The sequence below is a fragment of the Rathayibacter sp. KR2-224 genome (genome assembly GCF_049446075.1).
Lineage (GTDB): Bacteria > Actinomycetota > Actinomycetes > Actinomycetales > Microbacteriaceae > Humibacter.
In genome coordinates, this window is sequence record NZ_JBMSEB010000003.1 from 1 (window position 1) to 112,354 (window position 112,354).

The following is a 112,354-nucleotide window of genomic DNA, read 5'->3' on the forward strand; positions in this document are numbered from 1 at the left end:
CCACACGCAGAAGATGCCTTCGCGCGTCATATCCAGTATTAGACGCCGTTTCCAGCGCTTATCCCAGAGTCCGGGGCAGATTGCTCACGTGTTACTCACCCGTTCGCCACTAATCCCCCAGGTGCAAGCACCCAGGATCATCGTTCGACTTGCATGTGTTAAGCACGCCGCCAGCGTTCGTCCTGAGCCAGGATCAAACTCTCCGTAAATGTTTTAAACCCACAAACCCTAAAGCCCGTGGAAACACAAACACACAAAACCAACCCAAAGGTCGACCCTGCGCGAGTTTGTCTTGACTAGTTTCGAATGTCTACTGACAATCTGTTCTAATCCAAAGGAATCCCTACACCAACCAAAAAAGTTGATGCCGAGGTTATTTGGCATTTGACATTGTGCACGCTGTTGAGTTCTCAAGGATCGGACACTCCCGGTTTCAGCCTCTCGACCTGCCCCCGGGGCAACTTCTCTACCTTACCACTCGCGCCGACTTTGTCAAGTCGCACACTGCCTGGCCGGTTCGCATGTCAGACATGCTGAGGCTGAGCGGGTGGGAATCGGTCTAAGACCGTTTCTCGGAGTGGGTTTTCCATCCTACAAGCCAGTGGTTCTCTCCTGCAACAGGAGTAGCTCTTCGGCTGTGGATCAGTCCCGCTTGAGGCCGGAAGCTCTACGAGCTTTCCGCACCTTTGGGGTGACGAAGAGTTACTCTACGTGGCGGTCGGCAGGGGGTGCAAATCGCCGGCGTAGACCGGGCGTGTCGGGGCATCCTTTGCCGCGCGCGGTCACTCGACGAAGACGCCGGCCAGGGTCTTCTTGCCTCTGCGCAGCACTGCCACACCGGAGGGAAGAACGTTGCCGGCGATCGTCGCGGCGCCGTCGTCGACTTTGGCGTTGTTGACGTACACGCCACCCTGGACGATGGCCCTGCGCGCCTCGGAGAGACTGGAGGTGAGGCCGGTGTCGACCAGCAACTGGGCTATCGGCGCGTTCGGCGCCGTCGTCGTGTTGGGGAGCTCTCGGAGCGCGGCCTCGAGAGTGGCGGCATCCGTAGTCTCGAGATCGCCGTTGCCGAACAACGCCTCCGCCGCGGCGATCACCGCCTGGGTTGCAGCCTGGCCGTGCACAAGCGTCGTCACCTCGCGGGCGAGCGTGCGTTGCGCCTCCCGCTTGTACGGCTCGTCGGCCACGGCCCGTTCAAGGCGTTCGATCTCGGCGCGAGGGAGGAATGTGAAGACCTTGATCCGGTCGATGACGTCGGCATCTAGCGCGTTGAGCCAGAACTGGTAGAAGGCGTATGGGCTCGTCATGGTCGGATCGAGCCAAACGGCGTTGCCTTCGCTCTTGCCGAACTTGGTTCCGTCGCTATTCGTCACCAGCGGCGTACCGATCGCGTGCACGCTCTCGCCCTCCACGCGGTGGATGAGGTCGGTCCCGCTCGTGAGGTTGCCCCACTGGTCGCTTCCACCCGTCTGCAGCACGCAGCCGTACTGCCGGTAGAGCTCGAGGTAGTCGTAGCCCTGAAGGATCTGGTAGCTGAACTCGGTGTAGCTGATGCCCGCGTCGGAATTCAGTCGTGCGGCGACGGCATCCTTCTTGAGCATGGTCCCCACGCGGTAGTGCTTGCCGACATCGCGCAGGAAGTCGATGGCGGACAGCTGCGCGGTCCAGTCCAGGTTGTTGACGAGACGAACGGCGTTCTCGCCCTCGTCGCTGAGGAACCGGGAGACCTGTTGCTGCAGGCGAGCGACCCAATCGGCGACGGTCTCCTTGGTGTTCAGCGTGCGCTCGGCCGTCGGGCGCGGGTCGCCGATGAGACCCGTCGAGCCCCCCACGAGGCCGAGTGGCTTGTGACCGGCGAGTTGAAGCCGGCGCATGACGATGAGCTGAACGAGGTTGCCCAGGTGCAGGCTCGCCGCGGTCGGGTCGAACCCGCAGTAGTAGGTGATCGGACCGGCGTTCAGCGCTCCTCGGATCGCCTCGGGATCGGTCGAAACGTGCACGTGGCCGCGCCAGACGAGCTCGTCCCAGATGTCGTCGAAACTCGGGTCATTGCTCTGGGTGGAAAGGGCGTCGGCTGGCACGCGACAACAGTAGCAATGCCTCTCGGCTTATATCAGGCGGTCTGAATGCTTGAGGCTTAAGTCGGGTTGAGTTAGGCTTGGGGCCTTATCCAACTGCGGCGGGAGTCGGCATGTTCGTCATCACAGCAGACCAGGTCGACAGCCGTAACCGGCCCGATGTCGTGGAAATCACGAGGCGCGATCTGCAGAAGCGGTTCGCCGACGGCCTTGCCGTCCCCGTCGATCGGAACGCAGGCGACGAGGTCCAAGCCCTCACGGCCAACGCGGACACCGCAATGGGCATCGCGCTCGTGCTCCAGCGAACCGAAGAGTGGAGCATCGGCGTAGGGTGCGGCAGCGTACGTCAACCGCTTCCCGACAGTGCGCGCGCCGCGACAGGGCCCGCGTTCTTCGCGGCACGAGACGCGGTGGCGGCGGCGAAGAAGCGCGGAACCCGGTTCGCTCTACGCAGCGGGGTCGACGCTGAAACGGCGCGGGCATCCGATCTCGAGGCTCTCATCGACCTTCTCCTCGTCATCCGGTCACGGCGCAGTGCGGCGGGGTGGGAACTGTACGACCTGATGCAGCAGGGCCTCACCCAGCGTGACTCGGCCGCCCGGCTGGGAATCAGCGAGCCGGCGGTGAGCTCGCGAGCGAGAGCAGCGGGCATCCATCAGGAGGCCGCCGCCGTCCCCGCGATCGGTAGGCTGTTGCAGGACTTGGACCGCCGCTGCGCCGAAGCCGAAGGAGAGCAATAGATGGCCCTTCCCCTGCTGTATCCGGCCTTCACCTTCATCTACTGGAGCCTCGTCCTCATCGTCATCGGGTTGGGGATCGCCGCCTCCGCGGTCACACTCCGCATCCCTCGGCGCTGGTTGGTCATCGGAGCCGGTGCAACCGTCGTGGTGGGGCTCGTCGCGACCGTCCCGCAGCACGCACACCCCTCGGCGTTGGTCAGTGTCGTGCTCGGCCTCTCCGTGCTCGCGCTCAGCGTGCTCGGCGGAGGCCCCGCCGTGCTCTTCGTGCTCGCCGTGGCGTCGAAGGGCAGCGTGCGCGAAGGGCATCACGGGGGAATCGTGGTCGAGCGAGCGGTGCGGGAGCCCGACGGCGAGATCGTGCAAGGCGAGGTGCTGCGGGGCGGGACCGTCATCGGCGTCTTCGAACGCGTCGCGGCGACGGCGACGATCATGGCCGGCTTCCCCGAAGCCATCGCAGTCATCGTCGCCATCAAGAGCGTCGGACGATTCACCGAACTCGATGTCGCCGAGGTGCGCGAACGGTTCATCATCGGAACGCTCGTGAGCCTGGTGTGGGCCGCCGCCTGCGGTGCATTGTTCCGGTTCGCAATCGGGATGTGAGCCGGCGCGCTCCGGCCTCAGCGCGGTCAGGGACGGCGGCTTCTGCTCGAGGACCTGGGAGGCACCGCCTGATCAACGGATGTCACGGCCCTCGGATGCCGCTTGTACGGCGAGACCGTCGCGTCGCCTGGGATCCAGAACCGCCACGGATAGAGAGACTCGTCACCTCCCGGTCCGCTGATGCCCGTGCGGGGACCGGTCGCGAACGGCGTCACAGGTTCGTCGGAGACCTCGATCGCGAACGGCGGTTGGAAGACATCCGAACCGTTCTCATCGAGACGGATGCCGGCAGCCACCGCTAGCCTCGCCGGCCCCCGTGCCAGGTCGCGGTGAGGAACCGCGCTCCCCCGTCGTCCGCTCGCTCGCCTGTTCAACGCGAGTTCCTCGCCGCTCACGACCTCGGCTCCCCGCAGCAGTACCCCGGAAGCATCACCCTCCGGTGAGCAGACCAGGTTCGCGCACGTGTGCATGCCGTACGTGAAGTAGGCGTAGAGGTGCCCAGGCGGTCCGAACATCACCGCGTTCCGCGCGGTCTTGCCGCGGAAGGCATGCGAACCCGGGTCGGTGCCGTCGCCGAGGTAGGCCTCGACCTCGGTGATGCGGAGCGTGACAGAGCCCTCCGGTGTCTCGTGTGTCAGGTGGGCGCCGAGCAACTCTGGCGCCACCTCCAGGGAGCTGCGCTCGAAGAACGATCTGCGCGGAACGTGCACGTCACACTCCGCCTCTGAATGCGGTGGGCATGCGTCAGAACAGTCGCCCGCCGATGACGAGCGTCGCGACGATCGCGAAGATGACGACGGCTGCCGCAATCACCGCGATCACGGTTGTCGCGCGCCGCCTTCCTCGCATGGTCACACCGCACCCCCTGGGAAGAGCGCACTGGAGAGTACCCGCACGCGCTCCGTCAGGTGCGCCCGCTGTTCGGCCACGCGGTCGGAGGCCGTTCCCCCGATCCCGTTGCGAGATGCGACCGACCCGTCGAGCGACAGGACCGCGCGAACGGCCGGAGTGAGGTGCGGAGAGATCGCTGCGAGCGCATCGTCGTCGACTTCATCGAGTTCCAAGCCGTTCGACTCGGCGTAGGAGACGAGTTGTCCTGTGATCTCGTGGGCGTCGCGGAATGGAACGTGCTGCTTCACGAGCCATTCGGCGACATCGGTGGCAAGCGAATAGCCCTGCGGCGCGAGCGCGCGCATGCGGTCGGTGTGGAAGCGAAGTGTCGCCACCATCCCGGTGAAGGCGGGAAGGAGGATCTCGAGCGTGTCGACCGAGTCGAACACCGGCTCCTTGTCTTCCTGCAGGTCCCGGTTGTATGCCAAGGGCAGCCCCTTGAGCGTAGCCAGTAGCCCGCTGAGGTTGCCGATGAGCCTGCCGGCCTTGCCACGAGCGAGCTCCGCGATGTCCGGGTTCTTCTTCTGCGGCATGATCGACGACCCGGTCGAATACGAGTCGCTCAGCGTGACGAAACCGAACTCCCTCGTGTTCCAGAGGATGATCTCCTCAGCGAACCGGGAGAGATCGACGCCGAGCTGGGCGGTGATGTACGCGAACTCGGCGACGAGGTCCCGAGACGCGGTGCCGTCGATCGAGTTCTCCACCACTGCTGAGAAACCGAGTTCCGAGGCGACGAGTCCGGCGTCCAGGCCGAGCGTGTTCCCGGCGAGCGCGCCCGAACCGTACGGTGAGGCATCCGAGCGGCGGAGCCAGTCCACGATGCGCTCGAGGTCGCGCACGAGCGGCCAGCAGTGGGCGAGCAGGTGGTGGGCGAGCAGCACGGGCTGTGCGTGCTGCAGGTGCGTTCTGCCTGGCATGATGGCGTCGGCGTTCGCTTCTGCCTGCGACGCCAGGGCGTCGATGAGGTCGAGCACGAGGCGCGCCAGTCGCTCCGAATGGTCGCGCAGATAGAGGCGCACGAGCGTGGCGATCTGGTCGTTGCGGCTGCGGCCCGCCCGCAGCTTTCCCCCCAGCTCTGTGCCCGCGCGCTCAACCAGTCCGCGTTCGAGCGCCGAGTGCACGTCTTCGTCGGATGCCTGCGGCAGGAACCCGCCAGAGCGCACGTCGGCGAGCAGCGACTCGAGCGCGTCCGCCATGGCGGCGAGCTCGTCCGGGGTGAGGTACCCGGCCGTGGCAAGTGCCTTCGCGTGCGCGAGGGACCCTGCGATGTCGTAGTCGGCCAGCCGCCAGTCGAACTGGGTGGAGCGGCTCAGCTCCGTCAGCTCGGGCGACGGACCGCCCGCGAACCTGCCGCCCCAGAGAGCGCCGGCCTCTGCCGCGCGGTTGCCGTTCTGCTCGTCAGGCATGCACCACCTCGGTCGCTCTAGACGTGGGCATCATGCCGCGTTCCTCTCCAGCAGCCACGTGAGCAGCGCCTTCTGCGCGTGCAGACGGTTCTCGGCCTCGTCCCAGATGGCGCTCTGCGGACCGTCGATCACCTCCGGGTCGACCTCGTATCCGCGGTCGGCCGGAAGGCAGTGCAGGAAGATGGCGTTCGACTGCGCGAGCCCCATCAGCTCAGGGGTCACCTTGTAGTTCGCCATTGCGGCGATGCGGTGCGCCTTCTCCTCCTCCTTGCCCATCGAGACCCACGTGTCGGTGACGACCACGTCGGCACCCGCCGCGGCCTCGAAAGGATCGGTGTAGAGCGAGACGGATCCGCCCGTGGTGGCGGCGATGGCATCCGCGTCGGAGACGACGACGTCGTGCGGGGCGAACTCGTCGGGCGACGCGACCCGCACGTTCATCCCAGCGACCGCTCCAGCGAGGAGATAGGACTGCGCCATGTTGCTCGCGCCATCACCCAGAAACGTGACCGTGAGGCCGGAGAGCCTGCCGAAGACATCCCTGATGGTCAGGAGGTCGGCGAGGAGCTGGCAGGGGTGGAAGTCGTCGGACAGTGCGTTGACGACCGGCACCGTCGTTCCCTCGGCCATCTCCTCGAGACCGGACTGCGCGTAGGTGCGCCAGACGATCGCCGAAACCATGCGCTCGAGCACGCGAGCTGTGTCGGACGGCGTCTCCTTTCCGCCCAGTTGACTGTTCGCGGTGCTGATGATGAGCGGGCTACCGCCGAGGTCCGCAATGCCCACTGCGAAGGAGACGCGGGTGCGCGTCGACGACTTGTCGAAGATCACGGCGACCGTCTGGGGGCCCGCGAGCGGCTTGCTCCCCCACCTGTCCTCGCGCATCTTGACGGCGAGATCGAGGATCTCCGCCTGTTCTTCGGCGGTGAGGTCATCGTCGCGCAGGAAATGGCGAGTCACTGGTCAGGCTCCCTGTTGCTGATGGTCGTGCGGCTTGTGGTCGAGTTCGGCGAGCGCAGCACGGAAGCGGCGGTCGAATTCTGCGACCTCGTCGTCGCCGATGGTCAGCGGAGGAGCGAGCCGGATGCTCGAGTCGTTGGGGGCATTGATGATGAGGCCGTGCCGGAGTGCGGCTGCCGACAGCTCGTCGGCCACGGGCTCGGACAGACCTACGCCGATCAACAAGCCGGCACCGCGAAGTTCGGCGATCACGGGCGACCCGATGGCGTGGAGCGCCTGGCGGAGTTGAGCGCCACGCACGCGTGCGTTGTCGAGGAGCCCGGCATCCTCGATCTCGGTCAGGACCGCACCGGCGACTGCGGTTGCCAGGGGGTTGCCGCCGAACGTGCTCCCGTGCTGGCCGCGGGTGAACAGGTCGGATGCCCGACCGAACGTGACGAGCGCCCCGATCGGCACTCCGCCCGCCATGCCCTTCGCGACGGTGATGGCATCGGGCAGGATGCCTGCGTTCTGGAACCCGAACCACTCGCCAGTGCGGCCCACACCGGTCTGGATCTCGTCGATGATGAGCAGTGCACCGTGCCGTTGCGTGAGTTCGCGCGCCGCAGCGAGGTATCCATCGGGAAGATCGATCACGCCCGCCTCGCCCTTGATGGGCTCGAGGAACAGCGCAGCCACCGTGTCGTCGATCGACTGCTCGAGGGCCGCGATCGTCGTGTCGATGTGCTCGACGCCGGGGATCATCGGTTCGAACGGCTCCCGCATGTGGGGCTTGCCGGTGAGGGCGAGCGACCCCATCGTCCTGCCGTGGAAGCCGTTGTGCAGCGCCAGGATGCGCGTGCGGGCCTTGCCCGAGTTGGGGTGCGCCGTGTTGAGCCGCGCCAGCTTGAATGCCGCCTCGTTCGCCTCCGTACCCGAGTTGCAGAAGTACACCCGTCCGCTGTCGCCAGCACCGGTAATGCGCAGCAGGCGCTCTGCCAGTGCCACCTGCGGCGGGGTGGCGAAGTAGTTGGAGACGTGTACGAGCTTGGCGGCCTGCTCGGAGATGGCATCCACCAGCACGGGATGGGCGTGCCCGAGCGAGTTCACGGCGATACCGGCGAGGAAGTCCAGGTACTCCTTGCCGTCGACATCCCACACGTAAGCGCCGCGGCCATGGTCGAGCATGACGGCGGGGACGGCAAGCGATCCCATCATCACGTCTCCGAACCGCTCGTGCCAGTTCTGCCGTGCAGGGGCGATGCTCGATGTGTCCGTCACGCGGTCACCTCCGTTCCGCTGCCGCTCGTTGTGAAGAGTTCGAAGAGCAGAGAGTGCTCGTCTCGTCCGTCGATCACAGCCGCCTTCGGCACGCCGGCTTCGACGGCATGCAGGCATGCGGTCATCTTGGGAATCATCCCGGCGTCGAGCGACGGCAGCAGCTCGCGTAGCTCGGCCGCGGAGATGGTGGAGATGAGCGAGTCCCGGTCGGGCCAGTCGCTGTACAGGCCGGGCACATTGGTGAGGATCACCAGTTTGGCGGCGCCCAGCGCGACGGCGAGCGCGGACGCGGCGGCATCCGCGTTGATGTTCAGCGTGCGCCCCGGGACGTCTGCGTCGAGTGCGATGGACGAGACGACCGGGATGCGTCCTGCGTGAAGTTCCGCGAGCACGCCTTCGGGGTTCACGCCGACGATGTCGCCGACGAGTCCGAGATCGACGGGTTGGTTGTCGACCAGGGCCTTGCGGACCCTGCCTTCGAACAGCCGTGCGTCCTCACCCGAGATTCCGGATGCCAGGGCGCCGTGCCGGTTGATGTGGCCGACGATGTCCCGGCTGATCTGGCCGGTCAACACCATGCGGACGACTTCCATGGTCTCCGGCGTTGTGACGCGGTAGCCGCCGCGGAATTCACTGTCGATGCCGAGCCTGTCGAGCATGGCGGAGATCTGCGGGCCCCCGCCGTGCACCACCACCGGGTGGATGCCTGCGTACCGGAGGAACGCGATGTCGTCGGCGAAGGCGCGAACGAGCGTCTCGTCGATCATCGCGTTGCCGCCGAACTTGATGACGATGGTCTTGCCGTTGAACGTCTTCAGCCAGGGCAGCGCCTCGATGAGCACGCCGGCCTTCGCGCCGTGCTCCCGGTTGATCGGCAGTGGCTGAGGCTCCGTGTTGGCTGGGTCGGTCATGATGTCGGCCGCCTAACTCGAGTAGGCGCTGTTCTCGTGCACGTAGTCGTGCGTGAGATCGTTCGTCAGGATCGTGGCCGAGACGTCGCCGGAGTGCAGGTCGATGAGCACGGAGGTGGCCCTCGGGCTCAGATCGACCAGTTCGCGCGGCTGGTCGGGTTCACCAGCCGTGCAGACCTGGACGCCGTTGATGGCGACGTCGATGCCGTACGGGTCGAATCGGGCGTCCGTCGTGCCCACGGCGGCCAGCACGCGACCCCAGTTGGGGTCCTTGCCGAAGATGGCGGCCTTGAACAGGTTGCTGCGGGCTACCGCCCTGCCGACCTTCACTGCATCGTCGTCGTCGGCGGCATGAACAACGTGGATGGCGATGTCGTGGGACGCTCCCTCCGCATCGCCCTGAAGCTGCAGCGCGAGATCCTGGCAGAGGTCGGTGAGCGCCAAGGTGAACTCGTCCCCCGTCGGTGTCACGCCCGAAGCACCTGAGGCCAGCAGCACGACCGTGTCGTTCGTGGACATGCAGCCGTCCGAATCGAGCCGGTCGAACGTGACGCGGGTGGCGGCACGCAGCGACGCGTCGAGCGTCGAGGAGTCGAGCGCGGCATCCGTCGTTATGACCACGAGCATGGTGGCCAGACCGGGGGCGAGCATGCCGGCGCCTTTCGCCATGCCGCCGATGGACCAGCCGTCGCCCGCGACGTGGGCCTGCTTGGGATGCGTATCGGTGGTCATGATCGCCTGCGCGGCTGCCAGCCCACCCGCCTCGTTGCCGTCGAGGACTGCCGCCGCTCTGGCGACGCCCTCGGTCAATGCCTGCCTGTTCAGCTGGTCGCCGATGAGCCCGGTCGAGCAGATGACCACGTCGGCCGCCGACACCCCGAGATGCTCAGCCGCCGCCTCGGCCGTCGCGTGCGCCGTCTGGAATCCCTCGGCGCCCGTGTAGCAGTTGGCTCCGCCCGAGTTGAGCACGATGGCCGAGACGATTCCGTCGGCGGCGGCACGCTCGCTCCACAGCACAGGGTTGGCCTTGCAGCGATTGGAGGTGAACACGGCCGCGGCATTCTGCAGCGGGCCCAGATTGTGCACGACCGCGAGGTCGAGTCCGCCGCTCGACTTGAGCCCCGCCGAGACACCCGTCGCGGCGAATCCTGCTGGTGCCGTGATGCTCACGGTGCCACTCCGTTCACGCTGAGGCCGGTTGTCTCCGGCAGACCGAGCGCGATATTCGCGCACTGGATGGCGGCTCCCGCCGTGCCCTTCACGAGGTTGTCGACGGCGACGATGGCCACCACACGGTTGGCCGCAGCGTCGACTGCCACACCGATGAGCGCGGTGTTCGCGCCGAGCACATCGGAGGTGCGCGGGAACTTGCCGGCGGGAAGGACCTGCACGAACGGCTCGCCGGCGTAGGCGTCGTTCCATGCGGCACGCACCTGCTCGACGGAGATGCCCGGCTTCAGGGGCGCTGAGACCGTGGCCAGAATGCCCCTGGCCATCGGCACGAGCACCGGCGTGAACGAAATGGCCGGGTTCTGCGCACCCGCGAGGCGCAGGTTCTGCAGGATCTCCGGGATGTGCCGATGCGTTCCGCCCACGCCGTATGCAACCGCATTGCCCAGGAGCTCGGACGCGAGATAGGTGGTCTTGAGGTTCTTGCCAGCACCGCTCGGGCCTACGGCCAGCACCGCGACGATGTCGGACTCCTCGACGATGCCCGCCGAGATCGCCGGCGCGATCGCCAGCGAGACCGAACTGGCGTTGCAGCCGGGCGCGGCGATGCGGTTCACTCCGGCGAGGGCATCCCGCTGCTTACCGTCCGGCGTCGGCAGCTCGGGCACGCCGTATGCCCAGGCGCCGGCGTAGTCGCCGCCGTAGAACGCGTTCCAGTCGGACTCGGAGGTGAGTCTGTGGTCAGCGCCGCAGTCGACGACGAGCACGTCGTCGCCCAACTGGGCACTGATGGCACCGGATGCCCCGTGCGGCAGAGCGAGGAACACGACGTCGTGACCTGCGAGGGTCGTGGCATCCGTCTCCTGCAGCGTGAGGTGTGCGAGGGAGCGAAGGTGCGGGTGGTGGTCGATGAGTGGCGACCCAGCGTTGGAGCCTGCTGTCACAGTGCGGATCTCGAACGACGGATGATCGGCCAGAAGTCGCAGGAGCTCGCCTCCCGCATAGCCCGAGGCGCCGGCGACGGCAACCGAATAGGACATGTCTCTACCTTAGGTATTCGATGGGCGATGGTCGGCACGGCGACACCCACGGCTGGTCCGCGCGAAAGCGCGGGCACGTGCGCGTCGCCTAGCTTCGGCGCGCGCCCAGGCGTCGGCGCACGGCACGGGTCGAGAAGACCTGTGCGAGAGCGATGCGCCGAACGTGAGACATGGCGGTCAGCTTAGCCTCCGTTTGCACGGCGACGCCAATCGGGGCGTCGCGCACCGACATCCCTGCCATCGCACGGTCTACTCCCTCACGGCGGCGCCGAACCTGTCGCCGGCAAGCCGCGCTCCGGCGAGTTTGGCGTCGCTCGCCTCCGCCGCCGTCAGCGTTCTGTCCTGCGCCCTGAACCGCAGAGTGAACGTGATGCTCTTGGTGCCATCGGGGATGCCTGGACCGCGATAGTCGTCGACCACCCGAGCATCCTCCAGTAGCTCGCCAGCGCCCTCGACGACGACCGCGAGCACGTCGCCCGCCGGGATCGCGCTGTCCACGACGAGTGAGAGGTCTTGCGTCGCCACTGGGAACGAGGAGATGGGCACCACCTCGATGGTGCGCCCAGAAGCGGCGAGCAGCCTGTCGAGGTCGAGCTCGAGAACGCCGACGACGCGCGGAAGATCGGCATCTTCTGCGACGCTCGGGAGCAACTCGCCCGCGTAGCCGACCGGCTCCCCGTCGAGCAGCACTTCTGCGGTTCGACCGGGGTGCAGTGCCTTGTGGGCGCCTTGGCGAACGGTCAATGACACACCGAGCGCGGTCTCGAGCGTGCGCACGGCCACGAGCGCGTCCGCGATGCTTGCCTGCACTGCGGCAAGGCCGGGCTGTCTCGGGGTGGACTCGCCCGTGAAGACGGCCCCGACCATGCGCGGCTGACGAGGTATGCCCGCCTCGAGCTCGTCGAGGGTCGCCGGCTCGGGCCGAGCGGCACCCGGCGGCAGCTGCGCGGTACCCGTGACCGCGCCGTGCGGGCGGAAGACGAGGCCGATCTCGAACACGGCCAGGTCCGTGAGTCCGCGGGACCTGTTGCGCTTCGCGGTGTCGATCAGGCCCGGCAGGAGCGACGTGCGCAGGAACGGCACTGAGGCATCCAGTGCGTTCGCAAGACGCACCGACGGGACGGCCTCGTCGCGGGGCGAGCCGAACAGGTCGTTCTGTGCCTGCGTGACGAACGGGTACACGAGCACCTCGCTGAGACCGGAGGCGGCAAGCGCCGTAGCGGCCTGCCTGCGCAGGTGCTGTGCTCGCGTCAAACCGCGTCCTGGCGGAGCGACAGGCAGCACCGAGGGGATGCGGTCGTACCCGACGATGCGGGCCACCTCTTCGGCCAGGTCGGCCTCGTCGAGGAGGTCGGGGCGCCAGCTCGGGGGCGTGACGATGAGTCCGGCCTCCGTCTGCTCGATCGTGCCGCCGATCTCGGCGAGCGTCGACCGCACCTCGTCGTCGCTGTACTCGACGCCCACGAGGGTGCCGACGTACCCGTGCGGGAGCAGGATGGGCGTGCGCGACGCGTCGGCACGATGCGCCGAGCCCAGTTCGTCCGCGTGCCCGCCGCCGAGCTGCTCGAGCAGCTGTACGACGCGCGCCGCCGCCGCCGGCGCGACCTCGGGATCGACCCCCCGTTCGAAGCGACGCGACGCCTCGCTGGGAAGCTTGTGCCTGCGTGCGGTGCGTGCAATGGACACCGGGTCGAAGTTCGCGGCCTCGATCAGAACGTCCGTGGTCGTGTCGCCCACCTCGGTGTTCGCACCGCCCATCACACCCGCGAGGCCGATCGGACCCGAGTCGTCGGTGATGAGCAGATCTTCCGGATCGAGCACGCGCGCCTGTCCATCGAGCGTCTCCAGCTTCTCCCCCTGCTTGGCACGGCGCACCGTGATGCCGCCGGTGAGCTTCGTGAGATCGTATGCGTGGATCGGCTGCCCGAGCTCGAGCATCACGTAATTGGTGACGTCGACGATGAGCGAGACCGAACGGATGCCGGCGAGCACGAGCCGCGCGATCATCCAGGCCGGCGTCGGCGCGGCCGGATCGATGCCTCGTACGGTTCGGGTGATGAAGACGCTCGCACCGGCGCGACCCCTGATGGGCGCCTGGTCGTCGATTTGCACCCGGAATCCGGTGCCGTCGACCGGCTCCACCGCTGCGGCCGGGTCGCGGAACGCGGCACCTGTGGAGTGCGCATACTCGCGGGCGATGCCGCGGATGGACAGCGCATATCCCCTGTCGGGCGTGACGTTGACCTCCACAGCCGCGTCGTTCAGACCGAGCAGCGCGATGGCATCCGTACCCACAGGCGCGTCGATGCCGAGCTCCGCAAGGCGCAGGATGCCGTTGTGCTCGTCGCCGAGTCCGAGCTCGCGTGCCGAGGCGATCATGCCGTCGGAGACGTGACCGTAGGTCTTGCGAGCCGCGATGGGGAAGGGTCCGGGCAGGACGGACCCAGGCAGTGTCACCACTACCTTGTCGCCGACGAAGAAGTTGCGGGCGCCGCACACGATGCCGCGCACTGCATCTCCCCCGCTTTCGCCAGGCTGCGTCGAAACGCCCGCAGTCTGTTCGCCGTCCGGTGCGACGCGCACCTGACACCAGCGGATGGTCTTGCCGTTGGTCTGCGGCTCCTCGACGAAGTCCAGCACCTCGCCAACGACGACGGGCCCCGAGATGTCGAAGCGGTGGATTTCTTCCTCTTCGAGTCCGATCTTGACGAGCGCGGCGTGCACGTCCTCCGGGGTCGAGCCGGGGATCACGTCGACGTACTCGGCGAGCCAGCTGAGTGGGATCCTCACCTCACACCACCATTCCGAACTGCTGCGAGAAGCGCACGTCGCCCTCGATCATGTCGCGCATATCGTTGAGCCCGTTCCGGAACTGCAGCGTGCGCTCGATGCCCATGCCGAAGGCGAAGCCGGTGTAGACATCCGGGTCGATGCCTGCCGAGCGAAGCACGTTGCGGTTCACCATGCCGCAACCGCCCCACTCGATCCACCGGGCGCCACCCTTCGCTCCTGGATGCCATACATCCATCTCGGCGCTGGGCTCCGTGAACGGGAAGTAGTTGGGGCGCAGGCGAATCCTGGCCTCCTCGCCGAACATGGCGCGCGCGAAGTGCTCGAGAGTTCCACGCAGGTGGGCCATCGTGAGCCCCTTGTCGACCGCGATGCCCTCCACCTGGCTGAACACGGGGGTGTGCGTCGAGTCGAGTTCGTCCGTGCGATAGACGCGGCCGGGTGCCACGACGTAGACCGGCAACTCACGACCCAGTAGTGCGCGTACCTGCACGGGCGACGTGTGGGTGCGAAGCACGAGGTGCGCCTCCGGCGGCTCGACGAAGAACGTGTCTTGCAGCGCTCGTGCGGGGTGGTCCGGTGCGAAGTTCAACGCGTCGAAGTTGAACCACTCGCTCTCGAGTTCCGGCCCTTCGGCGACCTCCCACCCCATGCCTACGAAGATGTCGGCGATGCGCTCCTGCAGCAGCGACAGCGGATGCCTCGCCCCCGCCCGCCCAGGCAGGGGCACCTCGGTCACGTCGACGGCCTCCTCGGCCAGCCGTTCGGCGTTCTCGGCTTCAGCGAGAACGACCTCCTTCGCGGCGAACGCCTGGTTCACGCGGCCGCGGGCTTGCCCGACGAGCTTGCCCAGCGATGCCTTCTGGTCGGCGGGAACGTCGCGCAGGCCTGCGTTGAGCCTGGCGAGCGTCGAGTGCTCGCCGGCGTGGGCGGTGCGGGCCGCCTTCAACTCCGCGAGACCGGCGGCGGCATCCACGGCGGCCAGGGCCGCGTCGACCGCCGATTGCACCGCGGATTCGGTGATCTGGATGGGTTCTGGCACGATGAGCAAGTCTACGGGAGCGGCGGCCGCCGACCGGCCGGGCGCCGCGTCAGCTGCGCTGCGCGAACGCGGACTCGTAAAGGCAGACGGACGCCGCCGTCGCCAGGTTCATCGACTCGGCATGCCCGTAGATCGGCACAGTGATCACTCGGTCCACGAGTGCCACGGCGTCCTCGGAGAGCCCATGCGCCTCATTCCCGAACACCCACGCCGTCGGCAGGGCCAGTTCCCCGCTCGTTCGCGCCACCAACAGGTCGTCTCCCGACATGTCGGCGGCGATCACGTGCAGGCCGCTTGACCGCGCGCGGGCCAGCACCTCGTCGATCGTTGCGCCGACGGCGATGGGCAGGTGGAACAACGACCCGGTCGTGGAGCGCACCACCTTCGGGTTGTACAGGTCCACAGTGTGGCCCGAGAAGACGACGGCATCGGCGCCCGCAGAGTCGGCGGCACGGATGATCGTGCCCGCGTTCCCCGGATCCCGCACCTCCTCCAGCACCGCGACCAGCTTCGGCTTCGCCTCGAACAGCGTGTCGAGCGAGACCGGGAACTGCCGGCAGACCGCGACGAACCCCTGTGGGGTGACCGTGTCGGCCATCGATTCGAGAACCTGCTCGGTGACCAGCTCGGTGCGAGCACCGGTTCGCGAGGCGAGGGAGGCCACGTCGTCGTGCTTGCGGAAGGCACGCTCGGTGGCGAACAGCTCGACCACGAGTTCCGGGCGCCAGGTGAGCGCTTCGCGCGCTGCCTGAGGTCCCTCGAGCAGGAAGGTTCCCGTGTCGGCGCGAGCGGACTTCTTCGCCAGTTTGGCCACAGCACGAACCCGAGGGGATCGGGGGTTGTCGAGCACGGCTTCAGTCTAGGGGCGCCATGTGCGTCGCCCCGTCGAAGAAGAAGCGGATGCCGCTCTTTCGATGCCCGTAAATACGGAAACGGCCCGCACCCAGAGGATGCGGGCCGTTCCTTGCTTATGACTAGGCCGCGTCGGCGTGCGGAGCCGAGGTGTCGGCCGGCAGCGCCTTCTTCGCGGTCTCGACGAGCGAGGCGAACGTGGCCGGCTCGTTCACTGCGAGCTCGGCCAGGATGCGACGATCCACCTCGACGCCGGCCAGGCTGAGGCCCTGGATGAAGCGGTTGTAGGTGAGGCCGTTCTGGCGGCTCGCGGCGTTGATGCGCTGGATCCACAGGCGACGGAAGTCGCCCTTGCGGGCACGGCGGTCACGGTAGCTGTAGACCAGCGAGTGGGTGACCTGCTCCTTGGCCTTTCGGTAGAGGCGCGACCGCTGACCGCGGTAACCCTCGGCGCGCTCGAGGATGACCCGACGCTTCTTGTGGGCGTTGACGGCCCTCTTCACTCTTGCCATTGCTCTTGTTTCCTTCTCGCGTCGTGTCGGCTTACTTGCCGAGGAGCTTCTTGGCGACCTTGGCGTCGACAGCCGGGAGCACCTGGTCCTGGTTCAGACGACGTGTGCGGCGGCTGGTCTTCAACTCCAGGTGGTGGCGCATTCCTGCCTGCTGCTTCATCACCTTGCCGCTGCCGGTGAGCTTGAAACGCTTCTTGGCCCCTGAGTGGGTCTTCTGCTTGGGCATTATTTCTCCTCATCGGTGGCGGAGGGGATTTCCGCCTCGGTGGCCGGCTCGTCCGGTCGCTGCTGGGAGCGGGCGCGGTTCGCGGCACGTTGTGCATTTGCCTCGGCCTTGGCCTCGGACTTGTTCTTCAGAGGGCCGATCACCATGACCATGTTGCGGCCGTCGATGGTCGGGGTCGATTCGACTGAACCGAACTCCGCCACGTCTTCGGCGAACCGCTGCAGCAAGCGCACACCCTGCTCGGGTCGGGACTGCTCGCGTCCGCGGAACAGGATCATGGCTTTGACCTTGTCGCCGGACTTGAGGAAGCCCTCAGCGCGCTTGCGCTTCGTCTCGTAGTCGTGTTTGTCGATCTTGAGGCGGAACCGCACCTCTTTCAGCACGGTGTTCGCCTGGTTGCGCCTGGCCTCTTTGGCCTTCTGCGCAGCCTCGTACTTGAACTTGCCGTAATCCATGATCTTGGCCACGGGAGGCTTCGAGTTCGGAGCCACCTCGACGAGGTCCATGTCGGCTTCCTGAGCGAGGCGAATGGCGACGTCGATTTTGACGACGCCGATCTGCTCTCCGCTCGGGCCGACGAGGCGAACCTCCGGCACGCGGATACGGTCATTGGTACGGGGATCGCTGATGCGTGTCTCCTCTGATCGAACGTTGCTGTGTAGGCATCCGCGGCGGTACCGCAGATGATCAGCAGAGGTCTCACACACGTTCGATCCGTGCTCGCGCACGGCCGCGCATCCCGCACCCTTTTCGTCAACCTTGGCGATTTTCATCGCTTCGGCGGAGTGCGTAACGACCCGGTAACCTGGTGAAACGGTCAATCGCGGGTGGGAGAATCTCCACTTTTGCTTTCAGGGCATGGTGCTCCGAAAGCCCGACACAGTCTAGCAGACGCCTGGCCGCGCGCCGAATCGGCCGTCCCCACCCTCCTTCACCCCTGCCGCGGAGGCACCATGTCCGATCAGCACACCCACCGGTTCTCAGACGACGTTTCGGATGCAGCCCTGCCCGACGCGGAGCTGGACGCCGAAGCCGCGGCGATCGCCGACGCCACCCGAGACATCGCGGACGTGCCCGCCGTCGAGGTGATCACGACCACGGCCGTGCACCTGATGAGCGCCGCCGCCGTGAAGTGCGGACTTGCGGATGACCCGGCATCCCAGACCGACCTCGACGAAGCACGCAAACTGATCGACGCGCTGGCCGGCCTTGTCACGGCGAGCGCTCAGCACATCGGCGATCAGCATGCGAGGAGCCTTCGCGACGGCCTGCGCAGCCTGCAGCTGGCGTTCCGCGAGACATCCGCCATCCCGGATGCGCCAGGCGCCGGCCCGGGAGAGAAGTACACCGGACCGGTGAGCTGACGGGCCCGGTACTGCCCCCCTCAGTGCTGACGGGCTCGGTGCTGACGGTCTCAGTGCTGACGGGCTCAGTGCTGGCCGACTCAGTGATGACCGGCCCAGTGCGAATCGGCTTCAGGTGCTGACGAGGCGCAAGGTCATGGAGTCGACCCGCTCCGCGATCGTCTCCGACGCGGCCCACGCGGAGGTGAGCCGCCGGACGACGCCCGCGAGCGCATCCTGATCCAGTCCCGTCTTGAGCGCGAGCCTCACCTCGACCTCCGGCCCCTGCAGACGACAGGTGGGATCGCCGTTCGCGAGCGCAACGGCCGCCACCGATTCCTCTGCTTCGCATGCCGACGAGAATTCCGCCAGCAGCGCTTCATCCGTCCATGGCGGCGTCCATGGTTCGCCCGTCGCCAGAGCCTTCAGCACAGGGCGACGCAGCACGAACTCGGTCGGTGAGGTGGGATCGACGACGACGAGTTCTGTCTGCTCGCCGGCAGCGGCAAGCGCGATCCGCGGTCCGACGGCGGGAACCGGTCTCGCGTGCGGGTTCCAGGCGGACATGGTCTGCACGCTCGAGAATGCAGGAAGCACGGCTCGCCCGTCAGGTGCTCGGACCGTGGCGATCGACAGCTCCTGCGTCTTGTCGACAGTGCGCCCATCCGGGGTCTCGCCGAGCTCACCGGCGTGAGCGAGCAGCGGCACGAGCAGTCGTGCGCCCCTCACCGCCTCGACCACAGGGACCTGATCGTCCGAACCGGTCGAGAACTCCGTCAGCGCCGCCAGCAGCGCGGGATCGGCCGAGCCGTCGTCGCTCGTGTCCGCATCATGTTCGAACCTTCTTCCCTCCCAGGGGAACCCGGCGGAATCCGCGCGGTCGCTCGATCCGAAGCGATGCGCGCCGCGCGAGTCGCCTGGCTCAGCGCCTGGCAATGTCCAACGCCTCAGCGAGGGTGAAGGCACCGGAGTACAAAGCCTTGCCGACGATCGCGCCCTCAACGCCGAGCGGCACCAACTCCCGCAACGCTGCGATGTCGTCGAGGCTCGAGATGCCGCCGGATGCCACGACGGGGCGATCCGTTCGACGCGCCACCTCGCGCAGCAATTCGAGGTTCGGGCCGCGCAGAGTGCCGTCCTTCGTGACGTCCGTGACGACGTAGCGCGCGCATCCGGCATCCTCCAGCCGCGCCAGGACCTCCCACAGGTCGCCGCCCTCTCGCGTCCAGCCGCGCGCGGCGAGCGTCGTACCGCGTACGTCGAGGCCTACGGCGACGGCTTCCCCGTGGCGGGAGATGACGTCGGCCGCCCACTGCGGGTTCTCGAGCGCCGCTGTTCCGAGGTTGACGCGCTTGGCGCCGAGGTTCAGCGCGCGCTCGAGCGACTCGTCGTCACGGATGCCACCGGACAGCTCGATCTTCACGTCACGTCGCGAGCGCATGACTGCTTTGAGCACGTCCCGGTTGTCTCCGCGGCCGAACGCGGCGTCGAGGTCGACCAGGTGGATCCATTCAGCGCCCTGGTCAGCCCATTCCGCCGCGGCGTCGACAGGGTCGCCATAGCTCGTCTCGCTGCCGGCCTCCCCCTGGGTCAGGCGCACAGCCTTGCCGTCTGCGACGTCGACTGCCGGGAGCAGAACGAGTTCTGGCGTGTCGGTGATAGGGCTCATCTGTGGCGGCTCTTTCGGTGAGTGCTTCGGTGGTTCGTTATAAGAGTCAACTTCGTGGTTCGGGCGCGTCGTCGCACTGCAGCACCACGCCAGGATGGGTGCGCGCGGCTACGCTGAGCGCGCCCGAAGGCTGTTCACCCAGTTGCGCAGCAAGCGCATGCCCGCTTCGCCCGACTTCTCGGGGTGGAACTGGGTCGCCGCAAGCGGACCGTTCTCCACTGCGGCGAGAAAGCGCCCGCCGTAGTCCGCCCAGGTGAGCTTCGCTTGCGGGAACGGGCCACCGGACTGCAGCTCCCAGCGCTGGGCGGCGTACGAGTGCACGAAGTAGAACCGCTCGTCTCGCACGCCGTCGAACAGCACGGAGTCTGGCGGGGCATCCACCGTGTTCCAGCCCATGTGCGGCAGCACATCGGCCTGTAGCCGTTCGACCGTTCCCGGCCACTCGCCGAGTCCTGCTGCGTCGTGCCCGTGCTCCACGCCGTGCTCGAAGAGAACCTGCATGCCTACGCAGATGCCCAGCACGGGGCGGCCCCCGGCGAGCCGGCGATCGATGAGCTCAGCACCGCGAACGGCATTCAACTGGTCGACGACAGCCTTGAACGCGCCGACTCCCGGAACCACCAGTCCGTCGGCGTCGAGCGCGGTCTGCCGGTCGGCCGTGAGCGTCACGCGGGCACCGACGGCCTCCAGCGCCTTGGCGGCCGAATGCACGTTGCCCGAGCCATAGTCGAGCACCACCACGGAGGGCACACCCCCGGGAGCCTCGCTCATAGCGCACCCTTGGTGGAAGGGATGCCTTCCACGAGCGGATCGAGCGTCTTCGCCTGACGGAATGCCCTCGCGAACGCCTTGAACTCGGCCTCGGCGATGTGGTGAGGATCCCTGCCACTCAGCACGCGAACGTGAACCGTGAGCGCCGCGTTGAAGGCGATCGCCTCGAAGACATGCCGAACCATCGATCCGGTGAAGTGCCCGCCGATGAGGTGGTGCTCGAATCCCTCGGGTTCCCCGGTGTGGACGAGGTACGGGCGACCGGAGACGTCCACGACGGCCTGCACGAGCGCCTCGTCGAGGGGAACCGTGGCATCGCCGTAGCGCGAGATGCCTGACTTGTCGCCGAGGGCATCCTTGATCGCCTGCCCGAGCACGATTCCCACGTCTTCCACCGTGTGGTGCACGTCGATCTCGATGTCGCCGTTCGCCCGAACCGTGAGGTCGGTCAGCGAGTGCTTCGCGAACGCCGTGAGCAAGTGGTCGTAGAACGGCACCGACGTTTCGATGCTGCTGCGGCCCGTACCGTCGAGATCGAGCGACAACTCGATGCTCGACTCGCTGGTCTCGCGGCGGATGCTCGCGGTGCGGCTGCTCATGCCATCGATCTTAACGGGCGCGTTCGACGGGTCGCGCCGCGTGCGGCGAGCGCGAGGCGGTCAGTTCGGCCATCGCGTCGAGGAACACGGTGGTCTCCGCCTCGGTGCCTGCACTCACGCGGAGGTGGTGCGGGATCCCGACATCGCGGACGAGGATTCCCCTCTCCCGCAGCGCAAGGAAGGTGGCGTGCGGGTCTTCCACGCCGCCGAACAGCACGAAGTTGCTGCCCGAGTCGTGCACGGCGTAGCCGAGCTCGGTCAGTCGCGATGCGATCCGATCGCGCTGCAGCACGATGTCGTGAACGGTCGCCAGCATCTCTTCGGAGTGGCGCAACGCCGCCACCGCCGCGGCCTGCGTGAGCGCGGAGAGATGATACGGCAGGCGCACCAGGCGAAGCGCATCGGTCACTGCGGGGTCGGCGGCCAGGTACCCGAGCCGAACGCCGGCGAAGGCGAAAGCCTTGCTCATCGTGCGGGAGACGATCAATCGCTCACGGCCGGGGAGCAGCGTCAGGGCGCTCGGCGACCCTTCGGGCATGAACTCCGCGTACGCCTCATCGACGACCACCATCCCCAGCGTTGCGTCGTACACGGCCTCGACGACATCGAGACCGAGCGGCGTGCCCGTCGGGTTGTTCGGCGCGCACAGAATGACGACGTCCGGCCGGTGTTCGCGCACGGCTGCCGCTGCAAAGTCGGGCGCGACGACGAAGTCCGCTCCGCGATCCGCTGCGATCCATCCGGTGCCAGTGCCCGAGGCCAGCAGCGGATACATGGAGTACGTGGGCGAGAAGCCGAGCGCCGTGCGCCCAGGGCCTCCGAACGCCTGCAGGATCTGCTGGAGCACCTCATTGGAGCCGTTCGCCGCCCACACGCTCGAGGCATCAAGGCCGTGCCCGAGGTAGCCGGCAAGAGCAGCGCGCAACTCGGAGAACTCTCGGTCCGGGTAGCGGTTGGCGCTCTTCAACGCAGCTGCGACGGCCTGGAGTACGTCGGCCACCACGTCGTCGGGAATCGGATGCGTGTTCTCGTTCACGTTGAGCGCGACGGGCACGGGCGCCTGGGGCGCTCCATACGGCGACTTGCCGCGGAGATCGTCACGAACGGGGAGGTCGGAGAACGAGGTCACGAATCAATGCTAGGGCGGCCACGAAACGTCATCGGCCCCCAGGGATCGCCCGAAAGCGAGTCGATCACTTGCCGCTGCGGTCGAACTCGTGCGGAACGGCGAGCTGCTGTCCCGCCTGTACGAGGCTGGACGACAGACCGTTGAGATCGATGAACGCAGCCACGACGTCGCGCGGGTCGCTCCGCGGAGCCACCTCTTCAGCGATGCTCCATAGTGAGTCCCCCGGCTGAACGGTGAGGTGCCGGAACGACGAGGACGACGCCTCGCTCCCCGCCATCGCCGCACCGCTCGCGGCGAACGCTGCACCGCCTACGAGCAGCGGGAGCACGATGAGTGCAGCGAGCACCACACGGCCACGGCGCGTCAATCGCGTACGTGTCGCCGTGCGCGATGCCTGTGCTGTTTCGGCTCGGCGGGAAGCAGCAGGCCTTGCGGCGGTGTGCCCGAGTGCGATGGTCGTCATGGCCGGTTCCCTTCCTTCTCGAACCCTTGTTCCGAACCTATCTTCGAATGACCAGAAATTCAACTCGTATGTTCGGATGTTGTTCGATTCTTTTGTCAACACGCTCGAACAAAACCGCCGATACGTACTGAAAGGCAGATAGAGTTTCGATCGTTGGGAAAAGTTGAACATGAGCCACCGACATTCCCTCCCGAAGGCATCCGATGCGACACTCGGAGGCTTGAAACGAACCGCCGCCCGCAGTCCAGCGTGTGGCTCAAGAAGACGGCGCGCGTCGCCGACGAGGAGAGGACCTGCACGTTGACCGACGTAGACGACGTTCCGGCCGCGGCTTCCACTGCCGACCCCGGCGCAAGCGCCAGCCAGAGGCGTGCGGCGACTGACAAGCCGCGTACCAGGCGACGCAAGAACCTCAGCGACAAGCAGCGGTCCATCCTCGAGGTCATCCAGCGGTCCGTGAGCCAGCGCGGATATCCGCCGAGCATGCGCGAGATCGGCGACGCCGTGGGCCTCGCCTCGCTCTCGAGCGTCGCCCACCAGTTGAGCCAGCTCGAGCTGAGCGGATACCTGCGGCGCGACCCCAACCGTCCTCGCGCCCTCGAGGTGCTGATCGACCTTCCGGAGAGCACGGGCCGCACCGAGTCGGTGACCGACTTCGAGACATCCATCCCGGTCGGCGACGCGACCATGGTTCCCATGGTGGGACGCATCGCGGCGGGAGTACCCATCACCGCGGAGCAACAGGTGGAAGAGGTGTTCCCACTGCCCCGTCAGTTGGTCGGGAATGGTGAACTCTTCATGCTGAAGGTGCAGGGCGAGTCGATGCTCGACGCCGCCATCCTCGACGGCGACTGGGTCGTAGTGCGTCAGCAGAAGACCGCCGAGAACGGCGACATCGTCGCGGCCATGCTCGACGGCGAGGCCACGGTCAAGGTGTTCCGTCAGCGTGACGGGCACACTTGGCTGCTCCCCCGCAACTCCGCCTATGAGCCGATTCTCGGCGACTTCGCCGAGGTGGTCGGCAAGGTGGTGGCGGTGCTTCGAGCCGTCTGATGACCGAAGAACCCGTTACGTCCGTAGAGCTCGAGCATCATTTCGACGCTCCCCGCGAACGCGTCTGGAACGCCTGGACCCACCACGAATCCGTGAGTGCGTGGTGGGGCTCGCAACCCGGCGGCGTCGTCACCTCGGCGGCGCTCGACGTGAGGCCGGGCGGCCGCTTCGAGATCTCGTTCACCGATCCCGACGGTGACAGGCACACCTGCAGCGGGAGCTATCTCACCGTGCAGGCGCCAGCGCTGCTCGATTTCACGTGGTCGTGGAAGAGTGAGCCGGGCATCACATCGCGCGTGACGGTCGCCTTCGCCGACGAAGGCACGGGCACCGCGATGCGATTCGTGCACGGCGACCTGCGCGGTGTGTCCCAGCACGGTTACGCCGAGGGGTGGCGCCGCACGTTCGCGAAACTGGACGGCTTTCTCGCGACACGCGGATAGGCATCCGTCTTCGGTTCAGGTCACGGCTGTGGCAGGCGATCACCTGCCACAGCCGTGCCTTCGCTACGCCGGCTGCTTCTCGCGTACCGCCCGAGTCGCCTCGATGATGTTGCGAAGCGATGCGACCGTCTCGTCGTAGCCCCTGGTCTTGAGGCCGCAGTCCGGGTTCACCCATACCTGCCGCTGCGGGATGCCTGCAAGCGCCTTCTCGAGCAGCTCTGTCACCTCGGCAACAGACGGAACCCGCGGCGAGTGGATGTCGTACACCCCGGGTCCGATGCCGTGATCGAACCCACTGGCCTTGATGTCGTCGACGACCTCCATGCGGCTGCGCGCCGCCTCGATGCTCGTCACGTCGGCATCCAGATTGCGGATCGCGTCGATGACCACGCCGAATTCCGAGTAGCACAGGTGGGTGTGGATCTGCGTGGCGTCGCCCACGCCGCTCGTGGCGAGACGGAACGAACCGACGGACCAATCGAGGTAGTCCGGCTGATCCTTCTTCTTGAGCGGGAGCAGTTCGCGCAGAGCGGGCTCGTCGACCTGCACGATGCTGATGCCCGCCGCCTCCAGGTCGGCGATCTCGTCGCGCAGCGCCAGAGCCACCTGCCTTGCGGTTTCGCCGAGCGGCTGGTCGTCGCGCACGAACGACCACGCCAGGATCGTCACGGGACCGGTGAGCATGCCCTTCACCGGCTTGTCGGTGAGCGACTGGGTGTAGGTCGACCAGTCGACGGTGATGGGCTTGGGCCGGGAGACGTCTCCCCACAGGATCGACGGACGCGTGCACCTGCTGCCGTACGACTGCACCCAGCCGTTCTGCGTGACCGCGAAGCCGTCGAGGTTCTCGGCGAAGTACTGCACCATGTCGTTGCGCTCTGGCTCGCCGTGCACGATGACGTCGATGCCGATCTCCTCCTGCAGGTCGACGACGCGCTTGATCTCCGCCTGCATGAGCCCGAGGTACTCCGCCTCGGTGATGATGCCCTTGGCGAACTGTGCCCTGGCACGGCGGATGTCGCTCGTCTGCGGGAACGAGCCGATGGTGGTCGTGGGCAGCAGGGGAAGGCCGAGGGCGGCGTCCTGTGCCGCGAGACGGCGCTCGTAGTCGCCGCGCTGGAAGTCGGTCTCCGCCAGGGCGGCCGCCCGCACGCGCACGGCGCCGTCACGCACGCCGGGTGCACTCGCCCGGTCGGCGAGGGCAGCGGATGCCTGTGCCAGTTCCTCCTGGATCTCCTCGTGCCCGTCCTCCAGGCCACGAGCCAGCGTGGCAACCTGGCCGACCTTCTGGTCGGCGAACGCGAGCCACGACTTGAGGCGCGCGTCGAGCGCCGGTTCGTCATCCACATCGTGCGGCACGTGCAGCAACGACGTGGACGTCGATGCCGCCAGGTTCGGTGAAAGCGCCAGGAGCGATTCGAGCTTGCCGAACGCGGCCTCGAGGTCACCCCGCCACACGTTGTGGCCGTCGATGACACCACCAACGAGGGTCTTTGTGCGCAGCGCGGCCTTCGTGTCGGCATCCTGCACCGAAGGGATGTTTCCGCGCACGAGGTCGAGAGAGATCACCTCCACCGGCGTTGCTGCGAGCACGGGCAGTGCGTCGTCGAGGCTGCCGTACGGGGCGGCGACGAACAGGCTAGGGCGATCCGATCCGGCGCCCAGCACGTCGTACGCCTGCCTGGCCGCGGCAAGCACGTCAGCGCGTGCGTCGTCGAGGCTCTCGCTCACGAGGGCCGGTTCGTCCAGCTGCACCCATTCCGCGCCCGCGGCCTTCAGCCTGGCCAGGAGTTGCACGTACACGGGAAGCAGTTCGGCCAGTCGCGACAGCGGACGGAACGCGTCATGAGCACCGTCGGCGGCCTTGCTCAACGCGAGGAACGTGACCGGGCCGACGATGACCGGGCGGGTCAGGTAACCGTCTGCCTTGGCCTCCTCGAACTCGCGAACGATGCGGTCCGACGCGAGCCGGAACTCGGTCTCTGGTCCGATCTCCGGCACCAGGTAGTGGTAGTTCGAGTCGAACCATTTCGTCATCTCGAGCGGTGCGTCCTCGCCTGCGCCGCGGGCGATCGTGAAGTAGCCGGCGAGGTCGACCGCGCCGGAGGCATCCTGCAGCGCAGCGAACCGAGCGGGCACCGCGCCTACCGTGACGGCGGCGTCGAGCACCTGGTCGTAGTAGCTGAAGGTCTCAGGGATGGCTGAGGCCGCCTTGTCGAGCCCCAGGTCGGCGAGTCGGGCACGCGTGGCCCGACGCAGCTCTGCGGCTGTCGCCTCGAGCTCGTCGGCGGTCGTGGTTCCCGCCCAGAACGCCTCGACGGCCTTCTTGAGCTCTCGCCGGCGACCGATGCGCGGGTAGCCGATGATCGTGCCGGTCGGAAAAGTGGAGGAGGTCATGCGTGTTCCTTCTGCTTGCTGGCCTGCTGGTTGAGTGTGGAAGTCGTCGCCGCTCGTTCGGCGGATGTCTGCATGGCAGCGTCGTCGTCGAGCGCGGAGGAGTCGATCAGGCCGCACCGCTCGAGCACGGCGAGCGATGTCTGCGGCTGGTTGAACGTGCAGAGATGGATGCCTGGGGCTCCGCCCGCGACGAGCCGCTGGGTGAGGTGCGCGGAGTGCTCGATGCCGATCTCCCGTCTACCCTCGTCGGTGGGTTCCACCTCGAGGCGGATGCTGAGGTCACTCGGCAGGTCCTCGCCGTTCAGTTCGAGAATGCGACGGAGCCGCGCAGGCGAGGTGACGGGCATGATCGCGGGCAGGATCGGCAGGGTGACGCCCGCCCGGCGTGCTCGGTCCACGAACGAGAAGTAGTCCTCGGCGTGGAAGAACAACTGGGTGATCGCCAGGTTCGCGCCTTGCGCCTGTTTGGCAAGCAGGGTGTCGATGTCCTGCTCGATCGAACGCGAACGCGGATGCCCGTTCAGGTATGCGGCGACGGCGATCGTGACCCTCTCACGCCTGCCGACAGCGCTCACCCCCGTCATCCCGGGCACGGGGATCTCCCGATACGGGGCGTGCTCCGCCTGAATGCGGTGGATCAACTGCACGAGCTCCGAGGCGCTGTGGAGATCCCCGAGCGGTTCGTCCGCAGCTGCACCGGCCGGCGGATCGCCGCGCACTGCGAGGAACCGGGTGACGCCGGCAGCCAGGAACTCGCGGATCATTCGGCCGGCCTGCTCGTGGGATGACCCGACGCAGGTGAGGTGCGCCATGGCAGGCACGGATGTCGTCTGGGTGATGTGCTTCACAACGTCGAGAGACGACGCGTGAGACGAGCCACCGGCGCCGTAAGTAACCGAGATGAAGCGCGGCCCGACGGCGGCGAGGCGCTCGATCGTGCGCGGCAGGGCACGGGCCGCCGCCTCATTCCGAGGCGGGTACAGCTCGAACGAGAACGGAGTGCCTGCAGGACACGGTCCGACGGCGTCGCCCGACGATGTCACGCCTACTGAGGGCGCGGTGCCGCCGCCGGCATGCTGTGCGCTCATGGCAGGCTCCCTCGTCGGGCGGCGCGGCGATGGCATGTCGTGGCCGATGGCATCCGCACCGCAGTGTGTACGACCGCGCGATCGCGGCCATCGTATCTACGGTTCGGGGCGGGTGCCGGGCTCGGCTGTCGCTCCAGTCGAACCTGCCGTGCGGCACGGCTCGACGAACAATGCCCCAACAGTACCAAGGCCGCTCGACAACGGATGCGACGTATTACGCCGCACTACAACACGGTCGCTCAGGGAGCGGTAAGCAGGGCATGCTCGGCGCGGAACGCCTCGAACACCGGCACGAACTCGGGCGCGACTTTCGCCGTGACGCGCGTTCCCTCCGGCTCGTATGCCGTGTTCACGACGCGTCCGCGTTCGTGCAACGCCGAGACCAGATCTCCCCTGTCGTAGGGGATCAGCACGTCGATCTCGACGGAACGATCTGGCATCATCCGTGCGATCGCGGCGAGCACCTCGTCGATTCCCTCACCCGTGCGCGCTGAGGCGAAGATCGCCGCAGGTTCGATGCCGCGCAGCTCGAGCTTGCGGCCCTCGTCGATCAGGTCGGACTTGTTGAAGACGACCAGCTCGGGCAGATGCCGCCCACCGACGTCGCCGATCACGTCCCGCACGGTCGCAAGTTGCGCTGCAGGATCTGGGTGCGAGGCATCCACGACGTGCACGATCACGTCCGCGTCCGCCACCTCTTCCAACGTGGAACGGAAGGCCTCGACGAGCTGGTGCGGCAGGTTCCGGACGAATCCCACCGTATCGACGAGGGTGTACAGGCGCCCATCCGCCGTGATGGAACGACGAACAGTGGCATCGAGCGTGGCGAAGAGCGCGTTCTCGACGAGAACGCCTGCCTTCGTGATGCGGTTGAGCAGGCTTGACTTGCCGGCGTTGGTATAGCCCGCGATGGCCACCGATGGCACGCTGTTGCGGCGACGGTTGGCCCGCTTGGCCTCACGTGCCGGCTTGAAGTCCTTGATCTGCCTGCGCAGCTTGGCCATGCGCGAATGGATGCGCCTGCGGTCGAGCTCGATCTTCGTCTCACCCGGGCCACGGCTGCCCATACCCGAACCGGCTCCGCCGACCTGGCCACCCGCCTGGCGGCTCATCGACTCACCCCAACCACGAAGCCTCGGCAACAGATACTCGAGCTGCGCAAGCTCCACCTGCGCCTTGCCCTCGCGACTCTTCGCGTGCTGGCTGAAGATGTCGAGAATGACGGCGGTGCGGTCGATCACCTTCACCTTCACCACGTCTTCAAGCGCACGCCGCTGGCTGGGCGCCAACTCGGTGTCGGCGATCACGGTGTCGGCGCCGAGCGCGGCCACGACGTCGTGAAGTTCCTGAGCCTTGCCGCTCCCCAGATACGTGCTGGGGTCCGGGTGCGGGCGACGCTGCAGTAGTCCATCGAGCACGACGGCACCTGCGGTCTCGGCGAGTGCAGCCAGTTCCCGGAGCGAGTTCTCGGCATCCGCCAGCGTTCCCGCGGAGTACACGCCGATCAGCACGACGTTCTCCAGTCGCAGCTGCCGGTACTCCACCTCCGTGACGTCTTCGAGCTCCGTGGAGAGTCCGGAGACGCGGCGCAGAGCGGCGCGCTCCTCGCGGTCGAACTGCTCCCCGTCGGAGTCATGCCCGTCGGCAGCGGCGTTCTGCAGGGCTTGGGCGCCCTGCCCGAAGATCGTTGTTCGTGCTGACGCCTGCTCGGCGCGTGCGAGCACCCTGGCCACGACGTCGTCGCCCGCTGCGTCGACAGCGGCGCCCGTCTCGTCGTCAGCTTCTTGCGGCTCGACGGCCCGGTTCTCTTCTTCGAACGCGTCGCCGCGTCGGCCGTGCAGTTCGCTGTCGGTATGCGTCATCGTGTGGTCCACCATAGTTCTCTCCACCGACGACGTCTGCGTCTCGGCCGTTCTCGGTTCGTGCTGCTGTTCCTGTTTCAGCGTTCTGTCGTTCCGTTCTCTGTTGGTCTTCGTGTCTGGTTCCGTCTTCGCGTGTGTTCGAGTCGGTGCCGGCCTCCGGTACCGTCCTTGGTATGGCCAGCGGCGAGCACTACTTCACGTCACGACCCGGCGGCGACGCCAAGATTCATCCCCTCCGAGTACGCCTTGCCGGCCGCGAGCTGGAACTCGTCACAGCTGCTGGCATCTTCAGTCCAGATCGCATCGACGCCGGTACTCAGGTGCTCCTCGCAGATGCACCCGCTGCACCCGCGACCGGGGATCTCCTCGACCTCGGCTGCGGCTGGGGACCGGTCGCGCTGACGCTCGCTCTCGAGTCTCCCGAGGCAACCGTGTGGGCGGTCGACGTCAACGAGCGGGCACTGGATGTCGTGCGTCGCAACGCCGAGTCGCTCGGCCTCTCCAATGTCAACGCCGTGGTTCCCGAGGATGTTCCCGATGCCGTCTCGTTCGCGGCGATCTGGTCGAATCCTCCCATTCGCATCGGCAAATCCGAGCTCCACGATCTGCTGCTGCAATGGCTGCCGCGCCTGGCCGTCGATGCGGATGCCTGGCTCGTCGTTCAACGCAACCTCGGCTCCGATTCGCTGCAGCGCTGGCTGGAGACGGCGTTGAGCGACGAGCTGCGTGTTCGGCGGGCATCCTCGAGCAAGGGATATCGCGTGCTGCACGTGCACCGCGCCGGCGCCTGACCAGCACGCGCACGACCCGGCGCCATTCGCTAGCCGACCGTGAGCTCCCCGTCGTAGACGAGCTCGGCCGGGCCGGAGAGCGCGACGTGTTCGCCGTCTTCGGCAGGGAACATCCGCACGCCAAGGGTGCCGCCCGGTGTGCGCACCTTCCAGTTGTCCGGCGCCCCATCGCCTGCCCAGTACCGGGTGGCGAGGGCGGCCGCCGCGGTGCCGGTGCCGCAGGCGAGCGTCTCGCCGCTGCCGCGTTCGTGCACCCGCATGCGGATTCGCCCGACCCCGTCGTCGACGAGCGGCTCGAACGGCACGACGAATTCCACGTTCGCGCCGTTCACGGGCGGCGGGTCGAGGATCGGCATGGGTCCGAGGTCGATGCGATCGAGCTCGTCGTCGTCCGCCAGGGCCACTACGACATGAGGATTGCCGACGTCGATGCCGAGGCCAGGACGGGCGATACCGAGGTCTTTGGCTCGCACGAGAGGGTCGTCGCCGGTCAGCTGCCAGCGCCCGAGGTCGACCTGGAATCCTGTGCCGCTCTGCTGCACATCACGCACGCCTGCCCGTGTGGCGATCGGGAGGGACTGACCAGGCCGCAACTCTGCCAGACCGCCGTCGATGAGGTAGCGGGTGAACACCCGGATGCCGTTGCCGCACATCTCTGCCGGTGTGCCGTCTGCGTTGTGGTAGTCCATGAACCACTCGGCCGTCGGATCTTCGGACAGCGCGAGCCCACCCTCCGGAATCGCGGATGACCGCACGGCGCGGATGATCCCATCTGCTCCGACACCGAAGTGGCGGTCGCAGATCAACGCGATCTGAGCAGCTGTGAGCTCGACAGCACCGTCGGGATCGGAGAAGAGCACGAAGTCGTTCCCTGCCCCGTGCCCCTTGCTGAAGGAGAGTGTGGTCACCGCGCAAGCCTATCCAGTGCCGCAGCGGTCAACCCTTCCCGTGTGCTCGAGCGGGTTGCCTCAGCGGCTGCAGACCCGTCGAGTTCAGCAGCAGCCAGCGTTGATGCCTCGAGCCCGGATACGTCGAGCCCGGATGCGTCCAGCCCGGATGCGTCCAGCCCGGATGCGTCCAGCCACTCGAGTTCCGGGTATCGCTTGAACCACGACACCTGACGCCTGGCATACCGACGAGTGAGCCGCTTCGTCTGCTCGATCGCGTCGTTCTGCGATAGTTCTCCCCGCAACTGCGCGACCGCCTGCGCGTATCCGATGGCCCGCGAGGCGGTCACCCCCCGCTCCAGACCCTGTGCGATGAGACCACGCACCTCGTCGAGAAGCCCGCTCGCCCACATCCGCTCGACGCGGGCATCCAACCGCTCGACAAGTCGCTCCCTTGGCACGCTCAGCCCGATCACGACCACCGGTGACCAGGGAACGGGCTCTTGGGGCAATGCCGCACCGTGACCCTGCTCGCGCAGTTCGGCGATCTCGAGGGCGCGGATGACCCGGCGCGCGTTGGCGGGATCGACACGTTCCGCGGTGGCCGGGTCGAGCATCCGCAGCCGCTCCAGCAGCGGTCGCACACCGGATGCTTCAGCCTCCTGCTCAAGGCGGGCTCGCACTGTTGCGTCCCTGCCGGGAAACTCGAAGTCGTAGAGCACCGCCGAGACGTATAGTCCGGATCCACCGACCAGGATCGGTACCGCCCCTCGCGACCTGATCTCTTCGATCGTCGCGCGCGCCAACGGCTGGTACCAGGCGACCGTTGCTTCTTCGGTCACCTCGAGCACGTCGATCAGGTGGTGGGGGACGCCTCGCCGCTCGGCCATCGGCAACTTCGCGGTTCCGATGTCCATGCCGCGGTAGAACTGCATGGCATCGGCGCCCACGATCTCCGCGCGGACGCCTCGTGCCGCCAGCGCGAGCGCAACGTCCACTGCGAGGTCGCTCTTACCCGTTCCGGTTGCGCCGACGATCGCGAGATAGGGCTGCGTGGCCGGTCCGCTTGGTTGCTCCCGAGTGCCGGTCACGTCCGTTCCGGACGGGTCACCGCTCGCCGTCGCCCGGGTCGTAGATAGGTGTCGTAGGTCCGGCCGCAGTGCCCGGCTCCAGACGCGAGCGAAGAATGGGAAGCCCGAGTGACACCCGCCCCTCGCCTCCCCCTGCCGTGCTGTGCGTGGGGACCGCGCACGACTCGGCCTCTGCTCGGTCCCACGCGTCGCCGGCTCGCGTGCGGCGCACTCGTAGGGGTTCGCCTTCGGCCGCATCCGCCAGGAGGTGGAACGGCGCCGCGTGAGTGACTCGGACGGTCACGACATCACCCGGGCGCGGCGTCTCGGACCCCACCGGGATCTCGAAGTGCACGAGCCTGCTGTCTTCGGCGCGGCCGCTCATGCGATGCGTTTCGGCGTCTTTCTTGCCCTCGCCGGTAGAGACGAGCACCTGAACCTCACGCCCGACGAGTTTCTCGCTCTCTTCGAGCCCGATCTGCTCCTGAAGCGCGATGAGACGCTCGTACCGTTCCTGCACGACCTCTTTCGGCACCTGGCCGGACATCGTGGCCGCGGGTGTTCCCGGTCGCGCGGAGTACTGGAAGGTGAAAGCAGACGCGAATCGCGCCTCTTCGACGACACGCAGAGTCTCCTGGAAGTCCTCTTCGGTCTCGCCCGGGAAGCCGACGATGATGTCTGTGCTGATCGCCGCATCAGGGACGCGAGCGCGCACTCGGTCGAGGATGCCGAGGAACTTCGCGGACCGGTAGCTGCGTCGCATGGCGCGAAGGATGCGGTCGGAGCCGGACTGAAGCGGCATGTGCAGTTGGGGCATCACGGCGGGAGTCTCGGCCATCGCGTCGATGACGTCGTCGGTGAACGCGGCGGGGTGCGGGGAGGTGAAGCGGATGCGCTCCAGCCCGTCGATCTCGCCCGCAGCCCGCAGCAGTTTGCCGAACGCGAGGCGGTCGCCGAAATCGACGCCGTAGGAGTTCACGTTCTGGCCGAGCAGCGTGACCTCGATCGCTCCGTCGTCGACGAGGGACTGGATCTCGGCGAGAACCTCGCCCGGTCGCCGGTCGTTCTCCTTGCCCCTGAGCGAGGGCACGATGCAGAAGGTGCACGTGTTGTTGCAGCCGACCGAGATCGACACCCAGCCGCTGTAAGTGGAGTCTCGCTTCGTCGGGAGCGTGGACGGGAACGTCTCGAGCGCATCGAGGATCTCCACCTGCGCTTCGTGATTGTGCCTTGCGCGTTCGAGGAGATTCGGCAGCGAGCCCATGTTGTGGGTGCCGAACACGACGTCGACCCAGGGCGCCTTCTCGAGAATGACGTTCTTGTCCTTCTGCGCTAGGCAGCCGCCGACGGCGATCTGCATGCCGGCGTGCCGGCGTTTGACGGAGGCGAGGTGGCCGAGGTTGCCGTACAGCTTGTTGTCGGCGTTCTCGCGAACGGCGCACGTGTTGATGACCACGACGTCGGCTTCGGCGCCGGATGCTGGCACGTACCCGGCTGCCTCCAGCGATCCGCTCAGTCGCTCGGAATCGTGCACGTTCATCTGACAGCCGAAAGTGCGCACCTCGTAGGTGCGAACGCGGCCGTCGGTGTCGATGGCGGCATCCGAGACCGAGATCGACGCCGGCGCCGAACTGGGACGGATTCGGTCGGCGATGCTCATAGTGCGCACTAGTCTACGTTCGCGTGGATCATGCTCAGCGTGCTCGCTCAGTCGAAGCCGACTCAGCGGAACCTGACTCCGTGACCGCTGGCGGAGCCGTTCCGCGGATGCCCTTCAAGGGCGGTACCGACGGCGGCACGGATCACGCTGCCGTCGTATCCCTTGCGCGCTAGGAATGCGCTGAGCCGACGTACGGCCACGTCGTAGTCCAACGAACTCATTTGACGTGCCCTGGAGACCGCCAGTTCCGTTGCTCGCTCGAGCTCGTCATCGCCGTCGAGTTCGGCCATCGCGTCGGCGATGATTCCTTCGTCGAGGTGCCGTCTGCGCAACTCGAGTTCGATGACGGCGCGCCCGGCCCCCTTGCGGGTGTGCAAGGCGTACACCATGGACACCGCGAGTGCCGCGTCGTCGACCAGGCCGACACTCTCCAGCCGGTCGAGCTCGGCGGCCGCCGTGCGCTCGTCGACCTCGCGCTTGGCCAGCACCTGTTCGAGTTCCCAGCGCGACATGCCGCGGCGCGCGAGCTGGTGGATCGCGACGTTGTTGGCACGCGTCGCCTTGCGATCGCTCTGCCTAGGCTCGCTCGGCTCGTCAGCATCGACTCGCTGGCGCGGGACGGCGCGGACGCGTGCCAGCGCCTCTTCCGCAGCAGGAGACGGCTGAGCGCCAGGCAGATACGTCACCGGGGCGACGTGGGACTCCGCATCCGCACCGGCGCCGGCACCGGCACCGGCCGAAGGATGTTGAGACCGGAGTCGACGGCGCGTGTCACCTCGTTCGTCGGACCGACCCGCAGATCGATCGCGTGTATCTCCGCCGGACCCGGCAGGAGGGAACTGCACCACCATCGTGCCCTCGTCTCGGTCAGGCGCCCTTGCGCTGAGCGATCTTCGGCGCGATGGGCTCGACGTTCGAAGTCTCCGCTTCCGCGTTCGGGTCGGCGACGACACCGAGCTTGACCAGGATCTTGCGCTCGATCTCCGCTGCGATGTCAGGGTTGTCGATCAGGAAGTTGCGAGAGTTCTCCTTGCCCTGACCCAACTGGTCGCCCTCGTACGTGTACCAAGCGCCGGACTTCTTGACGATCCCGTGCTCAACGCCGAAGTCGAGCAGACTGCCCTCGCGGGAGATGCCGACGCCGTACAGGATGTCGAACTCGGCCTGCTTGAAGGGCGGCGCCATCTTGTTCTTGACGACCTTGACACGGGTTCGGTTTCCCACGGCCTCCGTGCCGTCTTTCAGCGTCTCGATACGGCGGATGTCGAGCCGCACCGACGCGTAGAACTTCAGCGCCTTGCCACCTGAGGTGGTCTCCGGGCTACCGAAGAAGACGCCCACCTTCTCACGCAGCTGGTTGATGAAGATCATGGTGGTGTTGGTCTGGTTCAGAGCTCCGGTCAGCTTGCGCAGCGCCTGGGACATGAGGCGTGCCTGCAGGCCGACGTGCGAGTCGCCCATCTCACCCTCGATCTCCGCTCGCGGCACGAGCGCCGCGACCGAGTCGATGACGATGAGATCGATCGAGCCGCTGCGCACGAGCATGTCGGCGATCTCCAGCGCCTGCTCCCCCGTGTCGGGCTGTGAGACCAGGAGCGAGTCGATGTCGACGCCCAGCTTCTTCGCGTACTCGGGGTCGAGGGCGTGCTCGGCATCGATGAACGCGGCGATGCCACCCCCCTTCTGCGCGTTGGCGATCGCGTGCAGGGTCAGGGTCGTCTTACCCGACGACTCTGGTCCGTAGATCTCCACGATGCGACCTCGCGGCAGTCCTCCGATGCCCAGTGCGACATCGAGAGCGATCGACCCGGTCGGAACTACCTCTACCGGTGCGCGCTCGTCGCTGCCCAGTCGCATGACCGAGCCCTTGCCGAACTGGCGGTCGATCTGCGCGAGGGCGGTCTCGAGTGCCTTTTCGCGGTCTGCTGGGGTGGGCATGTGTGGCTTCCTTTCGCCGGAACAGTCGAGCGTTAATCGCTGTTCGTACGGTACGGCGCACCTGCGACATCGGTTGTGTTCGGTGGGCGCGAAGTGGATAACTCGCTTCGAGAAGGTCTGTGACCTCAGAGTACCAACAACCGAACATGTCTTCGTATGTTCTGGGGTGTGTCGCGCGCTCACGAGAACGGATCAGCGACGGCGCGGCTCCGGAAGACCGACTCCGTGCCGGCGCTCGACTGGCACTTCCATCGCCTCGCACAACGCGAGCCACACCTCGCGTTCTGGCACGCCGGCGGCCAACGCCTGGTCACCCGTACGGTGGCCGAGCTTGTCGATGACAAGGTCTCGCAGCAGCGCCCGGCCGTACTGTTCTCCGAACTCAGTGGCCATGGCCCGTCGGAATTCGCTCGCACGCACCGCGACAGCATAAAGCGGCTGGCGCGCATCCGTTCCGTTGCCCGGTCTCTGCTCGCCTGCTCATCCGCCGTTGCTGCGGCACGCACAAATGCGTGATGCCCCGCCGAGGCGGGGCATCACGATGTGTCGAAGTGCTAGCGCGTCACCGAGTGACGAGATCGGCATCCAGCGCCGCGACGAACTCGTCGGGCACGGTGTCTGGGATGACCTGGTCGATGCCCTCGAGCACGGCCAGCCGATCGCCGACCTCGCGCATGATCACGGAGATCGGTGTGTCGAGAGCCTCGGCCACGGAAGCGAGGATCTCGCTCGACGCTTCTTTCTGGCCTCGCTCGACCTCGCTCAGATAACCGAGAGCAACACTCGCCCGGCTCGCGACCTGACGAAGAGTGCGCCCCTTCTGCAGGCGGAAGTCCCGTAGCACGTCGCCGATTTCTTGACGTACAAGAATCATTGGAGCCTCCTTTTCTCTCCTGCCACAACCTTCGATCGGACGCTCAGGATGCCTAACGCTATGTGCATCCAGTCCCTGAACTCTAACCATCGATGACTGGGGTTTGGTTGGGAATACGTCTTGTGTAACCAACTCGAAACCCCCGCTATTCCGACGGGGTCGCCGCCGCGCGAGGCGGGTCGGTCCGCAGGAAGCGCTCGACGAGAGCCTGCACGGCCGCCTCGACCGACCTCGATCTGATCTGCGCCCTCGTGCCCTGCAGCGAGAGTTCGATCGCCTCATCGGTGTCGCCGTACGACAGGCCGACGAAGACTGTGCCCGGTGAGCGCCCGCTCTGCGGGTCCGGCCCGGCGACGCCGGTCGTCGCAACACCGATGCTCGCCGCTCGACCGTCGACCGCGAGGGCGGTCCGCACGCCGCGGGCCAGCTGCCTCGCCACCTCGGGATGCACGGGCCCATGCTCGGCCAGGAGCCCGGCATCCACGCCGACGAGCGAGCGCTTGAGCTCGGTGGCGTACACCACCACACCCCCGAGCACCACAGCGGAGGCGCCTGCCGGCCTGGTCAGCTCCGCTGTCAGCGCGCCACCCGTGAGCGACTCGGCAACGGCGATCGTCAGATGCTCGGCCGTGAGGCGCCCGATCAGGTCAGCGGTCGGATCGGCGGAAGCCCCCGCCATGGTCATTCCCGTCTCCCGGAGAGACTGCGCCGCAACCGGTACGCCTGCCACATGTAGTCGACTCCCGACCACACGGTGAGCACGAGCGCTATCCCCATGAGCGCCCAGTTGAGCCAGAAGATCCAGTCGCCGAGGACCGTCCAGACCGGCGCGAGCGCGAACGATATGGCCACAGCCTGCGCCACCGTCTTGAGCTTGCCGCCGCGTCCGGCCGGCACCACGTTGCCGCGCGAGAGCTCGACCATGCGCCAGACGGTGATGCCCACCTCGCGCACAACGATGACGATCGTCACCCACCACCACAGCTCTCCAAGGATCGACAGGCAGACGAGAGCCCCGGAGGTGAGCAGCTTGTCGGCGATCGGATCGAGGATCTTGCCCAGGTCGGTGACGAGGCCACGCCGTCGCGCGATGGCGCCGTCCACACCGTCGGTCGCGATGGCGATGATGAAGATGGCCGCCGCGACCCAACGCAGGACACCGTCAGCACCGGCATCCCAGAGCAGCAGCCAGAAGAAGACCGGAGCGAGCACGATGCGCGCAACGGTGATGAGGTTCGGCAGATTGAAGTTGCCTGGTGCGGTCGGCGTTGAAGCGCGGCCGGGATCGGTCATGCACCAAGCCTACGGTGGCGGCGCCCACCGTTTCCCCGGGTTGCGGCGGCCGGGACCACCCCGCGTGACGGGGTGGCGTCAATCGCGGCCGGTCAGGCCCCAGGCATCCTCGTCGGAATCGCCGTCGGTCTCCTCGAGGTCGGCGAACTGCCGCCCGACGGGATCGTTGTCGTAACGCTGATCCGTCCCGTCAGGGGCTTGCGGGGCCTGTCCGCCCTGGCCGCCGCCTCCCCCTGCCGGTGCCGGCGGAGCAGCGGATGCCTGTCCCCCGTCGTCGCCGCGCAGCCTTGCCATCACCTGAGGCAGCTGCTCGGGCGTGACCAGCACATCGCGGGCCTTGGACCCCTCCGACGGCCCGACGATATCGCGCGACTCCAGCAGGTCCATCAGACGACCCGCCTTGGCGAAGCCGACCCTCAGCTTGCGCTGCAGCATCGACGTCGAGCCGAACTGGCTCGACACCACGAGCTCGGCCGCCGCGAGAAGCAGCTCGAGGTCGTCGCCGATATCGGAGTCGATCTGCTTCTTCTCCGGGCCGGCCGCGACATCCTGCCGATACTCAGGCCGAGCCTGACTGGTGACGTGCTCGACGACACGCTGGATCTCGCTCTCGGCGACGTATGCACCCTGCACGCGAATGGCCTTTGACGCGCCCATGGGCAGGAACAGCCCGTCACCCTGTCCGATCAGCTTGTCCGCGCCGGGCTGGTCGAGGATGACTCGCGAGTCGGTGACGCTCGCCACGGCGAATGCGAGGCGCGAAGGCACATTCGCCTTGATGAGCCCCGTTACGACATCCACCGACGGTCGCTGCGTTGCGAGCACGAGATGGATTCCGGATGCCCGCGCGAGCTGCGTGATGCGGACGATGGAGTCCTCGACGTCGCGTGGCGCCACCATCATGAGATCGGCGAGCTCGTCGACGACGACGAGCAAATACGGGTAGGGCTTGAGCTTGCGCTCGCTCCCCTGCGGCAGAACGATCTCGTCGTTGCGCACGGCCTTGTTGAAGTCGTCGATGTGCCTGAAGCCGAAGCTCGCCAGGTCGTCGTACCGCATGTCCATCTCTTTGACGACCCATTGCAGCGCTTCCGCCGCTTTCTTGGGGCTCGTGATGATGGGCGTGATGAGGTGCGGAACACCTGCGTAGACGGAGAGCTCGACGCGCTTCGGGTCGATGAGCACCATGCGCACGTCGCTGGGCTTCGCACGCATCAGCAGGCTCGTGATGAGAGTGTTCACGAAGATGGACTTACCTGACCCGGTGGAGCCTGCCACCAGGAGGTGCGGCATCTTGGCGAGGTTCGCCACGACGAATCCGCCGCCGACATCCTTGCCGACCCCGATGGTCATGGGGTGGTGGCTGTTCATGGCCGCGGCAGAGCGCAACACGTCGCCGAGCGACACGATCTCACGGTCGGAATTCGGAATCTCGACACCGATCGCGCTCTTGCCCGGGATCGGCGAGAGGATGCGCACCTCGTTGGAGGCCACGGCATACGAGAGGTTCTTGCTGAGCGCCGTGACGCGCTCCACCTTGACGCCAGGGCCGAGTTCGATCTCGTACTGCGTGACTGTCGGTCCGCGCGAGAATCCCGTCACTCGGGCATCCACCTGGAACTGGTCGAGCACGGAGGTGATGGCCGCTACCACCTCGTCGTTCGCTGCCGAGCGCGTCTTCGCCGGCGTCCCTGCGGACAGTGTGGATGCCGCGGGCAGCACGTACGGCGCGTCCGGCACCGATTCCAGCGGTCGCGCGGCCTCCGCGGCCGCCTCGTCGAAGTCGTCTTCCGACAGCCCGCCGAACCCCGGGAGCACTGCCGTCGCCGTGTCGTCGCGCAGTCCCGTCGGATGCTTGCCCGCCCTCGCGAGATCACCCGTGAACCTGCTCACCGCGTTCTCGGCATCCTTGAGATCGGCCAGCACCTCGGTCTTGTAGTCCTGCGGCACCTGCTCGAGGGCCGTGTCGAAGCCGCCAGCAGCGTCGCCGCCGAGCACCTCGGTGAACGATGTGACCGCCGGCTCGAACTCAGGGTCTTCCTCGCGGCCGCTCTTGTTGCGCCGCCACCACGGCATGTTCTCGTCTGCCTCGGCCGGTTCGTCGTCGGCCGAGTCCTTGCCTCGTTTCGACTTGCGGCCGGCCCGCTCGTCCGGCTCGGCCTCGTCGCCCTCGGCGCCCTCTGTCGTCTGCGCACCGAACAGGTACGAGTACAGTTCGCCCAACCGTCGACCGATACGGTTCGGCGGCGTCTTCGTGATGATCAGCACACTGAGAGCCAGCACGACGATGACGATGGCGGCCGCGCCGAAGGGCGTCGCGACGGCCACCAACGGCGCACCGACCATCCAGCCGATCACTCCGCCCGCCTTCGCGAGTTCGGCGATGCCGTCGCTGGGCTGCGGGCGGGCGGAGAAGATCTCGCACAACGCCGACACCGTCACGAGCAGCAGGGCCAGTCCGATTCCGATGCGGGTGTTGTCGTGCACGGACGCCGGATGCCGGAACAGCCAGACCGCGAGCAGCAGCATCACGACGGGAAGCCCGAACGCGACGCGGCCGAAAAGCCCGCCGAACGTCCACGCGTCGAGCTGCTGGGCGACCGCGTTATCGATCAGGAACCACTCGACCACGGCTCCCGCGACGGCCAACAGGATGATGAAGAACGGCAGACCGTCGCGTCGTTCCTCTTTCGCGAGCTTCTCCGGTCCGAACGCACGCGCCGCTCCACCCACGACGTGCGCGAGTCCCAGCCATGCCTTGGCGAGGATTCCGCGCTCGGGCTCCGCCGCCGGCAGGACCTTCGTCTTCTGGGTCGCCGTCTGACGCGAGGGCGTGCGCGTGGCCGACGTGCCCCGCGCGCGGGCGCGCGACGTCGACTTGGTGCTCGTGGCCATGCGTCAACGGTAGCGGCGGCATCCGTCTTCACCCGGGAGCAGCGAGGGGTGTCTCCCAGATGGTGCGCCATACGACGCCACGGTGCTCAGGGCAGGACACGCACCATGACGTCGGCGCGGTCTCCTGACGACACCACCGTGTAGCCCTCGCTCACGTAGAGCCGCTTGGCGTGGTTGGCGCGATCCACGCTGAGGCTCACCCGGTTGTGCCCGGCCCTTGCGGCCTCCGCGTGCAAGGTCTGCAAGAGCAAGCGTCCGACACCCTGCGCCCGCCAAGGCGGCTTCACTCCGAGCGTGAGTTCAGGAACGCCGACGGCGACGAAACCGGAACCCGGGTGGTCGGCTGGAAAGAGCCGCACCCAGCAGGCACCGATCGGAGAGCCGTTCTCGTCTGTGGCGACAAGGCCCATGTCGCCCGGCCTCTGCCAGCCTGCGATGTAGCGCGAGACCCTCGGGTCGTCGAGAACTGCGACGCGCGAGCGCTCGGGAAGCGCTGTCCAGTTCGCCGCCTCCACGAGCATCTCGCTCAGGAAGCGCGCGTCGCCAGGCGTCGCCTGGCGCACCGTCACGCCGTCCATGCCAAGCGACGCTACGCCCGTCCTGTTACAGCCGCATGTCGCTGTACGAGGCTTACAGCCGATCGAGGCTTACGCCTCGATGCTCCGCCTGCACCTGATCGAGGCTCACGCCTCAATGCTCTGCCTGCACCTGATCGAGGCTCACGCCTCAATGCTCTGCCCGTGGCTGATCGAGGCTTACGCCTCGATGCTCTGCCCGTAGCTGATCGAGGCTTACGCCTCGATCACGAGCGGGACGATCATCGGGCGACGACGGTAGCTCGTGTTGACCCAGCGGCCGACCGTGCGACGCACGACCTGGCTCAGCGCATGCGCGTCGCGCACGCCGTTGTGGGAGGCATCCGTCAGCGCGGCAGCGATCTTCGGCTTCACGTCGTCGAACACGGCGTCGTCTTCAGCGAACCCCTTCGCGTGGATCTCGGGACCCGTGATCACACGGCCCGTGCCCGCCTCCACAACGACGATGATCGAGATGAAGCCTTCTTCGCCGAGGATCCTGCGGTCCTTGAGGTCGGCATCCGTGATCTCGCCGACCGACGAGCCGTCGACGTAGACGAAGCCGAGGTCGAGCTGCCCGACGATGCGTGCGACGCCATCGCGCAGATCGATGACGCTGCCGTCCTCGGCCAGGAGCGTGTTCTGCTCGGGGATGCCGGTGTCCTGCGCGAGCTTCGCATTGGCAACCAGGTGCCGGTATTCGCCATGCACCGGCATCACGTTGCGCGGCTTCAAGATGTTGTAGCAGTACAGGAGCTCGCCCGCCGCTGCGTGGCCGGAAACGTGCACCTTCGCGTTGCCCTTGTGCACGACCGTGGCTCCGAGCTTGGTGAGCCCGTCGATGACCCTGTAGACCGCGTTCTCATTACCTGGAATGAGACTCGAGGCGAGGATGACCGTGTCACCGTTGCCCACCTCGATCTGGTGATCGAGATTCGCCATGCGCGCGAGCACCGCCATGGGTTCGCCCTGCGAGCCCGTCGACATGTAGACGATCTTGTCGTCGGGCAGGTCGGCCGCCTTCTTGTAGTCGATGAGCACGCCCTCGGGAACGTGAAGGTAGCCGAGATCGGCGGCGATCGTCATGTTGCGCACCATGGATCGGCCGAGCAATGCGACTCGCCTGCCGTTCGCGGCCGCGGCATGCAGCACCTGCTGCACACGGTGAACGTGGCTGGAGAAGCTGGCGACGATCACGCGCCGAGGTGCTCGCGCGATCACGGTGTCGAGCACAGGACCGATCGACCGCTCGAGGGCGGTGAAGCCCGGCACATCGGCATTCGTGGAGTCCACGAGGAACAGGTCGACGCCCTCCTCCCCCAGTCGCGCGAACGCGCGCAGGTCGGTGAGGCGGTCGTCGAGCGGGAGCTGGTCCATCTTGAAATCGCCCGTGTGCAGCACGAGGCCCGCACTGGTGCGGATGGCGACGGCCAGAGCGTCGGGAATCGAGTGGTTCACCGCGACGAACTCGAGCGAGAAGGGACCGAGCTGCTCGCGGCCGCCCTCCTTCACCGTCAGCGTGTACGGCTGGATGCGGTGTTCCTTGAGCTTCGCCTCCACGAGCGCGAGCGTGAGGCTCGATCCGAGCAGCGGGATGTCGGGTTTGAGTCTGAGCAGGTAGGGGACGGCTCCGATGTGGTCCTCATGACCGTGCGTGAGCACGACGCCCAGGATGTCGTCAAGCCGGTCTCGCACGGGCGAGAAGTCGGGCAGGATCAGGTCGACGCCTGGCTGGTCCTGTTCGGGGAAGAGCACACCGCAGTCGACGATCAGGAGCTTGCCGTCCATCTCGAAGACGGTCATGTTGCGGCCGACCTCGCCCAGGCCTCCCGTCGGGATGATGCGCAGTGTTCCTGGTTCAAGCGCGGGCGGGTCGTATACCGAATCGGGCATATGCCATGCCTCCATTGTTCGTGGGCCGGTCGCGACTGTGCCGGCCGGCGTTGCTGTCCGATCGGCGGCGCCGTTCGGGTCGGTGCCGTCAGCGAGTGGTGCCGGCCACCTTGGGAAGTGCTCCGCCTGCGGCCGCGTTGCGGTCCGGTCTGAAGTTGGTGAGGTCGAGGCCCTCGATCTCGTGCACGAGGTCGAGGTCGGACTCGATCTGCGCCGCCTCGAAGTCCTCTGGGCCCACGAGCGGGAGCCGAACGCGAGGGCTCTCGATGCGGCCAAGGCCGTGCAGCACGTACTTTGCGGCCACGGTGCCCGGCACGTGAGTCATGACGGCGCGTACGAGCGGCTCGAGCTTCTTGTGCTGTGCCGTTGCGGCCGCGAGATCACCGCGGTTCACGGCATCCACAATCTGCCGGTACGGGCGGGATGCGATGTTCGCGGTGACGCCGATGAGCCCCGTGGCACCGATGGCCAGATGCGGAAGTACGTTCTCGTCAGAGCCCGAGAAGTACATCAGGTCGGTGTTGTTGAGAACGCGGGAGACCTCTGCGAAGTCACCCTTGGCATCCTTGATGGCCACGATGTTGGGATGCTTGGCGGCGCGCAGGATGGTGTCGTACTTGATCGGCACGCCCGTGCGGCCGGGAATGTCGTACAAGATCACGGGTAGGTCCGTCGCATCGGCGATCAGCCGGAAGTGCGTGAGGATGCCGGCTTGGGTCGGCTTGTTGTAGTACGGAGTCACGATCATGACGCCATCGGCGCCGGCCTTCTCGCTCGCCCTGTAGAGCTGGATTGCGTGTGCCGTCTCGTTCGATCCGCCGCCTTGGATGATCTTGGCGCGGCCCGCCGCGACGTCGAGTCCGACCTCGACCAGTCGCAGCTTCTCGCTGTCGGTCAGAGTGGAGGTCTCCCCCGTCGTGCCCGAGATGACGATCCCATCTGCTCCGTCGGCGATGACGTCATCGAGGTGCTTCTCCACGCCGGCCCAGTCGACTTCACCGTCAGCGGTGAACGGCGTCACGAGCGCGACGAGGACCTGGCCGAAGGGATTCTCTATGGACACCGGATCAGGCTATCGCGGGTTCGCTGCCAAACGCCTCGGTGCGGGCGTCCCTCCTGTTCCCATGGCGGGCGTCATGATGCGTCATACACCTCGCACCGACGACGCGGCCACGTAACGTTGCGTCGACATGAACCCCATCGTCGCCCTCGTCGTCATTGCCGGGCTCGTCGTCGTTGCGACGCTGCTCGGCGCTCTGTGGCGGGTGCGAACGGGGCGCATCCGCCAGGCATCCGGCCCTCGGGTGACGCCGGAGGCGCTCGGCCCTGGCATCACGCTGGGCAGCGATGCGACCATCGTGCAGTTCTCGACCGAGTACTGCGGCCCCTGCCGCGTCGCCGAGCGGCTGCTTACCACGGTCGCCGACTCACGTCCGGGGGTCGATTACATCGACGTCGACCTCGGGCGACGACCGCACCTGGCGAGTGAGTTCGGCGTGGTCCAGACGCCGACCGTTCTGCTGTTGGATGCCGCGGGCGGCATCCGTTCTCGCATCGGCGGCGTGCCGCGCGCGGCCGAGGTGGCCCAGCGGCTCGACCAGATCGTGAAGGAGAACAATGTCGTCAGGTGATCAGACCGGCAAACAGGACGCGCAGAGACAAGGCGTCGACCCGCGCGGCCCGCGCTTCGGCGCCGGCATCACGGCGGTGCTACTGCTCGTGACGCTGTTCCTCGGGCTGGTCGGGGCCACGCCCGCCGCGACCGTGCTGCTCGCACTGATCGCGCTCCTCTTTCTCTGGGGAGCGGTCGGCGGGATCTCGCGCCACCCGTGGGGCCTCGTGTATCGCGCTCTCGTGCGGCCACGCCTGGCGCCGCCGACCGAGCTGGAAGATCCGACCCCGCCGACATTCGCCCAGGGCGTCGGTCTTGTGATCACGACGCTCGGTGTGCTGCTGCAGTTGCTAGGCGTGCCATACGCCGTCGTCATCGCCGCTGCACTCGCCTTCGTGGCCGCATTCCTCAACTCGGCGTTCGGGTACTGCCTCGGATGCCAGCTCTACCTGCTGCTCGTGCGCGCCGGTATCGCCCGCCGAGGCCAGCCTCAGGCCTGACCGAACCAGCTGGGCCGTCCTGGCGGCGCGACGTGCCGTCGGCCGCCCCGGAGGGCCCTTTCCGTCGCCTCGCGCCCCACCTACGCTGGTGAGAAATCCAAACGTCACGCACAGAAGGGGCGATCATGGCGATCACCAGCGAAGCAACGACGGTCTGGCGGGGGGAGCTCGCGAGCGGATCGGGCGAGGTGAACCTCGACTCGTCGAACGCGGCTCATTTCGACGTGAACTGGCGAGCCCGTTCGGAGGGCGAACGCGGCGTGACGAATCCCGAGGAGCTCATCGGTGCAGCGCACTCGGCGTGCTTCGCAATGGCGTTCTCCAACATCCTGGGCGGCAACGGCACGCCGCCGCAGAGCATCCAGGTGACCGCAGCCGTGACGTTCGATCCCGCCAACGGCATCACGGGCAGTCACCTGCTCGTGAATGCATCGGTGCAGGGACTCGATGAGCAGGACTTCCAGCGGCTGGCCGACGAGGCCAAGCGCACCTGCCCTGTCTCGCGAGCGCTGGCAGGCATCCCGATCACGATGGAAGCCGAACTGAGCTGAAGGCCGTGCCGGTCTCACGTCTCGTGATGGCCTGATCCCGTTGCGCCTGGGCCTCTCGCGCGGTCGCAGTCCCGGTCAGGATCGATGCAGCCGTATCGCCTCACGCATCGCCTGCCTGGCCCGCCTGCGGTCGCCCGAGGCGTCGTACGCAAGCCCGAGCCGGAACCACGCGCGCCAGCTCTGCGGCTGCGCCTCGACCTCCGCCTTGTACGCCGGGAACTCCTCGTCCGCGGCGTCGCGGAGCGGGCGACCGCTCGCTCTGTGCGGCAGATCGTCGACCGGTAGACCACCCTCGGTGTCGAGGATGCGCACGAGCCGTTGCGTCTGCACACCGAACCACAGCTCGCGCAGCAGGGTCCATGCAGCGATCGCCGACAGCACGAACAGTGCGACCGCCATCGCGACGCCCACGCCCGAACCGCTGCCGATCAGGATCACGCCGTAACGTACGACGAGCACGAGGTAGAGCACGAGGAGCGCGGCCATGACGATGGCCGCGACGCGACCCCTCACAGGCCGAGCAGCCGGTCGAGGCCCACCGTGAGCCCCCGTGCTGCAGGAGCGGATCGCAGCGCGTGCAGGATGCCTGCCGCATATGCCGTGTGGTCGGTCGTATCGTGCGTGATCGTGAGCGTCTCCCCCGGGCCGCCTAGCACGACGCTCTGCTTGGCCACCACGCCCTCCATGCGCAGACTGTGCACGGGGACGCTCGCCACCTGCTGTCCTCGCGCCCGCTGGTCGGTGTGAGGTGCGACGACGGGGCCTCGCTCGTCCCGCGCCTCCGCGATCAGCTCGGCGGTGCGCACGGCCGTGCCGGACGGCGAATCGATCTTCGACGACGAGTGCGCCTCGATGATCTCGATCGAGTCGAAGTATCTGGCGGCCGAAGCGGCGAATGCCGTGCCGAGTGCCGACCCGAGCGAGAAGTTCGGAATGACGATGACGCCCAGGTCGGGCAAATCGCGCAGGCGCGCCGCGAGTGGTGCGAGCCGTGCCGCCGACCAGCCGGAGGTGCCCACGACGACGTTGCGACCGGCATCCAACGCGTAGTCGACGATCGACGGGCTCACGGCGGGAAGCGTGACATCGAGCACGACATCAGACGGCTGCGACTCGGTACCCAGCATCTCGGCGAGCTCGCTCTTGGAACCGAGGGCCGCGACAAGGTCGAGATCCGGAGCCTTCTCGATGAGGTCGACGGCGACGCTGCCGAGCTTTCCGGTCGCGCCGACGACGGCCACACGAATGGTCATGCGGTTCACGATATCAATGGCGCACCGTGCCGCCGATTCGACGGATCTCGCACGCGCGACCACGCCTATGCTGTCGTCGATGCTCACCTTCACCAGCACGCGAACGGACGATCCCACTGCGGCAGACCTGCTCGCGAAGTACTTCGCCGACCGGTCGGAATCGTTTCCGGACGCACATCGCGGTTACACGGTGAAGATGCCACGGCCGGAGGACTTCGTGCCGCCTGCCGGCGACTTCGTGGTCGTGACTCTCGACGGCGAACCATGCGGGTGCGGAGGGGTGCGCAGAATCGACGACGCCATCGAATCGGGAGAGCCGCTTGCCCGATTCGAGGTCAAACACATCTGGCTTGCGCCCTGGACTCGTGGACAGGGAGCGGGACGACGGCTGCTTGACGAGCTCGAGCGGCGCGCCATCGAACTCGGCGCGAGGCGACTCGTGCTGGACACGCACGAGAGCCTCGAGGCCGCCGGGCACCTGTACCGCACCTCCGGGTACACCTCGGTCGCGCCGTACAACGACAACCCGAATGCGACGCACTGGTACGCAAAGGACGTGGGAAGCGGTCCCGACCCGGCGGCGTGAACCGACTCTGCGAGCCGCCCATGCTCTCGCTTAGCGGGCTGCCTGCGCGCCGTCAGACCGGCTGCAGTTCGGGCATTCCGGTGCGGAGCTCGACCGGGAGGTGCCCAAGATCGTTGTGCACGACGAGCACAGGAGGCTTGGCGGAGCGCACCCGGATGATGGTGAGCCCGCAGTTCGCCTGGTTGAGACCCAGCCACCGCCAGTCGGGAGCGTCGAACACGTGCCGCACGAACCATCCGATCACGAAATTATGCGTGATGAGGAGGTCGTGCCGATCACCGCGAGCCGGCGTGAGGAACTCGCTGACGGCATCGGCCATCTGGGCACTGCCGGCCTCGATCTCCGCCTCGGTGATGCCGCCGTAGAAAGACTCGAAAGCCTTGGGCATGTCGGGCGTCGGCCCGGAAGGGATGCAATCGAACAGCAGGCTCGACGGCTCGGGCTGCAGCGCGGGCATGCGCTCGGCCATGATCTTCGCCGTCTCCTCGGCCCGACGCAGCGGCGAGTGGTAAGCGGAGGTGAAGGGCACGCCGCCCAAACGCTCGGCAATGAGCGTGGCCTGGCGCTTGCCCCGGGCGGAGAGCGGGCCGTCGGGCATGCCGTGTTCGGCATCCTGCTGCTCGCCGTGGCGCACGAGGTAGAGGTAGTGAGGCAAAACCGGAGTTCCTTCGAATAGGGGTGAATCAGATCAGGCCGGAGAAGACGTCGTCGTCGACGCCTCCGACGGCCGCGATGGTCAGTGGGTTGGAGGCCAGTGCTGCGGCGAGTTCGCGCACGTCGTCGGCAGTCACCAGGGCGAGCCGCCGCAGCGTCTCGTCCAGATCCACGAACTCGCCCGTGCTCAGCTCAGAGCGTCCAAGGCGCGTCATGCGAGTGTCCGAGTCCTCGAGGGCAAGCGCGGAGCCGCCGGAGAGCTGGCCGACCGCGCGTCGCAGTTCCTCGGAGGTGATGCCGTCCGACGCGAGACCGCGGAGCTCCTCGAGCATGATGCCGGCGACCGAGTTCGCGTTGCGCGGAGCGCACGCTGCATACATTCCGAACACTCCCGTGTCGGAGTAACCGGCCGCAAAGGAGTACACCGAGTAGGCGAGCCCGCGCTTCTCGCGCACCTCCTGAAAGAGCCGACTCGACATGCCGCCGCCAAGCACGGAGTTGAGCACGCCCATGGTGATGCGCGCATCGTCTGTGGCACGCAGCCCCTGCGACCCGATCACCAGGTGCGTCTGCTCGATCGGCCGCCTGAGTGTGACGATGGGTGCGGCTCGGTGAAGCTCGGCCAGACGCGTGTTACGCCGTTCGACCGGAGAAGCGCTCTCTGCCATGGGCCATCCGCCCTCCGCCAGGGCTCGCTCGACGTCCGCTACGAGCGCAGCGTGCTCGACCGCACCTGCGGCGGCGATCACGAGGTCCTGCGGACGGTAATTGGCGCGGTAGTGCTGCCACACGGCATCCCGAGCGGCCGCCTTGATGGCATCCGGACTGCCTCCGATGGGCCTTGCGATCGGATGCTCGCCGAGAACCGCGCAGAAGAAGCGCTCGTTGACGGCATCGGCCGGGTCGTCCTCCGCCATCGCCAGTTCTTCCAGGATCACGCCGCGCTCGTTCTCGAAGTCCGTCGGGTCGAGCACCGACGACGTGACCATATCGGCCAGCACCTGAACGGCCATGGTCAGGTCTCTGTCCTGCACCTTCGCGTAGTAGCAGGTCTGCTCCTTCGCGGTGAGCGCGTTGTGCTCGCCGCCCACGGCATCGAACGAGATGGCGATGTCGAAGGCGGTACGGCTCGTCGTGCCCTTGAAGAGCAGGTGTTCGAGGAAGTGCGTCGACCCGAAGGTGGCCACGTGTCCGTCGCCCGGGGCCGAACCGGTCTCGTCGCGGGAACCGACGCCGAACCAGAACCCGATTGTCGCGCTGCGAACGCCCGGCACCCGCTCGGTGAGCACACGCACGCCGGAGGGCAGCACAGTGCGTGAGACGAGTGCGTCGCCTGAGGCTGCGAACGAGAGATCGGCACGGTCGAGGGGAAGGTCAACGGCGCCGTTCATCCCCTCCAGACTAGCCGCGATTGGCTGGTCGGCGGACGCATTCGAGTCCGCATTAGTGAGGACAAACAGCCTTGTCTACCCACGTATACTTGCAAGCGATCTCCGACGTGGAATTCGTCGTGAAGCAGCTGATACCCCCCGAGCTGAGGACCAACGGATGCCCGACAAGACCGCCACGACTCCACGCCCGCCGGCGCCTTCCAAGGTGAAAATCCTCGCAACGGCCGACCGGCTCTTCTACGACGAGGGCGTGCACACGGTCGGCGTCGACCGCATCATCGCCCAGTCTCACGTCACCAAGGCCACGTTCTACAAGCACTACCGCTCCAAAGACGTGCTCATCGCCGCGTACGTGGCGACACGGGCCGATCGGGCACGAAACGACGTTGATTCGGACCGCGAGACACTCAAGGATGCCTCGGCGGTGCTTCGAAGCATGATCGAACGTTTCGCAGTCGAATCGCGTCGCAACGGCTACCGAGGTTGTCCGTTCATCAACGCCGCTACGTCGCAGCTGGATGCCGCGGGTCCCGTCACTCCCGCCGTCGTCGCCTGGCGCAGCTGGTTGCGCTCGACCCTGGTGGAGTTGCTGACCGAGGCCGGATCTCCGGCTCCCGAAGCCGCTGCCGACGATCTGCTCCTCGCCAGAGACGGCGCCTTCGGCGGCACTCCGATCTCGGATTCGCAGGCGACCGAGTCGTCTCTGCACCGAGCCCTCGACCGGCTGATTCCGTAAGACCGATCGGTCTGCGAGATCGAGCAACGGCTTCCGCCGCCGTTTCGGCCTTTCGCTATTCGGAGACGCGATCCAGGTCGAGCATGTCGGTGCGACTGAGGCTCACACTGCACGCGACCATGAGGTCGTCGACCTCGGCGGCCGACGCCACGTTCACCACGGGCGCCACCACGCCCCGTTTCGCGAGAAGCCATGCGATCGCGATCGTCGCCATGCTGAGGCCGCGCTCGGTTGCCACTCGCTCGAGCACCTGCAGCACGCGGTTCCCGCGGCGACCGAAGTATGCGCCGACGCCTGCAACGCGCGCGGCGGCATCCATGCGGGAGCGCGAACGGTAGGCGCCGGCCAGATAGCCGTGACCGAGTGCTTGGACGGGGAGCACGCCAAGCGACTGTGCGGCCGAGACGATGCGCAGGTCGCCCTCGAACGCGCCACGGTTCATCAGGTTGTACGGCACCTCGATCGCTGCAACCTTAGGGAGTCCGAGAGAGGAGAGCACCCTGGCCTCCATCAGGCTCTCTGCCGGGAATCCGGAGAACGCGACGAAACGCACCTTTCCGGTGTCGATCAGCCACTCGACGGTGGCGAGGGTGTCGGAGAGCTGAGTGCCGCCATCCGGCCCCTCGAGCGTCAAGATGTCCACGCGATCGGTCGCCAGCCGGCGAAGAGCCGACTCCACCGAACGGATGAGATTGACCTGCCCGAGCCCCGGGCTCTCCTCGCCCGACCCAACGCGCAGGTCGAGAACGAGGTTCTCTCGCACGTCGCGGCGATGCATCCATCCGCCGACGATTGCATTCGCGAGGCCACGGGAGTGGGCGTCGGAGGTGACGATGAGGTTGCCGCCGAGCTTCATGTATCGATCGAGCACGGCCTGGGCTGCTTCGACGTCGTCCGCACGCGCGAGCGCGGCCGTGCCGAGGGCAAGCGGATACACGGCGAGTTCCGTCTCGCCCAGTCGTCGAGGAGCGATGATGGACAGCGGCGCGGTCGCCACGCCCTCGTACTCGACCGGAGCAACCGACGCGTCGACCTCGGGCACATCACCCGTGGCCGCGCGGTTCGCGTGCTCGCTTGCGCGCACGGGATACCGCTGCGTCATGACCCCTCCAGCTCTCCGAGCCCCCCACGAGCCCGTGCGACGTGACATGCACGTACCACACATCTACTGTCAGCGAGCGTAATTGACCGCCGGGCCGCGACTCGCTCGAAACGATTGAACCGTTACCAAATCTTTGGGAAAAACTTCGTCTCAGGCCGCCTGGACGCCCGCCCGGCCCTACTTCGGGGCACGAATGAGTCGACTTGCGAGGGACCGACCGCGCAACCGACACGGCCGCTGCTCGCGCTCGCCGTTGGCTGCACTCGCTGGGCCCAGACGCGAAGCGCCCGCCACCGCTTCGAGCAGTGACGGGCGCTTCGTGGTTAAAGGATCAGGCGTCGACGGCCTCGGTCGAGCCTTCGGCCGGCTCGGTCGGACCCTCCGAGTGGGCGTCGCGCCCATCGGTGTCTGCCGCGTCGGCGATCACCGGCTGCAGCGAGAGCTTGCCGCGGTCGTCGACCTTGGTGATCTCCACCAGGATCTTCTGCCCGACGGAGAGCACGTCTTCGACGTTCTCCACGCGCTTGCCACCCGCGAGCTTGCGCACCTCTGAGATGTGCAGCAGACCATCGCGACCGGGCAGGAGCGACACGAACGCACCGAACGTCGCGATCTTCACGACCGTGCCGAGGAACTGGTCGCCGACCTCCGGGTTGGTGGGATTGGCGATGGCGTTCACCTGGGCGCGAGCAGCCTCGGCGCTCGGGCCGTCGACCGCACCGATGTAGACCGTGCCGTCCTCCTCGATGGAGATGTCGGCGCCGGTCTCGTCCTGAATGGCGTTGATCGTCTTGCCCTTCGGGCCGATCAGCTCGCCGATCTTGTCGACCGGGATCTGCACGCTGATCACGCGCGGGGCGGTCGGCGCCATCTCGTCCGGACGGTCGATCGCCGCGTTGAGCACCGACAAGATCGTGGTGCGAGCGTCCTTGGCCTGCTGGAGCGCGCCGGCGAGCACCGACGACGGGATGCCGTCGAGCTTGGTGTCCAGCTGGATCGCGGTGACGAACTCGCTCGTTCCGGCGACCTTGAAGTCCATGTCGCCGAGGGCATCCTCGGCACCAAGGATGTCGGTCAACGCTGCGTAGCGCGTCTCGCCGTCCACGGTGTCGGAGATCAGGCCCATCGCGATGCCGGCGACCGGGGCGCGCAACGGCACACCGGCGTTCAGCAGCGACAGGGTGGAGGCGCAAACCGAACCCATGGACGTCGAGCCGTTGGACCCGAGGGCCTCGGAGACCTGACGGATGGCGTACGGGAACTCCTCGCGGCTGGGCAGCACGGGCACGAGGGCGCGCTCGGCAAGGTAGCCGTGCCCGATCTCGCGTCGCTTCGGGCTTCCGACACGACCGGTCTCACCCGTCGAGTACGGCGGGAAGTTGTAGTGGTGCAGGTAGCGCTTCTTCGTCACCGGCGACAGGGAGTCGATCTGCTGCTCCATCTTGAGCATGTTCAGCGTGGTGACACCCAGGATCTGTGTCTCACCGCGCTGGAAGATGGCGGAGCCGTGCACGCGCGGAATGACCTGCACCTCGGCGTCGAGCGGACGGATGTCGCGGAGCCCGCGACCGTCGATCCGGATGCCCTCGCGCAGCACGCGGCTGCGCATGACGACCTTCGAAACGGCCTTGTACGCCGCGGAGAACTGCTCGAGCACCTCGGCGGGCAGTGCGCCTGCCTCGACCTTCTCGGCAACGGCGATCTTCGTGCGCTCCTTCAGAGCATCGTCGGCGTTCTGGCGCTCGATCTTGTCGGCGATCTGGTACACGTTGACGAGCTCGTCGTAGGCGAGGCCGGCGACGTTGTCGTAGCTCAGCTGAGAGTAGGGCAGGAACACCGGGTAGTCGGCGATCTCCTTGGCCGACTGCTCGGCGAGCACGACCTGTGCTCCGACGAGTTGACGGATGAACGGCTTGGCAGCCTCGAGACCCTGCGCAACGATGTCCTCGCTGGGCTTGGTCGCGCCGGCCTGGATGAGGTTCCAGCTGTTCTCGGTGGCCTCGGCCTCGACCATCATGATCGCGACGTCGCCCTCGGAGCCGTCATCGTTCGTCAGCACACGGCCGGCCACGACGATGTCGAAAACTGCCTCCTCGAGCTGCGACGCCTTGGGGAACGCCACCCACTGGTCCTCGTGCGCACCGTTGCCGGGGATGAACGCCATGCGGACGCCGGCGATCGGGCCGGAGAACGGCAGACCGGAGATCTGCGTCGATGCGGATGCCGCGTTGATGGCGAGCGCGTCGTAGAACTCGTCGGGCGCGATCGAGAGCACGGTGATGACGATCTGCACCTCGTTGCGCAGGCCGTCGACGAACGACGGGCGCAACGGACGGTCGATCAGGCGGCAGACCAGGATGGCCTCCGTCGATGGGCGTCCCTCACGACGGAAGAACGAGCCGGGGATCTTGCCCGCTGCGTACGAGCGCTCTTCGACGTCCACCGTCAGCGGGAAGAAGTCGAAGTTGTCTTTCGGATGCTTGCTGGCGCTCGTCGCGCTCAGCAGCATGGTCTCCTCATCGAGGTACGCGGCGACCGACCCCTGCGCCTGCTGGGCGAGACGGCCGGTTTCGAACCGCACTGTGCGGGTGCCGAAGCGGCCGTTGTCGAGAACGGCCTCGGCGAATTTGATTTCTGGACCTTCCATTAAGGTCTCTTCTCCTTATGTTCGTAGCGCCGTCCCGTGTGGACGTGGCGCGCTCGCCGAACATGCGGGGAACAGGCGTAACCGAGCCGGGTGGCTCCGCGCCGGCCATCAGTAGAAGAGCACCACCCGCGTCCATGATGCCGACGATCGTTGCGTCGAGCGGATGCGGTTGGGATTCCACCACCGAGGACCAGCAGCCTGCCTGATCCGCAGGGCGAGTTTCATGTGGTACTTGAACCGTGACGATCTTAGCAGAGGGGGTTCTCACCGGCCCTGTGAGGGTTCGGCTCGGGCCTCGGCAGGAATCCCGGTTCGAGGTCGGCTGGCAACCGTCGACCGATCGCGCTCGCTCACCGACTCGATGCGTCGGCGAGTGCTACCACGCGGGCTGCGGCGTCGGCGAGCGCGTCTCCGTACCCACGGCCGTAGCTCGCTGCGTGTACGGCGAGCGGATGCAGCTGATGCAGCGGGATGCGATCTCGCCAGCCGGGGCGAAGCGGGTGCGCGCGGTCGTATGCGTCGATGATCTCGTCGAGGTGCGGGCATCCGAAGAGGGCGAGCATGGCGAGGTCGGTCTCACGGTGTCCACCGTGCGCGGCGGGGTCGATGAGCACGACGCCCTGAGGGGACCACAACACGTTGCCGTTCCACAGGTCGCCGTGAAGACGAGCGGGCGCGTCGTCGTCGTCGAAGGCCCCTCCGGCGATCTCGTCGCATGCCTGCCGCACGATGGATGCCTGCCCTCGGCCGATGCCGCCCGCTTCGATCGCGAGCTCGAGATACGGCAGCACCCTGTGCCTGGCGTAGAAGGCTCCCCAGGTTCGCTCGCGTGATGCCGGGAGCGGCCTCTTGCCGATGAAGAGCGGACCGTCCCAGCCGTCGGGCGGGGCGCCGAAGGCCGCAGCACCGGCGTCGTGCGTGGTGGCAAGCGCCGCACCGAATTCACGCGCGGCGTCCGCCGTCGGGCGAGCCGTGGGGATGCGCTCCAGTTCGATGCGTCCTGGCACTACGTCCATCACGCTCACGACGCGCGCGCCTCCGGCGGCCGCCAGCCACGCGAGCCCGGCAGCCTCGGCCTCGAAGAAGCGCGGCGGGGCATCCGGATTCGACTTCACGATCGTCTCTGGCATCGTCTCAACGCTACCGAGTGCCGGCTGCCGGCTGTGGGCTGCCGATCTGTGGGGGTGCCGTCAGTGGTGGGTCAGTGTCGCGCGCCTGCCTGCAGCCGCACGTGCAGCCGCTGCATCTCGACGCGCTCGCGGCGCAGTGATCGCCAGCCCGAGGAGCACGCCGACCACGGCGCCCACGGTGTTGGAGATGACATCGCGGACGTCTGACACTCGGCCGGGGATCCAGATCTGCGCCGTCTCGATGCTGAGCGTCATGAGGAACGGGATGCCCATGGCCAGCCACCACCTGCTTCTACCGAACAGCAGCAGGAAGAACAGGCCGATCGGCAGGAACATCGCGATGTTCGCCGTGAACTCGACGCCGTTGTAGGTGACCCAGTCGGTGGCGGGGTGCTCCCAGAGGATGCGCAGCACCTGCATGACGATGCCGTCTTTGCTGGCGACCTGCGGCTGGGGACCAAGTGTGATCCAGGCGACACCGACCAGATACAGCAACGTGATCGTGCTGAGGAGTGGATGCCGCCGGAACATCTCCCCAGCATCGTCGAGCAGGCTGGACGACCCCTGACGACGCGCTGTGGGCGACCGATGCGAGAGCCGTGCAGTTGCCTACCGCGGATCCGCTGGCGGTGATGCCGCCTCTGCCATGTCTGCCAGGGCGCCGAGATCGACGTCGATGGCGTACGGAGAGGCTTCACCCTTGATCGTTGCAGGGACCGAGACGAACCTGCGCTCGGCGGCCAGTGCACGGAGTCTCTCGTTGTACCTCTCGGTCGCCCGCTCGGGAAGAAAACCGACGTGGTGCACGCGTTCCGACGCGACGAGATGCACGGCAATCCGAATGCGCAGGCCGAGCCAGCGCGTCGCATCGGGCACGAGCACGGCGGAGGGCGACGTGCCGGCCCTGGCGCGCGCGCTCTCGATGGCCCCCTGATGGCGCGTCGTGCCGACCACCGGCGTCGACGGCGCTGCCGTGGTGGGGAGGGCCTTCAACTCGATGCCGCCGAGCCCGCTCAGCATGCCTGAGGCATCCGGATTCCGCGGGCCGCGCCCGAGCTGAACGACGAGCAGCGCAACCAGAATCACGGCGACGATCGCCGTGATGACCACGAGCGTCCAGTACAAGATGGGCAGCTGGCCGGGCGGTACCGATGCGGTCGCGATGAGCAGCAGGATGAGGAGCAGGTACGGGGCCGGCTCCCAGCGCCAGAGCGGCTTGCGCTGCGTACCGGTCATGCCGACAACGTTAGCGGGAGTCGGAAGGGATGCCTTCGGCGCGGCGCAGCACGGAGCGCGCCTGCGCGATGAGCGGCTCGTCGATCATCCTGCCGTCCAGCCGGAACGCGCCGCCGGAGCGCTGCGCCGCCTCCAGCACCGCCCGTGCCCTCGCCACGTCGGCGTCGGACGGGCGGTACGCATCGCGGACGACCGGCACCTGCTTGGGGTGGAGGCAGGCGGTCGCGGTGAAGCCGGAGGCAACGGCATCCGCGGCCTCCGCCGCCAGAGCATCGAGGTCGTCCAGATCGATGTGCACCGCGTCGAGAGCATCCACTCCGGCTGCCCCCGCGGCCATCAGCACGCTCGAGCGGGCGTGCTTCGCCACATCGCGATAGCTGCCGTCGGGCAGCCTGCTCGATGTGCCGCCGAGCGACACCACCAGGTCCTCGGCACCCCACATCAGTGCCACGACGGCCGGATGGCCAGCAAGCTCGGGAGCCGTCAGTACGCCGAGGGCTGTCTCGCACAGGGCGATGACCCGCACACCATCTAGCGATTCTGCCAGGGCGTCGAGCTGCTCGGTGGATTCGGTCTTGGCCAGCATGAGCGTGCGGAAACGTGTCGTGCGCAGCGCATCGAGGTCGGCGGCGAAATCGATGCTCGTTGCCGCGTTGAGCCGCACGATGGTGCGTGCGAGGCGGTCGCCTCCCGCCGGGTCGTCGGCCAGCGACCGTCCGAAGGCGACGAGTGCCTCACGCGCGGCGGGCCGCTCGTCGGGGGTCACGCCGTCCTCGAGGTCGAGGATGACGGCGTCCGCCCGTTCCAGGGCCTTGCTGAACCGCTCCGGCCGGTCAGCCGGGCAGAACAGCAGCGCGGGACCGAGACCCAGCCGACCGGTCATCGCGCCTCGCCGAGGTTGGGACTCTCCGCAGACGGGCCATGCGCGTCCGTGCCCTCTTGCGACGCGCCATGCGCGTCCGTACCCTCTTGCGACGCGCCATGCGCGTCCGCCCCCTCTTGCGACGCGCCATGCGCGTCCGAGAACCACATGAGGGCCGAACGCCTGGCGGTCGCCACGATGTCGCCGTTCTGGTTGCGCCCTGTGTGGTCGAACGTGACGATGCCCTGACCAGGTCTTGAGGCCGAGGGGCGCTTCGCGACCACAACCGACTCGCTGTACAACGTGTCGCCGTGGAACAGCGGATGCGGGAACTCGACCTTCTCGAACCCCAGATTCGCCACGATCGTTCCCTGCGTGAGCTGCGCGACGGATGCCCCGACGATGGTCGCCAGCGTGAACATCGAGTTGACGAGACGCTGCCCGAACGGTTGGGTCTCGGCCCACGCGGCATCCAGATGCAGCGATTGCGTGTTCATCGTGAGCGTCGTGAACAGCACGTTGTCGGCCTCGGTGACCGTGCGGCCCGGCCGATGCAAGTATCTGGTGCCGACCTCCAGTTCGTCGTAGTACAGGCCGCGCTGCACGACAGTGCGCTCGGGCATCCGTTCGTCCATCGTCGTCTCCGTCTTCTCGCCGGCCGGCGGCTCGACGCGGTGCTCAGGCCTGGAGGCCGAGCGACCTCGCAATGATCATGAGCTGCACCTCGGTCGTGCCCTCCCCCACCTCGAGGATCTTCGAGTCCCGGTAGTGGCGAGCGACCGCATTCTCGTTGAGGTAGCCGTAGCCGCCCATGATCTGGGATGCGTCGTGCGCGTTCGCCACTGCTGCTTCCGACCCCACCAACTTCGCGATCGACGCCTCGGTCTTGAACGGCATACCGGCTGCCATCTTGAAGGCCGCGTCGTAGTAGGCGAGACGCGCGGTCTGCGTGCGCGCCTGCATGCGGGCGAGCATGAAAGCGATGTGCTGGTTGCGACCGATCTCGCGCCCGAACACGACACGCGAACCCGCGTATTCGAGCGCCTGCTCGAGGCATCCCTGCGCCGCTCCCGTGCACAGTGCCGCGAAGGCGACCCTGCCCTCGTCGAGAACGTTGAGGAAGTTGGCGTATCCGCGGCCGCGCTCGCCCAGCATGTTCTCCTTCGGAACGCGCACCCCGCGGAACACGAGCGGATGAGTGTCCGAGGTGTGCCAGCCGACCTTGTCGTAGCCGGGAAGCACCGTGAACCCGGGCGTGCCGTTCGGCACGATGAACGACGTCAACTCCGGGGTTACGCTGCCGTCGCTGCGCCGGCGCTCGCCCGTCACGGCAGTGACGGTCACCACCGATGTGATCGGCGTTCCCGAGTTGGTGATGAACTGCTTCGTACCGTCGATGACCCACTCGTCGCCGTCTTCGCGAGCCGTGGTCTTGGTGGCTCCGGCATCCGACCCCGCATCCGCCTCGGTGAGCCCGAATCCGGCGAGCGCCCGCCCCGCCACGAGGTCGGGCAGCCAGCGCGCCCTCTGCTCGGGGGTGCCATACCTGAAAAGGGGCATGACGCCGAGACCGATGCCGGCTTCCAGGGTGACGGCGATGGACTGGTCCACTCTGGCCAGCTCCTCGACGGCGATGCACAGAGAGAGGTAGTCCCGATCCCCTCCCCCGTACTCCTTCGGGAACGGCAGTCCGAACAGACCGAGCTGCCCCATCTGGGCGATGATCGTCATCGGCAACGTGCGCTGAGTGTCGTAGTGGTAGGCCTGCGGTGCCACGACGTGGTCGGCGAACTCCCGCACGGTGCGCCGCAACTCGCGGTGCTCTTCGGTGAGTCGCGGGTCGTCTCCGAGAGTGTTCTTCGCGGCGCGCTGTGTCGTCGTCTCGATCATGGTCGTCCTTCCGTCGTGGGGAATCGCAGGCGCCGAAGCGCCGCACCTTCGCCGTCCCTTGTGGGGGCGGTCGAGTCTTCTTCTTCTGGTCCGGCCGGCGCCGGCGCCGGCGCCGGCTCTGCTGCCTCGATGACTGCCAGCTCCTGGTCGGCCGCTACCCGGTCTCCAACACGTGCTGCAAGGTGCACGACGCCTGCCAGCTGTGCGGCCAGACGATGCTCCATCTTCATGGCCTCGATCACGAGGATGCCGTCGCCCACCTCGACCACGTCACCCTCGGTGACCTCCACGCTCACGACGGTTCCGGGCATGGGCGAACGCAGCCGACCGTCGGTCGCAGCTCCGGACGAGCGAGCCTGCGCGCCTCGCTCCGTCGCCGACCGCACGAGGGGCAGAATGCGCAGGAGTGACGTCTGCCCGCCGCACGCCAGCCACAGCACGTCGCCGTCGCGTGCCACGCGCGCCGCGAGGGTGCGCCCGTCGAGTTGGGCGAGCATCCCGTCTGCCGTTCGCTCCAGCATGCGTGCGCAGACCGGTGCTCCCCCCTCGACGCTGATCGTCGCGTCGTCCGGCCCGCCTGTGACGTCCACGCGCACCGCGGCGTCGCCGTCGCCGAAGAGGTAAGGAACGCTGGCTCGCTCCCCGAGCCGCCAGCCGGTGGGACGCGACCACGGGCTGTCCCCGGCAGTGCGCCACGCGTCATCGTGCATGGCCAGCGACGCCAGTGCAAGCACGTCGCCACGGCTCTCGCCCGGCGTTGCGGAATCCGGCTCGAGCATGCGCCCGATCAGGCCGGTGTCGAGGCGCCCCGCGCGGACGTCTGCGTCGTCGACTAGCCGCCTGAGGAACGACACGTTGGTGGTCACGCCGAGGACGACCGTGTCGCGCAGCGCGTGCGACAGGCGTTCGAAAGCCTCGCCCCGATTAGTCCCCCAGGCGATGACCTTGGCGAGCATGGGGTCGTAGGAATCGGTGATGCTCAACGCGGGCAGCAGCGCGCTGTCCACGCGGATGCCGTCTCCCTCCGGCTCGTGCAGAGCAAGCACCCGCCCGGTGGCGGGCAGGAAGCCGCGCGACGGATCCTCGGCGTACACCCTCGCCTCGACGGCGTTGCCCTGCAAGCCGATGTCGCCCTGCACCATCGGCAACGGCTCCCCCGCTGCCACGCGAAGCTGCTGCTCGACGAGATCGATTCCGCGCACGCCGTCGACAGTGACGACCAGCTCGGTGACCGGATGCTCCACCTGCAGCCGGGTGTTCATCTCCATGAACGAGAACGCCGAAGGGTCGGCGCCCGACACGATGAACTCGACGGTGCCGACTCCGGTGTATCCGACGCTCCGAGCAGCCTCACACGCCGCGGCTCCGAGCCGCGCACGCAACTCGGCGTCGACCGCAGGCGATGGCGCCTCCTCGACCACCTTCTGGTGGCGTCGCTGCAGCGAGCACTCGCGTTCGCCAAGATGCACGACCGAGCCGTGGGCATCGGCGAGCACCTGGACCTCGATGTGCCTCGGGGACTCGATGAGCCGTTCGACGAACAACGCGTCGTCCCCGAAGGCCGCCTTGGCCACGCGTCTGGCGGTTGCGAGCGCATGCCGCAGCTCCGCCGCATCACGAACCTCGACCATGCCCATGCCGCCACCGCCCGCGGAGGGTTTGACGAGCACGGGCATTCCGAGGCGCTCCGCTGCGGCCGCCAGCGCATCGTCGTCGAGCGACCGGTCGTCGACACCCGGCGTCACCGGCACGCCGTGCTCGGCGACGAGACGCTTCGCGCGCACCTTGTCGCCCATCGCTTCTATGGCATCGGCAGGCGGGCCGACGAAGACGATGCCCGCCGACGCGCACACCCTTGCGAACTCGGCATTCTCGGAGAGGAACCCGTAACCGGGATGGATCGCCTGCGCGCCCGAGCGTCGCGCGGCATCGAGCACGGCGTCGATGTTCAGGTAGCTGCGTGCGACCTCAGCGGGTCCGATGCGATAGGCGACGTCTGCTTCGCGTACGTGGCGAGCATGGGCATCCGCGTCGCTGTACACGGCAACCGAACGGATGCCCATGGCCCGCAACGTGCGGATGACACGGCACGCGATCTCGCCGCGGTTGGCGACGAGCACGGTGCGGAACGGCGGCGTGCCCTTCGAAGTCCTGCGCTCTTCGGTCATGTCTGTCACATCCGGAAGATGCCGAAGCGGGGCTCGCCCGGCTCGGGAAGCGGCGCCCGGGAGACGACGTCGAGCGCGAGACCGAGAACCGTACGGGTCTCGGCCGGGTCGATGACGCCGTCGTCCCAGAGCCTCGCCGTGGAATAGTACGGACTGCCCTGCTCGTCGTAACGCCTGCGAATGGGCTCGGCGAAGGACTCCTCGTCTTCAGCGCTCCACGTCTCGCCCTTCTTCTCCATGGCGTCGCGCCGGATCGTCGAGAGCACGGATGCTGCTTGCCTTCCGCCCATGACCGACACTCGCGCGCCCGGCCACATCCAGAGGAACCGCGGCGAGTACGCCCTTCCGCACATCGAGTAGTTGCCCGCCCCGAAGGAACCGCCGATGACGACCGTGAGCTTCGGAACCCTCGTGGTGGAAACGGCGGTGACCATCTTTGCGCCGTGCTTGGCGATTCCGCCCGCCTCGGCTTCCCTTCCCACCATGAAGCCGGAGATGTTCTGCAGGAAGACGAGCGGGATGCCTCGCGCATCGCACAGCTCGATGAAGTGCGCGCCCTTGACCGCCGATTCGCTGAACAGCACGCCGTTGTTGGCCACGATGCCCACCGGATGCCCGTGCAGTCGGGCGAATCCGGTGACGAGCGTGGGCCCGTACTCGGGCTTGAATTCAGCGAAGGTGCCCGCGTCCACGAGCCTGTCGATGACCTCGTGCACGTCGTACGCGGCCTGCAGATCTACGGGAACGACGTCGAGAAGGGATGCCGGATCCTTCGCGGGCGCGCGGCTGGCGACCACCTCCCATGCCGGCTCGAGCGGCCGGGGCAGGGTCGCGACGATGTCTCGCACCGTGCGGAGGGCATCCTCGTCGTCGTCGGCGAGGTGATCCGTGACGCCGGAGATCGTGGAGTGCACCTCCCCGCCACCGAGCTCCTCCGCCGTGACCTCCTCGCCGATGGCGGCCTTCACGAGCGGCGGTCCACCGAGGAAGATCGTGCCCTGACCGCGCACGATGACGTTCTCGTCGCTCATGGCCGGAACGTAGGCGCCGCCGGCCGTGCAGGAGCCGAGCACCGCGGCGATCTGGGGAACGCCCGCGGCGGACATGCGTGCCTGGTTGAAGAAGATGCGACCGAAATGGTCCCGGTCAGGGAAGACCTCGTCCTGCATGGGCAGGTATGCGCCGCCCGAGTCGACGAGGTAGATGCACGGCAGCCGGTTCTCCAGCGCGATCTCCTGCGCACGCAGGTGCTTCTTCACCGTCATGGGAAAGTAGGTGCCGCCTTTGACCGTGGCGTCGTTGCAGACGATCATCGCGTGCCGCCCGTTCACGAGTCCGATGCCGGCGATGACGCCCGCTGCCGGGCACTCGTCGTCGTACAGGCCTGTGGCGGCGAGCGGAGCAACCTCGAGGAAAGGGCTGCCGGGATCGAGCAGCCGCTCGACGCGTTCGCGCGGCAGGAGCTTTCCGCGAGCTGTGTGCCTGGAGCGTGCGACTTCACTACCGCCCTGTGCGGCCACGGCGAGTCGCTCCCGGAGGTCGGCGACGAGGTCGCGCTGAGTGGGCGCCGATGTCGCGGTCGCGATTGACATTGCCCTGCCGCCTCCTTGCGGTTCGGTTAGTCGTCTCTAACCGAATTCAGGTTAGCGATCATTAACCGAAGTGTCTAGAGTCGAAGCATGACGAGCGGGACGAGCACGCGGCAGGTGAGCGCGCCGATCGAGCCTGCAACGCAGAGGAGCAGGGCGAAGGCGGACCGCAGGGAGGCTCTGCTCACTGCCGCGGCGCGCCTGTTCGCGGAGCGCGGTTTCGCCGGCGTCTCGATGGAAGATCTCGGCGCTGCGGCCGGAGTCAGCGGTCCCGCCGTGTACCGGCACTTCAGCAACAAGCAGGCGGTGCTTGCCGCACTGCTCATCGGTGTGAGCGAAGGGCTGCTCTCGGGAGGCCGGGCCTGCGTCGAGGATGCCGCGGACGCGCACGAGGCTCTCGTCGCGTTGGTCGCGTTCCACGTGGACTTCGCACTGTCCGAACCGGACGTCATCCGCGCGCAGGACCGCGACCTCGACAGCCTCTCGACCGCGGACGCCACCCGGGTGCGCACCCTGCAGCGCACCTACGTGGAGCTCTGGGTGGATGTGCTCGAGCAGTTGCACGACGAGGACCGCCGGTCGCTGAGGGTGCGGGCGCACGCCGTGTTCGGCCTGATCAACTCAACACCGCACTCGAGCCGCACGCACACCTCGAGCAGACCGCCCCTTGCCGCAGTTGGAGCCCTCTTGCGCGAGATGGCGCTCGCGTGCCTGCTGCCGTGAGGGGTGTGACGCTGGTTGCGTAGCGGTGATGGCCGCGCTGCGGCGGGGGTTTCGATACGCGCGCTTCGCGTGCTACTCAACCCGCGGAGGCGGTGAGCGCCCCTGGACGAGCGCAGCTGCTGTGGGATGTGCGCTCCGACATGCTCCGCCCGTCCAGGGTCGTTGGTGGCACGACCAAGGGTCGTGATGCGTCCCGCCTCGTTCAGGCGAGGGCGAGCGAGGAGGCCGGATCGGAAAGGATCCGCCCGAGGTCACGCAGCAGCCGCGACCCCTGCTCGCCGTCGATCACCCGGTGGTCGAACGTCAAGCTCAGCGTCATGACGTGCCGCAGGCGCACGCGGCCCTTGTGCTCCCAGGGACGCCGGCCGACCGCACCCAATGCGAGGATCGCGGTCTCGCCTGGATTCAGAAGCGGAGTTCCCGCATCCACTCCGAAGACCCCGACGTTCGTGATGGTGATGGTGCCGCCCGTGAACTCGGCCGGGGTGGTGCGCCCCGTGCGGGCACGCTCGACGAGAGCAGTCACGGCGTCCGCGAGCTCGGGCATCCGCATGCCGTCTGCACTCCGGATGTTCGGCACGACAAGTCCGCGATCGGTCGCCACAGCGATTCCGAGGTTCACGCCATGCGGCGCAACGATCTCGCCCGTCGCGTCGTCCCAGTGAGAGTTCGCCTCGGGTGTCGCGGACAACGCCAGGCAGAGCGCCTTCGCTGCCAGCGTGAGCACCGTCACCCGCCTGCCGCGCAGCTCCGGCGAAGACCCGAGCCGATCTATGAGGTGCATGCTCCTCGTGACGTCGACGCTGAGGAACTCGGTCACCTGCGGCACGGCGGCGCTGCGCACCATCGCCTCCGCCGTGCGGCGGCGGATGCCCGTAGCAGGCGACCGCGTCTCGCCCGCTTCATGCCCGCTCGCGTCGCCGACGCCCTCAGGGCGCTGCCAGGCGATCGGCTCGGGCAGCCTGCCGGAGCGCGGCTTGCGCTGAGGGCGCCGCGCGGACTGCGCACGAGGACCTCGTCCGACGAGCACCTGGTGGCGCTCCTCAGGCTCGTCGGGCTCAACGCCGGGGCCGGTGTTCGGGGAACCGGCCGGGGAGGCGGGTTCGGCGTCGCTCACAGGGTCTCGGTCGTCGTCTGACGTCGGCCGGCGATCCGGCCCGGCACCCGCCGCAGCCCCGCCCACGACGCGTGGTCGCCCGCCGTCGTGCGCAACCACCGGTCGCGACTCCGAGGCTCGTGCGGCCGCGGCGCCTACGGACTGCGGCATGCGCGGGCTTTCGGCAGTGGCATCCGCTTGTAAGAGCGATGCGTCGTCGGGCGTCTCGTTCCGGCCCCCGTCACCGTCGTCTTCACCCTCGACCTCCACCGACATCAGCGGTGCGCCGACCTCGAGCGTCTCGCCCGGCTCGGCGTGCAACTCGCGGACGATGCCTGCGAACGGTGAAGGCACCTCCACGAGTGCTTTCGCGGTCTCGACTTCGGCGATGATCTGGTTCAGCTCCACCATGTCGCCCACGGCGACCCGCCAGGCCACGACCTCCGACTCGGTGAGACCCTCGCCCAGATCGGGCAGTGCGAACTCCTTGACGCTCATACCCGCACCCCCATCACCCGATCGACCGCGTCGAGCATGCGGTCGAGATCCGGCAGGTAATGCTCCTCGAGCTCCGATGGCGGGTACGGGATGTCATGCCCCGTCACGCGCAGCGGCGGTGCCTGCAGCGCGTCGAAGCAGCGCTCGGTGACCATCGCCGCGATCTCCGCTCCCAGTCCGCCGAAGCGTTGCGCCTCGTGCGCGATCACGAGCCTTCCGGTCTTGCACACGGATGCCACGATCGCATCCTCGTCGAGCGGTGCGAGCGAGCGCAGGTCGATGACTTCGACGGCGACTCCCTCGTCCTCTGCCGCCAGGGCGGCATCCTTCGCCGTCTGCACGAGCGGGCCATACGTCACCAGGGTCACGTCGGCACCCGATGCCACCACACGCGCACGGTCGAGCGAGGGAGCGTCCGCCACGTCAGGCAGCACGTCGCCTTTCGACCAGTAGCGGCGCTTCGGTTCGAAGAACACCACGGGGTCGTCGCACTCGATGGCCTGCCGAACCATCGTGTAGGCATCTTGGGGGTTGGAACAGGCGACCACGCGAAGCCCAGGCGTGTGCGCGAAGTACGCTTCAGGCGATTCCGAGTGGTGTTCGACCGACCCGATGCCGCCGCCGAACGGCACGCGGATCGTGATGGGCATGGTCACCGCGCCCTGAGTGCGGTAGCGCATCTTGGCCACCTGGGCGACCACCTGGTCGAACCCTGGGTACACGAAGCCGTCGAACTGCAGCTCGCACACCGGACGGTAGCCGCGGATCGCCAGTCCGACTGCTGTGCCGATGATGCCGGCTTCGGCGAGTGGGGTGTCGATCACCCGATCCTCGCCGAACCTCTCCTGCAGGCCGTCGGTCACCCGGAAGACGCCGCCGAGTTTTCCGATGTCCTCGCCGAGCAGCAGCACGCGGTCGTCGGCGGCGAGTGCGTCGGCGAGCCCGGTCGTGATCGCCTTCGCCAGCGTGAGCTCGGTCATCGCCCGGCCTCCCCTCGCTCCTCCGCCACGTTCGCAACGACGTCCGCGTCTTGGAAGGAGGCCAGGTAGGCGGCGTAGGCGTCGCGCTGCCTGCTCAGGGCGTCGGGCCTTTCCGCGTAGACGTCGTCGAAGATGGTGAGCGGGTCTCGGGGGCGGAGGGACAGGCATCCGTCGCGCAGCTGCTTTGCGACGGCGTCCGACGCTGCCTGCACGGATGCCTCGCGCTCCGAAGTGAGCGCGCCCGCGTCGACCAGAAGCAGACGCGTGCGCTCGATCGGGTCCAGCTCGCGCCACGTGTCCAGCTCGCCGGGCTCGCGGTATCGGGTCGGATCGTCTGAGGTGGTGTGCGGGCCGAGCCGGTACGTCACGGCCTCGATGAACATCGGCCCCTCGCCCGTTCGCGCGTGATCGACTGCCATCCTCGTCGCGGCGAGCACGGCGAGCACATCATTGCCGTCGACGCGGATGCTCGGGATGCCGAACCCGGGCGCGCGGTCCGCGATCGGCTTCTGCGCCTGCAGCCCGACGGGTTCCGAGATGGCGTACTGGTTGTTCTGGCAGAAGAAAACGACGGGAGCGCCGTACGCGGCGGCGAACACCAGGGCCTCGTTGGTGTCGCCCTCGCTCGTCGCGCCGTCGCCGAAGTAGGCGATCGCGACGGAGTCGGCTCCGTCGTGCGTGATTCCCATGGCGTAGCCGACGGCGTGCAGCGTCTGAGCTCCGATGATGACGGTCGGTGTCGCCATGCCCACGTCGTACGGGTTCCAGCCGGAGAACTGCGAGCCCCGCCACACGCGCACCATGTCGGTCATAGAGACGCCCCGCACGTAGGCGACGGCGTTCTCGCGGTAGCTGGAGAAGACGAAATCGTCGGAGCGCAGCGCACGCGCAGAACCGATCTGCGCTGCCTCCTGCCCGATGAGTGGCGGCCAGAGCACCAGCTGGCCCTGACGCTGCAGGGCCGTGGCCTCCGTATCGATGCGGCGGGCGATCACCATGTCCTCGTACAGTCCGAGGAGCTGTTCCTCGAAGACGTCGGCGACCCAGGGGTCGAGGTCAGGATCCTGCAGCCTCTGACCGTCGGGGGCGATCAGCCGGGCGAGCCTGCCCTGACGGGTGGACGTGTCTGTACCAGGTCGAATGGTGAGCATCGTGTACGCAGCCTTCATCGATCGTGACCGGCGGATGCTTGTGGCTGGCCGGTCCGCTCGGCACCGTTGCCGAACGTCGATCACAGACTACGACGAGGGACGCCTAATGGGCCAGGGGCCGCACCGGCCGCACGCTCTGCCTTCGTGGATGCCGCCCCCCCTGGCCGTTCAGGAAGACGGCGGAGAGCCCGCCTGACCGAGTGAACGGGCGATCGCGACGGCGCCGAACTCGAAGGCATCCGACGGGCTTCCTCCCAATTGGAACGCGCCGGCGAACTCCATGGTGAGGTACCCGTACGCCCACGCCGTGACGGTGCGGGCGGCATCCAATGCGCGGTCGGGACCTGCGAGCCGCTCGGCTGCGGTCAACACCGCTGAGCTGGCTCGGGCCAATGCCTCTTGCGATGGTCGCGCGGCCTCGGGGACCTGCGCGAAAAGCACGCCGAAGAGACGTGGATGCTCACCCGCGAAGCCACGCAACGCCCTGGCCAGGGCGACGAGCCCCTGCACCGGGTCGGGGCCGGCGGCGCTCAGGGCATCATCGAGCACTGCCGCCACCTGGTTCGCGACCTGTTCGACCACGAGCCCCAGCAGGTGCTCTCGGCTCTGCACGCGCTTGTACAGCGACGGCGGCTGCACGCCCACCCCTGACGCGACAGCCTTCATGGTGAGGGCGTCAGGGCCGCCCTCCTCCACGAGCCGCAGCGCGGCGGCAAGGATCTCGGCGTTCGTCGTGCGCGTGGGTGCCGGCATGCGTGTCCCTCTGTTCCTGGTTCCCTTTTCGTCTCATTCGCTATTGACATTAGCCTTCATGGCTAACTATCGTAGCCATCATCACCCTACCCCCTCGAAAGGAACCCGCCATGCAACTCGCACCCGGTCTGCACCGCGTCGGAAACGACCTCGTCGCCGCCTACCTCGTGGAGGGCGAAGGCGGACTGACGCTCATCGACGCCGGCATCGGTGGTCAGTACTCCGATCTCAAGCGTGAACTGACGGCCATGGGTCGAACGCTCGCCGACATCCGGGGAGTGATCCTGACCCACGGCGATTCCGATCACATCGGCTACGCTGAGCGGCTGCGAAGCGAGCTGGGCATCCCCGTGTACGTCGGCGAAGCGGACGCCGCCCGCGCCCGCGGCAAGGAGTCGACGCATCCGGCCTGGGGCAAGACGCGGTTCGGCGCCACGGCGGGCTTCCTCTGGTACACGCTGCGAAAGGGCGGAATGCGCACCAAATACCTGACCGAGGTGGTTCCCGTGCACGAAGGCGAGGTGCTCGACCTGCCGGGGAGCCCGCGCATCGTGTCGCTTCCTGGGCACTCGGCCGGCAGCATCGCCATCGTCGTGCCGTCGCTGGACGCAGTGTTCGTCGGCGACGCGCTCACGACACGCCATGTGCTGACCGGGCAGCGCGGACCTCAGCCTGCACCGTTCACCGACGATCCGGATGCCGCTCGCACGTCGCACGCGAAACTCGCCACGATCGAGGCGACGTGGGTGCTGCCCGGCCACGGCACGCCATGGAACCGCGGTACCCGGGAGCTCGCAGCCGAGCTCGCCAAGGCCGACGCGTAGTCGGGGCATCCGGCCGTCCTCCCGACGCGTTCACGAAGTGCGCCGGACGACCTGAGTGCCACAACGAAAACCGCCCGCCACCGTGAAGGTGACGGGCGGTTTCGCAAGAGTTCGCGTTGTCGAACGAAGAGCTGCCGATCGACGCGGTACTCGACTGGACCTTATCGGCGCAGTCCGAGACGCTCGATGAGCGAGCGGTACCGGCTGATGTCGATCTCCTGCAGGTAACCCAGCAGGCGGCGGCGCTGACCCACGAGCAGCAGCAGACCACGACGTGAGTGGTGGTCGTGCTTGTGCTCCTTGAGGTGCTCGGTGAGGTCCTTGATCCGCTTGGTCAGGATCGCGACCTGAACCTCTGGGGATCCGGTGTCACCGGGGTGGGTTGCGTACTCTTCGATGATCGCCTTCTTGACATCTGCATCGAGTGCCATAGATTCGATCCCCTTTCTCTCGTTGCGCGGTGCCGCAGGCCGGATGCCTGGGCGCTCTTTCTCCGCGGCCGTTCTGACGGCAACCGCACAAGTCTAGCAGCGCGACGCAGGTGTGGGCGACGCGACGGAGACCGGCGTGAGCGGCCCGTCTACTCCGAGGAAAACGTCCAGGGGGCGGGGGTGAGTATCAGGCGACGGCGTCGCGCGCCTTCTCGAGCAGCCGGTAGTGCAGGAGCCCGAACGAGTAGAGATAGAGCAGCACGGCAGGCACGGCACCGAAGAACCAGGCCCACCCTGAAGCGCCGAACGCGATGGTCAGCACTGCCGTCACCGTGCCGCTCACCACGACGAGCGCGCCCAGTGCGACGCCGATCCATGCGCCGATCACGCTGTAGAGCCCTACGATGCCGCCCCGGTCGAGCCTGGCGACGGCCTGAGGGGTCTTCGCTTTGCGGTACGCGGCCACGGACTTGAATCGGGTCGAGACATCCACGAGGTACCAGACGGCTCCCGCCGCGATCAGGATGGTCGCCGCGAGCGCCCAGGCGAACGGCGTGCCGCTCTTGGTCGCGATTCCCACCTGGGCTGCGATCAGCCAGGAGGCAACGACGCCGAGCAGCGCATAGCCGATTGCGGCCCAGCGCAGCTTGAACCCCAGATCGACCACGATCTCATCGTGCGTGCCAAGCAGGGGGTCGTTCTGCAACTGCGTGGAGCTGAGCGGAGGCAGAGGCTGCGTCGGCTGGGCGGCCTCCACACGCGGCGACTCACTCGGCTGCTGCACCGGCTCGAGCACGGCCGTTGGCAGTGTCTCCTGCTCCTCGGGAGTTTCGACCGCCGGCTGCTGGATCGAATCCTGCGCACCTTGCGTCGGCTCGCCCGAGGCGGCCATCGCGGTCTGCGCCGGCGGCTGGTTCTCAGCGTCGCGGACGGTTCCGCCGGCCCCGCGGGCGCCGGCTGCAGCCGCAACTGTTTCACCGGCATCTGACGCTCTGCTCGCCGAGTCGACTCCATCCGACGCCGATGCACCAGACGAGGCGCCCGCGCTCGGCTTCGCGGTGGTCTTCTTGGCGGGGGCCCTCCTGGCAGCCGGGCGTTTGGCCTGCGCAGTCCCCGCCGGTTGCTGGTCGGCAGCCTGCTGGCTCTGCACCGTAGGCGACTGCGCTTCCTCGGCCGTGCTCTCGGCGCTCCCCGAAGTGGCTGCAGTGCTCGCCGGCTCGGTCTTGGCCGTCGACGAGACCCGCGCGTCGGCGGTGCTCGACCGCTTCGCTTGGCGCACCTGTTCAGGCGATTCGACGGTCGGCTTGGACTCTGCCGTTGTCGGCGTCGTGCGCGGGCTCGTCTTCCTCGTCGGGGTCACAGGTCGTCTCCTCTCACACCGGTGAAGGTGGGCCGGTCGATGAGCGGCCGGATGCCGCGCCCGGCCGCGTCACTCAAGTACCCGTTCGACACTACCCGCCGGTTTCCGTCTCGGGCGCGGCGATTACGCGAGCCGCGGAACGTTTACGGTGAACGCATGTCCGAGTACGTCGCTTCTGCCCTGACGCCGGCCGCGGTGGCGAGGGCGGCGGCCATCGCACTGGGCGATTCGGCGTTCATTCCCGGGTGGTTGCGCACCGGGGCGAAGGCGAGGCGATGGCTGCAACGCGATGTGCAGCATCCGCTCGATGGGCCACCCGTGCTCCTGCTGCCTGGTGTTCACGAGTCCCCTAGGTTCCTCGACCCGTTCGCGGCCCTGGCCGCGGCATGCAGCCGCCGCCCGCACGTGGTCACGGCGCTCGGTCGCAACGTGGCAAGGGTGACCGAGACGGCCGAGCTCGCCGCCGACTACCTCGAGCGGCACGACCTGGCCGACGTGCTCATCGTCGCGCACAGCAAAGGCGGCCTGGTCGGAAAGCAGCTCATGACCTGGGAGCACACGCGCCGACGGGTGCGCTCGATGGTGGCCGTCGCCTCCCCGTTCTCGGGTTCGGTCTTCGCAACGAGGGCGCCGACGCGGTCGTTCCGCGACTTCTCACCCACCAACGCAACCGTGCGCGACCTCGCCGCCAACCTCGCCGCCAACAGGGACATCGTCTCGGTGTTCCCGGCATTCGACCCGCAGATCCCGGCGGGGAGCATGCTCACGGATGCCCGCGCGAACGTGCGCCTGCCGGTGACCGGTCACTTCCGGGTACTCGCGCATCCCGACCTCTGGCGGCTGCTGCGGACCGCGATGCGGGAACCCACCGCAGGCGGAACAGTCCCGTCCGGCGGCGGGCGCGCACCGGCGTGAGTCACCCGTTCAGCGGAAGGCGATGATGCTGTCGCCCCAAGCCCGCCGCAGATCGCCGTGCGGATCGGAGACCACGCGGTCCCTGCTGTCGAAGACATAGGTGAGTCTCGACTCGGTGTCGTACCTGGGCCAGATCGGCGCCATGCGTATCGGGTTCGGGTCGCCGACCTCGGCGAAGGAGACCCACCTGGCCTGCATGCGCTGCGTCAGCCTCCGGCCTGCGGCCACCGCCCCGAAGGCCACGAGAGGCGGCACGTGGGTGTCGAAGACGTGGGGCAACTCCGCCCCGTGCATGGCGCCGAGACCGGCGAGCCGAATGAGCGGCGGGGCGAAGTCGAACTCGTACGCCCACGTCGGCGCGTAGTGGCTGTGCGCGGAGGCGGCCCAGATGGTCGGCATGCGGAAGGCGGCATCCGTCGAAAGGCGCAACGCGGGACGCAGACGCGGGTAGCCGCGGTAGCCGGACGGCAGAGCGAGTGCCTCAGGGGTGCCCAGCCGCTCGAGCATGAGCTGGACGGCCTTGGAACTGTTGGGCACGATCGGCGATCGCAGTAGCCGGAACAGCATCGCCTCGTCGCGGTTGGATCCGATGACAAGCGGGATGCGTAATGCCTCTCCTCGCGTCATAGCGGTCAGTGGATATTCGGGCACGAGTTCGCCGTCCACGACGGGCGCGACCGGGATCACTCCGGGTTCGAGCGTGCTGGTCTCGGCGATGAGCCGTGCGCACGCCTCCGTGAGGGCCGCTGCGGGGATGCGCCTCAGCCGGTGCACCTCGTCGGGCGCCACGTCCAGCCGATTCAGGAAACGCTCGGCCGAGACGCGCGCGGTCTTCTGCGTGTAGACGCTGCCCACCGGCGAGCTCTGGGCGATGGCCGCATGCACGAGGCCCTCGGCGGAGGGCGTCGCCATCATGGTGGTCACCGCGCCGGCGCCTGAGGACTCGCCGAACAGCGTCACGCGGTCGGGAGAACCGCCGAACTCGCGGATGTTCTCGCGCACCCAGCGCAGGGCCGCCAGTTGGTCGCGTTGCCCGATATTGCTCTCGAACACATCGTCGCCGCGCGAGAACGATGACAGGTCGAGGTAGCCAAGCGGCCCGATCCGGTAGTTGAACGTCACCACGACAACGCCCAGGGCAGCCAGATGCGTTCCGTCGTAGAGGGGATCCGCCGACGAACCCACGTAGTAGGCCCCGCCGTGGATCCACACCATGACGGGCAGGTCGGCCCGCCCGAGCGTAGGCGTGTACACGTTGAGTGTGAGGCAGTCCTCGCTCATCTCGAGCGGGCGCGTGCCCGCGAACGCCTCGAACGGCTGAGGAGCGATCCGGCCGAACCTCGTCGCGTCGCGCACGCCGTTCCAGGGTGCCGGCGGCTCTGGTGCGCGAAATCGGAGTGGACCGACCGGCGGCGATGCATATGGGACACCCTTGAACGTATAGACGTCACCGCCGTGCACGCCGCGCACCCGGCCATGAACCGTGGCGACGACGGGGCCGGACTTCTCCGCAGCATCCCTGAGCACCGCATCCGTCGCACTCACAGAATCAGGCTACGGCGAGCGCCGCGCTTGCGGTTGCGGTGGCCGATTCAGTCGGTCGCGCTCAGGCATCCGATCAAACGCGAAGCAAGCCGGCGCGCCTCAGAGCGCGGCGATGCTGTAGACAGGCGAGCCGGAAAGCCGCTCGCGGCCGCGCAGCTCCTCCAGCTCGAGCACGACGCCGAAACCGGTCACGGAGTATCCGGCACGACCGATCAGCCGTGCCGAAGCCGAGAGCGTGCCGCCTGTGGCGAGCACGTCGTCGAGGATGAGCACCCGCGCACCCCCTGGCAGCCGTTCCGGCTCGAGCTCGAGGCTGGCACTGCCGTACTCGAGGTCGTAGCTCTCCCGGAGCACTACTCCCGGCAGCTTCCCCGCCTTGCGCACCACCAGCACCCCAGCACCAGCCGCGTAGGCCACTGCCGCGGCCAGCACGAACCCACGCGCCTCGACGCCCGCAACCGCATCGAACTGGCCGCGGAAGTGCTCGGCGAGATCATCGACGATCGCCCGGAACGCCCCACCATCGGCGAACACGGGCGCCAGATCGCGAAAAAGGATGCCCGGCTCGGGAAAATCCGGAACGCTCACCAGCAGACGATCCAGTTCTTGGCGCGCACGGTTCACCAGCCCACCCTACGCGAGCTCCTACGCCGCTTTCCGCGACGCGCAGCCGGCACGGCTCGGGGTCGAGGGGTGCTGCGGCCATGCATCGGCCCGGGCAGCAGACCACGGCCGGCGTGTTAGCGTCGGGTCCCGTGCCGCACGACCACGATCAGGACCCGGACGCGGGTCCTGCCGCTTCGACGGCCTCCCCCGAAGGATCCGCCCCCGCACACAGATCACTCTTCGTAGACCTGAGGCCGCTGCGCAGCAGCCCGGCGTTCGCCCGCCTCTGGCTCGGTGGAGCGGTGTCGGGCATCGGCGGTCAGATGACCATCGTCGCGATCGGCCTGCAGGTCTACGACCTCACCGGTTCGACCCTCGCGGTCTCGGGTGTCGCGCTCTTCGCACTCGCGCCCATGGTGTTCTTCGGCATCTACGGCGGCATGCTGGCCGACGTCGTCGACCGTCGCGTGCTTGCCCTTGCTGCCGGAATCGCGGCGTGGGGGTCGACGCTGTGCATAGCGCTGCTCGCCTGGTTCCACGTGGACAACGTATGGCTGCTTTATCTGCTGGCCACGCTCAACTCCGTCGCCGCGACCGTGATCAGCAGCACCAGGATGGCGATCTATCCGCGCATCCTCGACCGTGAGCTGTTACCAGCGGCCTCGGCCCTCGGCGGCATCTCCACTGGCGTCATGGTGACGGTCGGCCCAGCACTCGCGGGCGTGCTCGTCGCGACGGTCGGTTTCGGCTGGACATACTCGGTCGACGTCGTGCTGTTCGTGTTCGCGTTCCTCGGCATCGTGACCCTGCCCTCCATCGTCCCTGAGGGAGAGGCGTCGAAGCCGGGGTGGGCATCCATCGTCGAGGGCCTGGGGTTCCTTCGCACAGCACCCAACGTGCGCATGTCGTTCATCGTCGACATCATCGCGATGACCTTCGGCCAGCCGCGCGTCATTCTGCCGGCCGCGGGAGCGCTGCTGCTCGGCGGCGGGCCCGTTACCGTCGGCGTCCTGACGGCGGCGTTCGCGGTCGGGGCGCTCGTCTCCAGCGTGTTCTCCGGGCCGCTCGGTCACGTGCGGCTACAGGGTGCAGCGGTGGGGCGGGCCATCGTCGCGTACGGCGGCTTCATCCTCTGCCTCGGCATCGAGCTCGTGCTGCTCGCCACGGGATGGTTCGGTACCGCGGATGCCGGGCATCCGAACATTCCCGCGATCGCCATCGCTTGTCTGCTCTTCGCCGGAGCCGGGGCGGCCGACAACGTGTCGGCGATCTTCAGGCAGACGATTCTGCAGACGGCAACGCCGGACACGATGAGGGGACGCATCCAGGGCGTCTTCACTGTTGTCGTCACGGGCGGCCCCCGGCTCGGCGACCTCTACGCGGGTGCAGCGGCGGCGCTTGTCGCGCTCTGGTTTCCGCCGGTACTCGGCGGGCTGGCGATCATCGGTGGCGTCGTGCTCCTGATGCGCCTTCAGCCCACGTTCCGCCGCTACGACGCGATGCACCCGGAGCCCTGAGGCGTCCGGGTGCATCGCACGGGTTTCTCGAGGTCGACTACCTGACGTCGAGCAGGTCGATCACGAAGATCAGCGTCTTGCCGCCGAGCGGGTGCCCGCTGCCAGCCGGGCCATAGGCGAGCTGCGGCGGAATGGTGAGCTGACGGCGGCCGCCCACCTTCATGCCCGGAATGCCGTCCTGCCAGCCCTGGATGAGACCGCGCAGCGGGAACTGGATGGACTGGCCGCGGCTCCATGACGAGTCGAACTCCTCGCCCGACTCGTACTCGACGCCGAGGTAGTGCACATCGACGGTTGCACCCGGTGTGGCCTCTGCACCGTCGCCCTCGACCAGGTCGACGATCTCGAGCTGCTCGGGTGCCGGCCCCTGGGGCGCGTCGATCTCGGGCTTGGACTTCTGCGATTCGCTCATCACACCATCCAACGGCACGTGACTGCAGAGGTCAAAAGGGCGGATGCCCGGGCGAGGCGCGAGCGCGGAATGCTTGCGTTATGAGGCCGGCCGAGGCAGTCTGGGTACTGACCAACTCGCCGCTCGGGTTCGGCTGCCGGCAGTGCCGCACCACCGAGCGGTGAGTTCTGTCCGGGGCATTCGACGGAACAGCGTCGTCCCGCCTCGTTCTACCCGTGGCTTCGCTTCAACCAAGCGAGCGCAGGCGGTTTCGGGATGCCGTGATCCTGCCGAGCAGGACGGATTCCTCCGCCGCGGTGCCGGCATCCGCTGCGTCGGTGATGATGCGCTGGCGATCGATCGCCAATCGGGTCGTGTCGCGAACCATGGACCGCACGATCGACGGTGCGTCACCGCCCTTCGTGCGCGCCCACCTGCGAATGCTGCGACGACCCGCCCGCGTGCCGAAGAGCGCAACCTCGTCGAAGGTGAACCAGCCAGCGCGACCGTATTCCGCGAGCCTGTCGCGTGTGAGGTGCTGCTCGCGCACCCGCAGAAGCACGACGGTCACCACCGCGACCACGAAGATCGGGAACTCGAAGAACAGGTAGACGCCCCAGAACCCCAGGTATCCCGCGAGGTTCCAGACCGCATGCAGCGTGGCCGCCGCGACCACGCCAACAACGAACGCGCCGAGGACGCCGATGACGCCTCGCCTGCGTGCCGCCAGTCCAAGGGCGAGACCCGTGCACGAGGTGAAGAGAACGTGCGCGAACGGAGAGAACAGGGCACGCAACACGAAGACGGTGGCAGCCTGGCTCGCACCGCCGTCGTGCAAAGCGGTTCCGAAGTACTGGATGTTCTCCACGAAGGCGAACCCACCTGCGGTGAAGGCGGCGTACACGATGCCGTCGATGGGGCCGTCGAACGTGCGCCGCACAGCGAACACGAGGATGAGCAGCGCTGCCCCCTTCGCGGACTCCTCCACGAGGGGTGCTCGAACGACGGCAGACAGCACGGAGCTCTCGGGGATGGGGGTGAAGACGCGTTGCCCGATGTCGAACAGCAGCGCGATCGTGATCGCAGCGGCAGCACCCCACAGGAAGGCGAAGGCCTTCGCCGCCCATGGTTCGGGCTCCCAGGCGTCGATCCAGGTCGCCGCCATCAGCACGATCGCCAATGGCACGAGTGCGAGAAGCGCGCTGATGGCCACGAGCTCGGGACCCAGTGCGAGCACGAGGTAGGCGAACACAACGACAAGCAGCTGCGTCAGCAACACCAGCCCGATGATCGTCCACACGATCACAGCCGTCCTCGTGCGCGGTCCCTTGGCTGCGACCGGAGGGGCCGTGGGCACGCCGTTGACGGCGTATCCGCTTGCGTGCCTGGCGCCCTGCCCAGCCGCTGGTCGAGGGGTCGGGTCGGACATGCGGCTCCTCGTCTTCGCTGGCACGCGCCGATCGTGCGCACCGGAATCTTACGCGTAGGATCGGTGGTCGGCGGGCTGGAGCTCCTTTCGCTGCGCCGGTGAGGAGTGCTGCTCAACGTGTCCACGATCTCCGTGGTGATCCCCGCGTACAACGATGCGGCGATGCTCAGGGAGAGCCTGCGCAGGTTGAACGAACAGCTGCGGCCGGCCGACGAGATCATCGTCGTCGACAATGCCAGCACCGACGAGACAGCCGAAGTCGCCGCAGCGCTCGGAGCCACTGTGGTGTACGAGCCGCTGCGCGGCATCTTCTCTGCTGCAGCAGCCGGCTATGACGCGGCATCCGGCGACATCATCGCGAGGCTGGATGCCGACTCGCGTCCTCCCGCGGACTGGCTCGCTCACATCGAGGCCGAGTTCACGGTGTCGCCCGAGCTGGGAGCGATCACCGGCCCCGGGGAGTTCTACGACGGGAATCCTCTCGTCACCTGGCTGGGCGAGAACCTGTACATCGGCGGCTACTTCTGGTTCGTCGGACTGTGGATCGACAACGGGCCGATCTTCGGCTCCAACTTCGCCATGCGGCGTCAGGTGTGGCTGCGGGTGCGCGATCGCGTGCACCGCCGGATGCCGCGCGTGCACGACGATCTGGATCTGAGCCTGCAACTGCCGCCAGACGTGATCGTCAGGGTCGACGAGACGCTGCGGGTGGGCATCTCGGCTCGGCCGTTCGCGAGCTGGCGCGCCTTCGGCCGTCGGCTCGGCTGGGCCTACCTCACGTTTCGGGTGAACTGGCCGGACGCGTCGCCATGGCGCATCCGGCAGGAGCGCGAGAAGTACCGGCTCGAGCGGCAGGCCGGCGAGAGCGACGCGGCCTCCCCCGTATGACGTAAACCCAGGCTGCTTTGTGCCACAGCCGATGCGCCGGTGCCGTGACGGCGGGTCAGGATGCCGCACCCTCCGCACGCATGAAGAGCTCGAGCATGTCGGCCGCAAGCTGGTGGGGCGCCGTTTCGCACGGACTATGACCGGTGCGGTAGACGGCAAGCCGTGCACCCAGGCGCTCCGCGAACCTGGCGTGCAACTCGACGGGCCAGAGGTCGTGCTCCCCGGTGGCCACGAGAACCGGGATGTCCGTCGCACGCAATTCACCGGCGACATCCGGCGTGTGCCGCATGAGCCCTATGACGTCGTCGACGGCTCCGCGCCTGGTCAACTCGAATCGGGACCGCACGAACTCCAGGCGCTTGGGACCGACCTTGTTCTTGTTCGTGACGATGCCCCAGATCATCAGTCCTGCACCCTGGTGGGCCGTGGTGAAGCGACTCAGCCAGCCGATCAGGCGAATGCCCCTGAACGCCTGCCCGGGCAAGGGCGGTGCGGTCAGCAGCGTGAGGCTGCGCACCAGGTCTGGGCGGCGCAGTGCGGCGAGCTGAGCCACCGAGCCGGCGAACGAGTAGCCAAGCAGGTGAGCCGGGCCCCGTGAAGCGAGCACGGCAAGCATGTCGTTCACGAAGAGGTCGTAGTCGTAGACAGCTCCAGGGTGGGAGCCGGCCTGGGCCGATTGGTACTGCCCGGCGAGGTCGTAGCTGACGACGCTGTATCCTGCGTCGACCAGAATGGGACCGAGCAGCGCGAAGTCCTCTTTCGAGCCTGTGACGCCGGGCACGAGGACCACGGCTGGATCAGCCGGATCGCCCATGCTCCACGTTGCGAGGGATCCGCTCGGTGCCTCGAACACGCCCACCGCGGTCCCGTCGGGCGGGAGGGACCAGTCGATCTCGCCGATTGCGGCGTCGGCGGCTATTGCCACACGGCGTCGGTCGCCGCCGCTGCGCGCCTGAGACGTGCCGGCGCACTCCTCATCGATGGACACGCGTCTACCTTATTGCCGCCCGTCTCACGGGTCCGGGGACGCCCGCCCGGTGTCGCCCCGTTGCCGCGGCCCAGCGGGATAGCCTTTCGAGGTGAGATTCGCGCACCTGGCAACGTCCGCAGGCTCCGAGGCGCGTCTCGCCGTGGTCGTGACCGACAGGGCGGTGTTCGCGGACGACCTGATCGAGGATGCGCCCCGCGACCTCCAGGAACTCATCGAGCGCGGCGACGATCTGCCTGCGAGGCTCGAGCGTGCGTCCGAGCAAGCCGAGAGCGATACGGGGCTATGGCATCCGGTGTCGGAGCTGAGGCACGCGTCCGCCGTTCTCCGTCCTCCCGTCGTCTTGGCCATCGGTGCCAACTACGCGGCGCACTCCGCCGAACTGGCACTCAAAGTGGAGAAGGCTGCAACGGTCTTCGCGCTGTGGCCGAACTCCCTTTCCGCCCACGAAGGTACGACAACGTGGCCGTCCGAATTGTCGAGCGAAGTGGACTACGAGGCGGAGCTCGGGGTGATCATCGGTCGGCCGGCGAGGGACGTGCGCGTCGTCGACGCCCTCGACTACGTCTTCGGCTACACCGTGGTCAACGACATCACCGCGAGGAACCTGCAGTTCTCCGAGGCTCAATGGTCGAGGTGCAAATCATTCGATGGTTTCACGCCGACGGGGCCTGTCGTCGTCACGGCCGACCAGATCCCCGACCCGCAGGACCTGTGGCTGGCAACGACGGTCGACGGCAGGCTCCTGCAGGATGCCTCCACCTCGGGAATGGTCCGCTCGGTCGCGGAACTGATCGCGTTCCTCTCCCGCTCGACGACGCTTCAACCGGGAACCCTGATCTCCACAGGGAGCCCGGGCGGCGCCGGATATTCCCGCACTCCGCCCGTGTTCCTGCACGACGGCGCGACGGTCACCGTGTCGTGCTCGGGAATCGGCGCGCTCACCACCCACTGCCGGGTGATCTGACCGCCGGCTACCCCCGGGTCCCGGCGTTCGTCGCGGGACGGGTGCGGCTGCGGGATTGGTCCGGCTACAGACCCTCGTCCGGATTGCGGTGGTGGTCCGAGATCACGGGTATCGAGGTCGTGACGGCTTCCAGACCGCTCAGCCTTGCCGGCGACAGCAGCTTCGTGACCCGCTCCCTTGGCATGAGTCCGGCTTCGACGACCAGGTCTGCCACGTTGCGATTCGTCAGAAGAGCCGTCTTCGCGAGGGCCGCGGCCGCGGCGTAGCCGATGTGCGGCGTGAGCGCGGTGATGACGCCGATGTTGGAGCCGACCATGGTCTCGAGGCGTTCCTCGTTCGCCGTGATGCCGTCGATGCAGTTCACCCGCAGCGTGAGGCACGCCTGGCGCAGCCACGTGATGGACTGCAGCAGGAAATTGCCGATCACAGGCTCGAATGCATTGAGCTGGAGCTGGCCGGCCTCCGCCGCCGCGGTCACGGTGGCATCCGCTCCGATGATGCTGAACGCCACCTGGTTCACGACCTCGGGGATGACCGGGTTCACCTTGCCGGGCATGATGCTCGAGCCGGCCTGCCGCGCCGGCAGGTTGATCTCGCCGAAACCGGCTTGAGGGCCACTGGAGAGCAGGCGCAGGTCGTTGCAGATCTTCGACAGTTTGACCGCGCTGCGCTTGAGCGCCCCGCTGAACGACATGAACGCGCCGGCGTCGCTGGTCGATTCGATCAGATCGGGTGCGGTCTCGAGGTCGAGGCCCGAGATGCGCGAGAGGTGCCGAACGGCGGCGACCGAATACCGGGGATCCGCCGTGATGCCCGTGCCTATGGCCGTAGCACCGATGTTCACCTCTGACAGCAGCCAGATCGTCTCCTTGAGGCGTTCGTAGTCTTCGCCCAGCGTGGTCGCGAAGCCGTGGAACTCCTGTCCGAGAGTCATCGGAACGGCATCCTGCAGCTGCGTGCGCCCCACCTTGAGCACGTGCTTGAACTCCACGCCCTTTCGTGAGAACGACTCGCGCAACGCCCACAGCTCGTCGAGAAGCGAGCGCAGCAGCAGCGACAACGCGATCTTCAGCGCCGTCGGGTACGTGTCGTTCGTGCTCTGGCTGCGGTTGACGTCGTCGATCGGGTGGATGTGCGAGTAGTCGCCCTTCTTCCACCCGCCCAGCTCGAGTGCGCGGTTGGCGATGACCTCGTTGGCGTTCATGTTGGTCGAGGTGCCTGCACCGCCCTGGATGATGCCCACGACGAACTGGTCGTGCAGACCACCGTCGAGCACCTCCTGGCACGCCGCCTCGATCAATTCGGCCTTGTGCTTGTCGATCGCGCCGATCTCGGCGTTGGCCCTCGCGGCCGCCAGCTTCACCATCGCCAGTGCGTCGACGAATGTGGAGTAGACGGAGATCGGGCGGTGAGCGATCGGGAAGTTCTCGAGCGCTCTCGAGGTGTGGATGCCCCAATATGCGTTGGCGGGAATGCGCCGCTCCCCCAGAGAATCCGTCTCGATGCGGTAGTCGCCCTCGCGTGCCTCCCACCCGGAGGGCGGCGACATCTCGGAATAGGGCTGCTGAACGGGGATCTCCTGCGTCGCTGTCACGACTTCTCGGCCTTTCCGCGGAGGCGTCCTCGCGCCCGCATTCCGACTCTACGCGCCGGGTCGAAAGGCATCCCCTGAGCGGTCGCACAGCTGTCCGGCCGCCCGGACTCCGGACATTCCGCCTTGCCGTCTGCTTAGGAGAGCCTGCGCAGCAGCCCGCGCGCGATGCCGTCGACGCGCTTGGTGTACGGCGGAAAGATCATGGTGAGTGACTCAGGGGCAAGCGGCTTGCTGAGCACGGCCTTCTCGTTGCTCAGCGTGGTGAAACCCGCCTCTCCCCGATAGCGGCCCATACCGCTTTCTCCCACGCCTCCGAAGGGCAGCCCGATCACGGTCTGCTGGATCAGGGCCGCGTTGAATCCGACCGCTCCTGACGAGGTGCCGCGCAGGAACGCCTTGCGCACCTTCTCGTCGTTGGTGAACACGTAGAGGGCGAGCGGCTTGTCACCCGAGGCGATGCGACCGATCGCCTCGGAGGCATCAGAGACCTCGACGACGGGAAGGATGGGGCCGAAGATCTCCTCCGACATGACCGCTGAGTCCTCCGCGACTCCGGTGAGCACGGTCGGGGCGATGTACTTGTCGGCCGCATCGGTTCGGCCACCGCACGCCACCTCGCCGTCCGCCAGCAGGCGTGACAAGGCGTCGAAGCGCTCCGGACTCACGATGCGCGCGTAGTCGCCCGATGCCTGCGGGTCGCTTCCGTACAACTCGTGCACGGCCGCCCCGATCAGCGGCACGATACGGTCGATCACGTCGCGCGTGGCCATCAGGTAGTCGGGTGCCACGCACGTCTGGCCGGCGTTCAGGAACTTGCCCCACGCGATGCGCTTCGCCGCCGCCTGCAGGTCGACCGTGTCGTCGACGTACACGGGCGACTTTCCACCCAGCTCGAGAGTGACGGGCGTGAGGTGCTTGGCTGCCGCAGCCGCGACGATTCTCGCCACCCGTGCGCCACCCGTATAGAAGATGTGGTCGAAGCGTTCTTCGAGCAAAGCCGTGGTCTCGGGGACCGCGCCCTCGACGACCGCGACTGCACGGGCATCCAGGTACTCCGGCACCAGCCGCGCGAACGTCGCTGAGGTAGCGGGGGCCAGTTCGCTCGGTTTCATCACGACGGCGTTGCCCGCAGCCAGTGCGGCGACCACCGGGCCCAGAAGCAGCTGGATGGGATAGTTCCACGGCGCGATCACGAGCACCACGCCGAGCGGCTCCCGGATGACCCAACCACGGGCCGGCTGAAGCGCGAGCGGTAACGCTACCCGCTTCGGCGCTGCCCATGCCCTGAGATGCTTCAGTGCGTGCGCCACCTCGGCGAGGATGACGTTGACGTCGGCGAGCTGGGTCTCCGTCGGGCTGCGGTGCAGATCGGAGGCCAGGGCGGCCTCGAAGGCTGCCCCGTGCTCGGTGAGCATGCGACGGATGCCCGCCAGCTGCTCCCTGCGCCACGCCAGCGGCTTGGTGAGCCCGGTCTTGAACGCCCTGCGTCGCTCGGCGACGATGCCTGCGATCCGCTCAGAAGTCATGCCTCATCGTAATCCTGGTCGAGTGACCAGGTTCGGTGAGCCGAACCTCTCAGGTCTAGCCGTGGAAGAGCGCCTCGATGGGCCCGCGTGCGAAGTAGATGGCGAAGCCCACAGCCACGATCCACAGCAACGGACTGATGGTGCGCAACTTGCCCGCGAACGCCTGCACCACGACCCAGGCGATGAAGCCTGCGCCGATGCCGTTGGCGATCGAGTATGTCAGCGGCATGACGATGATCGTGAGGAACACGGGCAGCAGCACCGTGAAGTCGGTGAGATCGATGCTCTTGATCTGCGACATCATGAGCGCGCCGACGATGACCAGGGCAGCCGCGGCCACCTCGGAGGGCACGATCTGGGCGATCGGGGTGAAGAACATCGCGAGCAGGAACAGGGCTCCCGTGACGACGTTGGCGAAGCCCGTTCGGGCGCCCTCGCCGATGCCTGCACCTGACTCGATGAACACGGTGCTTGACGAGCTGGAGGTGAGACCGCCCGCCACGGCGCCGACACCCTCAACGATGAGGGCGCTGCGCAGGCGCGGGAACGTGCCGTCGTCGTTGGCGAGTCCTGCCTCCTTCGACAGGCCGGTCATCGTGCCCATGGCGTCGAAGAAGTTGCTGAAGACGAGCGTGAAGATGAGCATCACCGCGGTCAGCACGCCGAGCTTGCTGAAGTCGAAGCTCACGTGTCCGACCAGGCCGAAGTCGGGAAGCGACACCCAGTTCGTGATCTGCGGCACGTTGAGGTTCCAGCCGGATGCATCCTTCGGCTGCGCTCCCAGGTGCCAGATGAGCTGGGCGACGACGGCGAGGATGGTGCCGGAGACCAGTCCGATCAGAATGGCGCCCTTCACCTTGCGCGCGACCAGGATGCCCGTGATCAGCAGCGTGAGAACGAACACGACGGTGGGGATGGTCGCGATCGACCCGTTACTGCCCAGCCCGATGGGCGGAGAGCCGACACCCGTCGACTTGACGAAGCCGGCATCCACAAGTCCGATGAATGCGATGAAGAGACCGATGCCGACGGTGATCGCGATCTTCAGGGAGTAGGGCACCGCATCGAAGATGAGCCGCCGCAGCCCGGTCGCCGAAAGGATGACGATGATCACGCCGTCGATGACGACGAGCCCCATCGCCTCGGGCCAGGTCACCTGACCGACGACGCTGACCGCGAGGAAGGAGTTGATGCCAAGGCCGGCGGCGAACGCGAACGGAAGACGCGCGATCAGGCCGAACAGGATCGTCATGACCCCAGCCGTGAGCGCTGTTACCGCTGCCACCTGCGGGAACGCCAGCGTGTGATGAGCGACGTCTTTGCTTCCCGAAAGGATGATCGGGTTGAGCACGATGATGTACGCCATCGTCACGAAGGTGACGAGACCGCCACGGACTTCCTGCCACCACGTCGACCCGCGTTGCGATATCTCGAAGAAGGCGTTGAGTCGGCCGGGCGCTTGAGTCTCGGTCTTCGTTTCGGTCTGGGACATGGGGGCTCTCTCCGATCGGCCGAAGCTGCGGGTGTGCGGGGCGGGTCGAGACGATATTGTCAGGCAACTGCCAGGTGCCGCTAGCATCGCGACGAATGCTGCGCGCGTCGCGGACGACCGGGATGACCGGGCAGACGACCGCTACCCATTCTCCCCCACCGCGAACCGACGAAATGAGGCCTGATGGCGCCCATGTGGACCGTGCACGGCGACGGCAAGACGATAAGGCCCGACACCGTGGTCTCACCGGACGAACGACTCAGCTGGCCCCGCACCATCGGAATCGGCGCTCAGCACGTCGTCGCGATGTTCGGCGCAACGTTCCTGGTCCCGCTGCTCACGCATTTCCCACCGTCGACAACGTTGCTGTTCTCCGGCGTTGGCACCATCGGGTTCCTGCTCATCACGCGCAACCGGTTGCCCAGCTACCTCGGGTCGTCGTTCGCATTCATCGCACCCATCACCGCGGCGATGGCCGGCCATGGGATGGGCGGGGCGCTGTTCGGCATTCTCGCCGTTGGCATCCTGCTCGCCATCGTCGGCGGCATCGTGATCCTCACAGGAACCGGCTGGATCGATGCCCTCATGCCGCCCATCGTCGCCGGCGCCATAGTCGCCCTGATCGGCTTCAACCTCGCGCCGACGGCCGTGACGAACTTCAGCACGTCGCCGCTCGTCGCCGTCATCACACTCGCGGCGATCATCCTCTGCACCGTGCTCTTCAGGGGGATGCTCGGGCGCATGTCGATCTTCGTCGGCGTCGTCATCGGGTACCTCGCGGCCGTGCTGCTCGGCGTGGTCGACTTCGCGCCCGTCGCCAAGGCCGCCTGGATCGGCCTTCCCAAGTTCGCCCTGCCGGGGAACCCGTTCTCGGATGCCTCGCTCTGGGGATTGCTGCCCGTCTTCCTGCCCGTGGTGCTCGTGCTGATTGCCGAGAACGTCGGCCACATCCGCGCCGTCGCTCAGATGACGGGCAAGGACGTGAACGTGCTCACCGGCCGCGCCCTGTTCGCCGACGGAATCGCGACGACGTTGGCCGGCTTCTTCGGCGGCTCGGGAACCACGACGTACGGCGAGAACATCGGCGTGATGGCGGCCACCAAGGTCTACTCGACTGCCGCGTACTGGGTGGCAGGCATCGTCGCCGTGTTGCTCGGCCTCTCGCCCAAGGTGGGCGCCGTGCTGAACACCATCCCGTCCGGGGTGCTCGGCGGTGCGACACTCGCCCTTTATGGTCTCATCGGCGTGGTCGGCATCAAGATCTGGCTCGACAACCGGGTCGACTTCTCCAAGCCGAAGAATCAATTCACCGCGGCCGTCGCCCTGGTCATCGGCGTCGGGAACCTCACCTGGGCCATCGGAGACCCGAAGGGCGGGATCCAGCTCAGCGGCATCGTGCTCGGCACCATTGCGGCGATCGTGATCTACCACCTGATGAACGCCATCGGCCGCTTGCGCGGAACGGACTGAGCGGGCCTGGTTGCGAGACCGCGCGGCGGGTTTCGATACGCGTCGCCTCGCGGCGCAACTCAACCAACGGTGAAACGTCGCTCGGCGTCGCTACGCAACGAGCGATGGAACCCTCTGCTTCGCGACTCAGTGGGCGTGCAGCGCGGGCACGATCAGGTAGATGCCGAACAAGATGACAAGGGCGCACAACGTGAAGCAGCTGTAGGCCACGACCAGCGACAGCCCCTTCTGGAACGGTGTGAGCGGGCTGCGAGCCGCCGCCTTCTTGATCCGCTTCGCCTCGGCCGCGGCCTCCGCCGGCGTGACGATCGTGATGGCGTCGGTGAACTCAGCCGGTGTGACGTGCGGCGCCTTGCCCGCCGTGGAGAGCATCCGCAGGCCGAGCGAGTAGAGCACGACGACCAGGCATGAGGACAACAGCGAAGCGCCTGCGACGGCGAGGAAGGCGATCCAGTTGATGCCGTTCATGCCACGCTCCTTCTGGAGTTCTTGGGCTTGACCTTGCGGATCTTGACGACACGGCCGGACTGGGCGACCTCGTTGACGCCCTCGAAGGCGTTGCGAGCCGACACCTTGTTGCGCTTGGAGAGGGCGAAGATCAACACGATCACCCCGACGACGATGACCAGGTCGATGATGACCCCGGCGAACCCGAGCAGGCCGATGAACGCCGTGACGGCGCCAACGACCGCCGCCGCGGGAAGGGTCATGAGCCAACCGAGTCCGATCCGTCCCGCCGTGCCCCATCGCACGCTGGAGCCGCGGCGGCCGAGGCCCGAGCCGATGACCGACCCGGATGCGACCTGTGTCGTCGACAGCGCGAATCCGAGGTGCGACGACGCGAGGATGGTCGCGGCCGTGCTCGTCTCTGCGGCGAAGCCCTGGGCCGGTTTCACGTCGGTCAGGCCCTTGCCGAGCGTGCGGATGATGCGCCACCCACCCGTGTATGTACCGATCGCGATGGCCAAGGCGCAGGCCGCAATGACGGCGACCGGTGGATTCGACCCTGGTGCGAGCACTCCAGCCGAGATGAGCACGAGGGTAATGACGCCCATGGTCTTCTGCGCATCGTTCGTACCGTGCGCGAGTGCGACGAGCGACGAGGAGAAGATCTGGGCGAAGCGGAAGCCAGCTCGGCCATCCGGCAGCCGGTCGTAGCGTCGGGTGATCGCATAGGCGAGGCGAGTGGCGGAGAACGCCACGACTCCCGCGATCGCCGGCGACAGCAGTGCGGGCAGAATCACCTTGTCGAGCAGCACGACGTAGTCCACCGAGCCGAACCCGGCGCCCACGATGGCTGCCCCGATCAGACCCCCGAACAACGCGTGACTCGAGCTGGACGGAAGTCCGAACAGCCAGGTGACGAGGTTCCACACGATTGCGCCGACGAGGCCGGCGAAGATCATGGTCGGCGTGATCAAAACCCCGCCGCTGCCCTCCTTGATCAGCCCGCTGGAAATGGTCTTCGCCACCTCCGTGGAGAGGAAGGCTCCGACCAGGTTCAGCACCGCGGCGAGCGCGACAGCGATCTTCGGACGCATCGCGCCAGTGGCGATCGGTGTCGCCATGGCGTTCGCCGTGTCGTGGAAACCGTTCGTGAAATCGAAGAAGAGCGCCAGCACGATCACCAGCACGACGATCAGGGTGAAGTCCACCGACGTCTTTCTTGAATAGTGGGCACGGGTGCGGCCTCACCTGCCCGGCGAGCCGGGACGGCGCATCCAGAGATTTCACTCGTCGTGCACCGCGCGTTAAGACCACGTCGATCGTCACATGCGGAGGTGACCCGGTCAACTCGATTCGGCGGCATTGCGCCGCGATTGATGTCTATGCGCGGCGCCGCCGTACATCGTCGGCCCCGCGCCCACATAGTCTTGCCGGGTGACCGCAACCGCACAGCCGGGTGGCCGATTCCGGGCCTGGTTCTTGGAAGGCATGGCAGCTCCGAAGTCCGGACCGCATGCCGAATCCGCCGAGAAGCCGCAGACCTGGTGGCGCGTGATGTGCCTGACGGGTCTCGATTACTTCTCGACGCTGGGCTACCAGCCCGCCATCGCCGCCCTCGCCGCCGGCCTGATCTCGCCCTTCGCGACGATCGTGCTGGTGCTGCTCACGCTGGCAGGGGCCCTGCCCGTGTATCGGCGGGTCGCGAAGGAGAGCTTCCGCGGCTCGGGTTCCATCGCCATGCTGGAACGCCTGCTTCCGTGGTGGGGCGGCAAGCTCTTCGTGCTCGTACTGCTCGGGTTCGCAGCAACCGACTTCATCATCACCATCACGCTGTCGGCCGCGGATGCCAGCGCGCACGCCATCGAGAACCCGTTTGCGCCCGCATGGTTCCATGGCGCCAACCTGCCCATCACCCTCGTGCTCATCACGTTGCTCGGCGCGGTGTTCCTGATGGGCTTCTCGGAGGCGATCGGGATCGCGACGATCCTCGTCGGCGTCTATCTCGTGCTCAACGCGGTCGTCGTGGCCGTGTCGATAACGCACGTCTTCGAGCATCCGATCCTGGTGCGCGACTGGTGGGGTGCGCTCAGCGCCTCGCACGGCAACCCGTTACTGGTGGCCGGGATCGCACTGCTCGTGTTCCCCAAACTCGCCCTCGGGCTCTCCGGATTCGAGACCGGCGTCGCAGTCATGCCGCAGATCAAGGGCGCCCCGGGCGACACCGACGAGAATCCGGCTGGACGCATCCGCGGAGCCGGACGGCTGCTGACCACGGCAGCCATCATCATGAGCTGCTTCCTGCTGACGTCGAGCTTCACCACCACGGTTCTCATTCCGCAGAAGGAATTCCAGCCGGGCGGCCAGGCGAACGGCCGTGCGCTGGCCTACATCGCCCACGAATACCTCGGGCAGGCATTCGGCACCGTTTACGACATCTCGACCATCGCCATCCTCTGGTTCGCGGGCGCCTCTGCCATGGCCGGCCTGCTCAACCTGGTGCCGCGCTACCTGCCGCGCTACGGCATGGCGCCGCAGTGGGCGAAGGCCGTTCGACCGCTCGTGGTCGTGTTCACGCTCATCGCCTACCTCATCACCGTGGTCTTCGATGCGAGCGTCGACGCTCAGGGCGGCGCATACGCAACGGGCGTGCTGGTACTCATCACGTCGGCATCGGTCGCCGTGATGCTCTCGGCCATGCGCAAACGGCAGAAGGGCAGGATGATCGCGTTCGCGGTCATCTCCGCGGTCTTCGCCTACACGATGGTCGCGAACGTCGTCGAGCGTCCTGACGGTGTTCGCATCGGAGGACTGTTCATTGTCGGCATCCTGACCGTCTCGATCCTCTCGCGCGTGCGCCGCTCGTTCCAGCTGCGCGCCACATCGGTGCGGCTGGGACTCACGGCAGCCGGCTTCGTCTCCGAAGATGCCGAGGAGTTCAGCGCCATCCGCATCATCTCGCACGAGCCGGACGGCGACACCGCAAGCGAGTACGCCAAGAAGAGCAAAGACGAGCGACGTTTCGCGCACATCCCGCAGGGCTCGCCGATCATCTTCCTCGAGGTGCTGCCGAGCGACTCCTCCGACTTCGAGGAAGACCTGGAGGTGACGGGCGTGGCGAAGCACGGCTACCGGGTGCTGCAGGTCACGAGCGGAAACGTGCCGAACACGATCGCCGCCGTGCTACTGCAGATCAGGGACGAGACGGGCATCGTTCCAGAGATCTACTTCCAATGGAACGAGGGAAACCCGATCGCGAACATGTTCCGTTTCCTCATCACCGGAACCGGTGAGGTGGCGCCCGTGACGAGAGAGGTCCTGCGCCAGGCCGAGCGCGATGCCAAGCGCAGGCCGCACGTGCACGTCAGCTGAGCCCGGGCGGGCGATCGCTACCTCGTCTAAGCGAGGAACCCGATCAGGATGCCGTGTCCGCGGTCGCCTGCGCGATCAAGGCGAGCACGGCGTTCGCGTATGCGGTCTCCGCGTCGCTCGCCTCGAAGCGTGCGCGCACGCCTTCGCGAGCGGTCTCCACGACATATTCACCGGCATCCGTTCGGCTCAGCGAGACGAAGGTGCCGCCGAGCAGCGAGCGCAACTGGTCTTCACGTGGCAGCCACACCGCCTTCTCCACCGCCACCGAGTCGAGCGCCCATTCGGTGGTTCCGTTGAACCCGAGGATCGTACCGGTGTCGAACTCGTGTGCCTCGATGGTCATCTCGCTCACCGTGAAGGTCTCACCGTCGAACTCGCCGGAGTCGATCGCGAACACGTCGCCGGATGCCGGATGCCATACCAGGCCCTGCTGTCGCAGCTCGCGTGCCAACTCGGTCGTGATCATCCCGCCATTATGCGTCGTGGGCCGCAGTGCATGCTGTCCGCTTTCCGGGCGGGCCCTTCACTACGGGCGCCCGAAGGGCGGCGCCGCGTCGTGTCAGGATGCCGGCACGAACTCCGCGATGAGGCACACCTCGAACGGGTCCCGGTTCACCCAGGTCTGGGAACGGGTCATCGTGTAGCCGGTCGCGTCGGCCAATCGTCGTAGCTTGTCCGGAGAACCGACGCGAGCATGCAGATGGTCATGCGTTCCATGCGGACGCCGCTCGGCTCCGTGGCTGATCGCCTCCGCCACCTCCGGAACGTCAGACGCGTCGTCCTGACGAAATCCGCCGACGACAACTCGTCCCGCTGGCGCGAGGAGTCGTCGCCAGGAGCGGAGCGCATCCTCTGGACTCGGGAGCAGGTGGAGCGCGGTCACGCAGGTGATCAGATCGAACGACGCATCGTCGAATGCAAGGTCGGCCGAGGCGTCCGCCACGACGAGTTCCGCATCGGGCAGATGCCGGCGAGCGACGGCGATCATCCCCGGCGAGATGTCGACGCCCGCCTTGCGAACCGACGCAGGCATCGCCCGCAGCACGAGCGCCGTGCCCGTCGCCACGTCCAGCACCGTGCGCACGCCGTCCATTCCCGCGAAGGCGACCGTCTGCTCGGCCAACGCCCGATGGAACGCCGACTCGTCGTAGTGGTCTGCACGCTCGTCGAACCCTCGTGCGATGTCGCGCGGGTTCTGTACCGCACCATCACGCTTGTTCCGGTCATCCTGCGTCTGCGACATCCCTTCATTCTGCCCGGAAGGCCGGGCAGAGGCGGGCGCCGCGGTTCGCGCAGAGCGGACGGAAATGGTCCGAAGCATCGTTGGCACTCTCACTATTAGAGTGCTAATCTGACCATAGTTGAGTCGCTTAGGCTCAACTCTTGAATCATCGTGGATCGAACGAAGGAGGATGTACCCATGGCAACCAACTACGACCCGTTCCGCGAACTCGACCGGCTGGCCGGCGCGATGTTCGGCGGCGGCCAGGGACCGAGGCTGATGCCGATGGACCTGTACCGCGACGGGGACACGTATGTGCTGAACGCTGACCTTCCAGGCATCGACCCGGGGTCGGTCGACATCGACGTCGACGGTCAGCTGCTGACCATCCGCGCCGAGCGCACGCTGTCGAACGGTGACGGCGTGAAGTGGATCACCCGGGAGCGTCAGTCCGGGTCGTTCCTGCGCCAGCTGAGCCTCGGCCAGGGCATCGACACCGAACGCATCTCTGCGACGTACACGAATGGCGTGCTCAGCGTCACCATCCCCGTGAGCGAGCAGGCCAAGCCGCGCAAGATCGCGGTGACCAGCGGTGCCTCTGGAAGCGAGAACGAGCATCCAACGGTGACCGTCGAGGAGAAGCGCGAGAAGCAGGAGAGACCGATCGGCGCATGATCGGTCCATCCGTTCAGCGGACACAAACGGTTCCATAGCGAAGGCGGGGCCGGGGCGAAAACCCCGGCCCCGCCTTCGTGCTTCCGAGCCCTACTGCTCCTCGTGGTGGTTCGGGTCTCCCCCGAACAACCGGCCGTCCGGCTTGCCGAGCGCGGTGATGGCAGCCACCTCGTCCTCGCTCAGCTCGAAGCCGAAGATGTCGATGTTCTCGTTCTGACGCTCCACGCCGCCCGACTTGGGGAGCGGTACGGAATTCAGCTGGACGTGCCACCTCAGCACCACCTGGGCCGGTGTCACGCCGTGAGCTGCGGCGGCATCTGCGATCGCCGGCTCGGACAGCACCGGAGAGTTCTTGCCGAGCGGGCTCCACGCCTCGGTGGCGATGCCGTGCTGTTCGTGGAACTCGCGCAACCGCTCCTGCGGGAAATACGGATGCAGCTCCACCTGGTTCACGGCGGGAAGCTCGCCCGTTTCGCGCTGCAGCCTCGTGAGGAACTCCTCGGTGAAGTTGGAGACCCCGATGGTGCGCACCAGGCCCCTGTCGCGCAGGTCGATCATCGCTTTGAAGGTCTCGACGTACCTATCGACGCTGGGATTGGGCCAGTGGATCAGGTAGACGTCGATCACGTCGATGTCGAGAGTCCTCCGCGACCGCTCGAATGAGGCCAAGGTCTCGTCGTAGCCGTGATGCCGACCCGGGATCTTGGTCTGCACGATCAGCTGGGAGCGGTCGAAGCCGGATGCCCGCATGCCGCGCCCGACGGCATCCTCGTTCCCGTAGTTCACCGCGGTGTCGATCAACCGGTAACCCGCTTCGATGGCCGTGGCGACGGCGCGTTCGGCCTCCCCACCGCGCAGTGGATAGGTGCCGAAGCCGATGGCTGGGATGGTCGTTCCGTCGTTCAGTTGCCGCTCGGGAATGCTCATGCGCCAACGCTACCGACCGCGCACGATGACGGCGTTCGCCCGGGCATGCGCACCGGACGGATAGCGTTGTGACATGCCCGACCCCCAAGCCACAGCAGGCCGCATCTCTGCCGACTCAGAAGCATCCGTGACCGATCGAAAGCACGCCCCGACACATCGTGCGGTGCAGCAGCCTCCCGTTGCCAAGCGCGTTCCGTTCACGCGAACGCACCACGGCGACTCCGTAGACGACCCCTACGAATGGCTGCGGGACAAGGACGATCCCGAGGTGATCGCGCATCTGGAGGCGGAGAACGAGTACACAGAGGCACGCACCGGTCACCTGGCATCGCTCAGGGATCGCATCTTCGACGAGATCCGTTCCCGCACGCAGGAGACCGACCTCTCCGTTCCTGTGCGGGAGGGGCGGTGGTGGTACTACTCACGTTCCTTCCAGGGCAAGCAGTACGGCGTGCAATGCCGCGCTCCGATCGCCTCCGAGGACGACTGGACGCCGCCTGCCGTAGCCGACGTCGACCCTGCAACGCCGGCCCTGCCCGGGGAGCAGGTGCTCTTCGACGCCAACGCCGAAGCCGAGGGACACGAGTTCTTCCGGCTGGGCACGTTCGACGTGAGCGCTGACGGCAGCCGCCTGCTCTACGCAGTCGACATCATCGGGGACGAGCGGTACACATTGCGCGTACGTGACCTCGCCACGGGAGGCGACCTCTCCGACGAGGTGCCCAACACCTCGGCCGGCGCGGCGCTCTCCCCCGACGGCCGTTACGCGTTCTATGCGACGGTCGACGACGCATGGCGTCCAGACACCATCTGGCGGCACGAGCTCGGCACGGCGGCCTCAGCCGACGTGGCCGTGCACCACGAGGCGGACGAGAGATTCTGGGTCGGCGTCGGCGTCACTCGCAGCCGGTCGTACATCGAGATCGGCGTCGGATCCTCGATCACGAGCGAGTCCAGATTGATTCCGGCATCCGATCCCACAGCGGCCCCGGTCGTCGTGTGGCCGCGGCGTGAGGGCGTCGAGTACTCGGTCGAGCACGCGCTCGTAGCCGGCGAAGACAGGCTGCTGATCGTGCACAACGACGGCGCTGAGGACTTCGAGCTGGTGGATGTCGCGGCATCCGACCCGCAGGGCGAGCGGCGCGTCATCCTTCCGCATCAGCCTGGGCTGCGGCTCGAATCGGCCGACGCGTTCGCCTCGCGAGTCGTCGTCGAGTACCGCAGGGAGGCGCTCACGAGGGTCGCGGTGCTGCCGCTGCGAGATGCGGGCTACGGCGAGCTCCGCGAGCTCACGTTCGACGAGCCGCTCTACACGGTGGGCACGGCCGGCAATCCCGAGTGGGCGCAGCCGGCGGTGCGTCTCGGTTACGGATCCCTCGTGACACCGTCTACCGTCTACGACTGGTTCCCGGATGCCCCCGATCGCGCGTCCGAACTGCGTCTGCTGAAGCGGCAACCGATCCTGGGCGACTACGACCCGGATGCCTACGAGCAGCGTCGCGAGTGGGCGCGAACCGACGACGGCACTCTCGTGCCCATCTCGCTCGTGTTCCGCAAGGACCTCGTCTCACCGGGCACCCCGGCGCCGCTCGAGCTGTACGGCTACGGCTCCTACGAGCACAGCATCGATCCCGCCGTCTCGGTGGCGCGTCTGTCGCTGCTCGACCGTGGCGTGGTGTTCGCCATCGCGCACGTGCGCGGCGGCGGCGAGCTGGGGCGCCACTGGTATGAGCACGGCAAGCTCACCCGCAAGCGCAACACGTTCACGGATTTCGTGGCCTGCGCACGCCACCTCATCGACGGCAACTGGACGATGCCCGACCGGCTCGTCGCCGAGGGCGGCAGTGCCGGGGGCCTGCTGATGGGGGCCGTGGCGAACCTCGCGCCCGAACTGTTCGCCGGCATCCTGGCCGACGTGCCCTTCGTCGACGCGCTGACGAGCATCCTCGATCCCGACCTTCCGCTCACCGTCATCGAGTGGGACGAGTGGGGCGACCCGTTGCACGACCAGGCCGTGTACGAGTACATGAAGTCGTACACGCCGTACGAGAACGTGCGGCAGGATGCCGGCGGCTACCCGCGCATCCTCGCCGTCACGAGCCTGAACGACACCCGGGTGCTCTACGTCGAGCCGGCGAAGTGGGCCGCGCGCCTGCGCGAGGCCGGGGCCGACGTCTTGCTGAAGACGGAGATGTCAGCTGGGCACGGCGGCGTGAGCGGGCGTTACAACGCGTGGCGTGAGCGGGCCTTCGAGCTGGCCTGGCTGCTCGACGTGCTCGGACTCGCCGCGCATCAGCCGAACAGCAGCGCCGCCTCGTCGTAGCGGTAGTCGGGAACGGTGTTGAGGCCGCCCGTGGCGTCGGCGATCGAGACGATCTCGACGTCGGTGCCTTTCAGCGAAACCATGGAACCCCACTGTTCGGTCTGAGCCGCGTCGACAGCCGCCATGCCGAGGCGGGTCGCTAGCACTCGGTCGTACGCGCTCGGGACACCGCCGCGTTGGATGTGTCCGATCACGGTTGCACGCGACTCGATGCCCGTTCGCTCCTCGATCATGGGGGCGAGGAGTTCGCCGATGCCGCCGAGACGTGGCCGGTTGAAGGCGTCGAGCCCCTTGTGCGAGTGCGCACCCTCCATCGTGTCGAGGTGGAAGCCCTCGGAGACCACCACGACGGGCGCCCGGCCACGGTCGCGCACGTGCTCGACCCATTCGCAGATCTGGTCGATGGACTGCGGCCGCTCCGGGATGAGGATGGCGTGCGCGCCGCCTGCCATGCCGGAGTGCAGAGCTATCCAGCCGACGTGCCTGCCCATCACCTCCACGATCATGCACCGTTGGTGGGACTCGGCTGTCGTTCGGAGCCTGTCGATCGCCTCGGTGGCGATCTCCACCGCCGTATCGAAGCCGAACGAGTAGTCGGTGGCCGCGAGGTCGTTGTCGATGGTCTTGGGCACGCCGATCACCTTGAGGCCGCCCTCGTCGACGAGACGACGGGCCGCGGTGAGCGTTCCCTCGCCCCCGATCGCGATGATGGCGTCGATGTCGTTCTCGTCGAGCATCCGCTGGATTCTCTGCGGCCCCCCGCCGTCGCCCTCGAACGGGTTCGTGCGGCTCGAGCCGAGGATGGTGCCGCCCTGCCTGGAGAGGCCGCGCACGCTGTGTCTGTCGAGCGGAACGATGTCGGCGTTGACGACGCCGCGCCAGCCGTACCTGAATCCCACGAACTCGTCGCCGTACACGCGATCGCCCTTGAGCACGGCCCCGCGGATGACCGCGTTCAAGCCGGGACAATCACCGCCCGAGGTGAGGATTCCGATCTTCATCTGTGCGCCTCTTCCAGGTATGCATCGATACGTCAACGATCATGCCTGAGGCGGTCTGCCTGCTCCAAAACGGCCGGTCCCCGGCGGTCTCATGTGTTCGGCCCTTTGAGAACGCGCTCCAGTTTCGAGGAGCTCTTGGAAGGTGCACCCCCAGCCTCGACCACCACGGCCTCAAGCCCGTCCAGCAGCTCGTTGCGCGCCCGACGGCTGTCGGGCGCAGCTGCAGACAGCTCGATCTCCCACTCGCGCCATTCCTGCCTGGCGCCCGTCAGCAGACTCTCCCCCGTCACGTGGTCGTCGCAGTACTCGGCGACCGGGTAACCCGCGGCATCCAACAGACGACGAACCACCCGATGGTTGCGCACGCGCGCTACCGGTACGAGCTCTCGGTCGCCTACCACCTCGCGCACCTCGTCCCTGACCCAGTCGGGAACGGATGCTCGCGCTGCCGCTTCGGACTCCTCACCGAGCGACCAGTGCTGCTCCGTGCGGCCCTCGTCGGCCTCGCGCTTGATGTGCCAGCCCGCGTCCGGCCCACCCTCGCGCCTGCGCAGTGCGACGCGTGCCCTGGCCAGCGCCAGGTCGGGCGTGTCGTAGTAGACGGCGTCCAACTCACGCACCTCCGGCACCTCGATGACCGCGATCGGCCCGACGCCGACGAAGGCCGGCTCGCCCGCGCCATCGCTCACGTCGTATTTGCGCTCGATCTCGATCGTCGATGTTCCGTGCTGCTTGCTCATCTTCCCAGTCTTGCGCAGCTGTCAAGCGCCGTTGACCTCCACCGGGGCCCCTCGCGACCCACGAGCGGGCGGGGCTACCCTGGCTGCATGACTGAGCACGCCAATGCAGTTCCTGCCGATTCCGATCCGGAGTACGACGAGTTCGCGGCCGCTCAGGAGGGCGACTACGAACCAGAGATCAACGAGGAAGCCGTCCTCGCCGACGAAGACGAACGTCCGATCGACATCGAGGCCGACGAAGGCTACCCCGATGAAGAACGCGTGGTCGTGTTCGACGACGAGCTCGACGAGGACGACGTCTGAGGTCTTCGTCGACTACAGCGCGTCGCGCAGCAGCGAGATGAGTGCGTCCAACTGCACCGAGTCGGCCGATCCGGGTTCGACGTCGACGCCGTCGAGCGCGCGCAGGGCAAGCGACTGTTTCGAGTCGATGAGCTCGGCGATCTTGGAATCGATGGTCTGAGCGGCGATGATGCGCCAGGCGGTCACCGGTTCCTCCTGCCCGATGCGGTGCACCCTGTCGATGGCCTGCGTCTGCTCGGCCGCTGTCCAGCTGAGCTCGGCCAGCACGACGTTGGATGCCGCCTGCAGGTTGAGCCCGACACCGGCGGCGGTGAGTGAGCAGACCGCTACAGACACGCCCGGGTCGCTGTTGAAGGCGTCGATCTCGCGCTGTCTGGTCAGTGTGGTCTGATCGCCTCGGATCGAGACGCTGCGCAGTTCTCTTGCGGCGAAAGCCTCTTCTGCCTGGTCCATCACGTCGATGTGCTTGGCGAAGAACACCACCTTGCCAACGGATCGAGCGAGCTGGGCCGCGTAGTCCGCTGCAAGTGCCGCCTTGGCCTGGCCGATCTTGCGAACCATGGTGAAGACGTTCTCGCCCGTCTTCTGACCCTTCGACTCCTCGAGCTCAGCATGCGCGACCATGCGGATGAGATGCTCACGGCGCTCGTCCTCGTCGCTCGAGACGGATTCGCCGACGCCCGCCGCCTGAGCGCGACGGTAGCGCTGCACCAGTCGCGACGACAGTTCTCGCTCGGCTTCCTTGATGGACCTGCCGAGTTCGTCGTCGAGCTCAACCGGCAGGTCGACCACGCGGCGGGAGGGAAGGTCTGCTGCGACGTCGATCTTCTTGCGTCGCACGATGCCCATGTCGATGACCGCTTCTCGCGCCGCTGTGTAGAAGCCGGGATCGGCGGGAGTGAGCTCGGTCTCGTCGAGTCTCTCCATGAGCTCCGCCGTCGGCTTGGTTCCATCGATCCAGCCGAGGAACTGCCAGATCGCCCTGAAGTCGTCGATGTCGTTGATCAGCGGCGTTCCGGTGAGCGCGACCATCAGCGGGTCGGAGACGGTGTGGCGGATGGCGTCGGCGAGCCCGAGCACGTAGCGAGAGCGCTGCGAGTGCAGGTTCTTGATGAAGTGCGCCTCGTCGACCACCATGCCGCGGAAGCCGAGTTCCGACAGCCATGCCAGGTGCCGGTCGAGAACCTCGTAGTTGACGATGACGACGTCCGCGAATGCATCCAGGCCCTCTCCGTCGCCGTGGATGACCGTCGCTCGCCGCTGAGGAGTCCACAGCTCGACCTCGCGCGCCCAGTTCATCTTCACCACGTTGGGCACGACGGCCAGCAGCGGATACGCACCGGCGACGGATGCCGCGAGCACCGACTGCGCCGTCTTGCCGAGCCCGGGCTCGTCGGCGAGCAGGAAGCTGCGATGCCCCTGCCGCACCGACTCCACGAACCGCGCCTGGTGCTTCATGAGCTCCATGCCGGACGGAGAGTACCTGTCGATCTTGGGGGCTTGGGGAAGCTCCATGCTGGCTGCCTGTCCCCCTGACCCGTACTCGAACGACTTGAAAAGCGGGCCGAGCAGTTCCCAGGAATCAAGGCGCCGGCGCGGGGCGGGTGCGGAGTGGCTCGCGAGCGCGAAGTCGGGGGCGAGGAATGGGTTGGAGAGTTGCCTGGCACGCACCGACTGCGGAATCACCTGCTTCTGCGCCAGCTCGGGCGACAGCAGCACCTCCTGCTTCGGCTTGGGCGCCTCGGTGGTGATGATGAGGTCGTCGGGCTCGAGCTCGACGCCGGACTCCAGCAGCCAGTCTCTGCGCATCTTCTGGGCGGCCGGGCTGGGCGGCGCTGACGACTCGAGCAGGGCGATGAGCGAAGTGTCGCGGGCGGCGGTCTTGGCGAGGATCGTTGCGATTCCGTCGAGTCGCTTGAGCTGCTCTGCCCTCGCGGCATCGTTGAGATCGGGATCCGTCTTGGCCCTTGCGCGTTCCTCGCGCATGAGCAGTGCGATCACCTGGAACTTGGTGCGGTTGGTCGGTCCGAGCTTCTTGCCCGTCACGGCCTTCGACTCGACCTCGCGCACGCGGCGCGCGAGCACGGGGATGAGCCCGTCGTTGTTCGAATGACGAGACCCGGAACGGCGGGATGCCTGAGCGGTGCGATCGCCGGTGTGCGGCATGATCCTCCTGTGCGTGAGGGCCCGCGCAGATGCGGGCCGCTCCTGGTGGGGCGGCGGGGTGGCGGCGCTTCCGCCCGCATGCGTCCGGTCACGTCGTGAGACGCCATGATGACGAGACCGATGCGGGGGGCAATCGTTGAAGCCCGATGGTCGCCTGCGATGCAGCCGACGAGACGTGTCCGGCGGATGCCAGAACCCCGACGGTGCCCCATTTTACGGCACTTCGGCTGCTTGCGTGACCATAGAACCACGCGGGCGCGTCGAGTGTGTTGTCGAATGCCTCAGCCGGCTCCGTGCAAGGCGTCCAGCAGGACCACTGCTTGATTGTGCTGCTCGTCGTGCGCGCTGTACAGCAGGGTCACCTTGCCGGCGGCACCCTTGTCTCTCAGAGCCTCAACGGCCGGGTTGCCGTGCAGCTCGGCGAGGTAGCGAACGCGGAACTCGTCGAACTTCGCCGGGTCGTGTCCGAACCACTTGCGCAGGTCGGTGCTGGGTGCGACATCCTTGTTCCACTCGTCGAGCCGCGCTTGCTCCTTGCTCAGTCCCCTCGGCCACAGCCGGTCGACGAGCACCCGGTATCCGTCATCGGGCGAAGGTGCTTCGTAGGCACGCTTGATCGCGAAAGGCATGTCACTTCCTTCCCGATCCGCCGGCCTTTCCGCCGTAGCGGCCGGCCGGACCCTGCCTGCCCTCTTCGGCCGGCACCTTGATGCCGATGCCCGCGGCGATGAACACGACGGCCCCGGCCAGGTGTAGGAGCCTGAGCCACAGGTCTGGGATGGGGAGCGGCCACACGGGGTTGAACACGACGGCTATCGGCACGAGCCCGATGAGCCACCAGTACGCCTTCGCCTGCACGGCGAACACGCACATGATGAGCGCGAGGATGGCCACCGCGAAGAGCACCCAGACATACCAGGAGCCCCCGATCAGAGCAAGCGCGGCGATCAGGACGATAGCGCCGAGCAGCCCGGGCAGCAGGGCGAGGCGGGCGAGGGTGGGTGCTGAGCCAGGTCGGGACATCGTGGCAGAGCCTACCCGCATGCTCCGGCGCGGTCGTGCCACGCCGGACGGTTCAGCAGTGGCCCTTGCGCAGCAGGAAGCCGAACCGCTCGCCCGCATCCACCGCGACGACGACGCTGCACTCGGTCAGCAGCGCGCCGAACGTGTCTCCCGGTACCGGGAGCATGGTGAAGCGGCGACCTTCTGCGTCTGCCGCGAGTCCGGCGACCGCGAACGCGACATCGCTGAGCTCGTCGTCGCTCTCGATGACGATGGGAGCGTCCGGGTCGAGCGGGGTCACGTCCAGCATGGCTGCCGCCACCGCTTCCACGGATTCGGGAGGCAGTCGGATGCCGTCGGGAGCGTGATGCTCCGGGCTCACGATCGCGATCCACGCTCCGCTGGGTGCCTCGTCGAGGGCGTGCAAAAGCGCACCGGACATCAAGGGGGACAGATTTTTGAGCACGCGGGTACCTCCTTGCGCCTTTCGGGTCGGCGCAACGCCTTCGGGTGGCGTTTCGGGTCCTGAGGATCCGCCGCCAGTGTAAGAAGGCCCGGGCGGGCCACGACAGTCCCCTGTTCGGGGCCGACGACGGCGCGTGAGATCGACCCCCGCCCGAAATTCCCGCGCACCGCCTAGCCTGGGACCGTGATCGACGACATCAAGAAGCGGGCCCTGCACCGTGCGCGCATCCTCACGGGCCAGCTGCGCGGGCTCGAGAAGATGATCGAGAACGAGGACTATTGCGTCGACATCCTGACCCAGTCCCTTGCCATCCAAAAGTCGCTCGGCTCGTTGAACAAGCTGCTCGTCGAGAACCATCTGCGAACGCATGTCGCCGAGCAGTTCGAGGCCGGCGGCGACGAGCGCGAGCGCGCGGTGGAGGAACTGCTCAGGGTGTTCGAGCTCTCCAACAACCGGGGCTGACCTTGGCGCGAGACGACGCCCCGGCATTTCGCACGGTGAACGGCGTGCGATTCGAGACCGTGCTCGGTGACATCACTCAGCAGCGCGTCGACGCCGTCGTCAATGCTGCGAACTCCTCGTTGCTCGGCGGTGGCGGCGTCGACGGCGCAATCCACCGGGCGGGTGGGCCGGACATCCTCGCCGAGAGCCGCCAGTTGCGGAGTACCCGGTATCCGGACGGACTGCCGACGGGTGATGCGGTGAGCACGACAGCAGGTCGCCTTCCGGCGAGGTACGTCATCCACACGGTGGGGCCGGTGTGGTCGCAACGCGAGGACCGAACACCGCTGCTGCAGAGCGCGTACGCGAGATCACTCGAGGTCGCGGGTGAGCTGGGGGTGGCATCCGTCGCCTTCCCTGCTGTTTCAGCCGGGGTCTACGGCTGGCCGATGCAGGGCGCCGCAAGCGTCGCTGTGAGCACGGCCGTGACACGTGCGCCCACGATCGATCGACTCGAACTCGTGCGCTTCGTGCTGTTCTCGCCTGAGGCGCTTACCGCGTTCACCCGCGCACTCGAAACCGCCGCGGACTGACCAGGCACTGCCCGCCCGCATGCGACGCCTGAGCTACCTGCGGTGCCGCAGGTGCTCGCGCGGAAGCAGAATGGGCCGGCTGGTCGGGGGCACCCTGTGAAGGGTCTCGAGTGCTCCGCGCAGTTCGGAGGCCCAGACCTCGTAGCCGTTCTCGTTGAGGTGCAGGGAGTCGTCGGAGAACTGGGGGTCGATCGCGCCGTCCTCACCTGCCAATGCGGGCCACAGGTCGAGGTACTGCGCCCTGACGGTCGAGGCGAACTGCCACAAGTGGCGGTTGACGTCTTTGATCGTCTCCGCGTACGCGGCTTCGCGCGGCATGACGGATTGCACCAGAAGCTGAGAGTCGGGAAGCTCTCTGCGTAGCGACACCAGGATCATCTCGATGTTGCGAACGATGTGCTCGGCGGAACGACGCCAGGCGAGGTCGTTGGTGCCGATCAGGAGCACCACCGTGTCTGGCTGCAAAGCGATGATGTCGTCGAGTCGGGCGAGAACGGCATCCGTTGTGTCGCCTGCAACGCCGAGGTTTCGCGACCGCTCGTCGGGGAACCACTCGTCCCAGCGACCGCCTGCCGTGATGCTGTCTCCCACGAAGACGGTCGACACCTCGTCAGACATGTCGCTCCTTCCGCCGCGGAACTCCTATCATCGCCCGTTACGGCGGCGACGCGCGACCACTTGACTAATGGTCGGAGAACAGTCAGCAACCGAGGACTGAATCGACGCCGTCGAAGGTCAGCGCATGCTCTTGGTGTGCCAGACGGTCTTCGTCTCGACGAATGCCGAAATCCGGTCGAGCGAACGAACGTCGAGCTCGCCGCCCGCCGGGGCAAGCACGCGCTTCAGCGTCTCGGCGGCGGAGATCTGCAGATCGACCCAGTCGAGGGTCTCGCCACCCGTGAGATCGAGCGCGTTCACGTCGGAATGCGACGCCAGCCAAGGCGCGATCTCGGCGGGCGAGCCCGTGAGCACGTTGACGACACCACCGGGGACGTCGCTCGTCGCGAGCACCTCGGCGAGCGAGATGGCCGACAGCGGATGCCTCTCGTCGGCGACCACGACGACGACGTTGCCCGTCACGATCGCCGGCGCAACGACGGCGACCAGCCCGAGCAGCGAGGATCCGCCCTGCGGCGCGATGGCCGCGACGACTCCGGTCGGCTCGGGCACGGAGATGTTGAAGTACGGTCCGGCAACCGGGTTCGCGTTGCCAGTGACCTGCGCGTATTTGTCTGCCCAGCCCGCATACCAGACCCACGCGTCAATGGCCTCGTCGACCTGCGCAGCGGCATCCTCGCCCGAGAGGCCCTCGGATGCCCGCACCTCCTCGACGAACTGCGCGCGTCTGCCCTCCAGCAGCTCGGCCACACGGTAGAGCACCTGTCCGCGGTTGTACGCCGTCACGCCCGACCATCCCGCCACAGCCTTGCGTGCGGCGACGACCGCGTTGCGCGCGTCTTTGCGGGATGCCTTTGCCGCATTGGCGAGGAATCCGCCGTCAGCTGCGACCACCTCGTAGGTACGGCCCGATTCGCTGCGCGGGAACGCTCCACCGATGAACAGCTTGTACGTCTTGGGTACTGCCAAGCGGCTCATCGGGCGGACCCTTCCTTCTTGCTGCGGCGCTTCGCCGCAGACGACGACTGCGATGCGGAAGCGTCGCCTCGCTCGGCTACTGCTGCCGCCCTTCTTGGCGGCGCGGAACGCGGCGCCAGGTAAGCGGCCAGGCCGTGCCTGCCGCCCTCGCGGCCGTAGCCGGACTCCTTGTACCCGCCGAAGGGCGAGGCGGGATCGAAACGGTTGAACGTGTTCGCCCACACCACGCCTGCGCGGAGCCGGTCGGCGACGGCGAGGATGCGGCTGCCTTTGTCGGTCCAGATGCCCGCCGAGAGCCCGTATGGCGTGTTGTTCGCCTTCGCTATCGCCTCGTCGGGTGTGCGGAACGTGAGCACCGATAGAACCGGTCCGAAGATCTCTTCCCGCGCGATGCGGCTCGACGTCGAGACGTTGTCGAAGATCGTCGGCGCGAACCAGAACCCACGATCGGGGATGGCGCACTCCGCCGTCCACCTGTCGGCGCCCTCGGACTCCCCCACGTCGCTGAGCTCGCGGATGCGCTGCAGCTGCTCGGCCGAGTTGATCGCACCGATGTCGGTGTTCTTGTCCAGGGGGTCGCCGAGTCGCAGCGTCGCGAGCCGTGTCTTCAGCCTGTCGACGACCTCGTCGTGCACGCTCTCCTGCACGAGCAGGCGGCTCCCCGCGCAGCACACGTGCCCCTGGTTGAAGAAGATCCCGTTCACGATGCCCTCGATCGCCTGATCGATGGGAGCGTCGTCGAAGACGATGTTCGCGGCCTTGCCGCCGAGCTCCAGGGTGACCTTCTTGCCCGTGCCCGCGACGGATCTCGCGATCTCGCGCCCCACCGCGGTCGAGCCCGTGAACGCGACCTTGTCCACATCCGGGTGATTGACGAGCATCCTGCCGGTTTCGCCTGCACCCGTGAGGATGTTGACGACCCCGGCCGGAAGCCCCGCCTGCTGCACGATCTCTGCGAACAGCAGCGCGGTCAGAGGCGTCGTCTCGGCCGGTTTCAGCACGACCGTGTTGCCCGCGGCGAGCGCGGGCGCGATCTTCCAGGCCAGCATGAGCAGCGGGAAGTTCCACGGAATGACCTGGCCGGCAACGCCGAGCGCCCTCGGGTCGGGACCGAGACCGGCGTGATCGAGCTTGTCGGCCCATCCCGCGTAGTAGAAGAACCAGGCGGCCACGAGCGGAACGTCGACATCCCGGCTCTCTTTGATCGGCTTGCCGTTGTCGAGGCTTTCGGCAACGGCAAGCTCGCGTGCGCGCTCCTGCACGATGCGCGCGATGCGGAACAGATACTTTCCCCTGTCCGAGCCGCTCATACGCGACCACACCCGGTCGTACGCGCGGCGGGCGGCGGCGACCGCAAGGTCGACGTCGTGCTCGTCTGCCGCGGCGATCTCGGCGATCGTCTCCTCGGACGAGGGCGAGATCGTGCGGAACGCCTCACCGTGCCCGTCCACGAAATCGCCGTCGATGAAGAGCCCGTAAGAGGGCCTGAGGTTGAGGATCGCGCGCGACTCAGGTGCGGGCGCGTAGTCGAGGAAGGTCATCGGGTCTCCAGATCCGCCATTGCTCGGTCGGTTCTCGTGCGGCGCACCGTCCCCGAAAGGGGCTCGGTGCTTGCCATGGGCGGGGTGCTCACGAGGCGCTCAGTCGATGGTCACGTAGTCGGCGCCCGAATAGTGCCCGGTCTCGAGCTTCTGCCGCTGCAGGAGCACGTCGTTGAGCAGGCTCGACGCGCCGAAACGGAACAGCTGGGGCGAGAGCCAGCGCTCACCTGCGGTCTCGGCCACCGTGACGAGGTAGCGCACGGCATCCTTCGAAGACCGGATGCCGCCGGCCGGCTTCACACCCACGAGCTCGCCGGTCAGACGGTGCCAGTCCCGCACGACCTCGAGCATCAGCAGCGTGACGGGAAGGGTGGCCGCCGGGGAGACCTTGCCCGTCGACGTCTTGATGAAGTCGGCTCCCGCGAGGATCGCGAGCCAAGACGCGCGGCGCACGTTGTCGTAGGTCGCGAGTTCTCCGGTCTCCAGGATCACCTTCAGATGCGCGCTCGATCCGTCGGGCCGGCGGCACGCCTCTTTGACGGCCACGATCTCGTCGAAGACTTCGCCGTACCTGCCGGAGAGGAATGCACCGCGGTCGATCACCATGTCGATCTCATCTGCTCCAGCGGCCACGGCATCTGCCGTGTCTGCGAGCTTCACGTCGAGGGATGCGCGTCCGCTGGGGAACGCGGTGGCGACGGCGGCCACGCTGATCGTTCCGCCGGATGCCGCATGGTGCGATCCGAGGGCCTCGACCGCGACAGGAACGAGATCGCCGTAGACGCACACCGCCGCCACCTGTGGGCACGTGGCATCAGAGGGATCGGGCATGACCGCCTTTGCGGCCAGAGAGCGCACCTTTCCCGGGGTGTCGGCGCCTTCGAGCGTCGTGAGGTCGATCAGCGAGATGATCGTGTCGAGCGCCGTCTTCTTGGAGGAGGTCTTGATCGACCTGGTGGCGAGCCCGGCCGCTCGTTGGTCGAGTCCCACTGCGTCCACGCCAGGGAGCCCGAGCACGAAGCCGCGCAGACTGCGCTCGCTGAGGTCGGTGCCTACCACTGTGCGGGCGATGTCGAGTGTCATGACGCGTGCTCCCTCGACATCCGCTTCTCGGCGTGCGGCCCGCCTTGTTCGCCTGAGTACACCGACTGCCTCTCCTCGGGTTGCCTCTGCCCTGGGGTGTGCTCGCCGGGATGCCTATGCGCCGCGACCTGCACCTGTTCCCTCGAGCCTCTGCGTGCCTGGTCGTTCTGCGTTGCCGGCTCCTCGAGCAGCGCGGCCGCGGTCAGATCATCGGTGATGAGCACGGTGCACAGCCCATTGGTGACCAGTGCTCGCGCCACCTCGTGCTTGCCTTCGCCCGCGACCACCGCGATCGCCGTTTCGGAAGCCCTGATCCGCTCGAGCGAGAGCCCCACCGTGCGCGAGTCGAGTTCGGCATCGACGGGCTTGCCGTCCGCCCCGATGAAGCGGCCGACGATGTCTCCCACCGCTCCCTTGCGCACGAGCGACTGCACCTCGTCTGGCGTGAGGTAGCCGCTGTGCACGAGCGCGGAATCGGCCCCGGCCACCCCGGCGCTGAAGACGTAGGCCTCGGCGTGCGCGGCGCGGTCGAGCACACCGGCGATTGCACGGTCGTGCTCGATGCTGCGCTTTGTCGCAGTGTGCTCGAGGATCGCGGGGATGGGCAGCACGTGAGCAGACCCGGCCGCCTTCTGGGCTATCACGAGCGCAGTTGCCGATGCGGTGTCACCGTATTTGGTGAGGCTCAGCCCGCCGTTGATCTGCACGACGCCCACGCCGTGCGCCCAGCCGCGCGGCAGGCACGCTGCCACGTCGTGCATGGTTCGGCCCCAGCTGACGCCGAGCGTCTGCGGGGCGGGACGCAGCGTTGTGAGGTAGTCCGCGGCAGCCTGGGCGACGCGGCGCTGCAGTTCCTCGGGTGAGGTGACACCGGCCGACGAGGCGACGACGATGTCCTTCAAGCCGAACCGCTTCTTCACGGCCTGCTCTGCCAGCACACGTCTTGCCCTCGGGTGCACGATCTCGATTCGCACGATGCCTGCCGCCCGCGCCTGCGCGAGCAGCCGACCCACCTTCCACCTGGTGATGTGGAGTGCCGCACCTATCTCGTCTTGCGTGCGACCCTCGTCGTAGTAGAGCTCTGCTGCACGTACGGCGAGCAGTTCGTCTGAGGAGTTCATAGCGCCTTCAAGGATAAGAAGGCGGTTCACTTATGAGCAACGCGGATGCCTCGCTCTGCTCATCTGCGCACCTGGGCAAACTCACTGCTCGCCCGCGCCGACACGCAACCGGCTCAGTGCAGCGTGCGTCCCATGATGGTGCGGGTGAGTGCGGCGACGGGCTCTGCCGCCGCCCGCGGGTTCGCCAGCAGGCTGAACTCGACCTGCCCGAGTTCCGGCAGCCCCAGCCTGTTCGTCACCTTCACGAGATCGTTCGGGATGATCGTGCGCGGGAAGGGCGCGACGCCCAGACCCGCGCGCACGGCCGCGAGCACGCCGTTGACCTCACGCGTGTTGCACGTGATGCGCCAGACCCTTCCGGCCTCCTCCAATGCGTCGATCGCCATCTGCTTGCTGATGCTCGGATCCTGATATGCGATCAGCGGCACGGGATCGTCGGGCGCGAGTTCGGTCTTGTCCAGCCCCATCCACACCAGGTCGTCAGTGCTCACCCGGTCACCCTCTGGCGAACCTGCCATCTGCTTGATGAAGATCAGGTCCAGCTGCCCCGCCTTGAGCCTGCGATGCAGCGGCGTGGACTGGCTCACCGTGAGCTCGAGGTTGATCTGCGGGTACGCCTGCCGGAAGTCGCGCAGAATGCTGGGCAGCTGCGTGATCGCCAGGTCGTCTGCTGCACCGAACCGCAGACGACCTCGCATGGCGGTTCCGCTGAAATAGCTGTCTGCTGCGGCGTGGGCGGCGAGGATGCTGCGCGCGAAGCCAGCCATGGCATCCCCGTTGTCGGTCAGCCGCACCTGGCGCGTGTCCCGGTCGACGAGGATGCGTCCCGCCGCCTTCTCGAGCCTGGCGACGTGCTGGCTGACAGTCGGCTGGCTGACGCCCAGGCGCTCCGCGGCGCGCGTGAAGCTCCCGGTCTCGGCGACGGCGAGGAAGGTTGCGAGCAGGTCCGGGTCGAACATGCTCGAAGCATACATTCGCAAACCCAATAGGAGTTATAGGTCTGATTGTCTTCGGGAATGGGATGCCCCTGGTTAGCGTTGAAATACACGTTCGACCAGCCGATTACTCGAGAGCCACCGTGACAGCCAGTTCCGCAACCGATTCAGCCGAAACCCTCCTCACCTCCCCTGTCCCCGTGCTCGAGCGCCGCCCGCCGTGGCGCGACACGTTCTCGTCGCTGCGTGTTCCGAACTACCGCATCTACGCCGGCGCCCAGGTCATCGCGACCACCGCGCTGGGCATGCAGCGCGTCGCCCAGGACTGGCTCGTCCTCCAGCTCTCCGGCAGCGTGGCGGCGGTCGGAGTCACCGTGGCAATGCAGTTCGCGCCGATGCTGATCTTCGGCCTGCTCGGCGGCGTGATCGCCGACAGGTACTCGAAGCGCATGCTTCTCATGCTGACGCAGTCGACGGCGGCGCTGCTTGCGGGCATCCTCGCGGTCCTGATCCTCACCGACACCGTGCAGGTGTGGCACATCTGGGCGCTCGCCTTCATCGGCGGTTTCGTGACGGTCGTCGACAACCCGGCACGCCAGGTGTTCGTCAACGAGATCGTCGGGCCGAAGCTGCTGCGCAACGCGATCAGCCTGAACTCCTCGACGTTCCAGCTCGGCGCCCTCATCGGCCCGGCGGTGGGCGGCATCGCGATCAGCGCCGTCGGAAGCGGCTGGGCGTTCGCGATCAACGCGTGCGCGTGCCTCGTGGTGGTGGGCGCACTGAGCATGATGGACACCAAGGCGCTGCTGCAGAGCCCGACCACACCTCGTGGGAAGGGCCAGCTGGCGGAGGGGCTGCACTACGCAGCACGCAAACCCGCCATCCTGTTCACGATCATCGCTCTCGGCGCCGTCGCCATGTTCGCCTACACGATGCCCGTTCTGCTCGCCGCCTACGCGAACGACGTCTACAAGGTGGGATCGGCCGGATACGGGTTCTTCAACTCGCTCGTCGCGGTCGGCGCACTCACGGGCGCCGTGCTGTCGACCCGCCGCATGGGCGTGACCCTGCGCCTCGTGATCGGCGGGGCCGCGGTGCTCGGTCTGGTGCAGGCATCCGCTGCGCTCTCCCCCGACATCGTGGTCTTCGCGGTGCTCATGGCGCTCAGCGGAGCGGCCAGCCTGCTGTTCCTGACGAGCGCGAACTCTCTCGTGCAGATGTCGACCAACCTCGGCATCCGTGGCAGGGTGATGGCGCTGTACATCCTCGTGCAGCTGGGGGGACAGGCACTCGGCGGCCCCGTGATGGGCTGGGTCGTAGAACGCTTCGGACCTGCGTGGGGGCTGGCGGTGTCCGGCATCGTGCCGCTGGCGACAGCCGCGGTCATCGCGCTACTCGTGATGCGCAGGTCTCACCTGCACGTGAGGGTGCGCAGAAACGGGCGGATGCCCGCCCTCGCGCTCGTCACGGAGCACGGTTCCCGCTCCCCTAACCTGGAGTAATGACCCCGCCCCTCGCTCTCGCCGTCGATTTCGGCGGCACCAAAGTCGAGTCCGCTCTTGTCACCGCCGAAGGCGAGGTGCTGCCGGGTTCCCGGTTCCGGGCACCCACCGGGCGGGAGGCGGCGAGCGAGCAGCTGCAGGCATCCGTGCGCGAGGTCATGGAGGCCGCGCTCGACGCCGCCGAGGGACATGACCTCATCGGCGTCGGCATCGGCTGCGCAGGCCCCATCGATCGTTCGCGTGGACTGGTCTCGCCGCTGAACGTGCCGAGCTGGCGGGACTTCGACCTGCGTTCGTTCGCCTGCTCCGTGCTCGAGGCTCGCGGAGTCGAGATTCCGGTGACGTTGGAGATGGACGGCGTCGCCATCACGATGGCGGAGCACTGGGTCGGGGCCGCGCAAGGCATCGACAACGTCATGGGCATGGTGGTCTCCACGGGCATCGGCGGAGGGCTCATCGTGGGCGGGCGTGTGATCACGGGTCCGACCGGCAATGCGGGCCATATCGGGCACGTCGAGGTGGCGGGTTTTCAGGGCGAGGACACCTTCGGCAAAGCCACGTCGCTCGAGGCCATCGCGAGCGGGCCGCACACCGTCGCATGGGCACGCCGACAGGGATTCGCGGGTGCGAACGGCGAGGCCCTCGCCGCCGCATATGCCGCCGGGGATCCGGTGGCGCGAGAGGCGATCCAGCGCACAGGACGTGCCGTCGGGCAGGCGATCGCCAGCGCGACAGCGTTGCTCGATCTCGAACTCGTCGCCATCGGTGGCGGCTTCTCGCAGGCGACGCCCGACCTGTTCGATGTGATCAACGGCACCATCGCCGAACACTACTTCGAGTTCGTGCGCAAGGTGCGCGTCGTTCCCTCCGGGCTCTCCGGCGAGGGGCCGCTCGTGGGTGCGGCGGCCCTTGTGCACCGCTCCGAACTTCTGCCGCCTCTGTAGGTACGAACCTCAGCCGTCCCTGTGGCGCTAACGAGTGCTCGCGCTTCGCGCACGGGCCTTCGCAGCGAAGTGGTCCTCGAGCATGCCCGGCCTCGCGACCACGGTGCCGGCGAAGACCACGGCGACCGCGGTGACCAGTAGGAACACCAGCGGCCAGAGCCATCCGCCTGTGGCGTCGTGCAATGCGCCCACGACGATCGGCCCCAACGCGCCCAGCACGTAGCCGAGGCCCTGCACGAACCCGCTGAGCGCGACGGCGCCTTCGTGCGTGCGCGTGCGGAGATTGATGAGAACGAGGCACAACGGGAAGAGGAGCGGCCCGAGGCCCGCCAGCACGACCCACAGCCACGTCGCTACACCCGGCACGAGAATGAGGCCGAGGTACCCGGCGATGAAGAACGCGGCTCCCAGGTAGACCAGCAGCCCGACGTTGCGCATGCGACTGGCGAGTGTGGGAATGAGCAGGCTCGCCGGTATGCCGATGCCGGCATACAAGGAGAGCAGGGCGCCGGACTGCGCGGCATCCGTACCCGCGGTCTCGTGAAGGAGTTCGGGCAGCCACGCGAACAGCGCATAGGCATTGAGCGACGACGCGGCGAACGTCACCGCCATCGCCCACGCCAGAGGTGCGTGCCACACCCGCCCCATCGCGGCTGCGCCCGGTTCATCGACCTCCGCGTCGACGCGGCGAGCCTCCGGTCGTCGTACAAGCACGGCGAGCCAGGGAACCGCCGCCACCAGACCCAGGATGGCCCACATGCCGACGGAGTATCGCCAGCCCGCGGACTCGGCGACGGGCACTGCAACGAGCGGAGGTACGAGCGTGCTCACGGCGAGAACCGTGGCGTAGAGGGACGTCATGAGGCCGACGCGATCCGGGAAGTACCGCTTGACCAGGGGTGGGAGGAGCACGTTGCCGACCGCCATGCCCGCGAACGTCAGAACGCTTCCCGCCGTGAGAATCCAGAATGAAGGGGCGAGGCCTCTGATCAAGTCGCCCGCCACGATGGCGGCGAGCGCGATCACCATCACGACCTCGAGACTGGCCTTGCGCGTGAAGAGCGGCGCGACGAGGCCGAAAACTGCGAAGCAGATGGGCGGAAGCGCGCCGAGGAGCCCGATCCCGGTCGCCCCGAACTGCACGTCTTTCGTGATCTCGCCGAAGATGGGAGAAAGCGCGGTGACTGCGGCGCGGAGGTTGGCGGCGACGAGCAGGATGCCGAGCAACGCGAGCGCGCGGCCGGCCCACAGCGGCTTGGCGGAAGTCTTCGGGTGGGTCACACCCCAGTCTTTCACAGCGGCCGCGGCCGGTCTCAGCTCGCCGGTGGCCGGCACCTCAGCAGTGTGAGGGCGCCGCGAAGCGTCGTCTCCCCCGCCGCGTGCGGAACAAGCACGGTGCTGCCTTTCGACAACGGAACGGATCCGCCGCTCCACTCGAGAACGCCCTCGCCGTCGATGACGACGATCACGGCATATCCGGCCGCGAGCATGGCATCGCCCGAAGCGACCGTTCGGATCCGATCGGCACGGAAGACGGCATCCGCCTCGGCAGGGAAGAGCGGCGTGATCTGCGCACCGGCGGCATCACGCGTCTGACGGGAGGAGCTGAGTTCTGCGATTCGGGCCGATGGCACCGCCGAGCGGTCCAGGTTCGACAGCGCGGTCGCCGCGTCGAGGCCCAGAAGTGCGCCCTTCTGATCGAGGTCCGGGAATCCTTCGTACTCGACGAGGA

109 protein-coding genes and 1 rRNA gene (1 of these 110 cut by a window edge) are annotated in these 112,354 nt (G+C 67.3%); 26 read left to right on the plus strand and 84 right to left on the minus strand.

From position 1 onward, the window contains the following. Window positions 1-209, minus strand: a 16S ribosomal RNA gene (locus ACO2Q7_RS14975); the annotation flags it as partial. A 573-nt stretch (window positions 210-782) separates the two neighbouring features. After that, window positions 783-2,081 (minus strand): tyrosine--tRNA ligase, encoded by a 1,299-nt coding sequence (gene tyrS, locus ACO2Q7_RS14980; protein WP_423356517.1) that lies wholly within the window; start codon window positions 2,079-2,081, stop codon window positions 783-785. Window positions 2,082-2,191: 110 nt separating this feature from the next. Between tyrS and ACO2Q7_RS14985 the strand changes: the two genes are divergently transcribed. Together ACO2Q7_RS14985 and ACO2Q7_RS14990 are read left to right on the plus strand one after the other, a co-directional pair. Further along, window positions 2,192-2,818: a DNA-binding protein gene (locus ACO2Q7_RS14985; protein ID WP_423356518.1), complete on the plus strand. Its 627-nt coding sequence runs from the start codon at window positions 2,192-2,194 to the stop codon at window positions 2,816-2,818. Further along, window positions 2,819-3,418, plus strand: a complete 600-nt coding sequence (locus tag ACO2Q7_RS14990) for a hypothetical protein (protein ID WP_423356519.1) — start codon at window positions 2,819-2,821, stop codon at window positions 3,416-3,418. It begins immediately after the preceding gene. 26 nt (window positions 3,419-3,444) lie between these two features. Here ACO2Q7_RS14990 and ACO2Q7_RS14995 read toward each other — a convergent pair whose 3' ends face one another. The 13 genes from ACO2Q7_RS14995 to infC form a co-directional block, all read right to left on the minus strand. Continuing rightward, a complete protein-coding gene (locus ACO2Q7_RS14995; RefSeq protein WP_423356520.1) occupies window positions 3,445-4,128 on the minus strand; it encodes a DNA-3-methyladenine glycosylase in 684 nt (227 codons plus the stop codon). 141 nt (window positions 4,129-4,269) lie between these two features. Further along, window positions 4,270-5,718: an argininosuccinate lyase gene (gene argH, locus ACO2Q7_RS15000; RefSeq protein ID WP_423356521.1), complete on the minus strand. Its 1,449-nt coding sequence runs from the start codon at window positions 5,716-5,718 to the stop codon at window positions 4,270-4,272. Window positions 5,719-5,748: 30 nt separating this feature from the next. Beyond that, the gene (gene argF, locus ACO2Q7_RS15005) at window positions 5,749-6,678 is read right to left on the minus strand and encodes an ornithine carbamoyltransferase (RefSeq protein WP_423356522.1); all 930 of its coding nucleotides are present in this window, start codon (window positions 6,676-6,678) and stop codon (window positions 5,749-5,751) included. Between the two features lie 3 nt (window positions 6,679-6,681). Then, window positions 6,682-7,938 (minus strand): acetylornithine transaminase, encoded by a 1,257-nt coding sequence (locus ACO2Q7_RS15010; protein ID WP_423356523.1) that lies wholly within the window; start codon window positions 7,936-7,938, stop codon window positions 6,682-6,684. Further along, window positions 7,935-8,849, minus strand: coding sequence for an acetylglutamate kinase (gene argB, locus ACO2Q7_RS15015; RefSeq protein WP_423356524.1), 915 nt, complete (start codon window positions 8,847-8,849; stop codon window positions 7,935-7,937). Before argB ends, ACO2Q7_RS15010 begins: the two co-directional genes overlap by 4 nt. A 12-nt stretch (window positions 8,850-8,861) precedes the next feature. Further along, on the minus strand, window positions 8,862-10,019 hold the full coding sequence (argJ, locus tag ACO2Q7_RS15020; protein ID WP_423356525.1) for a bifunctional glutamate N-acetyltransferase/amino-acid acetyltransferase ArgJ: 1,158 nt from the start codon (window positions 10,017-10,019) through the stop codon (window positions 8,862-8,864). Next, a complete protein-coding gene (gene argC / locus ACO2Q7_RS15025) occupies window positions 10,016-11,059 on the minus strand; it encodes an N-acetyl-gamma-glutamyl-phosphate reductase (protein WP_423356526.1) in 1,044 nt (347 codons plus the stop codon). The genes argJ and argC overlap by 4 nt, the downstream gene beginning before the upstream one ends. A gap of 249 nt (window positions 11,060-11,308) precedes the next feature. Beyond that, window positions 11,309-13,849 carry a phenylalanine--tRNA ligase subunit beta gene (pheT, locus tag ACO2Q7_RS15030; protein WP_423356527.1) on the minus strand — a complete coding sequence of 847 codons (2,541 nt, stop codon included), beginning with the start codon at window positions 13,847-13,849 and terminating at the stop codon, window positions 11,309-11,311. Between the two features lies 1 nt (window position 13,850). Further along, on the minus strand, window positions 13,851-14,891 hold the full coding sequence (pheS, locus tag ACO2Q7_RS15035) for a phenylalanine--tRNA ligase subunit alpha (RefSeq protein ID WP_423356528.1): 1,041 nt from the start codon (window positions 14,889-14,891) through the stop codon (window positions 13,851-13,853). A 49-nt stretch (window positions 14,892-14,940) separates the two neighbouring features. Next, window positions 14,941-15,741, minus strand: coding sequence for a TrmH family RNA methyltransferase (locus ACO2Q7_RS15040; RefSeq protein ID WP_423356529.1), 801 nt, complete (start codon window positions 15,739-15,741; stop codon window positions 14,941-14,943). Between the two features lie 124 nt (window positions 15,742-15,865). After that, complete coding sequence (gene rplT / locus ACO2Q7_RS15045; RefSeq protein ID WP_423356530.1) at window positions 15,866-16,255, minus strand: 50S ribosomal protein L20; 390 nt, start codon at window positions 16,253-16,255, stop codon at window positions 15,866-15,868. A gap of 31 nt (window positions 16,256-16,286) precedes the next feature. Next, the gene (gene rpmI / locus ACO2Q7_RS15050; RefSeq protein WP_423356531.1) at window positions 16,287-16,481 is read right to left on the minus strand and encodes a 50S ribosomal protein L35; all 195 of its coding nucleotides are present in this window, start codon (window positions 16,479-16,481) and stop codon (window positions 16,287-16,289) included. Continuing rightward, window positions 16,481-17,110 (minus strand): translation initiation factor IF-3, encoded by a 630-nt coding sequence (gene infC, locus ACO2Q7_RS15055; protein WP_423356910.1) that lies wholly within the window; start codon window positions 17,108-17,110, stop codon window positions 16,481-16,483. Before infC ends, rpmI begins: the two co-directional genes overlap by 1 nt. 324 nt (window positions 17,111-17,434) lie before the next feature. Here infC and ACO2Q7_RS15060 point away from each other — a divergent pair, with 324 nt between their 5' ends. Beyond that, complete coding sequence (locus ACO2Q7_RS15060) at window positions 17,435-17,845, plus strand: DUF1844 domain-containing protein (protein ID WP_423356532.1); 411 nt, start codon at window positions 17,435-17,437, stop codon at window positions 17,843-17,845. 111 nt (window positions 17,846-17,956) lie between these two features. Here the strand turns inward: ACO2Q7_RS15060 and ACO2Q7_RS15065 are convergent, their stop codons facing one another. The 6 genes from ACO2Q7_RS15065 to ACO2Q7_RS15090 all read right to left on the minus strand — a co-directional run bounded on the left by ACO2Q7_RS15065 (window position 17,957) and on the right by ACO2Q7_RS15090 (window position 22,455). Beyond that, window positions 17,957-18,760, minus strand: coding sequence for an SseB family protein (locus tag ACO2Q7_RS15065; protein WP_423356533.1), 804 nt, complete (start codon window positions 18,758-18,760; stop codon window positions 17,957-17,959). Next, entirely contained in the window at window positions 18,747-19,493 is a 747-nt protein-coding gene (gene priA / locus ACO2Q7_RS15070) for a bifunctional 1-(5-phosphoribosyl)-5-((5-phosphoribosylamino)methylideneamino)imidazole-4-carboxamide isomerase/phosphoribosylanthranilate isomerase PriA (protein ID WP_423356534.1), read from the minus strand. Before priA ends, ACO2Q7_RS15065 begins: the two co-directional genes overlap by 14 nt. A 108-nt stretch (window positions 19,494-19,601) precedes the next feature. Beyond that, on the minus strand, window positions 19,602-20,264 hold the full coding sequence (gene hisH, locus ACO2Q7_RS15075) for an imidazole glycerol phosphate synthase subunit HisH (RefSeq protein WP_423356535.1): 663 nt from the start codon (window positions 20,262-20,264) through the stop codon (window positions 19,602-19,604). Beyond that, window positions 20,261-20,863, minus strand: a complete 603-nt coding sequence (gene hisB / locus ACO2Q7_RS15080; RefSeq protein WP_423356536.1) for an imidazoleglycerol-phosphate dehydratase HisB — start codon at window positions 20,861-20,863, stop codon at window positions 20,261-20,263. The genes hisH and hisB overlap by 4 nt, the downstream gene beginning before the upstream one ends. 10 nt (window positions 20,864-20,873) lie before the next feature. Next, window positions 20,874-21,992: a histidinol-phosphate transaminase gene (locus ACO2Q7_RS15085; RefSeq protein ID WP_423356537.1), complete on the minus strand. Its 1,119-nt coding sequence runs from the start codon at window positions 21,990-21,992 to the stop codon at window positions 20,874-20,876. Between the two features lie 64 nt (window positions 21,993-22,056). Next, entirely contained in the window at window positions 22,057-22,455 is a 399-nt protein-coding gene (locus ACO2Q7_RS15090; RefSeq protein WP_423356538.1) for a LysM peptidoglycan-binding domain-containing protein, read from the minus strand. A gap of 432 nt (window positions 22,456-22,887) precedes the next feature. Here ACO2Q7_RS15090 and lexA point away from each other — a divergent pair, with 432 nt between their 5' ends. Together lexA and ACO2Q7_RS15100 are read left to right on the plus strand one after the other, a co-directional pair. Then, a complete protein-coding gene (lexA, locus tag ACO2Q7_RS15095) occupies window positions 22,888-23,508 on the plus strand; it encodes a transcriptional repressor LexA (protein WP_423356911.1) in 621 nt (206 codons plus the stop codon). Then, window positions 23,508-23,951 carry an SRPBCC family protein gene (locus ACO2Q7_RS15100; RefSeq protein ID WP_423356539.1) on the plus strand — a complete coding sequence of 148 codons (444 nt, stop codon included), beginning with the start codon at window positions 23,508-23,510 and terminating at the stop codon, window positions 23,949-23,951. The genes lexA and ACO2Q7_RS15100 overlap by 1 nt, the downstream gene beginning before the upstream one ends. A gap of 63 nt (window positions 23,952-24,014) precedes the next feature. Here the strand turns inward: ACO2Q7_RS15100 and metE are convergent, their stop codons facing one another. The 3 genes from metE to hflX form a co-directional block, all read right to left on the minus strand. Beyond that, a complete protein-coding gene (gene metE, locus ACO2Q7_RS15105) occupies window positions 24,015-26,348 on the minus strand; it encodes a 5-methyltetrahydropteroyltriglutamate--homocysteine S-methyltransferase (RefSeq protein ID WP_423356540.1) in 2,334 nt (777 codons plus the stop codon). Next, on the minus strand, window positions 26,345-27,436 hold the full coding sequence (locus ACO2Q7_RS15110) for a methylenetetrahydrofolate reductase (RefSeq protein ID WP_423356541.1): 1,092 nt from the start codon (window positions 27,434-27,436) through the stop codon (window positions 26,345-26,347). Before ACO2Q7_RS15110 ends, metE begins: the two co-directional genes overlap by 4 nt. A gap of 239 nt (window positions 27,437-27,675) precedes the next feature. After that, window positions 27,676-29,298, minus strand: coding sequence for a GTPase HflX (gene hflX / locus ACO2Q7_RS15115; protein WP_423356542.1), 1,623 nt, complete (start codon window positions 29,296-29,298; stop codon window positions 27,676-27,678). 173 nt (window positions 29,299-29,471) lie between these two features. Here hflX and ACO2Q7_RS15120 point away from each other — a divergent pair, with 173 nt between their 5' ends. Then, window positions 29,472-30,089 carry a class I SAM-dependent methyltransferase gene (locus tag ACO2Q7_RS15120; protein ID WP_423356543.1) on the plus strand — a complete coding sequence of 206 codons (618 nt, stop codon included), beginning with the start codon at window positions 29,472-29,474 and terminating at the stop codon, window positions 30,087-30,089. A 29-nt stretch (window positions 30,090-30,118) separates the two neighbouring features. Here ACO2Q7_RS15120 and dapF read toward each other — a convergent pair whose 3' ends face one another. From dapF to dapA, 13 genes are all read right to left on the minus strand, one after another. Then, window positions 30,119-30,997, minus strand: coding sequence for a diaminopimelate epimerase (dapF, locus tag ACO2Q7_RS15125; protein WP_423356544.1), 879 nt, complete (start codon window positions 30,995-30,997; stop codon window positions 30,119-30,121). After that, window positions 30,994-32,067 carry a tRNA (adenosine(37)-N6)-dimethylallyltransferase MiaA gene (gene miaA / locus ACO2Q7_RS15130; RefSeq protein WP_423356545.1) on the minus strand — a complete coding sequence of 358 codons (1,074 nt, stop codon included), beginning with the start codon at window positions 32,065-32,067 and terminating at the stop codon, window positions 30,994-30,996. Before miaA ends, dapF begins: the two co-directional genes overlap by 4 nt. Before the next feature lie 16 nt (window positions 32,068-32,083). Next, complete coding sequence (miaB, locus tag ACO2Q7_RS15135; RefSeq protein ID WP_423356546.1) at window positions 32,084-33,706, minus strand: tRNA (N6-isopentenyl adenosine(37)-C2)-methylthiotransferase MiaB; 1,623 nt, start codon at window positions 33,704-33,706, stop codon at window positions 32,084-32,086. A 62-nt stretch (window positions 33,707-33,768) separates the two neighbouring features. Beyond that, window positions 33,769-34,392 carry a regulatory protein RecX gene (locus tag ACO2Q7_RS15140; RefSeq protein WP_423356547.1) on the minus strand — a complete coding sequence of 208 codons (624 nt, stop codon included), beginning with the start codon at window positions 34,390-34,392 and terminating at the stop codon, window positions 33,769-33,771. Window positions 34,393-34,573: 181 nt separating this feature from the next. Beyond that, on the minus strand, window positions 34,574-35,644 hold the full coding sequence (recA, locus tag ACO2Q7_RS15145) for a recombinase RecA (protein WP_423356548.1): 1,071 nt from the start codon (window positions 35,642-35,644) through the stop codon (window positions 34,574-34,576). 192 nt (window positions 35,645-35,836) lie between these two features. Continuing rightward, window positions 35,837-36,064 (minus strand): DUF3046 domain-containing protein, encoded by a 228-nt coding sequence (locus ACO2Q7_RS15150; protein WP_423356549.1) that lies wholly within the window; start codon window positions 36,062-36,064, stop codon window positions 35,837-35,839. A gap of 142 nt (window positions 36,065-36,206) precedes the next feature. Then, window positions 36,207-36,518 carry a helix-turn-helix domain-containing protein gene (locus tag ACO2Q7_RS15155; RefSeq protein WP_423356550.1) on the minus strand — a complete coding sequence of 104 codons (312 nt, stop codon included), beginning with the start codon at window positions 36,516-36,518 and terminating at the stop codon, window positions 36,207-36,209. Between the two features lie 145 nt (window positions 36,519-36,663). Then, window positions 36,664-37,197 (minus strand): CinA family protein, encoded by a 534-nt coding sequence (locus ACO2Q7_RS15160; protein WP_423356551.1) that lies wholly within the window; start codon window positions 37,195-37,197, stop codon window positions 36,664-36,666. 2 nt (window positions 37,198-37,199) lie between these two features. Then, a complete protein-coding gene (gene pgsA, locus ACO2Q7_RS15165) occupies window positions 37,200-37,811 on the minus strand; it encodes a CDP-diacylglycerol--glycerol-3-phosphate 3-phosphatidyltransferase (RefSeq protein WP_423356552.1) in 612 nt (203 codons plus the stop codon). A gap of 78 nt (window positions 37,812-37,889) precedes the next feature. Then, window positions 37,890-40,706, minus strand: a complete 2,817-nt coding sequence (locus ACO2Q7_RS15170) for a DNA translocase FtsK 4TM domain-containing protein (RefSeq protein ID WP_423356553.1) — start codon at window positions 40,704-40,706, stop codon at window positions 37,890-37,892. Between the two features lie 86 nt (window positions 40,707-40,792). Continuing rightward, window positions 40,793-41,284, minus strand: coding sequence for a GNAT family N-acetyltransferase (locus tag ACO2Q7_RS15175; protein WP_423356554.1), 492 nt, complete (start codon window positions 41,282-41,284; stop codon window positions 40,793-40,795). 213 nt (window positions 41,285-41,497) lie between these two features. Then, a complete protein-coding gene (locus ACO2Q7_RS15180) occupies window positions 41,498-43,174 on the minus strand; it encodes a ribonuclease J (protein WP_423356555.1) in 1,677 nt (558 codons plus the stop codon). 88 nt (window positions 43,175-43,262) lie between these two features. Then, window positions 43,263-44,237 (minus strand): 4-hydroxy-tetrahydrodipicolinate synthase, encoded by a 975-nt coding sequence (dapA, locus tag ACO2Q7_RS15185; protein WP_423356556.1) that lies wholly within the window; start codon window positions 44,235-44,237, stop codon window positions 43,263-43,265. Window positions 44,238-44,364: 127 nt separating this feature from the next. Between dapA and ACO2Q7_RS15190 the strand changes: the two genes are divergently transcribed. The 3 genes from ACO2Q7_RS15190 to ACO2Q7_RS15200 all read left to right on the plus strand — a co-directional run bounded on the left by ACO2Q7_RS15190 (window position 44,365) and on the right by ACO2Q7_RS15200 (window position 45,837). Beyond that, window positions 44,365-44,805, plus strand: a complete 441-nt coding sequence (locus tag ACO2Q7_RS15190) for a thioredoxin family protein (protein ID WP_423356557.1) — start codon at window positions 44,365-44,367, stop codon at window positions 44,803-44,805. Further along, window positions 44,792-45,286, plus strand: a complete 495-nt coding sequence (locus ACO2Q7_RS15195) for a DUF4395 domain-containing protein (RefSeq protein WP_423356558.1) — start codon at window positions 44,792-44,794, stop codon at window positions 45,284-45,286. Before ACO2Q7_RS15190 ends, ACO2Q7_RS15195 begins: the two co-directional genes overlap by 14 nt. Window positions 45,287-45,411: 125 nt before the next feature. Continuing rightward, window positions 45,412-45,837: an OsmC family peroxiredoxin gene (locus tag ACO2Q7_RS15200; protein WP_423356559.1), complete on the plus strand. Its 426-nt coding sequence runs from the start codon at window positions 45,412-45,414 to the stop codon at window positions 45,835-45,837. 75 nt (window positions 45,838-45,912) lie between these two features. Here the strand turns inward: ACO2Q7_RS15200 and ACO2Q7_RS15205 are convergent, their stop codons facing one another. Together ACO2Q7_RS15205 and dapB are read right to left on the minus strand one after the other, a co-directional pair. Continuing rightward, window positions 45,913-46,350, minus strand: a complete 438-nt coding sequence (locus ACO2Q7_RS15205; protein ID WP_423356560.1) for a tetratricopeptide repeat protein — start codon at window positions 46,348-46,350, stop codon at window positions 45,913-45,915. Continuing rightward, on the minus strand, window positions 46,347-47,090 hold the full coding sequence (gene dapB / locus ACO2Q7_RS15210) for a 4-hydroxy-tetrahydrodipicolinate reductase (protein ID WP_423356561.1): 744 nt from the start codon (window positions 47,088-47,090) through the stop codon (window positions 46,347-46,349). The genes ACO2Q7_RS15205 and dapB overlap by 4 nt, the downstream gene beginning before the upstream one ends. A gap of 79 nt (window positions 47,091-47,169) precedes the next feature. Here dapB and ACO2Q7_RS15215 point away from each other — a divergent pair, with 79 nt between their 5' ends. Next, a complete protein-coding gene (locus tag ACO2Q7_RS15215; RefSeq protein ID WP_423356562.1) occupies window positions 47,170-47,676 on the plus strand; it encodes a GNAT family N-acetyltransferase in 507 nt (168 codons plus the stop codon). Window positions 47,677-47,728: 52 nt separating this feature from the next. Here ACO2Q7_RS15215 and ACO2Q7_RS15220 read toward each other — a convergent pair whose 3' ends face one another. Together ACO2Q7_RS15220 and ACO2Q7_RS15225 are read right to left on the minus strand one after the other, a co-directional pair. Further along, window positions 47,729-48,331, minus strand: coding sequence for a histidine phosphatase family protein (locus ACO2Q7_RS15220; RefSeq protein WP_423356563.1), 603 nt, complete (start codon window positions 48,329-48,331; stop codon window positions 47,729-47,731). A gap of 28 nt (window positions 48,332-48,359) precedes the next feature. Further along, window positions 48,360-49,721, minus strand: a complete 1,362-nt coding sequence (locus ACO2Q7_RS15225) for a M16 family metallopeptidase (RefSeq protein ID WP_423356564.1) — start codon at window positions 49,719-49,721, stop codon at window positions 48,360-48,362. Window positions 49,722-49,878: 157 nt separating this feature from the next. Here ACO2Q7_RS15225 and ACO2Q7_RS15230 point away from each other — a divergent pair, with 157 nt between their 5' ends. After that, entirely contained in the window at window positions 49,879-50,457 is a 579-nt protein-coding gene (locus ACO2Q7_RS15230; RefSeq protein ID WP_423356565.1) for a TetR/AcrR family transcriptional regulator, read from the plus strand. A gap of 55 nt (window positions 50,458-50,512) precedes the next feature. On the opposite strand, the gene ACO2Q7_RS15235 is transcribed toward ACO2Q7_RS15230, so the two are convergent. The 10 genes from ACO2Q7_RS15235 to ACO2Q7_RS15280 form a co-directional block, all read right to left on the minus strand. Next, on the minus strand, window positions 50,513-51,559 hold the full coding sequence (locus ACO2Q7_RS15235) for an aldo/keto reductase (RefSeq protein ID WP_423356566.1): 1,047 nt from the start codon (window positions 51,557-51,559) through the stop codon (window positions 50,513-50,515). Between the two features lie 331 nt (window positions 51,560-51,890). Beyond that, complete coding sequence (locus ACO2Q7_RS15240) at window positions 51,891-54,206, minus strand: polyribonucleotide nucleotidyltransferase (RefSeq protein ID WP_423356567.1); 2,316 nt, start codon at window positions 54,204-54,206, stop codon at window positions 51,891-51,893. Window positions 54,207-54,556: 350 nt separating this feature from the next. Further along, window positions 54,557-55,336, minus strand: a complete 780-nt coding sequence (locus tag ACO2Q7_RS15245; RefSeq protein ID WP_423356568.1) for a fructosamine kinase family protein — start codon at window positions 55,334-55,336, stop codon at window positions 54,557-54,559. 60 nt (window positions 55,337-55,396) lie between these two features. Then, window positions 55,397-55,867 (minus strand): VanZ family protein, encoded by a 471-nt coding sequence (locus ACO2Q7_RS15250; protein WP_423356569.1) that lies wholly within the window; start codon window positions 55,865-55,867, stop codon window positions 55,397-55,399. A gap of 78 nt (window positions 55,868-55,945) precedes the next feature. Beyond that, on the minus strand, window positions 55,946-56,572 hold the full coding sequence (locus tag ACO2Q7_RS15255; protein ID WP_423356570.1) for a hypothetical protein: 627 nt from the start codon (window positions 56,570-56,572) through the stop codon (window positions 55,946-55,948). A 10-nt stretch (window positions 56,573-56,582) separates the two neighbouring features. After that, window positions 56,583-57,455, minus strand: a complete 873-nt coding sequence (locus ACO2Q7_RS15260) for an HpcH/HpaI aldolase/citrate lyase family protein (RefSeq protein ID WP_423356571.1) — start codon at window positions 57,453-57,455, stop codon at window positions 56,583-56,585. Beyond that, entirely contained in the window at window positions 57,452-58,069 is a 618-nt protein-coding gene (locus ACO2Q7_RS15265; protein WP_423356572.1) for a MaoC family dehydratase, read from the minus strand. The genes ACO2Q7_RS15260 and ACO2Q7_RS15265 overlap by 4 nt, the downstream gene beginning before the upstream one ends. 43 nt (window positions 58,070-58,112) lie before the next feature. After that, window positions 58,113-59,324 carry an acyl-CoA dehydrogenase family protein gene (locus ACO2Q7_RS15270; protein WP_423356573.1) on the minus strand — a complete coding sequence of 404 codons (1,212 nt, stop codon included), beginning with the start codon at window positions 59,322-59,324 and terminating at the stop codon, window positions 58,113-58,115. Beyond that, window positions 59,321-61,492 carry an acetyl/propionyl/methylcrotonyl-CoA carboxylase subunit alpha gene (locus ACO2Q7_RS15275; protein ID WP_423356912.1) on the minus strand — a complete coding sequence of 724 codons (2,172 nt, stop codon included), beginning with the start codon at window positions 61,490-61,492 and terminating at the stop codon, window positions 59,321-59,323. Before ACO2Q7_RS15275 ends, ACO2Q7_RS15270 begins: the two co-directional genes overlap by 4 nt. Before the next feature lie 5 nt (window positions 61,493-61,497). Then, window positions 61,498-63,084: a carboxyl transferase domain-containing protein gene (locus ACO2Q7_RS15280; RefSeq protein WP_423356574.1), complete on the minus strand. Its 1,587-nt coding sequence runs from the start codon at window positions 63,082-63,084 to the stop codon at window positions 61,498-61,500. A gap of 87 nt (window positions 63,085-63,171) precedes the next feature. Here ACO2Q7_RS15280 and ACO2Q7_RS15285 point away from each other — a divergent pair, with 87 nt between their 5' ends. Further along, on the plus strand, window positions 63,172-63,804 hold the full coding sequence (locus ACO2Q7_RS15285; protein ID WP_423356575.1) for a TetR/AcrR family transcriptional regulator: 633 nt from the start codon (window positions 63,172-63,174) through the stop codon (window positions 63,802-63,804). A gap of 202 nt (window positions 63,805-64,006) precedes the next feature. On the opposite strand, the gene ACO2Q7_RS15290 is transcribed toward ACO2Q7_RS15285, so the two are convergent. From ACO2Q7_RS15290 to ACO2Q7_RS15305, 4 genes are all read right to left on the minus strand, one after another. Beyond that, the gene (locus tag ACO2Q7_RS15290; RefSeq protein ID WP_423356576.1) at window positions 64,007-65,398 is read right to left on the minus strand and encodes a dihydrolipoamide acetyltransferase family protein; all 1,392 of its coding nucleotides are present in this window, start codon (window positions 65,396-65,398) and stop codon (window positions 64,007-64,009) included. After that, on the minus strand, window positions 65,395-66,378 hold the full coding sequence (locus tag ACO2Q7_RS15295; protein ID WP_423356577.1) for an alpha-ketoacid dehydrogenase subunit beta: 984 nt from the start codon (window positions 66,376-66,378) through the stop codon (window positions 65,395-65,397). The genes ACO2Q7_RS15290 and ACO2Q7_RS15295 overlap by 4 nt, the downstream gene beginning before the upstream one ends. Further along, the gene (gene pdhA / locus ACO2Q7_RS15300) at window positions 66,375-67,529 is read right to left on the minus strand and encodes a pyruvate dehydrogenase (acetyl-transferring) E1 component subunit alpha (RefSeq protein WP_423356578.1); all 1,155 of its coding nucleotides are present in this window, start codon (window positions 67,527-67,529) and stop codon (window positions 66,375-66,377) included. The genes ACO2Q7_RS15295 and pdhA overlap by 4 nt, the downstream gene beginning before the upstream one ends. A 168-nt stretch (window positions 67,530-67,697) precedes the next feature. After that, a complete protein-coding gene (locus ACO2Q7_RS15305; protein WP_423356579.1) occupies window positions 67,698-68,282 on the minus strand; it encodes a TetR/AcrR family transcriptional regulator in 585 nt (194 codons plus the stop codon). Window positions 68,283-68,392: 110 nt separating this feature from the next. On the opposite strand from ACO2Q7_RS15305, the gene ACO2Q7_RS15310 reads away from it, so the two are divergent. Then, a complete protein-coding gene (locus tag ACO2Q7_RS15310) occupies window positions 68,393-69,106 on the plus strand; it encodes an MBL fold metallo-hydrolase (RefSeq protein ID WP_423356580.1) in 714 nt (237 codons plus the stop codon). 161 nt (window positions 69,107-69,267) lie between these two features. Here the strand turns inward: ACO2Q7_RS15310 and rpsO are convergent, their stop codons facing one another. Both rpsO and ACO2Q7_RS15320 read right to left on the minus strand, forming a co-directional pair. Further along, window positions 69,268-69,537, minus strand: coding sequence for a 30S ribosomal protein S15 (gene rpsO, locus ACO2Q7_RS15315; RefSeq protein ID WP_022901720.1), 270 nt, complete (start codon window positions 69,535-69,537; stop codon window positions 69,268-69,270). Window positions 69,538-69,724: 187 nt separating this feature from the next. Further along, window positions 69,725-70,897 (minus strand): hypothetical protein, encoded by a 1,173-nt coding sequence (locus ACO2Q7_RS15320; RefSeq protein WP_423356581.1) that lies wholly within the window; start codon window positions 70,895-70,897, stop codon window positions 69,725-69,727. 156 nt (window positions 70,898-71,053) lie between these two features. Here ACO2Q7_RS15320 and ACO2Q7_RS15325 point away from each other — a divergent pair, with 156 nt between their 5' ends. Then, window positions 71,054-71,812, plus strand: a complete 759-nt coding sequence (locus tag ACO2Q7_RS15325) for an esterase/lipase family protein (RefSeq protein WP_423356582.1) — start codon at window positions 71,054-71,056, stop codon at window positions 71,810-71,812. A 9-nt stretch (window positions 71,813-71,821) separates the two neighbouring features. Here ACO2Q7_RS15325 and ACO2Q7_RS15330 read toward each other — a convergent pair whose 3' ends face one another. Both ACO2Q7_RS15330 and ACO2Q7_RS15335 read right to left on the minus strand, forming a co-directional pair. Further along, on the minus strand, window positions 71,822-73,357 hold the full coding sequence (locus ACO2Q7_RS15330) for a carboxylesterase/lipase family protein (protein WP_423356583.1): 1,536 nt from the start codon (window positions 73,355-73,357) through the stop codon (window positions 71,822-71,824). Between the two features lie 99 nt (window positions 73,358-73,456). Then, complete coding sequence (locus tag ACO2Q7_RS15335) at window positions 73,457-73,984, minus strand: adenine phosphoribosyltransferase (RefSeq protein ID WP_423356913.1); 528 nt, start codon at window positions 73,982-73,984, stop codon at window positions 73,457-73,459. Window positions 73,985-74,112: 128 nt separating this feature from the next. On the opposite strand from ACO2Q7_RS15335, the gene ACO2Q7_RS15340 reads away from it, so the two are divergent. Then, entirely contained in the window at window positions 74,113-75,480 is a 1,368-nt protein-coding gene (locus ACO2Q7_RS15340) for an MFS transporter (RefSeq protein WP_423356584.1), read from the plus strand. A 37-nt stretch (window positions 75,481-75,517) separates the two neighbouring features. On the opposite strand, the gene ACO2Q7_RS15345 is transcribed toward ACO2Q7_RS15340, so the two are convergent. Both ACO2Q7_RS15345 and ACO2Q7_RS15350 read right to left on the minus strand, forming a co-directional pair. Then, the gene (locus tag ACO2Q7_RS15345) at window positions 75,518-75,892 is read right to left on the minus strand and encodes an FKBP-type peptidyl-prolyl cis-trans isomerase (RefSeq protein ID WP_423356585.1); all 375 of its coding nucleotides are present in this window, start codon (window positions 75,890-75,892) and stop codon (window positions 75,518-75,520) included. A 226-nt stretch (window positions 75,893-76,118) separates the two neighbouring features. Continuing rightward, on the minus strand, window positions 76,119-77,300 hold the full coding sequence (locus ACO2Q7_RS15350; protein ID WP_423356586.1) for a PrsW family intramembrane metalloprotease: 1,182 nt from the start codon (window positions 77,298-77,300) through the stop codon (window positions 76,119-76,121). A 117-nt stretch (window positions 77,301-77,417) separates the two neighbouring features. On the opposite strand from ACO2Q7_RS15350, the gene ACO2Q7_RS15355 reads away from it, so the two are divergent. Continuing rightward, window positions 77,418-78,188 carry a glycosyltransferase family A protein gene (locus ACO2Q7_RS15355; RefSeq protein ID WP_423356587.1) on the plus strand — a complete coding sequence of 257 codons (771 nt, stop codon included), beginning with the start codon at window positions 77,418-77,420 and terminating at the stop codon, window positions 78,186-78,188. A 55-nt stretch (window positions 78,189-78,243) separates the two neighbouring features. Here the strand turns inward: ACO2Q7_RS15355 and ACO2Q7_RS15360 are convergent, their stop codons facing one another. Continuing rightward, on the minus strand, window positions 78,244-79,176 hold the full coding sequence (locus tag ACO2Q7_RS15360; RefSeq protein ID WP_423356588.1) for an alpha/beta fold hydrolase: 933 nt from the start codon (window positions 79,174-79,176) through the stop codon (window positions 78,244-78,246). Window positions 79,177-79,267: 91 nt separating this feature from the next. Here ACO2Q7_RS15360 and ACO2Q7_RS15365 point away from each other — a divergent pair, with 91 nt between their 5' ends. Next, window positions 79,268-80,143 (plus strand): fumarylacetoacetate hydrolase family protein, encoded by an 876-nt coding sequence (locus ACO2Q7_RS15365; protein ID WP_423356589.1) that lies wholly within the window; start codon window positions 79,268-79,270, stop codon window positions 80,141-80,143. A 64-nt stretch (window positions 80,144-80,207) separates the two neighbouring features. On the opposite strand, the gene ACO2Q7_RS15370 is transcribed toward ACO2Q7_RS15365, so the two are convergent. The 3 genes from ACO2Q7_RS15370 to ACO2Q7_RS15380 all read right to left on the minus strand — a co-directional run bounded on the left by ACO2Q7_RS15370 (window position 80,208) and on the right by ACO2Q7_RS15380 (window position 84,755). Beyond that, window positions 80,208-81,692: an aspartate ammonia-lyase gene (locus tag ACO2Q7_RS15370; RefSeq protein WP_423356914.1), complete on the minus strand. Its 1,485-nt coding sequence runs from the start codon at window positions 81,690-81,692 to the stop codon at window positions 80,208-80,210. A 179-nt stretch (window positions 81,693-81,871) separates the two neighbouring features. Further along, on the minus strand, window positions 81,872-83,263 hold the full coding sequence (locus ACO2Q7_RS15375) for an aldehyde dehydrogenase family protein (protein ID WP_423356590.1): 1,392 nt from the start codon (window positions 83,261-83,263) through the stop codon (window positions 81,872-81,874). 55 nt (window positions 83,264-83,318) lie between these two features. Continuing rightward, window positions 83,319-84,755, minus strand: coding sequence for an NCS2 family permease (locus ACO2Q7_RS15380; RefSeq protein ID WP_423356591.1), 1,437 nt, complete (start codon window positions 84,753-84,755; stop codon window positions 83,319-83,321). Between the two features lie 183 nt (window positions 84,756-84,938). Between ACO2Q7_RS15380 and ACO2Q7_RS15385 the strand changes: the two genes are divergently transcribed. Next, window positions 84,939-86,225 (plus strand): uracil-xanthine permease family protein, encoded by a 1,287-nt coding sequence (locus ACO2Q7_RS15385; RefSeq protein WP_423356592.1) that lies wholly within the window; start codon window positions 84,939-84,941, stop codon window positions 86,223-86,225. A gap of 126 nt (window positions 86,226-86,351) precedes the next feature. Here the strand turns inward: ACO2Q7_RS15385 and ACO2Q7_RS15390 are convergent, their stop codons facing one another. Both ACO2Q7_RS15390 and ACO2Q7_RS15395 read right to left on the minus strand, forming a co-directional pair. After that, entirely contained in the window at window positions 86,352-86,693 is a 342-nt protein-coding gene (locus tag ACO2Q7_RS15390) for a peptidase (RefSeq protein WP_423356593.1), read from the minus strand. Then, the gene (locus ACO2Q7_RS15395; RefSeq protein ID WP_423356594.1) at window positions 86,690-87,880 is read right to left on the minus strand and encodes an inorganic phosphate transporter; all 1,191 of its coding nucleotides are present in this window, start codon (window positions 87,878-87,880) and stop codon (window positions 86,690-86,692) included. Before ACO2Q7_RS15395 ends, ACO2Q7_RS15390 begins: the two co-directional genes overlap by 4 nt. 280 nt (window positions 87,881-88,160) lie before the next feature. Here ACO2Q7_RS15395 and ACO2Q7_RS15400 point away from each other — a divergent pair, with 280 nt between their 5' ends. Next, the gene (locus ACO2Q7_RS15400; RefSeq protein ID WP_423356915.1) at window positions 88,161-90,041 is read left to right on the plus strand and encodes an amino acid transporter; all 1,881 of its coding nucleotides are present in this window, start codon (window positions 88,161-88,163) and stop codon (window positions 90,039-90,041) included. Between the two features lie 43 nt (window positions 90,042-90,084). On the opposite strand, the gene ACO2Q7_RS15405 is transcribed toward ACO2Q7_RS15400, so the two are convergent. Together ACO2Q7_RS15405 and ACO2Q7_RS15410 are read right to left on the minus strand one after the other, a co-directional pair. After that, window positions 90,085-90,507: a hypothetical protein gene (locus tag ACO2Q7_RS15405; RefSeq protein WP_423356595.1), complete on the minus strand. Its 423-nt coding sequence runs from the start codon at window positions 90,505-90,507 to the stop codon at window positions 90,085-90,087. A gap of 93 nt (window positions 90,508-90,600) precedes the next feature. After that, complete coding sequence (locus ACO2Q7_RS15410; RefSeq protein ID WP_423356596.1) at window positions 90,601-91,284, minus strand: class I SAM-dependent methyltransferase; 684 nt, start codon at window positions 91,282-91,284, stop codon at window positions 90,601-90,603. Window positions 91,285-91,461: 177 nt separating this feature from the next. On the opposite strand from ACO2Q7_RS15410, the gene ACO2Q7_RS15415 reads away from it, so the two are divergent. After that, the gene (locus ACO2Q7_RS15415; RefSeq protein WP_423356597.1) at window positions 91,462-91,938 is read left to right on the plus strand and encodes an Hsp20/alpha crystallin family protein; all 477 of its coding nucleotides are present in this window, start codon (window positions 91,462-91,464) and stop codon (window positions 91,936-91,938) included. Between the two features lie 90 nt (window positions 91,939-92,028). Here ACO2Q7_RS15415 and ACO2Q7_RS15420 read toward each other — a convergent pair whose 3' ends face one another. Next, window positions 92,029-92,865: an aldo/keto reductase gene (locus ACO2Q7_RS15420; RefSeq protein ID WP_423356598.1), complete on the minus strand. Its 837-nt coding sequence runs from the start codon at window positions 92,863-92,865 to the stop codon at window positions 92,029-92,031. 73 nt (window positions 92,866-92,938) lie between these two features. On the opposite strand from ACO2Q7_RS15420, the gene ACO2Q7_RS15425 reads away from it, so the two are divergent. Further along, complete coding sequence (locus tag ACO2Q7_RS15425) at window positions 92,939-95,188, plus strand: S9 family peptidase (protein ID WP_423356599.1); 2,250 nt, start codon at window positions 92,939-92,941, stop codon at window positions 95,186-95,188. Here ACO2Q7_RS15425 and ACO2Q7_RS15430 read toward each other — a convergent pair. After that, on the minus strand, window positions 95,158-96,189 hold the full coding sequence (locus tag ACO2Q7_RS15430) for a 6-phosphofructokinase (protein ID WP_423356600.1): 1,032 nt from the start codon (window positions 96,187-96,189) through the stop codon (window positions 95,158-95,160). The two genes, ACO2Q7_RS15425 and ACO2Q7_RS15430, sit on opposite strands and share 31 nt — an antisense overlap. A gap of 89 nt (window positions 96,190-96,278) precedes the next feature. After that, window positions 96,279-96,929, minus strand: coding sequence for a CYTH domain-containing protein (locus ACO2Q7_RS15435; protein WP_423356601.1), 651 nt, complete (start codon window positions 96,927-96,929; stop codon window positions 96,279-96,281). 87 nt (window positions 96,930-97,016) lie between these two features. Here ACO2Q7_RS15435 and ACO2Q7_RS15440 point away from each other — a divergent pair, with 87 nt between their 5' ends. Next, a complete protein-coding gene (locus ACO2Q7_RS15440; RefSeq protein WP_423356602.1) occupies window positions 97,017-97,232 on the plus strand; it encodes a hypothetical protein in 216 nt (71 codons plus the stop codon). A 12-nt stretch (window positions 97,233-97,244) separates the two neighbouring features. Here the strand turns inward: ACO2Q7_RS15440 and ACO2Q7_RS15445 are convergent, their stop codons facing one another. The 4 genes from ACO2Q7_RS15445 to ACO2Q7_RS15460 form a co-directional block, all read right to left on the minus strand. After that, complete coding sequence (locus tag ACO2Q7_RS15445; protein WP_423356603.1) at window positions 97,245-99,398, minus strand: DEAD/DEAH box helicase; 2,154 nt, start codon at window positions 99,396-99,398, stop codon at window positions 97,245-97,247. A gap of 281 nt (window positions 99,399-99,679) precedes the next feature. After that, complete coding sequence (locus ACO2Q7_RS15450) at window positions 99,680-100,027, minus strand: DUF488 domain-containing protein (protein WP_423356604.1); 348 nt, start codon at window positions 100,025-100,027, stop codon at window positions 99,680-99,682. A gap of 1 nt (window position 100,028) precedes the next feature. Further along, a complete protein-coding gene (locus ACO2Q7_RS15455; protein WP_423356605.1) occupies window positions 100,029-100,421 on the minus strand; it encodes a DUF6804 family protein in 393 nt (130 codons plus the stop codon). Window positions 100,422-100,473: 52 nt separating this feature from the next. Beyond that, on the minus strand, window positions 100,474-100,866 hold the full coding sequence (locus ACO2Q7_RS15460; protein WP_423356606.1) for a hypothetical protein: 393 nt from the start codon (window positions 100,864-100,866) through the stop codon (window positions 100,474-100,476). 183 nt (window positions 100,867-101,049) lie between these two features. On the opposite strand from ACO2Q7_RS15460, the gene ACO2Q7_RS15465 reads away from it, so the two are divergent. Further along, window positions 101,050-101,328 (plus strand): metal-sensitive transcriptional regulator, encoded by a 279-nt coding sequence (locus tag ACO2Q7_RS15465; protein ID WP_423356607.1) that lies wholly within the window; start codon window positions 101,050-101,052, stop codon window positions 101,326-101,328. Window positions 101,329-101,372: 44 nt separating this feature from the next. Then, on the plus strand, window positions 101,373-101,900 hold the full coding sequence (locus ACO2Q7_RS15470) for an O-acetyl-ADP-ribose deacetylase (RefSeq protein WP_423356608.1): 528 nt from the start codon (window positions 101,373-101,375) through the stop codon (window positions 101,898-101,900). 33 nt (window positions 101,901-101,933) lie between these two features. Here ACO2Q7_RS15470 and ACO2Q7_RS15475 read toward each other — a convergent pair whose 3' ends face one another. From ACO2Q7_RS15475 to ACO2Q7_RS15500, 6 genes are all read right to left on the minus strand, one after another. Beyond that, a complete protein-coding gene (locus tag ACO2Q7_RS15475) occupies window positions 101,934-102,518 on the minus strand; it encodes a GDSL-type esterase/lipase family protein (protein WP_423356609.1) in 585 nt (194 codons plus the stop codon). Between the two features lie 117 nt (window positions 102,519-102,635). Further along, on the minus strand, window positions 102,636-103,496 hold the full coding sequence (locus ACO2Q7_RS15480) for an aldehyde dehydrogenase family protein (protein ID WP_423356610.1): 861 nt from the start codon (window positions 103,494-103,496) through the stop codon (window positions 102,636-102,638). Further along, on the minus strand, window positions 103,493-105,037 hold the full coding sequence (locus ACO2Q7_RS15485) for an aldehyde dehydrogenase family protein (RefSeq protein WP_423356611.1): 1,545 nt from the start codon (window positions 105,035-105,037) through the stop codon (window positions 103,493-103,495). The genes ACO2Q7_RS15480 and ACO2Q7_RS15485 overlap by 4 nt, the downstream gene beginning before the upstream one ends. A 99-nt stretch (window positions 105,038-105,136) precedes the next feature. Beyond that, window positions 105,137-106,120 (minus strand): deoxyribose-phosphate aldolase, encoded by a 984-nt coding sequence (gene deoC, locus ACO2Q7_RS15490; RefSeq protein WP_423356612.1) that lies wholly within the window; start codon window positions 106,118-106,120, stop codon window positions 105,137-105,139. After that, window positions 106,117-107,241, minus strand: a complete 1,125-nt coding sequence (locus ACO2Q7_RS15495; RefSeq protein ID WP_423356613.1) for a sugar-binding transcriptional regulator — start codon at window positions 107,239-107,241, stop codon at window positions 106,117-106,119. The genes deoC and ACO2Q7_RS15495 overlap by 4 nt, the downstream gene beginning before the upstream one ends. A 113-nt stretch (window positions 107,242-107,354) precedes the next feature. Beyond that, the gene (locus ACO2Q7_RS15500) at window positions 107,355-108,200 is read right to left on the minus strand and encodes a LysR family transcriptional regulator (protein ID WP_423356614.1); all 846 of its coding nucleotides are present in this window, start codon (window positions 108,198-108,200) and stop codon (window positions 107,355-107,357) included. A gap of 119 nt (window positions 108,201-108,319) precedes the next feature. Here ACO2Q7_RS15500 and ACO2Q7_RS15505 point away from each other — a divergent pair, with 119 nt between their 5' ends. Continuing rightward, window positions 108,320-109,678, plus strand: a complete 1,359-nt coding sequence (locus tag ACO2Q7_RS15505; RefSeq protein WP_423356615.1) for an MFS transporter — start codon at window positions 108,320-108,322, stop codon at window positions 109,676-109,678. Beyond that, entirely contained in the window at window positions 109,678-110,622 is a 945-nt protein-coding gene (locus ACO2Q7_RS15510; RefSeq protein WP_423356616.1) for an ROK family protein, read from the plus strand. Before ACO2Q7_RS15505 ends, ACO2Q7_RS15510 begins: the two co-directional genes overlap by 1 nt. A gap of 27 nt (window positions 110,623-110,649) precedes the next feature. Here ACO2Q7_RS15510 and ACO2Q7_RS15515 read toward each other — a convergent pair whose 3' ends face one another. Together ACO2Q7_RS15515 and ACO2Q7_RS15520 are read right to left on the minus strand one after the other, a co-directional pair. Continuing rightward, window positions 110,650-111,957, minus strand: a complete 1,308-nt coding sequence (locus ACO2Q7_RS15515) for a CynX/NimT family MFS transporter (RefSeq protein ID WP_423356617.1) — start codon at window positions 111,955-111,957, stop codon at window positions 110,650-110,652. Continuing rightward, on the minus strand, window positions 111,936-112,354 hold the 3' end of the coding sequence (locus ACO2Q7_RS15520; RefSeq protein ID WP_423356618.1) for a class I mannose-6-phosphate isomerase. 652 nt of this gene lie beyond the right edge of the window; only the last 419 of its 1,071 coding nucleotides appear in the window; its start codon lies beyond the right edge, outside the window; its stop codon occupies window positions 111,936-111,938. Before ACO2Q7_RS15520 ends, ACO2Q7_RS15515 begins: the two co-directional genes overlap by 22 nt.

Excerpts from the sequence above, each read along its gene's own strand:
- ACO2Q7_RS14985 (WP_423356518.1), top strand. The coding sequence starts at position 2,192 with ATGTTCGTCATCACAGCAGACCAGGTCGACAGCCGTAACCGGCCCGAT.
- ACO2Q7_RS14990 (WP_423356519.1), top strand. The coding sequence starts at position 2,819 with ATGGCCCTTCCCCTGCTGTATCCGGCCTTCACCTTCATCTACTGGAGC.
- argH (WP_423356521.1), bottom strand. The coding sequence starts at position 5,718 with ATGCCTGACGAGCAGAACGGCAACCGCGCGGCAGAGGCCGGCGCTCTC.
- argB (WP_423356524.1), bottom strand. The coding sequence starts at position 8,849 with ATGACCGACCCAGCCAACACGGAGCCTCAGCCACTGCCGATCAACCGG.
- argC (WP_423356526.1), bottom strand. The coding sequence starts at position 11,059 with ATGTCCTATTCGGTTGCCGTCGCCGGCGCCTCGGGCTATGCGGGAGGC.
- rplT (WP_423356530.1), bottom strand. The coding sequence starts at position 16,255 with ATGGCAAGAGTGAAGAGGGCCGTCAACGCCCACAAGAAGCGTCGGGTC.
- rpmI (WP_423356531.1), bottom strand. The coding sequence starts at position 16,481 with ATGCCCAAGCAGAAGACCCACTCAGGGGCCAAGAAGCGTTTCAAGCTC.
- ACO2Q7_RS15060 (WP_423356532.1), top strand. The coding sequence starts at position 17,435 with ATGTCCGATCAGCACACCCACCGGTTCTCAGACGACGTTTCGGATGCA.
- priA (WP_423356534.1), bottom strand. The coding sequence starts at position 19,493 with ATGAGCCCTATCACCGACACGCCAGAACTCGTTCTGCTCCCGGCAGTC.
- hisH (WP_423356535.1), bottom strand. The coding sequence starts at position 20,264 with ATGAGCGAGGCTCCCGGGGGTGTGCCCTCCGTGGTGGTGCTCGACTAT.
- hisB (WP_423356536.1), bottom strand. The coding sequence starts at position 20,863 with ATGAGCAGCCGCACCGCGAGCATCCGCCGCGAGACCAGCGAGTCGAGC.
- ACO2Q7_RS15090 (WP_423356538.1), bottom strand. The coding sequence starts at position 22,455 with ATGACGACCATCGCACTCGGGCACACCGCCGCAAGGCCTGCTGCTTCC.
- ACO2Q7_RS15100 (WP_423356539.1), top strand. The coding sequence starts at position 23,508 with ATGACCGAAGAACCCGTTACGTCCGTAGAGCTCGAGCATCATTTCGAC.
- metE (WP_423356540.1), bottom strand. The coding sequence starts at position 26,348 with ATGACCTCCTCCACTTTTCCGACCGGCACGATCATCGGCTACCCGCGC.
- ACO2Q7_RS15110 (WP_423356541.1), bottom strand. The coding sequence starts at position 27,436 with ATGAGCGCACAGCATGCCGGCGGCGGCACCGCGCCCTCAGTAGGCGTG.
- hflX (WP_423356542.1), bottom strand. The coding sequence starts at position 29,298 with ATGACGCATACCGACAGCGAACTGCACGGCCGACGCGGCGACGCGTTC.
- ACO2Q7_RS15120 (WP_423356543.1), top strand. The coding sequence starts at position 29,472 with ATGGCCAGCGGCGAGCACTACTTCACGTCACGACCCGGCGGCGACGCC.
- miaB (WP_423356546.1), bottom strand. The coding sequence starts at position 33,706 with ATGAGCATCGCCGACCGAATCCGTCCCAGTTCGGCGCCGGCGTCGATC.
- recA (WP_423356548.1), bottom strand. The coding sequence starts at position 35,644 with ATGCCCACCCCAGCAGACCGCGAAAAGGCACTCGAGACCGCCCTCGCG.
- ACO2Q7_RS15155 (WP_423356550.1), bottom strand. The coding sequence starts at position 36,518 with ATGATTCTTGTACGTCAAGAAATCGGCGACGTGCTACGGGACTTCCGC.
- ACO2Q7_RS15160 (WP_423356551.1), bottom strand. The coding sequence starts at position 37,197 with ATGGCGGGGGCTTCCGCCGATCCGACCGCTGACCTGATCGGGCGCCTC.
- pgsA (WP_423356552.1), bottom strand. The coding sequence starts at position 37,811 with ATGACCGATCCCGGCCGCGCTTCAACGCCGACCGCACCAGGCAACTTC.
- ACO2Q7_RS15170 (WP_423356553.1), bottom strand. The coding sequence starts at position 40,706 with ATGGCCACGAGCACCAAGTCGACGTCGCGCGCCCGCGCGCGGGGCACG.
- ACO2Q7_RS15175 (WP_423356554.1), bottom strand. The coding sequence starts at position 41,284 with ATGGACGGCGTGACGGTGCGCCAGGCGACGCCTGGCGACGCGCGCTTC.
- ACO2Q7_RS15180 (WP_423356555.1), bottom strand. The coding sequence starts at position 43,174 with ATGCCCGATTCGGTATACGACCCGCCCGCGCTTGAACCAGGAACACTG.
- ACO2Q7_RS15190 (WP_423356557.1), top strand. The coding sequence starts at position 44,365 with ATGAACCCCATCGTCGCCCTCGTCGTCATTGCCGGGCTCGTCGTCGTT.
- ACO2Q7_RS15195 (WP_423356558.1), top strand. The coding sequence starts at position 44,792 with ATGTCGTCAGGTGATCAGACCGGCAAACAGGACGCGCAGAGACAAGGC.
- ACO2Q7_RS15200 (WP_423356559.1), top strand. The coding sequence starts at position 45,412 with ATGGCGATCACCAGCGAAGCAACGACGGTCTGGCGGGGGGAGCTCGCG.
- dapB (WP_423356561.1), bottom strand. The coding sequence starts at position 47,090 with ATGACCATTCGTGTGGCCGTCGTCGGCGCGACCGGAAAGCTCGGCAGC.
- ACO2Q7_RS15215 (WP_423356562.1), top strand. The coding sequence starts at position 47,170 with ATGCTCACCTTCACCAGCACGCGAACGGACGATCCCACTGCGGCAGAC.
- ACO2Q7_RS15225 (WP_423356564.1), bottom strand. The coding sequence starts at position 49,721 with ATGAACGGCGCCGTTGACCTTCCCCTCGACCGTGCCGATCTCTCGTTC.
- ACO2Q7_RS15230 (WP_423356565.1), top strand. The coding sequence starts at position 49,879 with ATGCCCGACAAGACCGCCACGACTCCACGCCCGCCGGCGCCTTCCAAG.
- ACO2Q7_RS15235 (WP_423356566.1), bottom strand. The coding sequence starts at position 51,559 with ATGACGCAGCGGTATCCCGTGCGCGCAAGCGAGCACGCGAACCGCGCG.
- ACO2Q7_RS15240 (WP_423356567.1), bottom strand. The coding sequence starts at position 54,206 with ATGGAAGGTCCAGAAATCAAATTCGCCGAGGCCGTTCTCGACAACGGC.
- ACO2Q7_RS15245 (WP_423356568.1), bottom strand. The coding sequence starts at position 55,336 with ATGCCAGAGACGATCGTGAAGTCGAATCCGGATGCCCCGCCGCGCTTC.
- ACO2Q7_RS15250 (WP_423356569.1), bottom strand. The coding sequence starts at position 55,867 with ATGTTCCGGCGGCATCCACTCCTCAGCACGATCACGTTGCTGTATCTG.
- ACO2Q7_RS15255 (WP_423356570.1), bottom strand. The coding sequence starts at position 56,572 with ATGACCGGTACGCAGCGCAAGCCGCTCTGGCGCTGGGAGCCGGCCCCG.
- ACO2Q7_RS15260 (WP_423356571.1), bottom strand. The coding sequence starts at position 57,455 with ATGACCGGTCGGCTGGGTCTCGGTCCCGCGCTGCTGTTCTGCCCGGCT.
- ACO2Q7_RS15265 (WP_423356572.1), bottom strand. The coding sequence starts at position 58,069 with ATGGACGAACGGATGCCCGAGCGCACTGTCGTGCAGCGCGGCCTGTAC.
- ACO2Q7_RS15270 (WP_423356573.1), bottom strand. The coding sequence starts at position 59,324 with ATGATCGAGACGACGACACAGCGCGCCGCGAAGAACACTCTCGGAGAC.
- ACO2Q7_RS15275 (WP_423356912.1), bottom strand. The coding sequence starts at position 61,492 with ATGACCGAAGAGCGCAGGACTTCGAAGGGCACGCCGCCGTTCCGCACC.
- ACO2Q7_RS15280 (WP_423356574.1), bottom strand. The coding sequence starts at position 63,084 with ATGTCAATCGCGACCGCGACATCGGCGCCCACTCAGCGCGACCTCGTC.
- ACO2Q7_RS15285 (WP_423356575.1), top strand. The coding sequence starts at position 63,172 with ATGACGAGCGGGACGAGCACGCGGCAGGTGAGCGCGCCGATCGAGCCT.
- ACO2Q7_RS15290 (WP_423356576.1), bottom strand. The coding sequence starts at position 65,398 with ATGAGCGTCAAGGAGTTCGCACTGCCCGATCTGGGCGAGGGTCTCACC.
- ACO2Q7_RS15295 (WP_423356577.1), bottom strand. The coding sequence starts at position 66,378 with ATGACCGAGCTCACGCTGGCGAAGGCGATCACGACCGGGCTCGCCGAC.
- pdhA (WP_423356578.1), bottom strand. The coding sequence starts at position 67,529 with ATGCTCACCATTCGACCTGGTACAGACACGTCCACCCGTCAGGGCAGG.
- ACO2Q7_RS15305 (WP_423356579.1), bottom strand. The coding sequence starts at position 68,282 with ATGCCGGCACCCACGCGCACGACGAACGCCGAGATCCTTGCCGCCGCG.
- ACO2Q7_RS15310 (WP_423356580.1), top strand. The coding sequence starts at position 68,393 with ATGCAACTCGCACCCGGTCTGCACCGCGTCGGAAACGACCTCGTCGCC.
- rpsO (WP_022901720.1), bottom strand. The coding sequence starts at position 69,537 with ATGGCACTCGATGCAGATGTCAAGAAGGCGATCATCGAAGAGTACGCA.
- ACO2Q7_RS15325 (WP_423356582.1), top strand. The coding sequence starts at position 71,054 with ATGTCCGAGTACGTCGCTTCTGCCCTGACGCCGGCCGCGGTGGCGAGG.
- ACO2Q7_RS15345 (WP_423356585.1), bottom strand. The coding sequence starts at position 75,892 with ATGAGCGAATCGCAGAAGTCCAAGCCCGAGATCGACGCGCCCCAGGGG.
- ACO2Q7_RS15350 (WP_423356586.1), bottom strand. The coding sequence starts at position 77,300 with ATGTCCGACCCGACCCCTCGACCAGCGGCTGGGCAGGGCGCCAGGCAC.
- ACO2Q7_RS15370 (WP_423356914.1), bottom strand. The coding sequence starts at position 81,692 with ATGTCGCCGCCCTCCGGGTGGGAGGCACGCGAGGGCGACTACCGCATC.
- ACO2Q7_RS15375 (WP_423356590.1), bottom strand. The coding sequence starts at position 83,263 with ATGACTTCTGAGCGGATCGCAGGCATCGTCGCCGAGCGACGCAGGGCG.
- ACO2Q7_RS15380 (WP_423356591.1), bottom strand. The coding sequence starts at position 84,755 with ATGTCCCAGACCGAAACGAAGACCGAGACTCAAGCGCCCGGCCGACTC.
- ACO2Q7_RS15385 (WP_423356592.1), top strand. The coding sequence starts at position 84,939 with ATGGCGCCCATGTGGACCGTGCACGGCGACGGCAAGACGATAAGGCCC.
- ACO2Q7_RS15390 (WP_423356593.1), bottom strand. The coding sequence starts at position 86,693 with ATGAACGGCATCAACTGGATCGCCTTCCTCGCCGTCGCAGGCGCTTCG.
- ACO2Q7_RS15400 (WP_423356915.1), top strand. The coding sequence starts at position 88,161 with ATGGCAGCTCCGAAGTCCGGACCGCATGCCGAATCCGCCGAGAAGCCG.
- ACO2Q7_RS15405 (WP_423356595.1), bottom strand. The coding sequence starts at position 90,507 with ATGATCACGACCGAGTTGGCACGCGAGCTGCGACAGCAGGGCCTGGTA.
- ACO2Q7_RS15410 (WP_423356596.1), bottom strand. The coding sequence starts at position 91,284 with ATGTCGCAGACGCAGGATGACCGGAACAAGCGTGATGGTGCGGTACAG.
- ACO2Q7_RS15415 (WP_423356597.1), top strand. The coding sequence starts at position 91,462 with ATGGCAACCAACTACGACCCGTTCCGCGAACTCGACCGGCTGGCCGGC.
- ACO2Q7_RS15420 (WP_423356598.1), bottom strand. The coding sequence starts at position 92,865 with ATGAGCATTCCCGAGCGGCAACTGAACGACGGAACGACCATCCCAGCC.
- ACO2Q7_RS15425 (WP_423356599.1), top strand. The coding sequence starts at position 92,939 with ATGCCCGACCCCCAAGCCACAGCAGGCCGCATCTCTGCCGACTCAGAA.
- ACO2Q7_RS15430 (WP_423356600.1), bottom strand. The coding sequence starts at position 96,189 with ATGAAGATCGGAATCCTCACCTCGGGCGGTGATTGTCCCGGCTTGAAC.
- ACO2Q7_RS15435 (WP_423356601.1), bottom strand. The coding sequence starts at position 96,929 with ATGAGCAAGCAGCACGGAACATCGACGATCGAGATCGAGCGCAAATAC.
- ACO2Q7_RS15440 (WP_423356602.1), top strand. The coding sequence starts at position 97,017 with ATGACTGAGCACGCCAATGCAGTTCCTGCCGATTCCGATCCGGAGTAC.
- ACO2Q7_RS15445 (WP_423356603.1), bottom strand. The coding sequence starts at position 99,398 with ATGCCGCACACCGGCGATCGCACCGCTCAGGCATCCCGCCGTTCCGGG.
- ACO2Q7_RS15450 (WP_423356604.1), bottom strand. The coding sequence starts at position 100,027 with ATGCCTTTCGCGATCAAGCGTGCCTACGAAGCACCTTCGCCCGATGAC.
- ACO2Q7_RS15455 (WP_423356605.1), bottom strand. The coding sequence starts at position 100,421 with ATGTCCCGACCTGGCTCAGCACCCACCCTCGCCCGCCTCGCCCTGCTG.
- ACO2Q7_RS15475 (WP_423356609.1), bottom strand. The coding sequence starts at position 102,518 with ATGTCTGACGAGGTGTCGACCGTCTTCGTGGGAGACAGCATCACGGCA.
- ACO2Q7_RS15480 (WP_423356610.1), bottom strand. The coding sequence starts at position 103,496 with ATGAGCCGCTTGGCAGTACCCAAGACGTACAAGCTGTTCATCGGTGGA.
- ACO2Q7_RS15485 (WP_423356611.1), bottom strand. The coding sequence starts at position 105,037 with ATGACCTTCCTCGACTACGCGCCCGCACCTGAGTCGCGCGCGATCCTC.
- deoC (WP_423356612.1), bottom strand. The coding sequence starts at position 106,120 with ATGACACTCGACATCGCCCGCACAGTGGTAGGCACCGACCTCAGCGAG.
- ACO2Q7_RS15495 (WP_423356613.1), bottom strand. The coding sequence starts at position 107,241 with ATGAACTCCTCAGACGAACTGCTCGCCGTACGTGCAGCAGAGCTCTAC.
- ACO2Q7_RS15500 (WP_423356614.1), bottom strand. The coding sequence starts at position 108,200 with ATGTTCGACCCGGACCTGCTCGCAACCTTCCTCGCCGTCGCCGAGACC.
- ACO2Q7_RS15510 (WP_423356616.1), top strand. The coding sequence starts at position 109,678 with ATGACCCCGCCCCTCGCTCTCGCCGTCGATTTCGGCGGCACCAAAGTC.